The organism is Pseudomaricurvus alkylphenolicus, from assembly GCF_011683955.1.
Taxonomy (GTDB): domain Bacteria; phylum Pseudomonadota; class Gammaproteobacteria; order Pseudomonadales; family Cellvibrionaceae; genus Pseudomaricurvus; species Pseudomaricurvus alkylphenolicus.
This window is the reverse complement of sequence record NZ_JAAQPI010000001.1, coordinates 461,369-576,711: the sequence shown is the minus strand read 5'-3', so window position 1 is coordinate 576,711 and position 115,343 is coordinate 461,369. Positions and strand designations below refer to the sequence as shown.

At 53.6% G+C, this 115,343-nt stretch carries 94 protein-coding genes and 1 pseudogene (2 of these 95 running past the window's edge); 69 read left to right on the top strand and 26 right to left on the bottom strand.

The annotated features are described in order from the left end of the window. Together HBA55_RS02295 and HBA55_RS02290 are read left to right on the top strand one after the other, a co-directional pair. Positions 1–668, top strand: the 3' end of a protein-coding gene (locus HBA55_RS02295) for a metal-dependent hydrolase family protein (protein ID WP_166986473.1). It extends 673 nt beyond the left edge of the window; 668 of the gene's 1,341 nt are visible here — the last part of the coding sequence; the start codon falls outside the window, past its left edge; its stop codon occupies positions 666–668. A gap of 153 nt (positions 669–821) precedes the next feature. Continuing rightward, positions 822–1,799: a PLP-dependent cysteine synthase family protein gene (locus HBA55_RS02290; RefSeq protein ID WP_166986470.1), complete on the top strand. Its 978-nt coding sequence runs from the start codon at positions 822–824 to the stop codon at positions 1,797–1,799. Positions 1,800–1,964: 165 nt separating this feature from the next. Here HBA55_RS02290 and HBA55_RS02285 read toward each other — a convergent pair whose 3' ends face one another. After that, the gene (locus HBA55_RS02285) at positions 1,965–3,200 is read right to left on the bottom strand and encodes a Zn-dependent hydrolase (RefSeq protein WP_338109346.1); all 1,236 of its coding nucleotides are present in this window, start codon (positions 3,198–3,200) and stop codon (positions 1,965–1,967) included. Positions 3,201–3,232: 32 nt separating this feature from the next. Continuing rightward, positions 3,233–4,150: a dimethylarginine dimethylaminohydrolase family protein gene (locus HBA55_RS02280; RefSeq protein WP_166986467.1), complete on the bottom strand. Its 918-nt coding sequence runs from the start codon at positions 4,148–4,150 to the stop codon at positions 3,233–3,235. A 323-nt stretch (positions 4,151–4,473) separates the two neighbouring features. Here HBA55_RS02280 and HBA55_RS02275 point away from each other — a divergent pair, with 323 nt between their 5' ends. The 8 genes from HBA55_RS02275 (at position 4,474) to HBA55_RS02240 (ending at position 13,670) form a co-directional block, all read left to right on the top strand. After that, the gene (locus HBA55_RS02275; RefSeq protein WP_166986464.1) at positions 4,474–6,222 is read left to right on the top strand and encodes a thiamine pyrophosphate-binding protein; all 1,749 of its coding nucleotides are present in this window, start codon (positions 4,474–4,476) and stop codon (positions 6,220–6,222) included. Between the two features lie 222 nt (positions 6,223–6,444). Beyond that, a complete protein-coding gene (locus tag HBA55_RS02270) occupies positions 6,445–7,464 on the top strand; it encodes an AraC family transcriptional regulator (RefSeq protein WP_166986461.1) in 1,020 nt (339 codons plus the stop codon). 204 nt (positions 7,465–7,668) lie between these two features. Continuing rightward, complete coding sequence (locus tag HBA55_RS02265; protein WP_166986458.1) at positions 7,669–8,676, top strand: VOC family protein; 1,008 nt, start codon at positions 7,669–7,671, stop codon at positions 8,674–8,676. A 36-nt stretch (positions 8,677–8,712) separates the two neighbouring features. Continuing rightward, complete coding sequence (locus tag HBA55_RS02260) at positions 8,713–10,233, top strand: amidase (protein WP_166986455.1); 1,521 nt, start codon at positions 8,713–8,715, stop codon at positions 10,231–10,233. Positions 10,234–10,249: 16 nt separating this feature from the next. Then, positions 10,250–10,753, top strand: coding sequence for a VOC family protein (locus HBA55_RS02255; protein ID WP_166986452.1), 504 nt, complete (start codon positions 10,250–10,252; stop codon positions 10,751–10,753). Between the two features lie 18 nt (positions 10,754–10,771). Further along, positions 10,772–11,575, top strand: coding sequence for an SDR family NAD(P)-dependent oxidoreductase (locus HBA55_RS02250; RefSeq protein ID WP_166986449.1), 804 nt, complete (start codon positions 10,772–10,774; stop codon positions 11,573–11,575). A 76-nt stretch (positions 11,576–11,651) separates the two neighbouring features. Continuing rightward, complete coding sequence (locus HBA55_RS02245; RefSeq protein ID WP_240945895.1) at positions 11,652–12,827, top strand: MFS transporter; 1,176 nt, start codon at positions 11,652–11,654, stop codon at positions 12,825–12,827. A gap of 78 nt (positions 12,828–12,905) precedes the next feature. Beyond that, on the top strand, positions 12,906–13,670 hold the full coding sequence (locus HBA55_RS02240) for an SDR family NAD(P)-dependent oxidoreductase (RefSeq protein WP_166986444.1): 765 nt from the start codon (positions 12,906–12,908) through the stop codon (positions 13,668–13,670). A gap of 98 nt (positions 13,671–13,768) precedes the next feature. On the opposite strand, the gene HBA55_RS02235 is transcribed toward HBA55_RS02240, so the two are convergent. After that, complete coding sequence (locus HBA55_RS02235; RefSeq protein ID WP_166986441.1) at positions 13,769–15,403, bottom strand: N,N-dimethylformamidase beta subunit family domain-containing protein; 1,635 nt, start codon at positions 15,401–15,403, stop codon at positions 13,769–13,771. 109 nt (positions 15,404–15,512) lie between these two features. After that, entirely contained in the window at positions 15,513–16,964 is a 1,452-nt protein-coding gene (locus HBA55_RS02230) for an amidase (protein WP_166986438.1), read from the bottom strand. A gap of 372 nt (positions 16,965–17,336) precedes the next feature. On the opposite strand from HBA55_RS02230, the gene HBA55_RS02225 reads away from it, so the two are divergent. Then, a complete protein-coding gene (locus HBA55_RS02225) occupies positions 17,337–19,547 on the top strand; it encodes a TonB-dependent receptor (protein ID WP_166986435.1) in 2,211 nt (736 codons plus the stop codon). Between the two features lie 234 nt (positions 19,548–19,781). Then, positions 19,782–21,191, top strand: a complete 1,410-nt coding sequence (locus tag HBA55_RS02220) for an aldehyde dehydrogenase family protein (protein ID WP_166986432.1) — start codon at positions 19,782–19,784, stop codon at positions 21,189–21,191. A gap of 717 nt (positions 21,192–21,908) precedes the next feature. On the opposite strand, the gene HBA55_RS02215 is transcribed toward HBA55_RS02220, so the two are convergent. Next, positions 21,909–23,582 carry a fatty acid CoA ligase family protein gene (locus tag HBA55_RS02215; RefSeq protein WP_166986429.1) on the bottom strand — a complete coding sequence of 558 codons (1,674 nt, stop codon included), beginning with the start codon at positions 23,580–23,582 and terminating at the stop codon, positions 21,909–21,911. Positions 23,583–23,865: 283 nt separating this feature from the next. On the opposite strand from HBA55_RS02215, the pseudogene HBA55_RS37735 reads away from it, so the two are divergent. Further along, positions 23,866–24,156: pseudogene (locus HBA55_RS37735) on the top strand (transposase zinc-binding domain-containing protein); the annotation flags it as partial. Between the two features lie 247 nt (positions 24,157–24,403). After that, entirely contained in the window at positions 24,404–26,632 is a 2,229-nt protein-coding gene (amt, locus tag HBA55_RS02200; RefSeq protein WP_166986426.1) for an ammonium transporter, read from the top strand. A gap of 279 nt (positions 26,633–26,911) precedes the next feature. Here amt and HBA55_RS02195 read toward each other — a convergent pair whose 3' ends face one another. Beyond that, complete coding sequence (locus HBA55_RS02195; protein WP_166986423.1) at positions 26,912–27,223, bottom strand: hypothetical protein; 312 nt, start codon at positions 27,221–27,223, stop codon at positions 26,912–26,914. A 657-nt stretch (positions 27,224–27,880) separates the two neighbouring features. Continuing rightward, positions 27,881–30,061 (bottom strand): TonB-dependent receptor, encoded by a 2,181-nt coding sequence (locus tag HBA55_RS02190; protein WP_166986420.1) that lies wholly within the window; start codon positions 30,059–30,061, stop codon positions 27,881–27,883. Between the two features lie 482 nt (positions 30,062–30,543). On the opposite strand from HBA55_RS02190, the gene HBA55_RS02185 reads away from it, so the two are divergent. The 3 genes from HBA55_RS02185 to HBA55_RS02175 all read left to right on the top strand — a co-directional run bounded on the left by HBA55_RS02185 (position 30,544) and on the right by HBA55_RS02175 (position 32,412). Beyond that, positions 30,544–31,275 (top strand): cupin domain-containing protein, encoded by a 732-nt coding sequence (locus HBA55_RS02185; protein ID WP_166986417.1) that lies wholly within the window; start codon positions 30,544–30,546, stop codon positions 31,273–31,275. Continuing rightward, positions 31,275–31,823, top strand: a complete 549-nt coding sequence (locus HBA55_RS02180) for an AraC family ligand binding domain-containing protein (RefSeq protein WP_166986414.1) — start codon at positions 31,275–31,277, stop codon at positions 31,821–31,823. Before HBA55_RS02185 ends, HBA55_RS02180 begins: the two co-directional genes overlap by 1 nt. A gap of 124 nt (positions 31,824–31,947) precedes the next feature. Then, positions 31,948–32,412 (top strand): MarR family winged helix-turn-helix transcriptional regulator, encoded by a 465-nt coding sequence (locus HBA55_RS02175; RefSeq protein WP_166986411.1) that lies wholly within the window; start codon positions 31,948–31,950, stop codon positions 32,410–32,412. A 114-nt stretch (positions 32,413–32,526) separates the two neighbouring features. Here the strand turns inward: HBA55_RS02175 and HBA55_RS02170 are convergent, their stop codons facing one another. Further along, the gene (locus HBA55_RS02170; protein ID WP_166986408.1) at positions 32,527–32,994 is read right to left on the bottom strand and encodes a hypothetical protein; all 468 of its coding nucleotides are present in this window, start codon (positions 32,992–32,994) and stop codon (positions 32,527–32,529) included. 348 nt (positions 32,995–33,342) lie between these two features. Between HBA55_RS02170 and HBA55_RS02165 the strand changes: the two genes are divergently transcribed. The 3 genes from HBA55_RS02165 to HBA55_RS02155 all read left to right on the top strand — a co-directional run bounded on the left by HBA55_RS02165 (position 33,343) and on the right by HBA55_RS02155 (position 35,884). After that, positions 33,343–33,729 carry an antibiotic biosynthesis monooxygenase family protein gene (locus HBA55_RS02165; RefSeq protein ID WP_166986406.1) on the top strand — a complete coding sequence of 129 codons (387 nt, stop codon included), beginning with the start codon at positions 33,343–33,345 and terminating at the stop codon, positions 33,727–33,729. Between the two features lie 31 nt (positions 33,730–33,760). Continuing rightward, on the top strand, positions 33,761–35,041 hold the full coding sequence (gene hisD, locus HBA55_RS02160; protein ID WP_166986404.1) for a histidinol dehydrogenase: 1,281 nt from the start codon (positions 33,761–33,763) through the stop codon (positions 35,039–35,041). Between the two features lie 120 nt (positions 35,042–35,161). Further along, complete coding sequence (locus HBA55_RS02155) at positions 35,162–35,884, top strand: SDR family oxidoreductase (protein ID WP_206019486.1); 723 nt, start codon at positions 35,162–35,164, stop codon at positions 35,882–35,884. 108 nt (positions 35,885–35,992) lie between these two features. Here the strand turns inward: HBA55_RS02155 and HBA55_RS02150 are convergent, their stop codons facing one another. Then, positions 35,993–38,158 (bottom strand): TonB-dependent receptor, encoded by a 2,166-nt coding sequence (locus tag HBA55_RS02150; RefSeq protein ID WP_166986398.1) that lies wholly within the window; start codon positions 38,156–38,158, stop codon positions 35,993–35,995. A 203-nt stretch (positions 38,159–38,361) separates the two neighbouring features. Here HBA55_RS02150 and HBA55_RS02145 point away from each other — a divergent pair, with 203 nt between their 5' ends. The 8 genes from HBA55_RS02145 to HBA55_RS02110 all read left to right on the top strand — a co-directional run bounded on the left by HBA55_RS02145 (position 38,362) and on the right by HBA55_RS02110 (position 44,426). Further along, positions 38,362–38,991, top strand: coding sequence for a cytochrome b/b6 domain-containing protein (locus HBA55_RS02145; protein ID WP_166986395.1), 630 nt, complete (start codon positions 38,362–38,364; stop codon positions 38,989–38,991). A gap of 46 nt (positions 38,992–39,037) precedes the next feature. Beyond that, entirely contained in the window at positions 39,038–39,637 is a 600-nt protein-coding gene (locus tag HBA55_RS02140) for a DUF2269 family protein (RefSeq protein WP_166986392.1), read from the top strand. A 46-nt stretch (positions 39,638–39,683) separates the two neighbouring features. Further along, a complete protein-coding gene (locus HBA55_RS02135; protein WP_166986389.1) occupies positions 39,684–40,127 on the top strand; it encodes an anthrone oxygenase family protein in 444 nt (147 codons plus the stop codon). Positions 40,128–40,170: 43 nt separating this feature from the next. Beyond that, positions 40,171–41,400: an FAD-dependent oxidoreductase gene (locus tag HBA55_RS02130; protein ID WP_166986386.1), complete on the top strand. Its 1,230-nt coding sequence runs from the start codon at positions 40,171–40,173 to the stop codon at positions 41,398–41,400. Between the two features lie 20 nt (positions 41,401–41,420). After that, entirely contained in the window at positions 41,421–42,116 is a 696-nt protein-coding gene (locus tag HBA55_RS02125) for a dienelactone hydrolase family protein (RefSeq protein WP_166986383.1), read from the top strand. A gap of 26 nt (positions 42,117–42,142) precedes the next feature. Beyond that, complete coding sequence (locus HBA55_RS02120; RefSeq protein WP_166986381.1) at positions 42,143–42,595, top strand: flavodoxin domain-containing protein; 453 nt, start codon at positions 42,143–42,145, stop codon at positions 42,593–42,595. Between the two features lie 28 nt (positions 42,596–42,623). After that, the gene (locus HBA55_RS02115; RefSeq protein ID WP_166986378.1) at positions 42,624–43,598 is read left to right on the top strand and encodes a TAXI family TRAP transporter solute-binding subunit; all 975 of its coding nucleotides are present in this window, start codon (positions 42,624–42,626) and stop codon (positions 43,596–43,598) included. A gap of 69 nt (positions 43,599–43,667) precedes the next feature. After that, complete coding sequence (locus tag HBA55_RS02110; protein WP_166986375.1) at positions 43,668–44,426, top strand: sulfite exporter TauE/SafE family protein; 759 nt, start codon at positions 43,668–43,670, stop codon at positions 44,424–44,426. Positions 44,427–44,603: 177 nt separating this feature from the next. Here HBA55_RS02110 and HBA55_RS02105 read toward each other — a convergent pair whose 3' ends face one another. After that, a complete protein-coding gene (locus HBA55_RS02105) occupies positions 44,604–45,500 on the bottom strand; it encodes a 4Fe-4S dicluster domain-containing protein (RefSeq protein ID WP_166986372.1) in 897 nt (298 codons plus the stop codon). Further along, entirely contained in the window at positions 45,497–48,451 is a 2,955-nt protein-coding gene (locus tag HBA55_RS02100; RefSeq protein ID WP_166986369.1) for a molybdopterin-dependent oxidoreductase, read from the bottom strand. Before HBA55_RS02100 ends, HBA55_RS02105 begins: the two co-directional genes overlap by 4 nt. 400 nt (positions 48,452–48,851) lie before the next feature. Here HBA55_RS02100 and HBA55_RS02095 point away from each other — a divergent pair, with 400 nt between their 5' ends. From HBA55_RS02095 to HBA55_RS02075, 5 genes are all read left to right on the top strand, one after another. Continuing rightward, positions 48,852–49,793 carry a VOC family protein gene (locus tag HBA55_RS02095; RefSeq protein WP_166986366.1) on the top strand — a complete coding sequence of 314 codons (942 nt, stop codon included), beginning with the start codon at positions 48,852–48,854 and terminating at the stop codon, positions 49,791–49,793. A gap of 77 nt (positions 49,794–49,870) precedes the next feature. Further along, positions 49,871–50,734: a fumarylacetoacetate hydrolase family protein gene (locus tag HBA55_RS02090; RefSeq protein ID WP_166986363.1), complete on the top strand. Its 864-nt coding sequence runs from the start codon at positions 49,871–49,873 to the stop codon at positions 50,732–50,734. Positions 50,735–50,777: 43 nt separating this feature from the next. Further along, complete coding sequence (locus HBA55_RS02085; RefSeq protein WP_206019485.1) at positions 50,778–51,338, top strand: carboxymuconolactone decarboxylase family protein; 561 nt, start codon at positions 50,778–50,780, stop codon at positions 51,336–51,338. Positions 51,339–51,355: 17 nt separating this feature from the next. Beyond that, entirely contained in the window at positions 51,356–52,348 is a 993-nt protein-coding gene (locus tag HBA55_RS02080; RefSeq protein ID WP_166986360.1) for an ornithine cyclodeaminase family protein, read from the top strand. A gap of 23 nt (positions 52,349–52,371) precedes the next feature. Then, positions 52,372–53,484: a cupin domain-containing protein gene (locus HBA55_RS02075; RefSeq protein WP_166986356.1), complete on the top strand. Its 1,113-nt coding sequence runs from the start codon at positions 52,372–52,374 to the stop codon at positions 53,482–53,484. Between the two features lie 314 nt (positions 53,485–53,798). Here HBA55_RS02075 and HBA55_RS02070 read toward each other — a convergent pair whose 3' ends face one another. After that, positions 53,799–54,275, bottom strand: coding sequence for a cytochrome c (locus HBA55_RS02070; RefSeq protein ID WP_166986353.1), 477 nt, complete (start codon positions 54,273–54,275; stop codon positions 53,799–53,801). Positions 54,276–54,561: 286 nt separating this feature from the next. Between HBA55_RS02070 and HBA55_RS02065 the strand changes: the two genes are divergently transcribed. Then, entirely contained in the window at positions 54,562–55,113 is a 552-nt protein-coding gene (locus tag HBA55_RS02065; RefSeq protein WP_166986350.1) for a pyridoxamine 5'-phosphate oxidase family protein, read from the top strand. Positions 55,114–55,269: 156 nt separating this feature from the next. Here HBA55_RS02065 and HBA55_RS02060 read toward each other — a convergent pair whose 3' ends face one another. Continuing rightward, positions 55,270–55,539: a hypothetical protein gene (locus HBA55_RS02060; RefSeq protein WP_166986347.1), complete on the bottom strand. Its 270-nt coding sequence runs from the start codon at positions 55,537–55,539 to the stop codon at positions 55,270–55,272. Positions 55,540–55,986: 447 nt separating this feature from the next. Here HBA55_RS02060 and HBA55_RS02055 point away from each other — a divergent pair, with 447 nt between their 5' ends. From HBA55_RS02055 to HBA55_RS02045, 3 genes are all read left to right on the top strand, one after another. Continuing rightward, positions 55,987–56,892: an NAD-dependent epimerase/dehydratase family protein gene (locus tag HBA55_RS02055; protein ID WP_166986345.1), complete on the top strand. Its 906-nt coding sequence runs from the start codon at positions 55,987–55,989 to the stop codon at positions 56,890–56,892. A 448-nt stretch (positions 56,893–57,340) separates the two neighbouring features. Then, positions 57,341–58,117 (top strand): SDR family oxidoreductase, encoded by a 777-nt coding sequence (locus HBA55_RS02050; protein WP_166986342.1) that lies wholly within the window; start codon positions 57,341–57,343, stop codon positions 58,115–58,117. 61 nt (positions 58,118–58,178) lie between these two features. After that, positions 58,179–59,261 carry an NAD(P)H-dependent amine dehydrogenase family protein gene (locus HBA55_RS02045; protein ID WP_166986339.1) on the top strand — a complete coding sequence of 361 codons (1,083 nt, stop codon included), beginning with the start codon at positions 58,179–58,181 and terminating at the stop codon, positions 59,259–59,261. 255 nt (positions 59,262–59,516) lie between these two features. Here HBA55_RS02045 and HBA55_RS02040 read toward each other — a convergent pair whose 3' ends face one another. Then, a complete protein-coding gene (locus tag HBA55_RS02040) occupies positions 59,517–60,485 on the bottom strand; it encodes a helix-turn-helix domain-containing protein (protein ID WP_166986336.1) in 969 nt (322 codons plus the stop codon). Between the two features lie 513 nt (positions 60,486–60,998). Here HBA55_RS02040 and HBA55_RS02035 point away from each other — a divergent pair. Next, the gene (locus HBA55_RS02035) at positions 60,999–61,757 is read left to right on the top strand and encodes an SDR family NAD(P)-dependent oxidoreductase (RefSeq protein WP_166986333.1); all 759 of its coding nucleotides are present in this window, start codon (positions 60,999–61,001) and stop codon (positions 61,755–61,757) included. A gap of 24 nt (positions 61,758–61,781) precedes the next feature. On the opposite strand, the gene HBA55_RS02030 is transcribed toward HBA55_RS02035, so the two are convergent. Continuing rightward, entirely contained in the window at positions 61,782–62,561 is a 780-nt protein-coding gene (locus tag HBA55_RS02030) for an SDR family oxidoreductase (RefSeq protein ID WP_166986329.1), read from the bottom strand. Positions 62,562–63,044: 483 nt separating this feature from the next. On the opposite strand from HBA55_RS02030, the gene HBA55_RS02025 reads away from it, so the two are divergent. From HBA55_RS02025 to HBA55_RS01950, 16 genes are all read left to right on the top strand, one after another. Then, positions 63,045–65,264, top strand: coding sequence for a TonB-dependent receptor (locus HBA55_RS02025; RefSeq protein WP_166986326.1), 2,220 nt, complete (start codon positions 63,045–63,047; stop codon positions 65,262–65,264). A gap of 401 nt (positions 65,265–65,665) precedes the next feature. Continuing rightward, the gene (locus tag HBA55_RS02020; protein ID WP_166986323.1) at positions 65,666–66,559 is read left to right on the top strand and encodes an SDR family NAD(P)-dependent oxidoreductase; all 894 of its coding nucleotides are present in this window, start codon (positions 65,666–65,668) and stop codon (positions 66,557–66,559) included. A gap of 17 nt (positions 66,560–66,576) precedes the next feature. After that, positions 66,577–67,362 carry an enoyl-CoA hydratase/isomerase family protein gene (locus HBA55_RS02015; RefSeq protein WP_166986320.1) on the top strand — a complete coding sequence of 262 codons (786 nt, stop codon included), beginning with the start codon at positions 66,577–66,579 and terminating at the stop codon, positions 67,360–67,362. Beyond that, positions 67,322–68,104, top strand: a complete 783-nt coding sequence (locus HBA55_RS02010; RefSeq protein WP_240945854.1) for an enoyl-CoA hydratase/isomerase family protein — start codon at positions 67,322–67,324, stop codon at positions 68,102–68,104. Before HBA55_RS02015 ends, HBA55_RS02010 begins: the two co-directional genes overlap by 41 nt. Beyond that, positions 68,101–68,571, top strand: a complete 471-nt coding sequence (locus tag HBA55_RS02005) for a MaoC/PaaZ C-terminal domain-containing protein (RefSeq protein WP_166986314.1) — start codon at positions 68,101–68,103, stop codon at positions 68,569–68,571. The genes HBA55_RS02010 and HBA55_RS02005 overlap by 4 nt, the downstream gene beginning before the upstream one ends. After that, positions 68,564–69,040: a MaoC/PaaZ C-terminal domain-containing protein gene (locus tag HBA55_RS02000; protein ID WP_166986311.1), complete on the top strand. Its 477-nt coding sequence runs from the start codon at positions 68,564–68,566 to the stop codon at positions 69,038–69,040. The genes HBA55_RS02005 and HBA55_RS02000 overlap by 8 nt, the downstream gene beginning before the upstream one ends. Before the next feature lie 77 nt (positions 69,041–69,117). Continuing rightward, complete coding sequence (locus tag HBA55_RS01995; RefSeq protein WP_166986308.1) at positions 69,118–70,080, top strand: VOC family protein; 963 nt, start codon at positions 69,118–69,120, stop codon at positions 70,078–70,080. Positions 70,081–70,084: 4 nt separating this feature from the next. Next, entirely contained in the window at positions 70,085–70,489 is a 405-nt protein-coding gene (locus HBA55_RS01990; RefSeq protein ID WP_166986305.1) for a VOC family protein, read from the top strand. A gap of 24 nt (positions 70,490–70,513) precedes the next feature. Next, on the top strand, positions 70,514–74,077 hold the full coding sequence (locus tag HBA55_RS01985) for an indolepyruvate ferredoxin oxidoreductase family protein (RefSeq protein WP_166986302.1): 3,564 nt from the start codon (positions 70,514–70,516) through the stop codon (positions 74,075–74,077). Next, positions 74,077–74,619 carry an FAS1-like dehydratase domain-containing protein gene (locus HBA55_RS01980; protein ID WP_240945891.1) on the top strand — a complete coding sequence of 181 codons (543 nt, stop codon included), beginning with the start codon at positions 74,077–74,079 and terminating at the stop codon, positions 74,617–74,619. The genes HBA55_RS01985 and HBA55_RS01980 overlap by 1 nt, the downstream gene beginning before the upstream one ends. Next, positions 74,616–75,107, top strand: a complete 492-nt coding sequence (locus tag HBA55_RS01975) for a hotdog family protein (protein WP_166986296.1) — start codon at positions 74,616–74,618, stop codon at positions 75,105–75,107. Before HBA55_RS01980 ends, HBA55_RS01975 begins: the two co-directional genes overlap by 4 nt. Before the next feature lie 69 nt (positions 75,108–75,176). Beyond that, positions 75,177–76,430, top strand: coding sequence for a CaiB/BaiF CoA transferase family protein (locus HBA55_RS01970; protein ID WP_166986293.1), 1,254 nt, complete (start codon positions 75,177–75,179; stop codon positions 76,428–76,430). 50 nt (positions 76,431–76,480) lie between these two features. Further along, positions 76,481–77,671, top strand: a complete 1,191-nt coding sequence (locus tag HBA55_RS01965; protein WP_166986290.1) for an acyl-CoA dehydrogenase family protein — start codon at positions 76,481–76,483, stop codon at positions 77,669–77,671. 64 nt (positions 77,672–77,735) lie between these two features. Continuing rightward, positions 77,736–78,872 (top strand): acyl-CoA dehydrogenase family protein, encoded by a 1,137-nt coding sequence (locus HBA55_RS01960; protein ID WP_166986287.1) that lies wholly within the window; start codon positions 77,736–77,738, stop codon positions 78,870–78,872. 10 nt (positions 78,873–78,882) lie between these two features. Further along, the gene (locus HBA55_RS01955; RefSeq protein ID WP_166986284.1) at positions 78,883–80,112 is read left to right on the top strand and encodes an acetyl-CoA C-acetyltransferase; all 1,230 of its coding nucleotides are present in this window, start codon (positions 78,883–78,885) and stop codon (positions 80,110–80,112) included. Between the two features lie 158 nt (positions 80,113–80,270). Then, entirely contained in the window at positions 80,271–81,458 is a 1,188-nt protein-coding gene (locus HBA55_RS01950) for a cytochrome P450 (RefSeq protein WP_206019484.1), read from the top strand. 17 nt (positions 81,459–81,475) lie between these two features. On the opposite strand, the gene HBA55_RS01945 is transcribed toward HBA55_RS01950, so the two are convergent. The 5 genes from HBA55_RS01945 to HBA55_RS01925 all read right to left on the bottom strand — a co-directional run bounded on the left by HBA55_RS01945 (position 81,476) and on the right by HBA55_RS01925 (position 86,469). Further along, positions 81,476–82,633, bottom strand: a complete 1,158-nt coding sequence (locus HBA55_RS01945; protein ID WP_166986281.1) for a helix-turn-helix transcriptional regulator — start codon at positions 82,631–82,633, stop codon at positions 81,476–81,478. 462 nt (positions 82,634–83,095) lie between these two features. Further along, a complete protein-coding gene (locus HBA55_RS01940) occupies positions 83,096–84,346 on the bottom strand; it encodes a HipA domain-containing protein (RefSeq protein ID WP_166986278.1) in 1,251 nt (416 codons plus the stop codon). A gap of 6 nt (positions 84,347–84,352) precedes the next feature. Next, positions 84,353–84,808 (bottom strand): helix-turn-helix domain-containing protein, encoded by a 456-nt coding sequence (locus HBA55_RS01935; protein WP_166986275.1) that lies wholly within the window; start codon positions 84,806–84,808, stop codon positions 84,353–84,355. A gap of 497 nt (positions 84,809–85,305) precedes the next feature. Next, on the bottom strand, positions 85,306–85,761 hold the full coding sequence (locus tag HBA55_RS01930; RefSeq protein ID WP_166986272.1) for a PilZ domain-containing protein: 456 nt from the start codon (positions 85,759–85,761) through the stop codon (positions 85,306–85,308). 189 nt (positions 85,762–85,950) lie between these two features. Further along, entirely contained in the window at positions 85,951–86,469 is a 519-nt protein-coding gene (locus HBA55_RS01925) for a MarR family winged helix-turn-helix transcriptional regulator (protein WP_166986269.1), read from the bottom strand. 214 nt (positions 86,470–86,683) lie between these two features. Between HBA55_RS01925 and HBA55_RS01920 the strand changes: the two genes are divergently transcribed. The 4 genes from HBA55_RS01920 to HBA55_RS01905 are packed head-to-tail and all read left to right on the top strand — an operon-like array spanning position 86,684 to position 92,482. After that, positions 86,684–87,883, top strand: a complete 1,200-nt coding sequence (locus HBA55_RS01920; protein ID WP_206019483.1) for an NAD(P)/FAD-dependent oxidoreductase — start codon at positions 86,684–86,686, stop codon at positions 87,881–87,883. Further along, on the top strand, positions 87,873–88,976 hold the full coding sequence (locus HBA55_RS01915) for a YkvI family membrane protein (protein ID WP_166986265.1): 1,104 nt from the start codon (positions 87,873–87,875) through the stop codon (positions 88,974–88,976). The genes HBA55_RS01920 and HBA55_RS01915 overlap by 11 nt, the downstream gene beginning before the upstream one ends. Beyond that, the gene (locus HBA55_RS01910; protein WP_166986262.1) at positions 88,957–89,958 is read left to right on the top strand and encodes an ornithine cyclodeaminase family protein; all 1,002 of its coding nucleotides are present in this window, start codon (positions 88,957–88,959) and stop codon (positions 89,956–89,958) included. The genes HBA55_RS01915 and HBA55_RS01910 overlap by 20 nt, the downstream gene beginning before the upstream one ends. Before the next feature lie 28 nt (positions 89,959–89,986). Next, positions 89,987–92,482 (top strand): TonB-dependent receptor, encoded by a 2,496-nt coding sequence (locus tag HBA55_RS01905; RefSeq protein WP_166986259.1) that lies wholly within the window; start codon positions 89,987–89,989, stop codon positions 92,480–92,482. A gap of 77 nt (positions 92,483–92,559) precedes the next feature. Here the strand turns inward: HBA55_RS01905 and HBA55_RS01900 are convergent, their stop codons facing one another. From HBA55_RS01900 to HBA55_RS01885, 4 genes are all read right to left on the bottom strand, one after another. Further along, complete coding sequence (locus HBA55_RS01900) at positions 92,560–94,095, bottom strand: AbgT family transporter (protein ID WP_166986256.1); 1,536 nt, start codon at positions 94,093–94,095, stop codon at positions 92,560–92,562. Positions 94,096–94,189: 94 nt separating this feature from the next. Next, positions 94,190–95,188 carry a HalD/BesD family halogenase gene (locus HBA55_RS01895; protein ID WP_166986253.1) on the bottom strand — a complete coding sequence of 333 codons (999 nt, stop codon included), beginning with the start codon at positions 95,186–95,188 and terminating at the stop codon, positions 94,190–94,192. A gap of 112 nt (positions 95,189–95,300) precedes the next feature. Further along, the gene (gcvA, locus tag HBA55_RS01890; RefSeq protein ID WP_166986250.1) at positions 95,301–96,251 is read right to left on the bottom strand and encodes a transcriptional regulator GcvA; all 951 of its coding nucleotides are present in this window, start codon (positions 96,249–96,251) and stop codon (positions 95,301–95,303) included. 76 nt (positions 96,252–96,327) lie between these two features. Then, positions 96,328–97,542 (bottom strand): MFS transporter, encoded by a 1,215-nt coding sequence (locus HBA55_RS01885; protein ID WP_166986247.1) that lies wholly within the window; start codon positions 97,540–97,542, stop codon positions 96,328–96,330. A 383-nt stretch (positions 97,543–97,925) separates the two neighbouring features. On the opposite strand from HBA55_RS01885, the gene HBA55_RS01880 reads away from it, so the two are divergent. The 7 genes from HBA55_RS01880 to HBA55_RS01850 are packed head-to-tail and all read left to right on the top strand — an operon-like array spanning position 97,926 to position 109,058. Further along, positions 97,926–100,289: a TonB-dependent receptor gene (locus HBA55_RS01880; protein WP_166986244.1), complete on the top strand. Its 2,364-nt coding sequence runs from the start codon at positions 97,926–97,928 to the stop codon at positions 100,287–100,289. A gap of 9 nt (positions 100,290–100,298) precedes the next feature. Then, entirely contained in the window at positions 100,299–101,081 is a 783-nt protein-coding gene (locus HBA55_RS01875; protein WP_166986241.1) for an enoyl-CoA hydratase/isomerase family protein, read from the top strand. 7 nt (positions 101,082–101,088) lie between these two features. Beyond that, complete coding sequence (locus HBA55_RS01870; RefSeq protein ID WP_166986238.1) at positions 101,089–102,249, top strand: acyl-CoA dehydrogenase family protein; 1,161 nt, start codon at positions 101,089–101,091, stop codon at positions 102,247–102,249. Positions 102,250–102,303: 54 nt separating this feature from the next. Next, positions 102,304–104,403: an acetate--CoA ligase family protein gene (locus HBA55_RS01865; RefSeq protein WP_166986235.1), complete on the top strand. Its 2,100-nt coding sequence runs from the start codon at positions 102,304–102,306 to the stop codon at positions 104,401–104,403. Beyond that, positions 104,400–106,019 carry a 5-guanidino-2-oxopentanoate decarboxylase gene (locus tag HBA55_RS01860; RefSeq protein WP_166986232.1) on the top strand — a complete coding sequence of 540 codons (1,620 nt, stop codon included), beginning with the start codon at positions 104,400–104,402 and terminating at the stop codon, positions 106,017–106,019. Before HBA55_RS01865 ends, HBA55_RS01860 begins: the two co-directional genes overlap by 4 nt. Positions 106,020–106,027: 8 nt before the next feature. Further along, positions 106,028–107,446: an aldehyde dehydrogenase family protein gene (locus tag HBA55_RS01855; RefSeq protein ID WP_166986229.1), complete on the top strand. Its 1,419-nt coding sequence runs from the start codon at positions 106,028–106,030 to the stop codon at positions 107,444–107,446. A 25-nt stretch (positions 107,447–107,471) separates the two neighbouring features. After that, a complete protein-coding gene (locus tag HBA55_RS01850; RefSeq protein WP_166986226.1) occupies positions 107,472–109,058 on the top strand; it encodes a tetratricopeptide repeat-containing sulfotransferase family protein in 1,587 nt (528 codons plus the stop codon). A gap of 138 nt (positions 109,059–109,196) precedes the next feature. Here HBA55_RS01850 and HBA55_RS01845 read toward each other — a convergent pair whose 3' ends face one another. Beyond that, entirely contained in the window at positions 109,197–109,583 is a 387-nt protein-coding gene (locus HBA55_RS01845; protein ID WP_166986223.1) for an AraC family ligand binding domain-containing protein, read from the bottom strand. Between the two features lie 215 nt (positions 109,584–109,798). Here HBA55_RS01845 and HBA55_RS01840 point away from each other — a divergent pair, with 215 nt between their 5' ends. Both HBA55_RS01840 and HBA55_RS01835 read left to right on the top strand, forming a co-directional pair. Then, complete coding sequence (locus HBA55_RS01840) at positions 109,799–110,986, top strand: aromatic ring-hydroxylating oxygenase subunit alpha (protein ID WP_166986220.1); 1,188 nt, start codon at positions 109,799–109,801, stop codon at positions 110,984–110,986. Positions 110,987–110,992: 6 nt separating this feature from the next. Continuing rightward, entirely contained in the window at positions 110,993–113,062 is a 2,070-nt protein-coding gene (locus HBA55_RS01835; RefSeq protein ID WP_166986216.1) for an oxidoreductase, read from the top strand. A gap of 94 nt (positions 113,063–113,156) precedes the next feature. Here HBA55_RS01835 and HBA55_RS01830 read toward each other — a convergent pair whose 3' ends face one another. Then, positions 113,157–114,053, bottom strand: a complete 897-nt coding sequence (locus tag HBA55_RS01830; protein WP_166986213.1) for an enoyl-CoA hydratase/isomerase family protein — start codon at positions 114,051–114,053, stop codon at positions 113,157–113,159. Positions 114,054–114,199: 146 nt separating this feature from the next. Here HBA55_RS01830 and HBA55_RS01825 point away from each other — a divergent pair, with 146 nt between their 5' ends. Continuing rightward, complete coding sequence (locus HBA55_RS01825) at positions 114,200–115,240, top strand: AraC family transcriptional regulator (RefSeq protein ID WP_166986210.1); 1,041 nt, start codon at positions 114,200–114,202, stop codon at positions 115,238–115,240. After that, a protein-coding gene (locus tag HBA55_RS01820) for a substrate-binding periplasmic protein (protein ID WP_166986207.1) crosses the window boundary here: on the top strand, positions 115,233–115,343 show its 5' portion. 675 nt of this gene lie beyond the right edge of the window; the window shows 111 of its 786 coding nt (coding positions 1–111); its start codon is at positions 115,233–115,235; its stop codon lies beyond the right edge, outside the window. The genes HBA55_RS01825 and HBA55_RS01820 overlap by 8 nt, the downstream gene beginning before the upstream one ends.

Genomic DNA, 115,343 nt, shown 5'->3' with positions numbered 1-115,343 from the left:
TTAAGGTCATGGCGTCAGGCGGTGTCATGAGTCAGCATGACGACCCGGAAGTCGCTCCATACAGCGACGAAGAATTGCGGGTAATGGTTGAAGAAACGCACCGCCATAAGAAGAAAATCACCGCACATGCCCACGGTGATGCTGGTGTCTATGCTGCGGTGAAAGCCGGTTTCGACTCCATTGAGCATGCGACCATGATGAGTGAAAAAACCGCAAAGCTCATGGCGAAGAAGGGCACCTACTATATTCCTACTTTCTATGTACTGGACTGGATTCTCGCAATGGGCGAGAGTGCAGGAATAACCCCCGATAATCTTGCTAAGGCCAGACTTGTGGAGAGCAAACACCAGCAATCTGCGCTAATGGCCTACAAACATGGTGTGAAAATGGCTCTGGGTTCCGATTGCATCTTCCCCGTCGAGCTGGCAATCAAAGAATTTGGCGCCATGAATCGTCGGTTAAACGACAATTGGTATGTGCTCCGGGCTGGCACGATTTCCAGCGCGGAGATGCTGGGATTGGATGACCAGATTGGTAGTTTGAAGATTGGCAAACAGGCGGATATTGTGGCGACAAGACATAGTCCGATTGAGGATATGACGAACATTGAGGCCGTTAGCTTTGTGATGAAGGATGGTATGGTTGTTCGCGCGCCGAAGGAAAGGTAATAAAATTGGAAACGGCCCATCCCCCAATGGTCTCGTCGAAAATATCTCGATCGGACATCAAACTGCCAGAGGCGTTGTTAGCTCAATTTGCTAGACTATAGAAAATCTGCCAGCTGCAATCGCAACAACGTTCAGGAACTTTGGACCATATTGATGAATTTCATTCAAGAGAAATCTAACCATACACTAGCATCTGCCAGCGAAGCAATCGGCAATACTCCATTGGTGGAGCTGCGACGATTCACCCGGGGATTGAACGGGCGCATTCTGGCAAAGCTGGAGATGTTGAACCCCGGATTCTCGAAAAAAGACCGAGCCGCACGCCAGATCATTGATGACGCTGAACAAAGTGGAATGTTAAGGCCGGGACAAACGGTAGTAGAATTGACCAGTGGCAATATGGGAAGCGGTCTGGCAATCGTCTGCGCCAATCGCAACTACCCTTTTGTCGCAGTCATGTCGAAGGGCAATTCCGAAGAGCGTGCGCGCATGATGGCTGCGCTTGGTGCGGAAGTGATCCTCATCGATCAACTTCCGGATTCCGTTCCCGGTGAAGTAAGCGGCGAAGATCTGGCCCTCGTGGAAGAAGCGGCTCAGCGTATTGTTGTAGAGCGCAACGCGTTCAGAGCAGATCAGTTTCAATTGTCGGGAAATTTGAGGGCCCACTACCTCTACACCGGACCAGAGTTCTGGCAACAATCTAATGGCACCATCACGGCTTTCTGCGACTTCGTCGGATCGGGTGGTACTTACGCCGGTGTGACGCGCTATTTGAAAGAACAAGATCCGAGTATTCAATGCTACGTGGTCGAGCCCCGTGGGGCGGCTGCGATTTCGGGTAGGGATATCACATCCTCCCGGCACCCTATTCAGGGAGGCGGCTACGCCAGGAATGATTTGCTGTTTATGCAGGACGCTGCTGTAGACGGCCATATTGAGGTCTGCGGCGCAGAGGCGAAAGATTACACTCAACGCCTTGCAAGAGAGGAGGGCATTTTTGCTGGCTACTCTTCAGGTGCAAATTTGGCTGCGGCCGTACAACTATTGAGAGGGCCACTCAGTGGCGCTACCATCGCCATTGTGGTTTGCGATTCGGGACTAAAGTACCTGTCGACTGATCTTTGGACATAACATTGGAGGGACCAGTCCAGACACAGGCATAATGACTTCAGACAAAGTCAATATGCCCGTTAAGCGGCAGCTCCCGAATCCGCTTGCCTGTGCCGGCAAAAATAGCATTCGTCAACGCTGGTACCACCGGTGGCGTGCCTGGCTCTATCGCAAGGCGGCATTAGCTCAATTAGCGGCACTTTCCAGCATGGCCTGAAGCAGGACATTCGCGCCCGCGGTTGCCTGCTCCGATGTAGTGGCCTCAGCTTCATTGTGACTCAATCCGCCCTCACAGGGGATAAAGATCATGCTGGTAGGCACCACGTCAGCCAGGTTACAGGCGTCGTGACCGGCGCCGCTGACCATCTCCATATGCTCATAGCCGCCGGTCTTCACAGCCCGGCGAACAGCGTTGACGCAATCGGGATCAAATTCCACCCCTGGAGCTTCCCAGAAACAGTGCAGGTTGCAGGGCAGTTGCAGCCTGTCGCAGGCCTGCTGCACCAGCCGATAGGTCTCCTCCACCAAGGTGTGGTAACAGTGGTGGTCGGGATGGCGAATGTCCACGGTCATCATCAGGTGGCCGGGCACTGTGTTGTTGGAGGCTGGTGAAGCTTCAATCACACCAAAGGTCATTCGTGATTGCGGCCCCTGTTGCTCCGCCAGGCTGTAGAGCTTGGGCAGGAAGTCCGCCACTGCCATCATTGGGTCTCTGCGCATGGCCATGGGAGTGGGGCCAGCGTGGGCTTCGACACCGTCGATATGAATCTCATGGCGACTCATGTGCTGCACACCGGTAACCACTCCTATGGTTTTGCCCTCGACTTCCAGCACCGGGCCCTGTTCGATATGGGCTTCAAAGGCTGCTTTGACGGGTGTGTGTGTGGCAGCGGTGGTTCCGCGAAAACCCGTGCGTTCCAGTTCCTGCAACACCGTCTTGCCGGCGCTGTCAGTCAGATCATAGGCGTCCTGCAATGGCATCTTCCCGGACCACACTGCCGAGCCCATCATGGCGACATTAAAACGACACCCTTCTTCGTTGGTCCACACCACCGCTTCTATGGGGTGCTCGGTTTGCACATTGGCGTCGTTGAGAGCTTCGATCACCTCCAGGCCCGCCAGCACGCCGTAGATACCGTCGTACTTGCCTCCGGTGGGTTGGGTATCGAGGTGGCTGCCGGTGATGACCGGTGGCAGGTCGTTGTTGCGGCCGCGCCGGCGGGCAAAAATATTACCGATGGCGTCGATTCGAAGTTCGCAGCCGGCCTCTGTGCACCACTGCATAAAAAGCTCGCGACCGTCCCTGTCGGCATCGGTCAGTGCCTGGCGGTTACAACCGCCCTTGGCGGTGGCGCCCACCTTGCCCATGGCCATCAAGCGCGACCAGAGGCGCTCTCCATTTACACGATACTGTTCGTTCACTGAGATATCTCCTCTACCGCTTGAAGTCGTGTTTAAGCCGGATCCCGACGCAGTGGCTGGCTCATGCAGTGCACGCCACCGCCACAAATGGAGATCTTGGAGATGTCGGGGTCGTAGACGGTCAGCCCAAGGGCCTTACAGCGATCCACCAGAAAGGTGCTTTCTTTTGGCAGCAACACCCGGTCGTTACCCAGTGACACTACGTTACAGCCCATCTTCAGGGCGTGCCGGTAGGGGACCTCGACGGTATCGATACCCAGGCTCTTGTACCACTCAATAACCCTTGGATCGAGAATCTCCGAACACACCGCGGCCAGGTTATCGGTCAACATCACGGTCATCACATCCATATGTACAAAGAAGGGATCGAATTCGTACAGGTAGCACTCCCAGCCCTCGGCCTCCAGCCAGCGTTGAATCTGTGTGGCGCCCACTTCCTGACTGCGTTCGCCGGAGTATCCCATCAGTGCGTGACCGGGTTTTATCATCATAAAGTCACCGCCCTCAGCGCAGCCGGCGGTGATTTTTTCGTAGATGGGTATCTGCTTGTCGAAACACATATCGATTACCGGCATGCCTTCGCCGCGACGCCACCACTGGGCCATCTGCCCGATAACCATCCCCCAGGGGGTCATAAAGCTGCCATCGCGGGCCCAGATCTGCAGCGGCAGGTCAGGATCGGCAGGGGTGATATGGACGTTGACGTCGGCGTGGCGATAGCAGTCCAGCATCTCCTGGTACTGCAGACGTGCGCCCTCGACATCCAGGGTTACGCCCTCGCGGATCATTTTGCGATTGACGGAGTTGGTGGGCAGGATGTTTTTGAAGTGATCCACGGGGCCAATCAGTACATCGCGGAGAACGCCGGTTTCGGAGTCTGCTCCCCATTGGGTCAGTACCGGAGTATTGCCGTCGTCGCGGCGGGTGCGCAGGGAAAAAGTGTCGGTCATTGCGTTCTCTCCAGGTTTACTCAGCCAACCGTGTCGGTAAGGGGCGCGATTGGCCTGTCTGTGGGTATTGAGGAGGTCAGTGTATCGGCAGCTGTTGTCGCCGCAATGGGGGGGACGGCTGAAGCTAAGACAGGGGCCGAAAATGTTAAACATGCGCCAGGTTGATCTGCATGGCCACAGTGGCCTTTGGGGTTAATACATTGGCCCCGGTTGCGATGCCGTGAGGGCAGATCAGCAGCCGGATTCGGCGTAATCTGATCATCAGTCTTTTCCCGCCGCCAATGGGTGCGGCCAAACTGATATTAATTGATTCGAGGTAGAGTATGACCACTTCAAGCAACCGCATTAAGGGTCAAGAGCGATTGATCGAGCTGTTCGAGGCCGAAGGCGTGGAGGTGATCAGTGGCATCGTCGATGTTCACTTTATGCATTTTCACCAACGGGCCAAGGCCGCGGGCATGAAAATGGTCGGCACCCACCACGAAGTGGCTACCGTCAATATGGCCGAAGCGGCCAGCCGTATGACTGGCAAGCCCCAAGTCTGCATGGCCGCCTACGGCCCCGGTGTGGCCAATATGGTGGGTGGGGTAGTGGTGGCGCGGGAGGAAAATGTGCCGCTGATCGTACTGGCCACCCAGCGCAGCAAGAACTGCCAGGGGGCGGTGCGCAACGGCATCTACCAGTATTGGGACCAATTGGAAGTCATGCGCCCCATCACCAAATATCAGGCCGTGGTCAACACGCTCGATCGCCTCGATGAAGCCGTGCGGGCGTGTTTCCGCCAGGCCACCTCCGGCACTCCGGGCCCGGTGTACCTGGAAGTCAATATCGATGTGATGTGGGGCGAGGCGGACTTTCCTCCGGCCTTGCCAGCTGGCGCCTACCGCAGCGTCGAGCTACAGCAAGTGCCCGAGGCGCAGCTGGCGCAGGCGGCAGATTTACTGGCTAATGCCGAGTTTCCGGTGATTCTGGCTGGGCAGGGTATCCATACCGCCCGGGGTCACGATGAGCTGGAGGCCCTCGCCCGGACCCTGAAGTGCGCTGTGATCCCCACCTTTGGCGCCAAGGGGGTGTTACCGGAAAACGATCCGCAAACCCTGATTTTCGGTTTTGAAGGCTCCATAGAAGCCTGTGCCGATGCTGATGTGGTGCTGGCGGTGGGCACGTCCATTGGTGAGCCCGTATTTTTCGGTGAGGCGCCGCGCTGGGGTGAACCGGGCAAGCAGAAGTGGATTCACGTTGAGCGCAACCCCGCGCGTCTGCACACCAACCGCTTGGCCGACTGCCCCCTGGTGGGGGACCTGAAAGCAGTACTGCCGCAGTTGACCGAGCGGCTGCAACAGCGAGGCGTTTTCGACGAGCGCCCTCGCCTGGTGGAACTGAAGCAAAAGCAGCTCAGCTGGCGCAGTGCTCTGGCTGAACGCAGTCAGGACGTCTCACCCATGGATCCCGGCTTCGCGTTCCAGAAACTGCGCGAGGCGGTGCCCGATGAGGCCATCCTGGTGCGCGATGGCGGCTGCACTGCTATCTGGGAGCTGATGCTGTTCGAGCAGCGTTCCAAGGACTTCTTGTGGAACTCCCATATCGCCCAGCTCGGCTGCGGCCTGCCCTACGCTAACGGCGCCGCCCTGGTGGATAACACTCGCCCGGTGTTGCTGATTACCGGTGACGGTGCCGTGGGCTTCCAGTGGATGGAATTTGAAACCGCGGTACGTGAATCTCTTCCCGTCCTTGTAGTGGTCAACTGCGACTCCTGCTGGGGTATGGAGTTGATGGATTTTTACGACGGCAAGGGCTCGGAGGAGAATTGCCCAGGGGTGATGATGGCGCCGGTGTGTTACGACGAGATGGCCAGGGCGATTGGTGGCCACGGGGAATTCGTGGAACGAGCCGATGATATTGCGGCGGCGGTGGATCGCTCTTTGGCCTCGGGCAAGCCTGCGGTGATTCAGTTAATGACGGACTTCAATATTAATGCCAATACTGTGGCTATGCCGGAGTTAGCTCAGATATTGACGTTTTATAATCTCGACGGTGAGCAGGGCTATGGTCACTTCGAGGATTTAACCTAGCAGACTTTGCGCCTGCTTCAGGCCATTCGCAAGCAACGGCCCTTTATTGTCACGAGATTTTTTTATAATTTGTCGGACTAAGAGTAAATTTTGAAAAAACTATTTGGGTTAAGCTATGCTGAATTTGATGGTTTAATTATTATTCCTGACAGTAGCGGTCTGTGACGGTGGCTGCTTGTATAGGCCCACTAGCTGCGCGTTTCACCAGAGATACGGGATGCTATGGAAGATCTGCCGACCAAATACGATGATGTGCCTTCGGCTTTTTGTAATCGGATGCTTACGGTTGCAGAAGGTCTGGGGGTGGATATTGAGCCCTGTTTGGATCAGCTGGGGCTCGATCGAGAAAAATTGGCCAATAAAAACGGCCATATTACCAATCAACAGCAGCAGGAATTGATCGAGGCTATCGTGCGTAAGGTCGACAAACCGGGGTTCGGTTTGTTGGTAGGCCAAAAGGTCTCACTGATGGATTGGGGGATTTTGGGCTACGCCTACGTCAGCAGCCCCAACATGCGCAGGGCGTTTGAAGCCTTTTCCACCTATCAGCGGTTGAATGGCCCTATGGTGAATGTTTACTGTATGGAAGAGGACGGCTGCGGTGTGATTAGTGCTGTAGAAAATTATCCGCTCGGTGATCTTCATCTATTCGCTTACGAAGAGTTTCTGGCAGAAACCCGCGAAGCGTTTGAGCGTTTTGATATTGTCGAGATGAAATTTACCGAAGTTCGCCTGGCCTATCCGGAGCCTGCACACGCCCAGATGTATAGGGATCTGTTCCAGTGCCCGATTCTGTTTGAGCAAGAAGGCAATCAAATTCGTTTCCCGGCTGCACTGCTTGAAAAGCCCTTTAATATGGCCGACGAAGCTGTGGCTGAGCTGTGTATTCGGCAATGCGCGGAAGTGTTAAAAAATATGTCGGAAGAGGACCCGGTGGTGGACGCGGTCAGGCGAGTGTTATTGGGGCAGCCGGGTATTACACCGACTCTGGCGTCCGTAGCGGATTTTCTGCATATCAGTGCCCGTACCCTGCGTCGACGATTACACGACGCTGGCACCTCCTATAAGGATATTCTGAGTGGCGTACGCCTGGGCCTGGCCGCTGAGTACCTGCGCAGTACCCGTATGGCTCCAAAGCAAATTGCCTATTTGCTGGGGTATTCCGGCGTGACGTCTTTTCACCGGGCGTTTAAGAACCAGTACGAGCTGACACCTGCGGATTACCGAGCTCAATATTCTTGAGGGACTCTTCCGGGAGTCATAAATTTGATCTGTTGCTTTCTCGTAAAGCGCAAGTTTCCGCGGTTCTTGCCAGTGCTTTTCTATTGGCCAACAGGGCTAACTTAATGGCCCCTATTGAGGAGCTGCAAGGGTCCGCTTGTGGAGTCGATCTCCCTATAATCAAATTCAGACATTGAAACGCTGATTACTGTTGGAGATTAAACTATGGCTGTTCTAGGAATTCACCACACCACCATCGCCGTGCCGGATCTGGAAAAGGCCATTGATTTCTATACCCGGGTGCTGGGATTTGTGGTTGCTCAGGAAGTGGTTTTAGAGAACACTGCCGAGATGGCCGAGCTGACCGGGTTGGTAAAACCGGAAGCAAAAGGCGTCTTCCTCAAGGCGGGTTGGGGTTACCTCAAGCTGCTTCAGTTCACCACGCCACACCCCGAACATCAGTATTTCTGGACGACACCCAACAAGCTGGGATGGCGTCACATTAGTTTGTATACCGGTGATGCACAGCGTTTCTATGAGCGTACCAAGAACGATATCCTCTGGCACGGTGAGCCTGTGGGCCATACCGTAGAAGAGGGTAACGAAGCCTGGGCAGACTACGGCCGTGACCCCTTCGGTAATATCATTGAACTCTGGAGCCAGGGCCCCAAAGATCCCCAGCCGCACGCACCGGATGTCTATCCACACCCGGGCGTTGCCGGCGCTGGAGCCGAGCTGCAGGCCGATGTTGAAAATGAAGTCTACGGCTTGCATCACGGGGCCCTGGTATTCCCCGATCTGGAAGAGGGCACTAAGTTCTATTGCGAGCTATTTGGTCTGGAGAAGGCACAGTACGGCCCTATTGAACCCTCTGAGTATGCCGAGCGCTTGTGCCAGCTGCCGAAAGTGGAAGCCATTGGCTGGGAGCTGCGCAGTGGCTGGTCCTACCTGGAAGTCTGGGAGTTCAAAAATCCGGTGCATCCGGAACCTCAGGACCCCATTCGTCCCTACAACAAGCTGGGCATGGTCAGTACCACTTTCATGGTGGACGACTGCCAGGCAGAGTACGAGCGCTTAAGAGACAAGGTGAAATTCAACACCGCACCAGTACGCCTGGGCGATGGCTGGGTGGCCATAGGTCGCGACCTTTACGGCAACCTGCTCGAAATATGGCAACTGGGGGAAAGCGATCCGCAGCCGTTCGAGCCAGCCGTCTATCCTTATGGTAAGTAGGGTGGGTTAGCGTACAAAATTATGTAGGAACAATTCATGAGCGAAAACGAAATGCTTCCCGGCAAGATATTCGAAGACTTGCCATCGGCCGACAAGCTGGCCATGTCTTTCGAGGAATACACTCGTCATGACGGCCTGGGCTTGGCGGAGCTGGTGCGCAAGGGGGAGGTGACGCCTACCGAGTTGGCGGAAATTGCTGCGGCCGGTATCGGCAAGGTCAACCCGCAGCTAAACGCCATAGTGGCCTACCACCCCGATCGCGTGGCCGAAGTGGATGCGGAAACAGATCTCAACGGCCCCTTTGCCGGTGTGCCGACCCTGTTGAAAGATATGGCCATGCCGGATAAGGACAAACTGCTGACCGACGGCTCGCGTATGGCACAGGATTATGTGCCCGAAGAGAGCGGCCATCTGGTGAAAATGATGAAGCAGCAGTGTGGCTTTAATATTATTGCCACTACCACCGCACCGGAGTTTGGCACTTCGCTGTCCACTGAATCTACGCTCCATGGTAAAACCCACAATCCCTATAAACTCGGCTACAGCTCCGGTGGTTCCTCCGGAGGTACCGGTGCTGCTGTAGCCGCGGGCATTGTGCCTGTGGCACAGGCCGGCGATGGCGGGGGCTCGGCGCGGGTGCCGGCGGCGGCCTGCGGACTCTACGGTTTTAAAACCTCCCGCGGATTTCAATCTCTCGGGCCAGAGATGAACGATGGGCTGGCCCTGGTAATCTCCGAGGCCATGTTTAACGGTCACAGCGTGCGCGACCTGGCGGCGGGGCTCGATGGCACTAAGGGTCAATTGCCCGGTGAGTTTGTGCCCAGCAAGGATTATCCGAGCTTATTGCACACCGTGACCGAAGGATTTTCACCACGTAAATTTAGAATTGCCGTGCGGGTTGGTGATGCTCGCAATGGCCAATTCCCGATTGATCCCGAGATGCAAAACTATGTACTGCGCGCCGCCGAGATGTTGGTGGAGTTGGGGCATGATGTGGAAGAGATCGGTTCCATGCCCTATGACGAGGAGGCCTATTACAAGGCCATGACCGATTGTTTTATTATCGGCACCTCCACGCATCCCAAGGGAATGTCGGCGCGCTCCGGTCGACCCATGACCGATGACTGGATAGAGCCTGTCCATGTGAAAATGGTGGAGGAATCTTTGCGCAAGACGGCTGACGATGCCTTGGGTTACTACGCCACTTTTAATCAAACTGCCCGCGCTATGGGGCGGCTGCACGAACAATACGATGTATTACTGACACCTTTTTTCAGTCATTTCACGCCTGAGTTGGGCATCTATGATCTGGGGCGCAAGGACCTCGGCGTCTACGAGTATATGGATCTGGTGTGGGGTGCGATTCCCTATAGCCCGGTGGCCAACGCCACGGGTCAGCCGGCCTGTATTATTCCGCTGTTTATGAAAGATGGTTTGCCGGTAGCGGTGCAGGCTTATGCCAAAATCGGTGACGACGCCACACTGTTTAACTTGATGCGACAGGTGGAAGAGGCTTATCCGTTCAAACACCGTCCCGCGGTACACGTAACCAACTGATAGGAGAAGTCGATAGGTGATTGTAGGATTTCATCATCCGGGCCTGGTGGTTCCAGACCTGGAGGCGGCCAAAAAATTTTACGCCGAGGCGTTGGGTTTTGAATATATCCGCGAATACGGTTGGGATGCGTCGGCCAGTGAGCTGGCCGAACAGGCGATCGGTGTGGCGGGCACCACCACCCGCTGTGTGCTGATGAAATGCGGCAACTGTTTTCTTGAACTGTTCCAGTATTTGACCCCGCAGCCTGAGGGCGATCCGCACCAGCGCCGCGCCTGTGACTACGGCATTGCCCACTTGGCGTTTCAGGTGCTGGATATTCGCGAAGCATATGAGAAATTTGTCGCCGCCGGCGGCGTGGTGCACAACGAGCCTGTGCAGGTGGGGGAGGCGTGCTCGACCTATGCCCGTGATCCCTTCGGCAATATCATCGAACTGATGCAGCTAGGCAGTGACGAGCCGGATTTTGATTTGATCGAAGCCGATATGCTGCCGGTGAAGATCAGACAGAAAATCCAATAATATCTGGGAGATAGAGCCATGCAATTAATGCAGGATAAGGTGGTGATTATTACCGGAGCAGGGCGTGAACAAGGTATGGGCCAGGCGGCGGTGCACAAATTTGCCGAGCACGGCGCCAGGGTGGTGGTGACCGACCTGGTCCGCAATGAGCAGGAGCAGGCCAATATTGAGCGTGTGGCACAGCAAGCGCGAGATCTCGGTGCCGAAGCCCTGGCCATTGGCGTTGATGTGTCAAACCGCGAGCAGGTCGCCAGCTGCGTTGAGCAGGTCATCGAAACGTTTGGCCGCGTTGATGTGATGGTCAATAACGCCGGCACCGCTATTGGTGCCGGCCCTTTTTTGGAGCAGACCGATGCCCAGTGGGACATCAGTTACAACGTGCACCTGAAAGGTACGTTGTATTTCTGCCAGGCGGTGATTCCATTTATGCAGGCTCAGGGCGGCGGCGCCATCGTCAATAACGCCTCCATGCTTGGGGTCGCGGCGGAATCTCACACCGCTGCCTACACCGCCACCAAGTTTGGCGTGGTGGGGCTGACCAAAACCATTGCTGCGGAATTTGGCAAGGATAATATTCGCTGCAATGCGGTGTGTCCCGGTTCGGTTGCCACGCAGATGCAGGAAGAAGGGCTGAAGCAGTTTGCCGAGTGGTTTGACATTACTCTCGAAGAAGCCTGGAAAGACGCCGAACGCTGCGCCTTGGGGCGCAGCGCACAACCTGGGGAAGTCGCCGACGCCATGGTGTACTTTGCCAGCGATATGTCCAGCTATGTTTCCGGTCAGGCGTTGCTGGTATGTGGCGGAGCCAACCCCGGCTTATAAAACCTGCCACTTGTAACTTGCCTCTTGCAACGGCAGGGGGCGCTCAATTTGCCAAGAGGCTGCAGTTTTGTCCACTATGATGCCGGTAGATATCGAAAGTAAACGCGCGATCTTTTGGGCGGTGATGGCCTCGGCTGCCGCAACCCTGTTTTTTAACACCCTGCCGGTTTTCCTCGGTGTGGCCGCAGAGACCCTGCAGTTGAATGGTGAGCAGCTGGGGCAGTTGGCCGCGGCGGAAATAGGCGGTATCTGCCTGACGAGTACCTCAGCGGTGCTGTGGATTCGGCGTGTCAACTGGCGATGGATATCCATAGCTGGCTTGCTGGTGATGGCTGCGGGTAACCTGCTGTGCATGGGAGCGGACAACTTTTCCCAGCTGGTTGCATTGCGATTTCTGATTGGCCTGCTGGGCGATGGCGTGATGTTGACGGTAACCTACACCCTGTTTGGCGATGTGCGCGATACGGATCGTGCCTTTGCCTTTTCCATCGCCGGTCAAACCGGGTTGGGCATGCTGGGGTTAATGTTGATGCCTCATATTGCCGAGTGGGGTGGGCTTAATGCCGTCTTGATGGCTATAGCCAGTGTGCCCCTGCTGCTGTTACCCATTTGCCTATGGATGCCGGAGCGCGGTCGTAATCGGGAGACGGTCACGGCAAGGAATTCTTCCGGCAGGGTATCCACCTGGCCGGTAGCGCTGGGACTGGTCACTCTGTTTCTGTGGTTTATGGGCCTTAATGCCTTATGGACCTTTGCTGAACGTATCGGCGCCGAAACCGGTCTGGCGCAGACGAAAATTGGTTTGGTGCTCTCGCTGGGCATGGGCATGGGGTTTCTGGGAGCGCTGGTTTCGTCCTGGATGGGAGATCGCTTTGGCAGACTCTGGCAAGCGCCTGTCAGCTTTGTTTGCCATGCCCTGATTGCGGCACTGTTTTTACAGCACACCTATGCTGTCGTCTATATCGGCGCGGCACTGCTCTTCAGTTTTATCTGGAATATTGGCTTGCCCTATATGATGGGGTTGATCGCAAGGGCCGATGTCAGCGGCCGGTTTACCGCCTGGTTGATAACCTTTATCACCGCCGGGCAGGTTGCAGGGTCCCTGCTGGGTGGCAAACTGGTGGGCGACGGGACGACGGCGCCGGCTTGTTTTTTTGCCATGGGCTGCTGCGCTGCAGCGATGGTCACTTACTGGTTGATAGGATTTTGGGCAAAAACGCCACCACGTCGCCGTTTACAGGTTATGAACTGATTGAGTTTTACCCCGGGGAAGCCGGTCAGGCCCTGCATCGTGACCCCTGGAAATTTGGCTGACACAGAGAGAAGTTTTATGTTTGACCTACAGGAAAAAAAGGCATTTATTACCGGTGGCAGCTCCGGTATCGGTCTGGCGGTGGCCAAACGCTACCTTAAGGCCGGCGCCGAGGTGGTGATTTCCGATATCAGCGATGGCAGCGAGATCGCCGCCAGCATTGGCGCCGCTTTTATCCGTGCCGATGTGGGGGATGAACAGAATCTGAGCGAAGCCCTGGCGCAGGCCGAGAGCCTTTTGGGCAAGCTGGATATTGTGGTCAATAACGCCGGTGTGGGCGATATTGGTTCGATGATCGAAGGGACCGAGCAGCAGATGCTGGAGCACATTACCCGCATCAACCAGTGGGGTGTGTTCTATGGGCTCAAGCATGCGCCCAAACACATGAATGACGGTGGCTCGATTATTAACACCTCGTCCATGGCAGCCTACATTTGCATTCCGGGCACCGGTGCTTATACGGCCACCAAAGGGGCAGTGTTAAATCTCACTCGCCAGTCGGCACTGGAACTGGCGGCACGCAATATCCGCGTTAATGCCGTGTGTCCCGGCTATATCGATACGCCCATGAGTGGTGATGCCGAGAGTTATGCGCTCGCCGAGGCGATGACGCCACTGGGGCGCATGGGGCAGGTGGAAGACCTGGTCGGTGCCTTTCATTATTTGGCCGCCGATGAGAGCAGCTACTATACCGGCCAAATAATGCAGATTGATGGTGGATGGACTACCGGGCCTACGCCCCGCTTGATGGAGAGTATTATCGGCAAGACCCATACCGGCTAAGTCGTTCCATGATCCTGGTGGTACAGCCTGTTTAGAACCCTGAGTACTACTACAATAATAAAAAAGGCCGCGTGTTAAAGCGGCCTTTTTTATGACGTTCACTGTTTGGTAAAACGCTTTAAGGCGTTATGGGTGATTCTTTCGCAGAAGAAATCCCGCTGGCTCAGCGCGTAGCCCCACTCGGTGGTACCGGCGCAGAATACCTCGCCCTTGCCCTTGGTCATGCTGGTGACCACCACATTGCCGTGGCGGATTTGAGCGCGGCTTTCCTCGCTGTCATCGCCGAACATGGCCGTTGCGATAATGGAAAGATCACCATCGCCGTGCTGGAGTGTTTGACCGTGGTGGCCATGGTCCTCCTCCTCGAAGGTGGCCAGGGCCATAGCAACGATTTCCAGATGATCCGGCGTACCGTCCTCACCGGTGGGGTAGGGCAGACCCCGGTGGAAGGTGTAGGCAATGCCATCGCCCTCATAGCCGACCACCGGCACCTCCCTGCCAAACACGTCGCCGTAGTAGAGATCGGTGCCCTCCATGGACCAGTGGTTGGGGCGGTAGACAGTAAAACCGCCGCAGCTGCGCGGCATGGTACCGCCAAAGCGTGAGTAGACACCACGGGTGCCGTTGGCGCCGAAGGTGGTCACCGCCGGTTGCTGCAGGGACTTCGCTTCCCAGCAGGCGGAAATGGTGTGTTTTAGCTCTGGGTCATTGCGCACCGGGTCTGCGTCGTCGGCGATATATTTGTAGCAAACCTGGGTTTTGCCGTCGTTCTCCAGACGAATCTGCCAGAAAATATTACCCCCCAGTCGCAGGTAGTTGCCACCCGCTTCGATATAGTCATCCAGCGCCTGGCGCATGGGACCCGACCAGTACTCGTCATGTCCGGTGGTGATCACGCAGTCGTAGCCGTCCAGCACACCGGGAATCTGCTCCAGATCGTGTTGACTAAAATACTCGACCTCATAACCATTGCGCTCCAGCCAGCGTACCGTTGGCGAATCCATTGCGGCCCAACCGGCTGAGGTGGCCGTCAGGGAGTAGCCGTTAGTACAGGTCCACTCCAGGCTTTGATAGTTAATGGCCCATCCGGGAGGTGGCGGTGTTTTCAAAGGAGTGCGCGGGAAATTTTGAGGCAGCCGAATCAGGCCGCGAGCCCATGGTCGCTGGGTACTGAGCACCGGCTTAAAGCCTTCAGTGCGGGCCCCTTCAAGGTCGGAAAAATCGATATTGGCATCGGCATTGGTGTAGGAGCTGGCGCCCCCCCAGGTGTTATAGGCGACCCAGGTAGAGGTAGCGACCACCAGTGCAATTTTGGCTTTTTCAGCCGGCTTGGCGGCGCGCAAGACGAAAAAGGCTTCCTGTTCGACGCCATCACCGGTGCTGAGCACCACCACATAACCACCGGATTTCCAGTCGGAGGGTATTATAAAGCTGTGAGTAGTCGGCCAGCCACAGCCGACCTCATAGGAGTTTTGCGGTGTGTCGAATTTTTCAGCGGGAATATTTTCTTTGCGGTACACGCTTTCCCAGGTGGCGCCGTCGCGAAAAATTTCTATGGAATAGCTTCTGCCACTGCAGTTGACGTGCAGATCCAGCGCCTCTCCAGGTGCGTAGGAAAACTTGCCGGTGTAGCCCCACACTTCGGCGACAGTGGGATCATCTGAGGGGTATTCGGATTTATCTTCGAGAGTCCAGCTGGGCCATTGACCCCGGGGAACACGTGGGTTACTCATATCTCTTCTCCTTAACACAACGGTAGAGCAAAAAAGTGGATGGTGGGCAATTTTGCCTTTTTAGTGAGAGGTGTCACCGAATTGGGCGATGGGTTCTGGAGGCAAGCGGTTACTCCTTTAAGCGACTGGCACAAATCGGGGGCACCCGGTCCCGCCAGGGCAGGGCCTGTTCAAAGAAGGCCGCCAAACGCAACAGGCAGGCTTCGTCGCCGTAGCGGGCCACAAACTGAATGCCAATGGGCAAGCCGTCGTCACTCAGCGCCAATGGTAGGGAGATGGCCGGTTGGCCGCTGACATTAAAGATCGACGTATGGGGGCAGAAATTACCGGTTATTTCCATAAAGTCGTGAAAGGAAATATCGCGATTGGAATTGAGGGTACCCAGTGGCGGTGCCGTGCTGGCGACCGTGGGGGTGATCAACACATCGTAGTCACCAAAGAAACCGGCGATATCTCGATTCATACGGTTGTAAGTGGCCATGGCGGCAAACCAGTCGTCCAGGGTTAGCTGCTCGGCAATACCCATGGCCTCAAGGGTGGGGCGTTCGAGATAACGAGCATCGATGGGCTTGCCCGTCGCCGCGGCCAGGCGTTTGACCTCGTGGGCGGTGCTGTAGGCCCAGACCACGGTATCGGCTTTGGCGTAGGCCTCAGCGTCAAACGCGGGGGCGGCTTCCACCACTCGATGGCCCAGGTCGCTGCAAAGGTTGGCAATTTTGCGGGTGGCCTCAGCCATTTCCGACGATACGGGTTTTCCGGTATGGGTTTGCCAGGTGACGGCAATGCGCATGGGTTCCCAATCTCGTTGTAGCTCCTGAACATAAGCGCGAGCGGGGGAGGGGATGATAAAAGGATCGCCGGGTGCCGGCTGGCAGCTGATGTCCAGCGCCAGGGCGGTGTCGCGCACGCTGCGAGTCAGTACGTGTTCGGTATTGAGGCCCCCGTACAGGGTTTCGTCCAGCAATGGCCCCTTGCTGATGCGCCCGCGACTGGGCTTTAAACCCACCAAACCACAGCAGGCCGCCGGTATGCGAATGGATCCTCCGGTGTCAGTACCGTGAGCCATGGGCACCATGCCCGAGGCCACGGCAGCGGCAGCACCTCCGCTGGAACCGCCTGTAGAGCGATCGGCATTCCAGGGGTTGCGGGTGGCGCCGGAGTAAATCGATTCGGTGGTGGCCGCCTGAGCGAATTCCGGCAGGGTTGAGCGGCCAAGGATATTTAAACCGGCTCCCTTATAGCGTTCGGTTAAATACGCATCGGTATCGGCTATATAGCCGTTGCCGATGCGCGAACCACAACTCTGCGCCTTTCCTGCTTCGGTTGCGCCAGTGTCCTTTAACAGAAAGGGAACACCGGCAAAAGGAACGTTTGCGACTGGGGTGGCCAGAGAGGATGTTCCACGTTCCGGGTAGGTCTCAATTACCGCGTTGAGTGACGGGTTGAGTTTTTCCATGGCCGCCAGAGCCAGACGAGCGAGTTCCGCGGCATCAATGTCCCGACCTCTAACCAGCTCCGCCAGCCCCATGGCATCGTAACCGGCGTATTCATTCAGTCGCATAAGGCTTTCCTCTAAGACCGCTGAAGATCTTCATTATGATTGCCGACTTTGGTCCTTGATAGAGGAGATCAGTCCTTTGGCCTGTCAGGGTAAGGGTTGACCGCTGAAGCTAATCTTGCCGTTTACCTTATTCTAAGTGACTGAATTTTGGGCGGTTTGTCCGACCGCTGGCGAGTGGTTGTTATGGTGCTAGTGTTAAAGATACTGCAACTGCTGAAGGTGGCCAATGGTGTGAATGGGTTGGCCATTACCGTCAATCTGAAGTGGGTTCCTCAAGTCCGCGCTAGTGCTATGTTGAATCTATCGACCTCAGGGTAGATATGATTTTTGTGATCATTTCGAATGACAACGACAAACAAGCGGAGAGAGTTCATGAAACACGACAACAATAAGCTGGCGATAGCGGTGGCGTTTGCTTCAATGGGCATTGTGATGGGGCAAAGTGCTGTTGCCGACAGTGCTGATAGCTTTATGCTGGAAGAAATCGTGGTCACCGCGCAGAAGCGCGCGGAAAGCGTACAGGATATCCCCATTGCGGTTAGCGCTTTCGGCGGTGATTTCGTGCAGGAGTCCGGCATCACCAATGTCGGTGACTTAACCGCGCACGCGCCCGGTTTAAACGGCAACGCCTATTCCAACACGGAAAGTGTGTTTACTGTTCGCGGCGTGGGTACCGCTGCCTTCGGCATCGGTGTGGACAGCAGTGTGGGTGTATTTATCGATGACATCGCCCTGGGACGCCCGGCCATTGCCGCCAGTTCCTTTTTCGATGTTGAGCGGGTTGAAGTGGTAAAGGGACCCCAGGGAACTCTGTTCGGCCGCAATACCTCCGCCGGTGCCATCAGTGTGGTCACCAATAAGCCCGACCTGGCTGAAAACAGTGCTTCCGTATTGCTGGGGGCGGGAACCTGGGGGCAGAAAAAAGTCGAAGGCTTTGTGAACTGGGCAGTGAGCGACAAACTGGCCTTGCGCCTGGCAGTTCGGGACGAAGAGAAGGACGGCTCCCTGAAAAGTGATGTCACAGGCAATGAACTCAATAATGTCGACGATACCAATGTTCGGCTCAGTGCACTCTACGCCTGGAGTGATACGGTGGAATCCACCCTGGCCGTAGAGCGTGGTCTGTCCCGCGGTAACTATGGGGTCGGCTATCTGAATCAGGCCGACGCCGATGCCTTTGGTGCACCGCTGGCCTTTTCTGAACGCAGCGCTTCAGAGTATGACGGCAATAATGGCTATGACTATGTGCGTGCCAGCAGTCGCACTACCTGGGATATCAGCGAGCAACTGACCCTGGTGTCCAACACCGGCTTTTACACCAACGACTATAGCTTAGGTGTGGACGCGGATCTGGCGGCGATTCCTCTGCTGAATCTTGAAGAGCCCCAGCATATGGATCAGTTCAGCCAGGAGTTTCGCCTGAATGGTGCCAGTGGTGATTTCGACTGGTTTGTTGGCGCGAGCTACTTCCGCGAAAATATGGACGCCGCCACCACCTATACCTATGACGAAAATACCCTGGGCGCCATAGACCTGTTTGCACTGGGTTTCGATTTCTGTACCTTGCTGACCTGTAGCGGTGCGGCGCAGAACGCGACCAAGGCCAATACCCTCAATACCAGTGTTGCGGTCTACGGTGATCTGGCCTGGAACATTACTGAGAACCTCAAGCTTACCCTGGGTGGTCGTTACTCGAAGGACGAAAAGGAATTCGACTATATCTCCCTGCTTTCACCCGATGCGGTGTCAACGCTGGCAGGCGACAATATTTTCAAGGGGGCGACCGATGGGCTGCTCAACGCCAAAGACGAGTGGTCTTCCTTTGATCCGCGCGTGGCGCTGGATTACCAGTTGAGTGGGGATATTCTTGTCTACGCCAGTTTCTCTACCGGTTACAAGTCCGGTGGCTTCAACCAGGCTCCGAACACGCCAATTGGCACGGGCACTCAACAGATCGCCGGCTTTGATGAGGAGGAGAACAAAGCGCTGGAGCTGGGTATCAAGTCCACCCTGTTGGACGGCCGCGCTCGTCTGAATGCCTCCGTGTTCAAGTACGACTATACCGACCTGCAAATTGAAAACACCCAGAACCTGGTTTTTGTAATTGAAAACGCCGCAGACGCCACTTCGCAGGGTGTGGAATTGGACGGTGAGATTTTACTGACAGAGAATTTCAGTCTGCAGGGCAACTACACCTATATGGATGCGGAGTTTGAACAGGGAATGGCGGCAGGTCTTTCGGTCAAGGGCAACACTCTCGGACGGGCGCCAAAGAACAGCGGCACCCTGATTGCCAACTACAGTCTGCCATTGGGTGATCTGGGAGAAGTGGAACTGCGTGGAAGTTACAGTTATACCGGTAAGCAGTACTTCGACGCCAATAACCGGTTCAGTCAGGGCAGCTACGAGGTGATTGGCGCCCGTATCGGTTACCGTTCCGCCGATGATAGTTGGGGACTGGCGCTGGTGGGCGACAATATCGGTGACGAGGAATACAGCAATCATATTGTGGAAGTGCTGGGGCTGGTGTCTGTACCTTCCCTGCGCAGTACCTATCGGTTGGAGTTCTCCATGGATCTTTGATTCAGATAGGGCTCCAGGTCTTAGGAGATCGAAAAGGCAAGGGTGGAACCCTTGCCTTTTTTGTTCTCTCAGCAAGATGGCCCCTGTGGTCTAAAAGTGGCCGCTATCACTAATCATTTACACAGGTTTTTCCCTGCGCAAGCTGTTAAAACGGTAGATGGACAGTCTTGTGGCTGGTCGTGCTCAATATTCCACGGTCTGCGACAAACATATTACAGAATAGGTGGGTAAGTCATGAGTGAATATAAATTATTGATCGATGGACAATTGGTTGAGGGGAAGGGCTCCATCCTCGAAGTGATTAACCCGGCCGATGAGTCGCTGGTGGCAACGGTTGCCACCGCCTCACCGGAGCAACTGGCGTCAGCGATAAATGGCGCCAAACTCGCTTTTTCCAGCTGGAGTCAGACGCCCATTGCTGAAAGACAGAATTGTCTGCGTCGACTGGTGACACTGCTTAAGGACAACGCCGATGATCTGGCAGAACTGCTGGTCAAAGAACAGGGCAAGCCCCTGGATGGTGCCAATATGGAAATGACTTTTGCCGAGGTCTTTACCGGCTATTTTTCCGAACAGGGAGTGGCGCATAAGGTATTGATCGATGATGAAGTGCAAAAGGTGGAGCTGGTGCGCAAACCGCTGGGTGTGGTGGCAGGTATCACACCCTGGAATTTTCCCTTTGTGCAGGCCGTCTATAAACTGGCGCCGGCGGTACTGACGGGCAACACCATTATTATCAAACCCTCGCCCATGACTCCGTTAACCACCCTAAGGCTGGGTGAACTGGCCAATCAGGTATTTCCAGCCGGGGTGGTGAATGTGCTGGCGGACAACAATGACCTGGGCCCGGTGCTCTGCGCTCATGACGATATTGCCAAAGTCACTTTCACTGGCTCCACGCCCACCGGACGCAAGATTATGGCCGCCGGCGCCGACACGCTTAAACGCCTGACATTGGAGCTGGGCGGCAATGACGCTGGCATCGTTCTTGATGATGCCGACCCGAAAGAGGTGGCGCCGGGCATCTTTGCCACTGCGTTTATGAACAGTGGCCAGGTGTGTGCCGCTCTTAAGCGCCTGTATGTGCATGACAGCATCTACGACGCAGTGTGTGATGAGATTGCAGGTTTGGCCAAAGCTGCGGTTGTGGGCGATGGGTCTGATCCGCGCACACAATTCGGACCGGTGCAAAACCGGGCTCAATATGAAAAGGTCTGCGCCTATATTGCCGACGCTAAAGCTCACGGCAACGTTATCGCTGGCGGTACTATTCCAGAGGGGCCGGGGTTTATCCTACCATTGACGGTGGTGCGCGATATCGAGGATGGTACTGCGGTAGTGGATGAAGAGCCGTTTGGACCCATTCTGCCCATTATTCGCTATACCGATCTTGAGGACGCCATCAAATGTGCCAACGGGTCTGAATTTGGGCTGGGCGGCTCGGTATGGTCGTCCAATATCGAACGTGCACAGGCGGTGGCGGCAAGGTTGGAATGTGGTTCTTCCTGGATTAACCAGCACGCGGCATTTGCGCCCAATATCCCTTTTCCTACCTGCAAGCAGTCCGGTGTTGGGGTGGAATGGGGCAGCGAAGGGATTGAGGAATTCACCCGGGTACAGGTGATCAATACCGCCAAGCAGTGAGCATGGCTGTGGACAACATTCACAACCACTCCAGCCCCGAAGGGGATCAGCGCCAACCCTGTCGGGCCTGGGTTCTGCTTTCATAGTATCTTCTATCCATTATTTTATATGGGTCTTCAGGAAAATCTGTGGGTTATCATGATTTTGACCTTGGGTTGTGATGTCTTTTTCGTGCCAGGAGCTGCCGTTCGAAACGACAGGATTTTCTTCCCGCGTAGGTCGGATTACGAAGCGCAAAGCGCTTCTAATCCCCTACATCCGTGCGGCCGTTGCGGACATCATCGAAGGCCCATGGTGCCCTGAACCAGGATTATGAACTTCCGGTTATGGCACTCTACTGCCTAGAAGATGATGCCTAAACCTGCTACCAAATCAGATCCAAACAGAAAGAGCGGAGAGGCAAAAAAACTGCGACTAATTTCAAATAGCTAAAGCTCTTTTAGGAATAGTTATACCCACAAATTTTTCGAAAGACCCTTTGATATTTTTCTTTTTCATTTTTCCATCCTTGTTCGGCACGGTGTTTTGGCCCATTGAGATAACAGTCGGCCTCTGAGGTCAATCTGCTTTACTGTCACGCGGTTCTGCCCCGTCGAGAGTGGCTGAAGAAATTACAGTGTAACAGACAGGTTTGATGGATGAGCTCGCTATCAATTGCTCCGGGTGGCCAAAGCATTGGCCCTGCTGACCCGGAACTGTGCTTGGACTTTAAAGGGGTTATTCAAGCTCCGCCAGCATGGCCTCGCGCATCTTGAACTTCTGAATCTTGCCGGTCACCGTCATCGGGTATTCCTCCACCAGTCGGATATGACGTGGCACCTTGAAGTGGGTGATCTTGTCTTTGCAATACCCCTTCACCTCTTCCGGCGTCAATGACGAGCCTTCCTTGACCTGAACCCAGGCACAGATTTCCTCACCATACTTTTCATCGGGAATGCCAAACACCTGCACTTCCTGAATAGCCGAATGGGTGTAGAGAAATTCCTCGACCTCCCGGGGGTAGACGTTCTCACCGCCGCGGATAATCATATCCTTGAGCCGCCCGACGATTTGCACATAACCCTCTGCATCCATAATCGCCAGGTCACCCGAGTGCAGCCAGCCGGCGGCATCGATAGTCTCAGCAGTCTTTTCCTCATCGTCCCAGTATCCGAGCATCACCGAGTAGCCTCGGCAACAGAGTTCACCCTTTTCTCCGATGGGGACCACGCGTCCGTTCTCGTCGATAATCTTGATTTCCTGGTGGGGGCCGCAACGACCGACGGTACCGACACGCTTGTCGATGGGATCATCAAGCGCCGTCATATGGTTGACTGGGCTGGTTTCGGTCTGGCCGTACATAATGGTGACCTCGGACATATGCATGTCGTTGATCACCCGTTTCATCACCTCCACCGGGCAGGGGGCGCCGGCCATAATGCCGGTGCGCAGGCTGCTCAGATCAAATTCACCGAACTGCGGGTGTTCCAGTTCGGTGATAAACATGGTGGGTACGCCGTGAAGCGCGGTGCAACGCTCCTCTTGTACCGTCTGCAGTACCGTCAGGGGTTCAAAGGCATCGTTGGGAAAGATGGCGGCGGCGCCATGGGTGATGCAGGCAAGGTTGCCCATCACCATACCAAAACAGTGATAGAGGGGCACCGGCACACAGAGTCGGTCGCGTTCGCTGAAGCCCATGCCCTGGGCCACCTGGTAGCCGTTGTTGAGAATATTGCAGTGGGTGAGCGTGGCGCCCTTGGGGCTGCCGGTGGTGCCGCTGGTGAACTGGATATTGATGGCGTCGTCGGGCTGTAACTCGCCTTTGAGTTGTTGCAGACGTTGCATGTCCTCCTCAGTGCCCAGGGCACAGACCTCGGGGAAGTTCAGCATACCGGAGGTTTGTTCTTCGCCCATGCGAATCACCATCTCCAGATGAGGCAGGCGTTCGGCCTTGAGCCGCCCCGGCTGGCACTGCTGCAGCTCCGGTGCCAGCTCTTGCAGCATGGACAAATACTCGCTGGTCTTGAACTGTTCGGCGGTGATCAGCGCCCGGCATCCCACCTTGTTGAGGGCGTATTCGAGTTCGTAAAGTCGATAGGCGGGGTTTATGCAGACCATCACCGCGCCAATCTTGGCAGTGGCAAACTGGGTCAGGCACCACTCGTAGCAATTGGGCGCCCAGATACCGACCCGGTCGCCGGGGCCGATGCCCAGCCTGAGCAGCCCTGTGGCCAGCAGCTCGACCTCCTGTCGGTATTGGCGATAGTTCCAACGAATACCCTGGTGACGAACTACCAGGGCTTCCCGGTCCGGAAATGTGTCGGCGATACGGTCGAAACAGTTGCCAATGGTTTCATACAGCAGAGGGGCCTTGGCCTCTCCACAGAGGTAACTCTGGGTCAGTTTGCTCACAGGATTCTTCTCCGCTCCGGTGTTTCAGAATTATTGTAGAGGTTTTCGCCGCGTCGGGTGTTATCTTAAATGGCCATCGGTATAGCTTCACTGAATCCGGTTCTATCGAGGCCGGATAATCGTCACTTGATAGGGGCTGGTCGGAGGCGATATCGAGTGGTCAATATATGTACAGAATGGCGCAGACCCGGAGCTGACAACACCTGCGGCAGTTGTCCGATGACTATTCAGCCAGAACTCACTCATAGGGGTGAAGGGCGGCAGTACGAGCGCCATCGCCCCGAGAGCTGAGTTCGAGGACTACCTCGAGTGCGGACGCCTTGAGCATGGTTTTTTGCGAGTAAAGTGCGATAGCTGCCGGTTTGAACGCTTGGTGGCGTTCAGCTGTAAGAGCAGAACAAATGCTGCCAACGGCAGCAGTCACAGCGGGCAGGATTGGTTGGACAAGGCGCCCGAAGAGCGTCACCGGGCTATGCGTTGGGCTCAGCGGTTGAAACCGGTATTCAACATAGATATTGAAACCTGTGCAAGCTGTGGAGGTCGGGTAAAGGTGATTGCTTGTATTGAGGACCCTTGCACCGATGCAGGGGCAGCCGACTAGTCTGAACATCAGGCAGTTTCTGGGTGTCAGGAAAAAGACATTAACGAGCTGTGCGCACCTTGTTGGGTCTCTCCAATTCTTGCGCCCAACTCTGGTGCGAAAAGTCCGGGTGAAACAGCGTCAAAAACCAAAAAACACCATTTAAGTCATAAAAAGCACTTGGCACACATCTTGAAAAGTCTCGATTGCAGAGAATTTAAGGTTTTGAGGTTTTATAGAGATGAAGTGCACTCCCTTGCTCGCTGTCCTGGTCTGTTTCTGTTCGCCCTCATGGGGAGCAGCTGAGCAGCTTTCAGAAAACGTGGACCTGATTTGGGTAGGCATATGCACAGCGTTGGTGCTCTTTATGCAAGCTGGTTTCACGCTTTACGAATCTGGAATGACGCGAGCAAAAAATACCATCAATGTCGCCTTGAAGAACATATCTGACCTTGCCATCGCCAGCTTGGTGTTCGCCATGGTCGGCTATGCCTTCATGTTTGGCGAGAGCGCATCGGGATGGGTTGGCGCCAGCTTTTTCTTTATGGAAGGGCTTGACGAACCCATGGAGCTTGCCGTTTTTGTTTTTCAGCTGGTGTTTGCTGGTACCGCTGCCACTATCATTTCCGGGGCTGTAGCAGAACGCATGCATTTCAATAGCTATATCATTGTGGCTATTGCTGTTGTCGCCTTTATCTATCCAGTAGTGGGTCACTGGATTTGGAGCGGAGACGGCTGGCTGGCTCAAAAAGGCTTTATTGATTTCGCCGGTTCAACCGTAGTTCACAGTGTCGGTGGTTGGTTGGCTCTGGTTGGGGCTATCTGTCTCGGAGCCCGCAAAGGCCGTTTTGATGAAAATGGAAAGGTGCAGTATATTCCAGGGCACTCGTTGGTCCTGGCAACCATTGGTGTATTTGTCTTGTGGTTTGGTTGGATCGGTTTTAATGCCGGGTCCACGTTGGAAGCCTCCAGTGATATCGCCGGCATTATTGTTAACACATTGCTGTCCGCCGCCGCCGGCGGTGTTGCCTGCATGATTATCAGCAGCGTGATTCGCGCTCGGGTTGAGCCGGAAAAGGTGCTCAACGGTGTTATTGGTGGTCTGGTCGGCATCACTGCCGGCTGTGCCGTGGTAGAACCAATGGGCGCGATTATCATTGGCCTCAGTAGCGGGTTCGTTGTTTATATGAGCGAGGGGCTGCTGTTATCTTTGAAGATTGACGACCCTGTTGGCGCCGCGCCAGCCCACGCTTTCGCTGGTGCATGGGGAACCATCGCCTTGGTTTTCGTCGCCCCGGCAGAAAACCTCAGTGCCGGAAGTGCTCTTGCGCAACTTGGTATTCAAGTGCTTGGCGTGCTTAGCGTAATGATCTGGTGTCTTGCCACAGGTTTTATACTCTTCGGAGTATTGCGAGCACTGGACATGTTGCGTGTAAGCGAAGAAGACGAGGAGGAGGGTCTTAATGTTTCAGAGCATGGTGCCAAAACCGTATGGCTGGAAACCCTCAATACCATGCGAGATATCGTTCACACCGGAGATTTAACCAAGCGTGCACCTCAAGAAGTCGGCACTGAAGCTGGCGCAACTGCAACAATGTTCAACCGCATGCTGGACGCCTTTCAGGGATCTCTGCGTGAGTTGAGCGAGGCTACCGGCAAACTGCATGACGATGCCACCACCCTTCGAAAGAACGCAGGGTCGGTAAACCAAGCGGCGCGACTTGGTACCGATAGCAGTGATAACCTTCGCGAGTCAGTGCTGGAAATTGCTATGGCAATTCGTGAAATCGCTCAGCGTGCAGACGAAACCGCTTCTGCAGCAACCCAGGTGAGTAGTAGCGTCACAGAAAGTGAATCCGATCTCACCCTGGCATTGCACGAAATTGAACAGTTGGCGCAAAAAGTGGAAGACGTCGCTATTGTCGTTAACCACTTCGACCAGCACGCAGAAAGTATCACTCTGGCCGTTGATGCAATTCAAAGTATTGGAGAAAAAACTAATTTATTAGCACTCAATGCCGCTATTGAAGCTGCTCGAGCAGGTGACCATGGGCGAGGTTTTGCCGTGGTGGCCCAGGAGGTGCGTGAACTATCCAGCCAGGCTCAGGGGTCAGCAGCTGAAATTGCCGATGTAGTAAAAAGTCTGCAGCGGGATGCTTCTCGGGCCAGTGCAGCCATGGAAGATAACCTGAACCTGGCAAGGCGCAGTGCCAGGCGTGCTGGAGAAACACGAACATCACTGGGTGAAATAACCGAAGCCGTGCAGGCAATTAACTCGATGAACGCACAAGTCGCTGTTGCTGTACAACAGCAGGAGCAAGCGACCAACGAAGCGTCACGTGATGTTGATACACTCTCGAAGTTGGTTAAAGCGCTAAACGGGCGAGCTGATGAAGCGGGTGACAGCAGCCGTGAAGTTAGCGATATGGCAACTAGCTTGGCCGGTCTAACCTCGCGATATCAGGTCTAGAAAAACCAGAAGCGGATAAGTATGACTGATCCGGCCAGGTTCAGTACCTATCCTCAAAGCCAATCAAAAAGTTTAGATTGATTGAGCTATGGTCTATCGGTGGTGAACTCTTGAGTGAAGGCTGTGAGGGGAAGACTGCGCGAGTATGATCGTCAAGAGCCCCATAGCAATAGAGATCCTCTGGCTCGTCTGGCGGAATTTCCATGCTGTTGTGAGTATGACCCAAATCTCCAGGAGATCGATCGCTGTCGTGGGGAGCGGCAGGCATCTGGCGATTTCTTAGCTGTCAGATTTGGAATTGCGGGTAAAGGAAGGGCTGTCGTAGATCTCCCAGTGTTCCTCCGAGCGGTATTCCAAGGCATATTCCAGTCGGCGCTGTTCAATGCTTTTTCCAAAAACTTCAACGTGTATATTGATCATCAGGCCCTTGAGTTCTTCATTACTGGTCAGTCCAACCTGAACCCCCGCCAGCATATAGCCCTCAATGCGAGCCTTGTTGATTTCATTGGTCTTGGCTGTCAATCGTAAGTCCTGATAGAACTCGCGCAGTTGTTGTTTAACCGATTCGAGAACAATATCCGATTGGCTCAAGGATGGGCAGCCCACCCGCCGCTGGCACGGTGCACTGGCCCGTGCCGCCGGCGAGTTGGTGTCCCGGGGTGGGTCCGGAACGGACTTGCTGCTGAATTTTCTGCAGCACGCAAGACTTCATTTTCATTTTCCTTTCCCGCGTATGACATTGATTTCAAGAAGTGTACGGTTTATTCAATGCGGATTAAAACTGCCATCCCTGGACCGTTCCTCTGTGGACGGAGGCGGTGCGGTTACTGAAGTGCCTAGATGGCTTGTCGTTTAAGAAATCTTAGCAGAAGGGAACGACTCAATGAGCGCAGAAGTTGAAAGTGAAGGATTTGGCTCGTGTCATCGGATACAAGGATATTCGCCGGCTAATGGTCTACTACAACAAGAAATCGCATCACATTTCAGAAATTCTGGATTGAAGAAAAGGGTGTTAGGTTGTGCTGTCTGGATTAAGGTGGCATACGTACGAAATCGAAAATAGTTGGTGGAGATGGTATGGTTGAATTTCATAAACCGCAAACCGAGTTTGAACCGCTTAATGTGCTTCGAATTCGCAATCTATCCCGAACTGTAATTAAAAATGGAATCCAAGAAACCACTCACTATGATGATGCCGGGATCAGCACCGCCATAGTGAGTGCGTACTTGTTGGTAAGTTAGGCCATATCAGAAATTGTAGCCAACACTCAGGCCATAGGTGCGAGGTGGTTTGTACTCCACGGTATGAGTCGGGTTGACAAAACGAGCCGACAATACAGTTTCGTCCTCGAGGTTTCGCCCATATGCTTCGATGTAGTAGTTCTCTTGACCGGAGTCATAGCGAATACTGACGTCTGTGCGGGTATAGGCGTCGATCCGGTCAACTTCCAAGCCGTGTGGTCGTGCGTAGGAGTCATCCTGCCAATATACATTGAGCTGTGACGTTATCTCACCGCCAAACGCTGAGATGGTATAGGCACCGGAAATACCCAGCGTATAATCCGGGGTAAAACGCAATGGATTGCCGGAGATGTCGATTTCGCCATACACGTTGCCACCGAAGGCATCTATATCCAGAATGTCACTGATTACCGCATCTTGGTATTCGGAATCTGTGATGGTGGCAAACGCCCTCAGTAGGATCGATTCCGTAGGGGCGGCTTGAAGCTCCAGTTCTAGGCCGGTGATTTCGGCATCGGAGACATTTTGCGTTTCCAGTGAGACGCCCAATACCTGAGTCACCTGTAGGTTTTGGTAGTCATAAGAAAAGGCTGCCAGATTGGCCTGGAGGTGACCGTCGAGCCAAGTGGATTTAATACCCGCTTGTATTGCGTCTATTTCTTCGGGCTCGTATGTAAGGTTGATAGGGGCACCGGTATTAAATCCGCCGGATTTAAAGGCGGTTGAATAGCTGGCGTAAACCAAGATATTTTCATTGGGCGTCCATTCTAAGCCTATTTTGTAGTCGATGGACTCCTCGTCGTATTCGGCTATCAATTCATAGGTGGGAGCGATAAAGCCAAATGGGCCGGCCAGGGATACATCGGTAACACTTCCTCCCTCTTTGCTTTCATCGGTGTACCTGACGCCGGTGGTGATCGAAAGATTGTCGTTGAGGTAGTAAGTACCCTCAAGATAGGCGGCAAAGGACTCGTTTTCTACCTCCTGCAACGAATAGATGGTCAACGAATGGGAGGGATCGCCGGGCACTTCACTGAAATCATTGGTGCCCTCGTCACTGAAATAGAAGAGACCCGTGGTTACCTTGAGGTTGTCTGCTTCATAGCTAAGATTCAGTTCTTCCGTAAATGACTCAGATTCGGTGACATAGTCAAAGGTGGCATTGAGCAATGGATCTGCCACGTATTGCAAGGAGGTGTCCCGGGAATCCTGGGCAAATTCGGTGTAGCCGGTGAGAGACTTGAGCGTTAGGGCCTCGTTGATTTTCCACTCGATCTCCATGGTATAGGTGTCGCTCTCGATCAGCATGCTCTGCTCAAAGGCGCTCATGGAGGTGCGTTCGTCGGTTGCAATGCGCGAATCTCCAAGCGCGTTAGCGGTTTCAGCCGGATCGAAAATAATGGCGCCGGTTACACCTCCGTAGACGTTGCCATTTATATCGGTCACACCGATTAAGCTGGTAGTGTCTGCCGCAGTACGGTTGGGGCCTACCGCATCCGATTCATAGAGGCTGGCCCCGAAGTCGATGCTGAGATCGTCGGAAACCTGCCAGGAAAGCTTGGCTCGGTAGGCTTTCTCGTCCGCATCGTCCGGATCGTTGTAGAGTTCGTTTAATTCGGTTGAGTAACCGTCATGCCGGTTGAAGAGGGCTGACATGCGCAGATTGAGCTTATCCTCTACCAAGGGCGTATTGAGCATGCCCTTGACTTGGCGCGTTCCATAATTGCCAATTGAAAAGTCGATCGCACCTTCAAGTTCATCGGAGGGTTTCTTCGTGATGATGTTGAGAGAGCCTCCGGTGGCGTTACGGCCATATAGAGTACCCTGTGGTCCCCGTAAGACCTCGACGCGTTCAATGTCGTAGAACATGGCGGATAAGGAAGCTTGTCGCGCAAGATAAATTCCGTCGAGGTGGGCCGCTACCGAAGGGTCGTCTTTCGGTTGTGCTAATCCGTCACTGCCAACGCCCCTAATGGTGATGGCAACAGCCCCACCGTTTGTGGAAAAGTCCGCCCCTGGCACAAAACGCGTCAGATCTTCCGCGTTCTCAATACCCAATTCTTCGAGACCATCGCCCGAAAACGCCGATATAGCAATGGGTGTATCCTGCAAGCTGGTTTCGCGCTTTTGTGCGGTAACTATGATTTCCTCAAGCTCAAATGCCGAGACGCTGGTTGTTTGAGCCAACGTGGCAACCACTGGCGCCAAAAGCAGCCATGTTGAATTTCTTTTAAACGATTTTTTATAATTGCAACGCATATTGCTCTGCCTCTACTGTTGATGCCATGGTCATTCCGGTCTTACCGCGCGATGCCGATTAATGAATGATCTCAGGTTTAATATTTCTTATAGGGATTTTAAATAAGCACTCGCCAAATACCTGCACTGGAGAGTGCTCTGCGGTAGTTAACATCAGACCATATTGACAGTATGCTGTCAATAAGAGAGTCAATATTATTGGGTTATTAACGCCCGCCTCAAAATAGCTCATATGCCTAAAGAGACGGTTTTCCGTTCTTATCTCACCTCTTGAAAAGGCTTATTCTCGAACGGTTATTTGACAGCACGCTGTCAATTGGTTAACGTAGATCACATGCTTTAGCACGTGGTTGATATTCCCACCATCTGATCAAATTCCCCTAAAGCCAACTTAAACAGAGGTAATTGCAATGTCTCACAATATTCATACTGCGCTTACAATACCGCCGCCTGACCGACAAAAACCGTCGTTAAAGGTAAATGCGTTCGAAGCGTCCCGTACCATTAACTCCGCACTGACGCCCCTGTTCCCTTACATCTCTGAAGGTTGTATTGCGCCTTGCGCCAGTATTATGCGTGGCGGCAGCGATGCTTTGGGAGGTGTGTTTCAGCACTTCAACACAGTTGATGAGGTGGCTGTCGTGTTCGCTTCGGAGGGAACGGGCATGCGGCCGGGAGATGTGCATGTAGGTGACAAAAGCCACGTGGTGGGCTCTTTTATGCAGGATGACCCCAATTCATACATTCTCATCGTTGTGACCCAACGCCAGTCAGAGCAGGGTGTGAAGCAACAGGAAGCATTTACTCTCAACTGCGCGGAATGCCAGCATGTATTACTTGATCGCAAATTTGATGCTGTTGAAAACTACGCTGAGTCCACAGGTGTACCTGGGGGATACTTTGGCCCATTGGGCACAATTATGGAGTGTGGCGCAGGCGCGCAGGAATTCAACGCCAACGTGGAGCTGCGGACTTGCGATAACTGCGGCACTGTGAACGAGCCATTTAATATCGGCGTGTGGCAGTGGGACAATTACATGACTAACGCCTGGTGTGTTGACCAAAGCCTGAAGAGCTACTTTGAGTTCAATGGGCTAACCGGTAAAAAGCGGGCGGATCAGGTTTCATCGGAGATTAAGTGATGGCACGAAAGAGAAGATTCAATACCTTTAAAGAAGGCGCCAAATGCAGCGAGTATGATGAGTATCCGATATTAACAGCGGGTATCGATCCGCAGATGCATCTGAGTCGGAGTAATCATCAGCAGCCGTTTTACCTGATTTGTCAAAAAGACACGGTTCTCGCGCAGATGACAGGGTATGGCACGCTGGAATTGAAGGATTCTGCGATGTTGTATCACGATGTGAAACCAGGTGACCATGTGTACCTGCCAGCCGGAACGCCGCACCGCTATACTCCCAGCGAGGAATCTGTGCAGTACCGTTACAAGGCGGAAAACGCCGGATTAGAAGGTGTTGCATGGTACTGCGACAATTGTGGTGAGGAACTTAAAAGGGAGATTTGGGACACCGCGATTGAACTGCCACAACAGGGGTATCAACGCGCCTGCGAGGCTTTCAATGCCTCAAGCGCCGATCGACATTGCAACAGTTGTGGTACGGAGCACCCCAAGGTCAACTTGGAACTGTACCGTTGGACCGAGATTACCGATGAATTGAGCCAGGCATAGGCCAGTTTTCTGTATGGCCAACCCGCTACAGTTACGATCATGGCGGTGTTGGTCTTTTCCCTTCCTATCTGCCCTTTCTTCTTCAATATTGACAGCATGCTGATATTTTATTACTGTGCTGATCATGGCTACTAACAAAAAATCTGATATTAAACACACCACTGGTGGGGCTGCATTTACCGATATAGTCCTTGAAATTTTCCGATTGAACGGACGGATCATCGCCGCAGGCGATGAACTGGTTGGTGAACTGGGGCTAACCAGTGCCCGTTGGCAGGTGATGGGGGCGGCGGAAGGGGAGGAGCCGCTGACCGTTTCCCAAATAGCAAGAAAAATGGGCTTGAAGCGACAGAGTGTACAGCGTATTGTCGATGTATTGGTCAATGAGGGATTGCTTGTATTGATCGATAATCCCAGTCATCAGCGGGCGAAGCTGGTGAAGTTATCGGTCAAAGGAAAAAATTTATTGAAAAAGGTCGAAAAGTTACAGTGTGAGTGGGCCAACAGCATCGCTGCGGGACTCGATACCAAAGAGCTGAAATGTGCTCATGACGTCATTAGAGAGTTGCGTGTTCGGCTAGAGAACTAAACATACGCCAGCTGAAGAGCACCTATGTTCACGCCCATCCAGAAACTTGATCGCATAATATTGGCATCAGTTTTTGGATGGACTGTCCCAAACTCAATCGATTCTATATCCCTTTTAGCTGCTGGCGACGGTTTTCTGAGATCTAGCGGGTTTTAACTTACCGGTCAGCCGCAAGCCGTCTATCAGGTTCCTGGACATCAGGGTCAGGTTAATGGAGCCTGCAACCAGTTCAAGCACTTGTACACCGTAGAACATACTGTCAAAGATGCCGTCGGCAGCCATGCCGTTAAGGTAAAAAGCGCAGGGCATTAATATCGCAATACCGTTGATGGCGATAAACGGCATGCGCTTCTTCTTGCGTTCAATCACTGGGCCCCTACGCGTTTTTCCGAGTATGTTACCGGTTATACCGGTAATGGCCATTGCCGGTACCAAGATTACCATTCCCCAGACGATAAGTTGCTTCACGGTGGCAACGGCATCGGGGCTGCCAAACAGCTCCACAAGGATTGTTGAGCTAAAAAACGTAAAAATCATCAAAAAGGCAAGGGTTGCAGCGGCTGCGTGTAGTTTTGTCTTCATTTTGGTCTCCATCACAGAGTGTCAGTATCGGGCAGGCTCGTGGAACCCATGACCCATGGGGGGGAAGGTGTAACGAATCCTCTCAAAGTTGACAGTGTGCTGTCAATATGCGTGCATGTAAATCTATGCAAATACGGCCTAGAGGCCTGGGGTAAATTTCCTGCAGGTATAAGCAGAAGTCTGCTTATGAAATTAGAGGTAGCCATAGTCTGAACATCACGGAATTTAACGATCCCATATTGACAGTATGCTGTCATTATGGGATCGTTATTGTCATAAGCTGAAAGAGGCTCAATTGTCAGGGCCTTTCTCTTTAAAATCGTCGTAAATGTTGTTGTGAGGTATGTGATGGCACAGTTAGTTCAGCTCGATAAAGAAATCTCCTTTCTGGACCAGTTAAAAGTAGACGTGGGTCCAATCGTTCTCATCAATGTATTCCAGGTTCCCGAGGGAAAGGCTGAGGCGACCCTGGCGGCATGGACAGAAGATGCTGATTATATGAAGCGCCAACCGGGTTTTATTTCCACTCAGTTACATCGAGGGATTGGTGGCTCCAACATGTTTATCAACCATGCCGTTTGGGAGTCTTCGGCAGCGCTGCGCGATGCGTTTATGGACGAAGAATTTCAACGTCTTCGGGGTGCTTATCCGGAGGGCGTAACGGCTTCTCCTCACGTATTTCAAACCGTCGAAGTGCCAGGTATCTGCCTGGGAGAAATGAAGCCGCTAGGCTGAGTTAGCGTTACCAAAGAGAGGATACTGGTTGATGATTCGTTTTTTAAAAGAGGGTATATCCGAAGAGATTACTACTCAGGTTAATTCTCAGGTACGTGATACCGTTGAGTCCATTCTTCAAGGAATTGCTGAGCAAGGTGATGCCAAGGTTAGAGAATTGTCGGAGAAATTCGACAACTGGACACCGAACACATTCCGGTTGTCACAAGAGCAGATCCAAGCCTGTATCGACAGCCTCGCGGAAGAGACAGTACGTGATATCAAATTCGCGCAGCAGCAGGTAAAGAACTTCGCCAGGATTCAGCTCGAGTCTTTGCAGGATGTCGAAGTCGAAACCCGCCCGGGTGTAACCCTGGGGCACAAGAATATTCCTGTTAACAGCGTTGGTTGTTATATCCCGGGTGGTAAGTACCCTCTGGTAGCCTCCGCCCATATGAGTGTCGCTACTGCGAAAGTCGCAGGTGTCAAACGGGTGATTGCTTGTGCCCCACCTTTTAACGGCGAGCCCAATCCCGCCATCGTCGCAACCATGGCGTTAGCCGGTGCCGATGAAATTTACTGTTTTGGCGGCGTGCAGGCCGTTGGCGCGATGGCGCTCGGTACCGAGACCATTGCACCTGTCGATATGATCGTTGGACCGGGCAACGCTTTCGTCGCAGAAAGCAAACGCCAATTGTTTGGACGGGTCGGTATCGACCTGTTGGCTGGGCCGACTGAGACGCTGATCATTGCCGATGACGTTGGTTGTGATGCCGAGATGGCCGCTACCGATATTCTTGGTCAGGCCGAGCATGGTCCCAACTCACCATCCATTTTACTGACCAACAGCGAACAGCTAGCGCGCGCGACTATGGTCGAAATCGATCGACAGCTCGAAACATTGCCCACGGCGGCTATTGCGGGGCAAGCCTGGAAAGATTATGGGCAGGTGGTTGTGTGCGATTCCTACGAGGAGATGGTTAAAGTGGCCGATGATCTAGCGTTTGAGCATGTACAGGTGATGACGGAGAATCCTGACTACTTCCTGGATAACATGAGCAACTTTGGGGCGATGTTCCTTGGACCGGAGACCAATGTATCCTATGGTGATAAAGTGATTGGGACCAACCACACCTTACCAACCAGTAAAGCGGCCCGTTACACCGGTGGTCTGTGGGTGGGCAAGTTTATCAAGACCTGCACCTACCAGCGCGTTACACCGCAGGCCACGGTGGAGATTGGCGAGTATTGTTCTCGCCTCTGCGAGCTGGAGGGCTTTGCGGGCCACAAGGCGCAGGCCGATCTTCGGGTTAAGCGCTACAAAGTGGCCTGACGCACTACCTTTCCTATCGCTCTACAAAACAGCTTCCGGTCGACAGCACCGGGAGCGTGTTCTTGTTGTTCACATAAAATTGGCCGTTTATCTATGCATGAAAATTTGTCAGGAAAGGTGGTGCTTGTTACTGGCGCAACCGGCGGTATGGGGGAGGCCATTTCGTTGGCTTTGGCGAACGCAGGCGCGCGTGTCATCGTGGGGTACAACAGTAGCCTGGAAAAAGCGCAACTTCTGTGTCAGCGATTGCACGGTGAAGGCCACGTCGTTAAGAAGACGCCGGTACTCGAAAGCGGAGCGCTCAGCCAACTTGCCGTAGAAATTGCCGGGGAATTGGGGCGTCTGGATATCTTGGTCAACAACGCCGGAACCACACGCTATGTCGCTCACGAAGATTTGGACGGTCTTGATGATGCACTGATCGACCAGATTTTTAATACCAACTGGCGTGGTGCTTTCGCCTGTGTACGCGCATTTCGATCATTGCTGGCGGCGCAAGGAGACGGGCTGGTGATCAATATCTCATCAATTGCGGCGCTCACTGCATACGGCAGCAACGTCGCTTATTGTGCCTCAAAGGCAGCCATGAACAACATGACCCTTTCTTTGGCTCGTGCCTTGGCGCCCGCCATTCGGGTGATTGCCGTATCGCCGGGGCTAGTGGATACGGAGTTTGTTCGAGGGCTGGACCCGTCGTGGCGAGACCAGCAGGTGGACAACACGCCGCTGAAAAGGCTGGCATCACCGTCAGAAGTGGCCAATGCTGTCTTGGCTGCGGCTCAGACGCTGACATTCAGCACCGGCTGCATCATTCCTGTCGACGGGGGTCGTCCGCTCGTTTAGTTCGCGCCTGCCTTGTTTCAACTCTCCGCCATTTCCACCGGATCATTCAAAAAACGCCGCGATAAGCGGCGTTAAGCGATGCTTTAGATTTTCATATGGGCCTGTGACTCAATATTTGTAACCCACTTCGATGCCATAGGTTCGAGGAGCCGCGTAGGTGTGGATCAGCCCAAAAGAGTCGGCCGTTACGCCAGAGACGATTTCTTCGTCGGTGATGTTGCGACCAAACACGGATACATGCCAATGCTCATCGTTACTGGTAAAGGTGGCGTTGGCATTGATGTTGTCATAGCTGTCTGAGCGGATCAGGTCCTCCTCAAACGGACTGTGGTAGTTCTCGCCCTGGTAGTAGTACTCGAGGCCCAGTGACAGTTCGCCCAGGTTGAAAACCGGGATGGCATACTGAGCACTGAGGGAAGCGCTCCAGTCGGGAGATTTGGGTAGTGCATTGCCACTTACATCCACCGGCAGGGTGGTATCGGGGTCGGAAATCTCAATGCCGTCGGAGAATTTGGCATTTAGATAGGCCAGATTCAGGCCGAGGGACAACCGGTCGGTGATCTGGCCCAGGACCTCCAACTCGGCACCAAACACTTCGGCTTCGCCGGCATTGTCAATAAACAGGGTCGGCCCAAAGAAGGGGTGCAAGTAAGACTGGTTGACCTGCATGTCCGAATAATCATAGAGGAAAGCGCTGGCATTCAACCGCACGCGACCATCGTACAGCGTGGATTTGATGCCGGATTCCAGGCTCCAAAGCTCTTCAGGATCAAAGCTGTTGCTGGCGTCCTGTATATTGTAACCGCCGCTTTTGAAGCCCTTGGCGAGGTTGGCATAGATCATGATGTCGTCGCTGACGATATACTTTAGACCCAACTTGGGAGAAACATCGGACCAATCATCCTGGTAATCAATGCCAGAGTTGACGTCAAGCATTTCCTTGCTTTCGTGGCTGTAACGCAGGCCCAGTGTGGCAACCAGTTTTTCCGAAAGGTAATAGGAGGCTTCTCCAAACAGCGCGTAGGCGGTGTTATCCAGTGTTTTGGACTCCGTCGGCAGCGGCCCGTAGACGAAATAACTGTCGTTCTGGCGGGCATCGTCCTTCATGTACAACGCGCCTAGCAACCAATCAAAATTTCCGTCGCTGCCATCACCTGGCGCGGAGGTGAGTACGATCTCCTGGGAGTAGGTGCTGGAGGTGGACGTGGTGCCGTTATTGTGCAGGAGGTCAATTTCGGAGTCGTCCAGGTCTTCAAACGTCGGTCCGGTTTCGCCGCGATTGTAGGCACTAATGGAGGTAACCGTCGCCGAGTCAAAATTGTATTCCACTTTGGCGTTGTAGCCGTATTGCCGAGCCGGTCGATTGTCCTCCAAATTATGATAAGCCCTGCGTGGGCTCGAATCATAGGTGCCATTGGGACCGAAGGGTCCAAAGGGAAAGGAGAAGGCAAGTGCTGTGGACTCAACACGCTGATAAGCGACGCCGGAGCCATCCTGCTCGGAGTAGTCCGCCCGCAGGGTGATGTCAAGATCCTCGGTTGGTGTGATTAGCAGCGCCGCACGGACGCCGTTGTTATCAATGCGGTCGAAATCTTCACTACCCGGAAGTAGGTTTTCGCTGTAGCCATCATTTTCCGATTTGATCACGCTGATGCGACCCAGTACCGTCTTTGAACCCAGAGCACCGCTGATCGCCGCTCGATAGCGACGGCTCTGGTAGTTGCCCACTCGTACATCCATCTCCATTTCCAATTGCTCAGACGGGGCTTTGGAGACAATATTGATGGCGCCGCCAGTGGCATTACGTCCGTACAAAGTTGCCTGGGGTCCTTTCAGCACCTCAATGCGTTCAACGTCGATAAACTCTTGATTCGCGACCGACTGGCGTGACATGTAAACGCCATCGACATAGACAGCAACGCTATTGTCCACACCAATGCCAAAGGCGTTGGTACCAACGCCACGCATAGTGATTTGCGTGTCGCCGCTGAAACTGTCGATGTTCAGCCCTGGAGAGCTGAATTGCAAGTCCGTGATACGTTCAATCTGGGCTTTATCGAGAGAGGCGCTGGAAAATGCAGAAACGGTAACCGCGGCTTCTTGCAGGGATTCTGACCGCCGGTTGGCCGTGACCACAATTTCCTCTATCTGAAACGCCAACTCGTCGTCGCTCGTTGCGGTCTCTGTCGCCCAAAGTGTTGGGCTGATCAAAGACATCGAGACTAGATAGCCTGCGGCGACAGACGTGCCTGTGCGAGGTTTAAATCGATGCATACTGTGTCTCCTCGGAGATCAAATAAATTGTTATGAATAACAAGGTCTGTAGTTATCCCATTTGGAACTAGTGCCAGTTTATTAACCACCGCTAGCGGTTCCGATGGTATTTTTATTGACAGTATGCTGTCAATATGAAATGATGATTTCTCCTGCTTTCGTGAATTCCGCTCTTTCCGGACTATAAACGGGAATACGCATTAATGATGACAGAACAAAAACTCAGAACGAAAACAATGGTATGGGACCGACAGACTAGAGCGTTCCACTGGTCGTTGGTTTTACTCTTTACAGCTTTGTCGCTGACTGGGTTCAATAGCGAAGATAAACTCAGTGTGCATATCTTTCTGGGCGAAATTGTGACGGCTCTCGTGGTATGGCGCAGCTACTGGGGATTTCGAGGAAGCTACCATTCCAGGTTCAGCAGTTTTCTATACTCACCCGCCGATGTGTGGCTATTCGTGACCAACATGTTGACAGGGAAGAGACAGCGCTTCCTGGGCCACAATCCCTTAGCCGGATGGATGGTAATCGTTCTTTTAGGGGTGATATCGGTACAGATTGCATCCGGTCTGTTTGGTAGTGATGGTATTGCATTGAGTGGACCTTTGGCCGAATGGATCGCTGCCGATTGGTCCGAGGGGCTCGGAAATCTTCATGCGGTGAACTACCGGTTGCTATTGCTTTTGATTGCAGCTCATGTCCTTTCGGTGGTTATTCACTTGATGCTAAAGGACGACATACTCACGCCAATGATTACCGGTCGCAAACTGACTTCTCCGCCCCATAGAGATATCGAAAAGATCGGAAAGACAGAAGCACAGCGGGAATGAGTGTGTCACAGAAGACAGTTGTTACATCCAACCAGGGTACGAATTTATGGCTTATCAATATCTGAAATTCTTCCACGTATTGGGCGCCGTTCTAATGGGCGCCGGATTGATTGGCGTCTGGATATCGGACCTGCGCTCGCGACAGTTGCGCGACGACATCATTCCCTTCGCTGAGGCCATTCGGAATATTGCGCTTTTTTATAACGGCTTGACGTTTCCGGGTGCACTGATGATGCTGGTTACGGGCGTGTGGTTGGTCGTTGAATTCTACGGTGGTCTGGAATTTATCAAGGTGCCCTGGCTTGCGGGAATGATCTTTCTGTTTCTATTCGAGTTTATAGAGGGTAACAGTATTACCAGGGTCTATTTTGTCAAAGTTGGCCGTATTACGGAGCAATCCCTCAAGGCAGGCCAGATTACACCGGAACTGAAAAAGGTGACAGCCCAGCATTTACCCACATTCACTCACTTCCTGGATTTGCCCATTCTGTTCTTGATTATTGCGTTGGCTGTACTCAAACCCACTGACTGGACGACATTCTTCTATGGTTCAACGCTAGCCATAGTCACGGCAACGTTCTTCTCAGTCTATATACCCAGTAAGTATCCGTGGAACTCCGATACAGCTACTACGGCTGGGGTATAACTTCTTTCGGAACATGAACAGAGTATGAGGGAAACGAGGCAACACAATGACAATTTTTTTGCATTTTATCGTGGTATTCACCACCGGTCTGTACGCGGGAGGCTGTCTGCTGTCATCAACGGTGGTGCACCCTGCGAGATTAGCTTGCTCCGACAAGGAGGCATTGGCCCACATTCGGGCTGATCACAAATATGTTGAGTACTCTCTGCCCCTGATTCTCCTGTCTGCGGTATTGTCCAGTGGCGGCTACTGGTATCTGGCGGGGATGTCTGACCTGACGATATTGGTTGTCTGTGTACTGCTGTTTGCCATCGTCCCATACAGCGTCCTTGTTGTTGGCCCCACGCTCCATCGTTTGATGGACCCGTCCGCACGCTATGAAAAGAACGAGGTCAGGGGACTTTTGCAACGCTGGACCTGGCTTCACCTTGTGAGAACTCTGGTTGGTATTGCAGCGTTTGCCGCCATCATTTGGCAAAAGTGGGTTTAGAGCCTCGCAATGTGTATTTCTTGATTGTCGTTTGGAGGACATTGTGATCAATAGCAGAACCTTTGTGATTGTGGGCGCCGGTCCGGCGGGTGGTCAGGCGGCGATATCACTGCGCCGTTATGGCTTTAAAGGCAGAGTGATACTGATCGGGGAGGAACTTCACCTACCCTATGAGAGGCCTCCCTTGTCCAAGAACGTCCTGACCGACGGGGACGAAGAGGCGCCCGCACTGATTGCGCCGGAAGAAACTTATCGTGAGGCGGATATAGAGTTAATGCTGGATTGCCGCGTAGATGCTATTGACGTAAACATGAAGCGAGTGGTTTTAAACGACGGCCAAGCGCTTGAGTATGATCAGTTATTGCTGGCAACGGGTGGGACTCCTCGTAGACTGGAGATACCGGGCACCCATCTGCCGAATGTTCGTTATCTACGAACCTATGAAGACAGCCAGAAAATCCGCGAATATCTCGATGCCGGTAAACACGTGGTTGTGATTGGCGGTGGATTTATCGGTCTCGAGGTAGCAGCGAGTGCGAGAAAGCTGAACTGTCATGTAACGGTGATTGAGGCCGGGCAGCAGTTGATGGGGCGGGTGGTACCACCGGAAATAGCAGATTTTTTCACCGAGAAGCACCAACAAGAAGGCGTTGAGATCATCCTCGGTGTTATGCCAGAGGAAATCAAGGGGACAGACCTGGCAGAAAATCTGGTTCTCGCCGATGGACGCGAGATCCGCGCGGATCTGATTGTCGTTGGTATCGGTATCGTACCCAATGTCGCGCTTGCCAAAGAGGCTGGACTGATGGTTGAAAACGGTGTGATGGTGGATGAACAGTGCCGAAGTTCTAATCGTGATATTTTTGCCATTGGCGATATTGCATGCCGTTATCATCCCGCGTTTGATTACGCGTTTCGACACGAATCTTGGCAAAATGCTCTGGCCCAGGGCGAGTTAGCAGCGAGTGCCATGTCTGGGGCAGAGACAAAGTCGATTGATGCTCCCTGGGTGTGGTCTGATCAATACGACGTAAACCTTCAAATTGCTGGAGCTCCCCAAGCCTGGGATGAGGTGGTTATTCGAGGAGAAATCGGTAGCAGTGCCTTTTCGCTTTTCCAACGGCTGGAGGAAGAAGTAGTCGGCGTCATTTGTGTCAATCAAGGCAAGGAGATGGCAATCGCCAAGCGCCTAATCGGTACAGTTGGTATTGATCCTCAGCGCCTTGGGGACGACTCCGTAAAGTTAAGAACACTCATACCCAAAACGCCTTAACGTGTTAAAAGGAGGCAATAATGTCTAACTCAGAGATCAAAATCAGTGCATTTGATGGGACAGGTGAATTTTCTGCCTATATCGCCGAGCCGGAAGGCGCAGACGGCCCCGGATTGGTGGTGTTGCAGGAGGTTTTTGGTGTTAACCAGAACATGCGCGATGTGGCCGATGGCTTTGCCAAAATGGGGTATCGCGTGTGTGTACCCGACCTGTTCTGGCGCATAGAACCGGGCGTACAGCTTGACAGTGCCAGCGAAGAAGGACGCGAGAAGGCGATGGAGCTGTTTGGCAAGTTTCAACCCGCCACGGGCCTGCAAGACAGCATGGCAGCACTGGCATTTATGAAAGAGCGCTGCGAAAAAGTCGGCGTTGTGGGTTATTGCATGGGAGGGCGCCTGGCATACCATATGGCCACTGCTTCCGATGCCGATTGTTTGGTGGGTTACTACGGCGTCGGTATCGAAACGGTTTTGGACCAGGCCCCCAATATCAAGAACCCGTTGATGCTGCATATCCCCGCTGAAGACCATCTCTGCCAACCGGAGGCGCAAGCGAAAATCAACGAAGCGTTGGGCGATAACCCATTGGTTGATCTGCACACGTATGCCGGTGCGGGACATGCGTTTGCCCGGGTTGGTGGTCAAGGTTACGTTGAAAGTGCTGCCAAATTGGCAAATGTGCGTTCGGCGGAATTCTTTTCAAGGAACTTGCGATAATGCGGATCGAAAGGTAGGTGGAAATTATGTCCAACGATATTGCTATATTGGTGGGTACCGTCAGTGGCACGGCCGCGATGGTGGCGGATGAGCTGTTTGACGCCCTCGAAGAAGCGAGCTTCACCCCTGTATTGAAAAGCATGGATGAAGTTGATGCATCCATATTCGACCAACACAAGCTGATCTTAGTTTGTACATCGACAACCGGCAAGGGTGAAGTTCCGGACAACGCCAAAAAACTGTATGCGGAACTGAGTGAGACACGCCCCGACATGTCCGCAGTGCGCTATGGGGTTGTGGGTTTCGGCAGCAGTCACTATTCGGCAACGTTCTGCCGAGGCCCTCGTAGCTTTGATGAACTGATGCAAGCGTTAGGTGCCAAGAAGGTGGGTGAATCCTGTGAGCACGACGCACAGTCTGGGAACTACCCGGAGGAGCAAGCGCTGGAGTGGATCGTGTCCTGGACAAAAATGCTCTAAGTTTCACTTTAATTAATCAGGAATCACTATGGTTTGTGTTGAAGGCCCCAAGATTGATCGCTCCCTGCATTTGAACTTTCAAGGTGACTGGGGGCAGGCCAATTTTCACATGATTTTGGGTTGGTTGATGCAAGAGTTGGGGGACCGAACCGGTTCGCAATCGCGTACAGCTGTCTGGAATGGCGATGGCGGAGCCAGTGCCGCCAGGGCCGTTGGCAGTGGGGCGATGGATCTTGCCATCAGTACACCGGCACGCCTGGCGGTCAATGCCCTCGAAGGAACGGGTTTGCTCTTGGGAGAGCCGATCCCCGGCTTGAGAGCAATTGGGGTATTGCCGCAGAACGACCGCTTGGTGATAGCGGTACGGCAAGAGCTGGGTATCTGCACCTTTGAGGATTTGCGCAGAGTGAAACCCGCTCTGAAAGTTGCAATCTCTGCAGACGATGGTTCCAATCATATCGGCTTTTTGAGTCATCGGCTGATGGATGCGGCCGGTGCCGGTAAGCGCGAGGTGGAATCTTGGGGAGGACGCTACTACCAAGCCGCGAGGCCCGACTCCGTGCTCTCATGGTTGCACAACAAGGAGGTTGATGCAGTTGTTCAAGAGGCGATCATGACCCCTTGGTGGCACGAAATGCTTGAAGATCAGCCCTTGCATTATCTGCCGGTGGAGGAGTCGGTTCTTACCTATCTGGAAGAGAGTTATCACTGTCGTCGAGGCTTGTTGCCAAAGAACTATTTTAAGGATCTCGACCGTGAGTTGTCGACCCTGGACTTCTCCGACTTCATTTTGTTGGTGAGAGACGATATGCCGGATGATGTTGCTCATCTGTTGGCATGGTGCCTGACGGAAACACGCGGCACCATAGAGGCTCGCTTTCGGCATATCGCCCCCGAACGCAGCCCGCTCAGTTATCCGCTGGAACCCAAAAAGATGGCCAAAACCCCCATACCGCTGCATCCGGGGGCAAAGCGCCATTATGAGAATTATGGTTACCTCTAAAATCCGACGCGCTGTTCAATAAAGCGCATCCAGATCGACAGCTTTTGAGCGCGCAAGTGGAAGACGAGCATGGGTATTGATAATTCTCTCTTGTTGATCAGTGCACTTGCCGTATTGATTGCAGGCGTTAGCAAGTCCGGTTTTGGGGGCGGCCTGGTTATTCTGGCCGTACCCATTGTATCGCTGGTCGCAGAGCCGATTTTGGCGTTGGCAATCCTGTTACCGGTTCTGATCTTCATGGACTTTGTGAATGTCCATCGGTATTTTGGCAAGTGGGACAGGGAAATCGTCAAGAGAATATTCCCTGCAGCGCTACTTGGCACGATGATCGGCAGCCTCAGTCTGGTCAGCTTAAACCCAAATGTGCTGAAGTTGCTCATCGGCGCCTTAGCGATAGTCTTTACTATACATCACTACCTAAAACTGAAAGCACCCCATCAAGGTACCACGCCTGGGGATCACGTGTTCTCTTCCTATTTCTGGGGGGCTTTGGCGGCGTTTACCAGCTTTACTGCCCATGCAGGCGGTCCTCCCCTGAATATGTATCTATTGCCTCAGCGGTTGGAAAAGTTGGCATTTGTTGCGACCCTATCGGCGTTTATCGCACTGACCAATATCCTAAAGGCTTTATCCTACACCTATATGGGGCTATTTACCTATCAATCGCTGTTGATATCCGCGCTACTTATACCGGTTGCGGTTATCGGCACGCAGCTCGGTTTTTGGCTGCAGCAACGCCTCGATGAAGAGATATTCTATCGTTGTTGTTATGGCTTCCTACTGCTGGCGGGCTTCAAACTGCTTGCTTCTGGATTGAGCGTCATTTAGGTCTGCGGTTTCCGCAGGTACGCGATCGGGGGCTGTGACCACAGGGTGAATATAGGACCAAGTATGATGTTTTATAGAAGGGTGTTACTGAGATCGGCGGGGGCTAGATAGCCGTCTAAGACGGCTATCTTCTTATCTTGGGGGAAGATGTTCTACTCAGCCATGTTGGTAGTTACCTCACTGACTCAGCTCGATGGTGGCCACTTTTTCTTTGTGAGCGGTCTGGTGCTGTTGTTCAATAGAGATACAGCCCAGGTAAATGGACTCCTGCGCTGACACTTCACAACGGTGAACTTCGGAACTGTCAATACTGATTGCGATGATGACGGTGGTGTTCCCCATGGGCAGCCGATCGAGTTTAAACTCTCCAAACGCGTCCGTTGTTGCACTTGATACGACTGTGTGGTCGAGAAATGCGACAACGCTGGCGCCCACAACCGATTCCTCGTTGTCTCCGGTCTTCGAGACCACAGTCCCGGCGATAAATAGGGTGTCGAACAAGTGGTTATTTTTGTAGTGCACACGTGGTTTGGTATCGAGTTCGGGCCTTAAGGTCGCGAGATTTTCGGCGCTGATGAGGGTGTTCATCTCATTGTCCGTGATCTTTACCGTCTTGATCGCGCCGGTCGGACACACCTGATCCAGCCTTGTTTTCTTCCAGCCCCGATCCAACAGGTGTGCATCGAATATCCAAGCCTGAGGGATCTGCTGCTCTTCATTCCAATAAATGGCGTTGTAGGGGCACGCGTCAACCAGGTGTCTCTGCCCCCTGGCTTTGACAGGGTCGATCAGTACGATACCATCGTCGCGCTTGGTAACCGCGCCGTTTTCGCTGGCAGCCATGCAAGGTGCATTGTCGCAATGGTTACACATTACCGGGCGGAAGTTTGCCTCGACAACAGGTGCCTGTCCGCGCTCTATGCGCTCGATATCTACCCAGCGATGCCCCTTGTCGGGTTGCGCGGCGGAATATCCCGGATGATCGTTGCCGCAGTACTCGTCTTTCGTACTGATAAAACAATTGTTACAGTTGTGGCACTTAGCAACATCAATAATCATGTTCCACTTTTTCATGCGACTTCCTCCGAGTCTTCGTGATATCGTTCAACTTCAATCAGACAGGCGTTTGGTGCCATGGAGCTCGCGCGTTTCGATTGCGAACGATTGTTTGTCAGCAGATTCACACAACCCCCGCGATCGCAAGATTTACCAGGCTCGCCGACGGCTTCATACTCTGCCGAGGACTCATAGGAATGAACGACGCCAGGCTTCAGTCGCTGCGTGACAAAGGCCGCACCCAATACGGATCCGCGCTCGTTGAACAGCCTGACAATATCGTTGGTTTTGATGTTACGTTCGGCGGCGTCGCGGGCGTTGATGCGGATCACCCAATAGTAGTGCCCATTGATTTGTACGCGATGGTCCCTGATGTCGTTAATCGCACTTTCCTTTCCGTCACCCAGTGTGTGAAAGCTGTAACGTGAGTGTGCAGAGAGCAACTGCAACGGGAAGCGTTTCTTCAATTCCGTTGATCGCGTTCCTTCCCAGCTCGGTGTGTAGCGGTTAAGGGGGGGGCGCTCGGGGTCATTGACCTCTTTAAGACTGTTGGGTATAAACTCGATCTTCCCAGATTGCGTTTGCAGGCCATCCAGGAATTCTTCACCGTAATCACCCGGCAGGGGGTGGGGCTCCGGCACATCCTTCTTTCGACCCTCGTTAAACCATCGGTATGCGGTGGGGGCGCGTGCTTGAGGCTCATCGGGTGGTACAACAAAGTAGCCCTTTTTCAGAAATTCCTTCCAGGAGATCATGTCCGAAAGATCGGAGCCATCAAAGATCCGTTTTACCCAATCGAGCTCAGTGGAGCCTTCCGAGAAATAGGCCCCAAGATTGAGACGTTGAGACAGTTCAAAAAAGATTTGATAGTCAGATTTCGACTCGCCCAAGGGCTCGACGCAAGGGTGTTGCAGGGTAATTACCCGGTGATTCAACTGTGAGTAGAATTGATGCCCGTACCCGCCCGCGGAGGACCATTCGCCAATGTCCCAACGCTCGAAGTTAGTACAGGCGGGCAAAATAATGTCGGCAAACTGAGTTTCGCCCTCAAACCAAATAGACTGACTGACAACAAAGGGCAGCTTGTCAGAGCGGTACATTTTGATCCAGCGGTTGGAGTCTGGCATGGTTCCGATCTGAGCGCCGCCGTATTTGTAGAGTATCTGAATGTCCGCGTGTCCGGGAGCAGGGTATTTGAAGGGCAAGAATTGGCCATTCATGGAGGTTGGATCGGTAAAATAACCCTCAGCTTCGCCGTTTAGAATCGCATCCGGGAGCTTCAGGCGCGGGATCATTTGCTTGGAGGGATTCATCGACATTACGTGCGGTATGCGAGGGTAAGTATTCAAAGCTGCACCGGTGTTGGTCAAATCACCGGATATACCACCTTCAGCGTAGCCAGGGAACCAGAACGTATAGTCCACGGGCGCGCCCTGTTGCAAGTTGCCGAAATTAACGCCCGGTTTGCCGATGCCCTGCATCGCCATCATGATGACCATCATGCGCGCCCATTGTGAGCCGGTGGCGCTGCGGCATGCGCCGCCAAAGCCGTTGCCATAACCTCCCGCCGCCAGATAGGTTCGCTTGGTGCCCCATTCGCGCGCGAGGGCGCGTACATCGCGCGCCGGTACGCCGGTTTCGCTTTCTTGCCACTCGGGGGTTTTAGGGATGCCGTCGTCCTCACCGAGAATATGTGCCGCCCATTCGTTAAAACCGGTGGTACGTTTTTCGACAAAGGCTTTATCGTAGAGGCCTTCTGATATCCAGACATGACATATCGCTTGTGCCATCGCGGGGTCGGTGCCAGGCTTGGGTGCTATCCACTTGCCGCCAAGGAAGGCGGCGGTATGGTTTAAATGGGGATCGATGTGTACCATCTGGATGCCGAGTTCCTTGGCCCACATCCGCCGAATGGTGCCTTCGTAGGCGCCGTAGCAGCCGTTGGTGGCTTCGGGATCACTGGACCAGAACACCATTAATTCGGCATTTTTCAGGCAATCTTCAACCTGACCAAAGGGCTCGCCAATGCCGAGGCGCATGCTGTGACCCCAGTGGTGCTGGGCCCCCCAGTACCAACCCTCCCAGCTGTCCGGGTTGTGAACGACTTTTGTGTGTCCCACGCCGTTAAAAAATCGGATCAGGGCGCTGAGGTAGTAACCCACATTGCCCCAATTGTGGTGAGAACCATGGCTAACGGCGATCGCTCCGGGACCGAACTCGCGTTTGACGCGTTTGAATTCGCTAGCAACAATGTCGAGCGCTTCGTCCCAACTAATACGCTCGTATCCGGACTCGCCACGGTTTTGGGGGTTCCTCTCTCCGTTTGGATCAAAGTCCACTCGCTTCATTGGATAGAGATTGCGCTTCTCGCTATTGATCATAGACTTCCAGGACAGGGCGTAGGGAGCCGCCGAGGTCTGGCGCGGTGGCCTGAATGCTTGTCCGCGGGCCTCAATGGACCAAGATTTCGCGTCTTTTTCTGTGAACTCAATGGGCGTGATGCGCACTATCTTGTCGTCTTTGACGTAGACGTGAACTGGACCACCATTGGTGCAGTTCACGTAACGGGTCTCGCCGTTACCCATTGGTTCGCCATACTGCCAGCTTGCAGTTTCCATCATAGTCAGGGTTTGCAAAAACCAGCATACCAGTTCGTCGGGCCCAATGACGCCCATCTGAAAGTTCTTCGCCGCGTGGACCTGTAAGCCCTTGTCAATAGGAGGGGTTAGTACTTTCTCAGCGATGCGCTGGTTTTTGAAGAACATGGTGATGTCGGGCGAAGGGTGAATCCCTGGATTTGAAGTGATTTTCCCGTTCAGGATCACAATGTATCGGCCTTTGGAGTTGTCCTGCAGTTTTATTTGCACCGTCAGGTTCTTCTGCTGAAGACGCTCTTTGAATGAAGGATGCCGCCAAGCGGTGTACTTCAACGCTTGTACCATACCGAAAAGAAGTATCGAGAATTTCATCATTTCCCCTTAAGAGTTACTGTCTGGGAGTTTTGTGACGCATGCGGTTTTCGAAGCGAAAAGGTCAGAAGCAAAAGCTACAGCAATGACAGTATGCTGTCAAATAGGCTGGGTTGTTTGCATTTCAGAGGTTGCGTTCTCATGTAAACAACATATTGCCTGCTAGCGAGGCAAAGTTAGTCTCGATTGGAATAAGTAGATGGTGGCTTGTTCCCAAAGGTGTTTTATAGGACTTCGAGCATTTCACTTATTGACAGCATGCTGTCATTTGTGGGATTATAGATTGACAGTCAAAGCCATTCGGCAACCAGGCTTCAAAGTGCAATAAGCGCTGAGTTCAATGAAGGTCTAACGTAGATCTACAGCAAGGCGTAGATTCTTTCGGAAAAAAGAGCAGGAGATGATGATGGCGGTAAGCTTCCTAAAACATGTGGCCCTGGAAGTCCCACAAGATCGTATGAGTGAGGCTCAAAGCTTCTATACGGATTTTGGTTTGGAAATCTCCAGCAGCGATTCTGTTTTGTCATTTCGCTGCGTTGGCCGTGAGTATGAATGTCTGCATATCATTCCGGGTAATGCAAAACGCTTACACCATATTGCGATGGGTACAAGCGAAGAGGGGCTGAAAGAAATCTGTGAGAACATACAGCAGTGCGGCGGCACCATTATGTCGCCACTTGAGGGCTATTCCGATGACGGTGTTTGGCTGTCCGACCCTCACGGGGCGATATTCCATGTGGTGGTGGTGGCGAGAGAGGCAGAGCTGCCAGAGGAACCGGAGTTCAAGATCAACTCGCCGGGGAATTACAACCGGGTGAATGAGGGAGCATTGCCGCCGAAGTCCACCATCCCCGCTCTCAATCCTCGCCGCTTGGGGCATGTGATGATGTTCACTCCCGATCTGGATCAAACGATTGCGTTTCTGGAGCAGGGATTGGGTATGCGCCTGTCGGACCGCAGTCAATCGGCCGTTGCGTTTCTCCACTGTCAGGGTGGCAGCGATCACCATGTGATCGCGCTGGCACAGTCCGACGGGATTGGCTTTCATCATGCGAGTTTCCAAATGGGGACACCCGACGAAGTGGGGCTGGCCGGTGCCAGAATGCAGGAAAAGTGGGGCAGTGAAGGCTGGGGATTTGGTCGTCACGCCATCGGCTCCAACTTCTTCCACTATGTGCGCGATCCCTGGAACAGCTACCTGGAGTACTACTGCGATATCGATTATATCGCCGACAGCGATAACTGGACGGCCACAAACTGGCCACTTGAGGACTCTCTGCATACCTGGGGGCCCAATCCGCCTGCCGATTTCACCAAGAACTATGAAGCCAGTGAGGCTTAGGGTTCCCACGCAACAAAAATGCTGTTTTTGGCTAACCTGGCCGCAAAGACCAACGTCAATCAATTGGATGAGTTGTAATGAAACTAGTTAGATATACTCGCGATAACATAACTGCTATGGGTGTCGTTAAAGACGATGGCATTGTCGATCTCAAGGCGCTGATACCGGGCTTTGATGGTGGCATGATCGAGCTGCTACAAAGTGAAAGTACACTGGCAGCGATCAATGAGCGCTTGGCAGCAGCGGATATTACCCTGAGCCTGAAAGACGTTACGCTGGAAGCACCGCTCACCAATCCGCGTAAGTTTTTGGCGATTGGTATGAACTATCAGAAGCATGCCGAAGAGGCTAAAGCCAAGGGTATTACACCACCGGAGCACCAGTTGTGGTTTAACAAGCAGGTCTCGTGTATTACTGGTCCCTTCAATGATGTTGAGTTGCCAACAGTCTCTGAGCAACTGGATTATGAGGTCGAGCTGGCTTTTGTGATCGGTAAAAGATGCCGACATGTTAAAGTTGAAGATGCCGCCGATGTTATTGCGGCTTATACCGTTTGTAATGACGTCAGCGTCAGAGATTGGCAGCTGCGTGTGCAAACCTGGACCATGGGTAAATCCTTTGATACCCATGGACCTATTGGCCCGTGGTTGGTAACCAAAGATGAGATTTCAGACCCGCACACGCTAGACCTCAAGTGCTATGTCAACGGCGAATTGCGGCAGTCTTCAAATACCAGTGACCTTATTCACGATTGCTACCAGATGGTGGAGCATCTCTCTACCGTTATGACGCTGGAGCCTGGCGATATTATTGCCACTGGAACACCTTCCGGAGTTGGTGTCGCGATGCAACCTCCTCAATTTTTGAAAGTGGGCGACGTGGTTCGCTGCGAAGTCGAAAACATAGGTTACATCGAAAATACCATTGTGGCTGAGGGCTGATACAACAGTTCAGTTCGATAGTGGTAACAAAACCGGAGGTGGTATGACTAAGAAGATCAGGCGCTTCGAGATGGAGGAGCTACCGGAAGATCTTTCCCAATACCTGGCGCCCAGGGTAGAACGTTTGGGGTATCTGGGAGAATTTTTCAAATGTGGGGCTGCGAAACCACAGGCACTGCTGGCCTTCCAGCAATTTACTGAAGAATCAAAAAGAGGCCAGTCCAAGCGCCTCGTTGAAGTTGTTGCATTAACAGCTGCGATGGCGCTCGGTAACAACTATGAGCGCAACCAACACGAAAGACTCAGTATCCGTTTGGGCTTTGGGCGGGACTGGGTGACGGCAGTAGAAGCCTGCGATCCCCAGTCGTCAACGCTTCTGGGTGATGACGAGAAAGCCGTACAGGCTTATGTGCTTGCCGCTATCAAGGGGCACGGTCACGGCGTTAGTGCACAGCTCGACGCGTTGATCGATGTAGTCGGCGCCTATGACGCCGTGGGCATCATGATGGTGCTGGGGCGCTATATGACCCATGCATTGATGGTGAACAGCCTGGAGCTCGCTCCGCCGGTGCCCTCCATTTTTGAAGACGGTTTTACAGGTTGATTGTTCAGGAGTAAGTAATGGAGCCTATTTGGATCACCGAGGCCGAGGTGGTGGAGCTGATGCACCTGGGGCAGGCGATTGACGCGCTGGAGAGTGGCTTAAAGCTAGAGGCTGCTGGCCAGGCACAGAACATGGTCAAAACCCACGTGAAGTGGGAGGGCGGCCACACCTTGCACGCCATTGGCGCAACCTTTGAGGGCGCGGGCGTGTTTGGCACCAAAACCTGGGGTCACACCGCCGGTGGCGCAACACCGCTGCTGATTATTTGGGACTCAGCTACGGGTAATCTGCGGGCCATCATTGAGGCGTTTGCCCTCGGACAGATGCGCACCGGGGGCATTTCCGGAGTTGCAACCAAGTGGATGGCCGCACCGGATGCCAGTGACATGGCTCTGATCGGAACGGGTAAGCAGGCGATTACTCAGGTGGCCGCCGTTGCGGCTGTACGTGACCTCAAACGTATCCGTGTGTATAGCCCCAGGCCCGAAAGTCGTGAGCAATTCGCCGCCCATCTGCGTGGTCAGGGTTTTGACTTTGAAGTGATGACGACGGACTCCGTGTCATCGGCCACCGAGGGCGCGAGCATTGTGACGGCGGTTACCCGAGCGCAGCAGCCGTTTATTTGTGCCGATAACCTGGCCAAAGGGACTCACTTGAATGCAGTGGGTGCCATTACGCCGGAGCGTGAGGAGTTCACACAGGATGTCTTTGATCGCGCCGGCCTGATCGCCGGAGACAACCCTGCGGCTGTTGCCAAGCTCTCCCGTGAATTTATGACTTACTATGAAGCCCCGACACACGACTGGAACGCGGTTAAGCCGCTTTGTGATCTGGTAGCTGGTGGTGCAGGTCGCTCCGAGGATATCGATATCAGCCTGTTCAAGGCGATGGGTATGGGCATCTCAGACCTGTCTCTGGGACTGGTGGTTCTGAATGAGGCTTTGGCGCAGGGAAAAGGCTGTGCCATACCGCATCCCCAGCGTGTTCAGCCAAGGCTTCGCGCGGTGTAACTTAATGAGGAGAAACTTCGACTATGCATAATTTCAGACAATCCTTTGAAGAAGGACATGCGGGCTTTGTGTGCCAAACCGGAATACCGGTTAAGACGAACGAGCCTTGGGCTCCCGTGATTGTGACCAAGGAGCAAATTGATGATGAGATTTCCCGTCTGGCGTCGCTGCCGGCACCAGGGAACGGCCGTCGCTCTTCGCTGATTGTGCACCCGGCTGCCAGCTTGGCCACGCCGGGCCTCGCTCCCGGTATTCAGGTCACACTGAATGTTCTGAAGCCAGGCGAGCAAACAGTGCCTTTTCGCCACAATGCAACGGAAGTGAACTTTTGCATTCAAGGACGTGGTCATGTCAACATCGCCGGCAAGCGCACCGACTTTGGACGTTACGACGTCTGGAATATGCCCTCGTGGGTGCCCTACTGCCATGGCAACGATTCCGACGAGCTGATGGTGATGTTGACCTACACCAATGTACCTCTGCTGCAGCATATGCAAATTCACATGACTGAAGAGGGCGAAGCTATCACCGTTGCAGAGAAGGCCGCGGTTGAAGATGACGACTCAATCAATCCGCGTCGAATCAGCCCCTACGGCACCTTCCAATTGACAGACGAGGGCGCCATGTTGATGCCCTACGAGAAGCTGATCAACCCGCCTGTGGTGGAATCCAACCCCTTGCACTGGCCTTGGAAGAAGGTTGAGGCGGAGCTGAAAAAACTGGAAGCGCTTGGTCAGGACTACATAGGACGCCGTCTGTACCTACTTTACAATCCGATTACCGGTAGGACCAACGGTACTACGCCCAACTTCTTTGCCACAATGACGATTCGTCCGCCGAAAATTGTCGACCGTCCACACCGTCATGCTTCTGCGTCAATCAACTACTATTTCCATGGCTCAGGACGCAGTTCCGTTGCCGGCAACGTATACGAATGGAAAGCCGGGGACTTGATGTTGTCTGCGCCAGGTTGGGCCGTTCACAACCATGCCTCGTACGATGACTACGTATACGAATTGACGATTCAGGACCAACCGTTGACTATCGCGATGGAATCCCTGCTGTGGCAGGAGAATCTCAAAGAGCCCGCTGCACTGCTGGGGGCGCAGATGGGGTTTGATACCAATCGTGGATAAGTCCGCTTCTTCGTAACTCTCTGCGATGAGTTTGGCGAAAGAGGGTGATCCTCTTTCGTCTTTTTTGATTGATGCTAACTGGATTCCACACCAGAGAGCGCAACTTCAATGGATTATTTCCACTAGTCTGGTCAGCAAGAGTAGAAATATGTCGCCAAAATTCATCAATTCTGTTAACGACGAACAGCTGCCGTTCTAAGTGACGGTGATTTCTGATTCGCGCATTCACGGTGTAACGAGTACTGGCAGCGAACATGCCGGTCACGCGGTCGCCTCCGCTGCGGGACGTTACGTGTAGCTATAGCTTCTGGGGTTCACCAGAAATCCCGGTACGAGATGTGGCAGCTCTTACAGCTTCTGGCTGCGCTCCTAAGAGCATTCATAGCCTGTTTCTTGTGGTTACTTTGTATCGCGCTTTCCAGATCTCTTAGATTGCCGAGGTAGTCGCTCATGAGCTGCTCGAATCGGGGCCACTCGTCCCATATATCAGCGTCCGCTTTCGTTTTTCCTTGATAGGATACCGGTGTAAACGCGGCGATCAGGTGCTGACTCTCGTTGCTGATATTCCTAACAATAGCCAGGGCGTCCCCACTGGTAAGATTATCGCTTTTTTTGATCGAACGTTTTAGTAGTTTCAGCTGACTCTCGATGTGCCCGAACGTCTCTTGCCGGTAATTGATCGCGGAGGCGGCATCATCGAACTCCAGAGCGAAAGTTGCGCCGGATGACAGGGCAGAGATCAACAGTAAATGTTGGATTCCTTTTTTAAACACGAGTTTTCCTTTGTTCACGGGTGTAAATCCAACTTATCAATTAGACAGCATGCTGTCAAGATGGTAGTCTAACGTGGTCTTTCGGGTTTTCGCTGCTGCCGTCATGTGCAGCTGGACGGTACCAGGTACGATGGCTCGAAGATTTGGAGGTGACGGAAGTTGACAATCTAAATTCATGTGACTCGGTTTCCGAGTATGGACATTTTAGTTGCAGCTGGAAGTTGCTGAAGAGATGGATGACTTTGTTGTTCATCTCTCTGAATCACAGTATTGAAACAAATTCATAGAATTAGAGGATAAAGGTATGGCCTTACAAGAACCCGGAATCTCAGAGCTTGAATCCAGAGTTGTAGAGCTGTTAAAGGAAACCGAGCTGGCCAGCTTTGCCACCGTTTCTGAAGACAATAAACCACACGCTTCGTGCATGCATATCGTCAGCGATGGCACAACGGTCTACTTCCATACCTACATCTACACACGCAAGTATGAGCACTTGCTCCAAAACCCTGCGATCAGCTTCGAGCTACATCGCCTCATCTCGGGCTTTGAAGATCGCATGAACCTACGAGCGATTCAGATGTCGGGTAAGGCTACCAAAGTTGTTGACCAGGAGGAGCTTGATCGTGTTCTGGCGTTGAGCTATGAAAAGCACGATTGGCTCCGGGAGTTTGACATGTATGCTGTCTTTAAGCGCGAGACCAAGGAGATGCGCCAAGTATTTTTCCGTGTTGACCCGTTCGATGCACTCTACTCTGACAATACGGTCCGCTTTGGCTGGCGCAAGTCGCTTACCTTTGACGGCAATGGAAAGGTCGCTGAAGTGGAAGGCTATCGTGGCGACGTACGTGGTACATAACCTAAGCTGTGACCGCCATGTACACAGGCTCTTTTGAGTAGCAAGCTGAAGAGGAGTATATCGGATGGTGGCTTGTAACGTACTGAGATATTAGGTGTCGCAATAGGCTCCTGCGGAGGTCGGAAGTTGGGGGTCTAAATCTCCTTTCAGAGGTTATCATGTGAAATAGACTGATATTATGGGTTTTCTGGAGGGCTTTCTTGGCGGTGCTTCCCCGAAGAAAGCATACCGTTTGAAGTCCGGTCCTCCGGTACCTATGGCATGGCCCAGATAGACACCATCAACGTATACACCCACCCCAAGATCCCTGGTAATTTCCTCTAGCGTGAACAGGCTGGAGCCATTCACAACCTCAAAAGAAGACAGCGCCGAAGCCGTTAATAAAACAGCGCTGACTGCGGAAGTTAAGGGGTTAAATCTCAGCATCTTCTCTCTCCTAAAACCTAGGATTCTTTAAACTATAAGGTTCGGACTGGAACCATTAATCATTATTCCGACTCAATTGGCCTATTACGGTTTTTTGAGTACATTGATACGGTAAAGTCGTTTAAATAAGTCTCATCGTTAGATTGGACTATGAAAAGTTGGTCAAGCTGATATAACTTCTTACTTCTAATATCCATTTTTTAAACATATCCGTTGCGGGCACTCTTGCGCATCAAGAAAAGTCTTTATGACTCACAGGACGTCAGTACCACTTGCTTCACAGTCAATGAGGACGCTTAGATGATGCTCCCAATTATCGGTTCCACAGCTTACGTCGGAAAGGCGGTCGTAAAACAAGCCGTGGGGCAAGGACACCAGGTTAGCGCCCTTGCCATAACGCCGGAAGAATTGGGCGATCTGAAATGTAGTCAGTAAAGGGGATGAATAGTGAAAGTATTTATTATCGGCGCAACGGGTTATGTCGGGTCTCATGTCGTAAAAGAGTTGATTGCTCATGATCATGAAGTCATCGGATTTTGTCGAAATCAAGCAGGCTCCAAAAAGCTGGAAACTCATGGAGCCAGAGCATTCATTGGAGACATTAATAATCGTGAGGCATTAATGTCTGTAGCAATTGAAGCGGATGCAACCGTGTTTTCCCCACAAATTCCGAATCAAGAGCATGAACAGGAAATAGTTATGGATCTGCTTACAACCTATGCTCATACCGACAAGGCGTTTATTTTTACTTCCGGTACTGGAGTACTTGCTCAGCGCACGAATGGCCAGTGGAGCGAAGATACCTTCGCCGAAGACGATATTGTAATACCATCAAAAATAGTACGAACTCGTTATATTACTGAGCAGTTGACTCGTAATTCAGGCTATTATGACTGTCGCGCCATGGTGATTAGACCGCCCAACATTTGGGGAGAGGGTGTTAACGGCATGGCGAAATTGATTGCAGACTCCGTCGAAAAGACAGGTTATGCGTGTTACGTCGGTTCTGGCTTAAACCTCTACACGGACGTTCACGTTAAGGATCTTGCGATTCTCTATCGCCTTGCTCTGGAGAGGGGAACAGGAGGCTCACTCTATCATGCTGCTGCAGGAGAGACTAGCAATCGCTTTCTCGCTGAAGTGATTGCTGGCCGTATGGGGGTTAAGACACGCAGCATTACAATAGATGCAGCGTTTGACGTGTGGGGCAAGTTTTACACCTTAGTTGGAATGAGTGCCAGTAGTCGTTCACGCAGCCCCATTTCTCGCCGCGAATTGGGCTGGAAACCAAGATACGTCGACATGCCTAAATCCCTGCTGGAAGACGATTACGACTTTTTCGGGAATCATTAATCCTTGCGAGAAACGAATTTCCCGATTATGAAAAAATGAAACGCTGACTTTCACGACACTAGGGTAGACATTGAAAATTCCCCCAAGACGCTATCTGTATAAGACAAGAGACTCGAATAACCCTTCCGCGCCCACCCAAAGCCTACTCGATGATATGCTATCGCTGCTAGCGATACGCTGACCCGAAGGACATACGTCACCTCATCTCATCGTCGCTTACATTAGTCACGAAATCATAGACGTCGTCAGGTTATGATTGTGTCCGCCTCACAGATAAAGAGTACTGAGAGTACCAATATTTTAAGGAACTAGGATGCTCAGAACTCAGATTACAATTCCTGCGATCCAATTTTATTCACTCTCGGATAAATCTATTGCACTTCTGTGATAACGATTACAGAGATTATTTGAAATAATGTTCACGATCATTAATCGGAGGAAATACGTTATGTTAATGAGCGGAAAGGTAGTATTGGTAGCCGGCGTAGGACCGGGGATGGGTACCGAGTCAGCCCTTGCATTGGCCAGAAATGGCGCTGACCTGGTGCTGGCAGCTCGACGCAATGAGCTAATTGAGAGACTTGCGACAGAAATTGAACAGCTTGGCCGTCGAGTCGTTTACCTGCCGACCGATGTCTGCGATGCCGATTCCTGTCAACGATTGGTCACTATGGCTTGCGAGGCCTTTGGTGGTATAGATGTATTGGTATATAACGCTTTTTACCAAGGAGAGCAAAGTACAGTGATGATGGCGGACCTGGATGATTGGCGGAAAGTATTAGATGTCAACCTGCTGGGTGCAGTTACTTTGTGCCAGAAGGTAGTGCCGGCGATGCGCGGTAACAACAGCAGTATTATCATGGTCAACAGTCAACAAGCCTGGCAAGTAGAGCAGGGTTTCGCATCCTATTCAGCGTCCAAGGGAGCACTGGAAAATGTGACCCGTCACCTGGCATCGGAGCTGGGGCCACAAGGAATTCGGGTCAACGGTATCCATCCCGGCACCATTATGGGGGATGCACTTAAGAACTGGTTCACGAAAATAGCCGAACAACAGGGCTGCACCTACCAGGAAATTTACGACAAATTCGCCTCGCAATCTGCGATGAATTACATTCCCGATGCCCGAGAGATGGCGGGAACAGTGGTTTATCTCGCCTCCGAACTGGGGCTGCCGATTACGGGACAAAGTATCGGTATTAATGCCGGATCCTGGTTTCACTAAGTTATAGAGTCCCGTTTTTGTTTGTAGGTGAAATATTTCAATTATTAATTTGGTGGAAAAAATGAGTAAAAAGTTTAGAGTTATACAATTCGGTACCGGCTTTGTTGGACACTTTGCATTGCGTGCTATTATTGATCACCCGGACATGGAGCTAGTGGGCTGTTGGGTGCACAGTGATGACAAGGTAGGCGTGGATGCGGGGGATATTGCCGGCACCCAAAAAACAGGTATTCTGGCCACCAATGATATCGATGCCCTATTAGAACTGGATGCCGATTGCCTCTGTTCCGGCGCAGGAGGTGATGGCCGCGAAGAGTGGGTAGCGGAGGCCCACAGCCGCTTTCTGGAGCGGGGTATAAACATAGTCTCAAGTTCGATCGTCAGCATGATAGACCCAGATGTGCATCCCAACCAGGCACTACATGACAAACTTACCAGAGCTGCACTTAAAGGCAATGCCTCCTATTTCACGTCTGGTATTGAACCTGGTTTTATGAGTGACACCCTGCCGCTGACAATTACGGGTATTAGCCAGTATTGGCATAAGATCAGAGTACAAGAGATTCTCGATTATTCCACTTATATACCCAATGAGGCAGAGAAAATCATGGGAGACATCCTGGGTTTTGGTCGCCCGATGGATTACCAACCCATTCTGTTTAAGCCTGGCCAGCTGAGTTACGTCTGGTCTGGGCCGGTGACACTTATAGCCAGGGGGCTGGGCGTGGAGCTGGATGAAGTACGTGAAGTAGTTGAGTACTACCCAGCCAAGGAGCAGTTTGAGGTAGAGGGCCTCGGTGTAATTGAACCAGGTACCCGTGAAGCCTACCGCTTTGAACTTCAGGGTATTGTCAACGGCGAGGCCGTAATTGTATTGGAACACGTGACACGATTACGACCCGAATCGGCTCCGGAATGGGAGCAAGGAAAGTTTGGTGAGGGTTATTACGTCTACGTCGATGGCGACCCCAATATGACCTGTCACATGACATGCGTCGGGCCCGATGGCGACCACCACAGCGGCGGCATCCTGGCAACGGGAACCCGGCTTGTCAACGCGATCCCTGCCGTCTGTGCAGCAAAACCGGGGTTGATTTCCGCTCTGGACCTGCCTCTTATTGCAGGGCACAAGCTGCGTCGATAAAGGATAACGCGGGTCGAATCCGAGCCCCTATCGAAAACAGCCGGTGCACATCGGACGTGCCTTATGAGTTGGAGCAGGCAACTCGTAAGGCACGATGTACTTAACCAGTCTTCGCTATAGTTATATCAAGGCATACTGGAGCTTAAATACCTTCGGCGGCTGTGATGCCGCATGAATACGCTAATGCAAAGCGAGCTGCGGTTTGTAACCAATGAATTCTGTGAGAACTGGAATATCTATTGTGTTGTAGTCCGTTTAACAAACCTGTTCGCCTTCATGCATTACAAGCTTCCGCTTACGATACTCGCTGGGGGATACCCCAAAACGAGTTTTAAAGGTGCGACTGAAATGGCTAAGACTGCTAAAACCATGTTGTACGGCAATTTCCGTAAGCTGAGTATGGTCGTGCACCGGATCAAGGAAGGCGAGCCGACACCGTTCCAGGCGCTGTTGCAGGATTCGCTGACCCACTGTCTGACCGCATTGCTCCAATAAGTGGTGCAAGTAGCGCCTTGATATACCAAGAGCTTCAGCGATCTGATTTGCGTTGAGTCCTTGTTCATGAAGGTGATCATCCATATAATTGTAAATACGCGTCAATTGCAGTTGGGACGGTACACGCACTTTCCCGGGAGCCGGGTCACCCGATGATAATCGTAAAACCTGCGCCACCAGCTTTATCACCTGTGATTGCTGCCGTCGCCTCTCTTCTTGAGTCAGGAATTCCCGCTCCTCCCATAGATCCATAATAAAACGCCAGGCGATTGTAGCGAGGCCACGCGAGACTATTTTTGGCTTAAGGATGGCAGTTTCGAGATTAGGTAGATGCGGAAGCAACAATCTTCCCGGCAAAGTGATAATCAGACTATGTACATTTTCTGACAGCAGAGCTGTGTAGGGATTAACAGCATCGACCAAAGTCAGGATTTTCCCCCGTCTTCGAAACGTCTTGTGCTGCTGACTGTGGCGAATGGTGCCTCCCAACAGTAAAAATAGAAAATAATTGGAGGCGTGTTGCTCATCGGCTTGTATATTCTGGCGTACGACGACAGATTGTACGGTGTACAGTTCGGTAAACGATAATTCACCAAACTGATTTTCTCGTATTCCGGCGCGACACTCCTGACTCCCTTCCAGCTTTAGATCGATGCCTCCCAAGTGCTCGCTGACAAGCTGCTGCCATTCGTTGAGCTTATAGTTCTTTAAAATCTCAGTAATCGACATACACCGCCTCTCCTGACTGCTAATTATGAATGAATTAATAACACCCATCTCTGCAATTTTTCCGGACAATAACCTTGGCATTCGGCATCAGCGTGGTTGTAGCGCCTTCAAGCTATCCGCCAATGGACGACGTATTCATAATACGCCCCGCATTCCACTGTTTCAGAATCTTCCTCACTGTTAGTCAAATTCATATTATCGGGAGTTGCCAAAGCATCAGAAACGTTAATTTTGACTAGAAATCGACAGCCCCAGACCAGTTGGGACTGCCGCAAAGAAACAACAAAACTACTTCATCCGAAGGATGTCAATCTCGACACATCACTATATAGTCAGAGAGCATAACTTATTTCTGTTTGTTGGCTCTCTCTTGCCAACAGTATCAAGAAACGCACATTAAATAGCAGGCATAGACCAGGTCCCACTATTCACATATTTCGACCAAAGAAACCTTATGGCTACTATTTAAGTTCACATTGGGATGTCAACAAAGAAACGTCTGGAGTATAAACGATGAAAAAGTTACAGAATAAAACGGCGATTATTACTGGTGCAGGAGGAGGACTTGGACAGGCTATCGCGAGGTTATTCTCGGATCATGGCGCCAATCTGATTTTGGCGGACATCGACAACAAGGCTGTAAATTCGCTGGCTGGCTCACTACCTAACGCCATTGGTGTCATGCTCGATGTCGCCGATGAGGAAAATTGGGGAAAAGTTGTTGAACAAGGCTTGGCTGAATTTGGCGGCATTGACATTTTGATCAACAATGCGGGCATTATGCGTGCCAGCCCACTACTGGAGACCAGCCTCGAGCTATACAAGGTTGTTGTGAATACCAATCAAACCGGCTGCTTCCTGGGAATGAAGACCGCTGGTTTAGTGATGAATTCTGGTGGCGCTATCGTCAACCTATCCTCAACAGCGGGTATTCAGGGGCTACCTGGCCTTTCCGCCTACAGTGCCAGTAAATTCGCTGTACGCGGATTGACTAAAGTGGCAGCACTTGAGCTGGCAAGCAAGGGGATTCGTGTCAACTCTCTGCATCCTGGAGCAATCAATACTGGCATGCTAAACGATATCAAAGAAGAACAGCCCTCCTTAGAAAATAAAAATGAACCGGAAGCTCCTCCAATGGTAGCCTTAAAACGCATCGCGCAGCCGGAGGAAATTGCCAAGACAGTTTTGTTTTTGGCGTGTGATGATTCTTCTTATTCCACCGGGGCTGAATTTGTAGCAGACGGCGGTATTCTTGCTGGCCCCTCCTTCTAGTTAGTGCCCATCCACAAATGGGCACTAACTAAGCCTGCCTGCTTCTTCTACCGTCTTTAGAAACCCGGGATACTCTCCGCCACCGTGGACCTCAAGTGCCGCGCCGTTAATGTAGGATGAGTCTTCCCCCGCGAGAAACAGGCAAGCGTCGGCAATATCTGTGGGTACGGCCATTCGTCCTAGGGGTAAACTGCTTTCAATCAGTTCAATACCTGCTACTCCGCCATAGTGGTCTTCTGCCGCTTCCGTGCGAATAAGACCGGCAATGATAGCATTGACGCGAATTCGATCCCGCCCCCACTCTTGAGCCAGAGATCGTGTGACATTTACTAGTCCAGCCTTGGCGGCCCCATAAGCCGCCGTACCGGGAGACGGGCGCTCAGCAGAAATGCTGCCAATATTGATAATGGAGCCGGACTTTGCTGTTCCGCGCATCGCGTGATAGGCCTGCTGCGCGAGGATCAACGGCGCGATCAGATTGAGTCTGATAATGGAATCAGTGATTTTGTAAGATGCGTTGGCGGCCTCCAGAGGAGGGCTGCCACCGGCGTTGTTTATCAGGACGTCGAGACGCCCGCTGCTTGCGATAACCCTGTCGATCAATGATTGGGTTTCCTGCGGGTCACGAATATCTGCCCGAACAAAGGTTGCCACTTTGCCGACGGCGCTTGGCAGAGTGTCAGGTTCACTGCGTCCACAGATAAATACGCTCGCTCCAGCGGCCAGAAAGGCTTCGCTGATGCCGAGTCCCAGTCCTTTGCCACCACCGGTAACAACGACACTTTTGCCATCAAATTTTTGCATATTCCCATGTTCCCCTGCTGGTTAGACGAAGAGATACTACGCAAAAATTGATGCTCCAAACAACCCTCATTTCATGCTTTTTCCCGATCTTGAAAACCTAGTTAGTTGTGAGTATGAATCACAGCCGAAACATGTTGTACTCTTCCACTCAGTAATATTTTGCTTGGATACAGATGGCGAATGAGCCGATTGTGTCGACTGTTTATATAACCGATTGGCGTTAAGGATTTGGTTTTAATTGCCTTGGTGGTGCCAACCCAGTATTTGCGGCTTTGTCTACTGATTGACCGGCAAGCAACGGCAAGTACCGTGCAGGAAACTGATTTTCTAATGGATGCAGAGGGTTTTATAGTTAGTTTTGAGGTATACCACTAAAACCCAGGGCGATATCTTGGAATTCCAACGGTGAAGCACAAGATCCGATCGGTACCGAATAATGAGCATTAACCGAAAACAACAGAATTACTATTGAGGAGAGATTAAATGCCAAAATACGCCCCCTTGGCATCGACCATTGCTGCGATTATCGCGACCAGTGCCCCCTATTCACTGGCCGGAACTGAGGCCAACATTTTCGCACTTGAAGAAATTGTTGTTGTTGCACAAAAGCGGGAAGAGTCCTTGCAGGATGCGCCCTTGTCTGTGTCGGCCCTGGGTGCTGAGCAGCTGGAAACACTCGGAATTTCCGACTTGTCGGACCTAACCTCGGGAGCCATTCCCAGTCTCAAGGTTCAGCCCTTCTTCAATGGAAATAGTACCCTGGTGCTGGCCATGCGCGGAATCGGCACCTCCGACGCCGAGCAGATCACCAAAGATCTCGGTGTCGGGGTGTATGTTGACGGGGTGTATCTCGGGCGCTCAACAGGGCTGTCACTGGGCCTGGCGGACCTGGCACAAATAGAGGTTCTCAAGGGGCCACAGGGGTCTCTCTATGGCCGAAACTCCCTGGGCGGCGCCGTCAACATGATCTCGCAAAAACCCAGCGGTGAGCTTAACTTCAAGCAGCAGCTGAATTTTGGCAATTACGACCATTTCAAGAGCGTGACCCACATTGACTTGCCTGAAGCCATGGGCGTAAGCACCAAGCTCTCCTATGTTACTTCGCGCCGGGATGGGCTGGTGGAAAACAGCTACCCCGGGGCACAGGACTTCTCTGAGAATGATTCCGAAGGCTGGCGTCTGGCGCTGAATTGGAGTTTGTCAGACGAGCTGGAAGTTGACTATAGCTACGAAAAATCGAAGCTGACAACGACCTCGAACTATTTTACCTTTACCCACATTCTGGAATTGGCTCCCGGTTTCCAGTTGTTTGACAACTCGTTGTTGGACGACGGTCGTCAGGATCAGGCACGCTTTCCTCTGCCACTGGAGGCATCAACGGTTGAAACCTCGGGCCATAGCCTGGTTGCCACTTGGGATGCCAGCTCAAATGTGACGTTGAAATCCATAACCGCCTACCGCGATATGGAAGAAGATCTCTATGCCCAGTTTGGCGGAGTATTGGCGACCGGGTTCAATACCCAGAGTCAAACCAATCAGGATCAAATCAGTCAGGAGTTTCAAATTATCGGCAGCGCCGAGCGGTTGGAATACATTGCGGGACTCTATTGGTATAAGGAGACTGCGGACTATACTGCCGTGCAGTATGGCACTCTGGCTTTCTCGCCCACACTTCCGGACGGTACTCCGTTCTTTGGGGTGCCTGTGTTCTCTGCCCCGGAACTGTTTGTCACCAATGCAGGCAATCGGGCTGATGTTGAAACAAAATCCTGGGCGGCTTTTGGGCAGGTTTCCTGGACGCCTCCGATCCTCAATGATCAGTTGGAACTGATTCTGGGGTTGCGCTATACCGATGACAGTAAATCCGCCCTGCGGTCACAATTCCTCGGTCAACCTACCGATCAAACCTTCGACTTTGAAACCACGCGTGTCGATCCCACGGCCACTATTAGCTACCACTTTGAATCCGATGTTACCGTTTATATGCGTTACGCTACCGGCTATCGTTCCGGTGGCGCCAATAGTCGTTCTGAGGACTTTGCCGTCTATGATGAAGAGGAGGTGGTCAGCTGGGAGCTTGGGGCCAAGGCGGAATTCATGAATGGTCGGGTGAGGGTTAACGCAGCCTACTGGGACACGACTTATAGCGACAAGCAAGTCGATTTTCCCAACCCGGCAAACCCGGCAGCCACGGCAACGATCAACGCCAGTAATGGTAACGTAGAGTTGTCCGGGCTCGAGCTCGATATCAGTGCCATGCTGACGGAGAATCTGCGTATGGACCTGACCTACGAATACATGGGAGGCTCCATTAAGGAGCAGTTAAATCCCTTTACCAACGGTTTTGACAAGTTCGAGATTCAGAGTCTGCCCAGGCACAATGGCACGCTTTCGCTGGATTACAGCTTCAAACCGTTTTCGTTTGGACGGCTATCCGCCAACCTGAATTACATCAGTTCCGCAGCCTACTTCCAGAATCCTGCCAATTTCGTTCATCACAACTCCAAAGATCTCATCAATGCCCGGTTGACGCTATCTGATGTGAGTTTGGGAGCCAATCGGGGAGATCTGAAAGTCGCTCTGTGGGGTAAGAATCTCACCGACAAGGAATACCTGGCGACTGGTCTTCAGACTGGATTCTCCGGTGCGGCGGTCTGGGGCGATCCTAGAACTTATGGAGTGGACATTGCCTACGAGTTCTGATTTTTAAGGGCTTCTGCAAAGTTTACGGATTGTTTTGGCCCAGACTTGGATGGTGCTCTCGTTTTTATTACACAGGCGCTCACTGCCAATGTATAAAACGACCGCGTAGACTCGGCGGCGATAGCCGCCGGGGTCAGGCCCGAGCTTAAACGAGGCTCTGACCCCATTTCATAGTGTGACTTTCCTGCATCATCGTTCAGAGCAGATTTACTACTCGTCTGAGTGTAGGCCTGCCGCTCTCCATTGCGCGAATGCGCGCCTGAATCATTGAGGCAACTGTACGGCGTTTTATCTTTCATTACTCAGTTTTAACGACGAATCGCGTCGGACTTGTAATTACTATCGCTGTTCAATAGCGATAACCGGCAGTTTGTTGCAACAAGTAAATAACGAGGTAGTCAATGGATATTCTTGGTGAACGTGTAGCGATCGTAACCGGTGGCGGCAGGGGGATTGGGCGCGGTCACTGCCTGCACCTTGCGAAGGCGGGGGCGGCTGTGTTGGTCAACGATATCGACCCTGACTCTGCCAACGCCGTGGTAGACGAAATCGTCACTGCCGGGGGGAAGGCCAGGGCCAGTACGGCGAGTATCGCCAGTAGAGAAGGTGCACGGTCACTGATTACAGATTGCGTTGAGTACTTCGGCAGGGTTGATATCGTCGTCAATAACGCGGGCAATCTGTGCGACCGAACCTTTCTGAAAATGACCGACGAAGAATTCGACAGTGTATGGCTGGTGCACGTTAAGGGCACCTTCTGGGTAAGCCAGGAAGCAGCCCTGCGTATGCGGGCCCAGGGCGGCGGTGGCGCCATCATCAATACCACGTCCGGCGCACACTTCGGCAACTTTGGTCAGACTAACTACGCCGCGGCCAAGGGCGCCATCGCCTCCATGACCTATACCTGGGCGGCCGAGCTGGCCAGGTTCGGCGTTCGTGTCAACGCCATCGGGCCCATGGCGGCAACTCACATGTCCGCCACTTACAAAGACGAAACCGGTAAGGCGGGTGCAGCTATGGCTATGGCCCCTGAACTCAATGGACCCATGGTGGTGTATCTGGCCAGCGACAAGGCGTGCAATGTCAGCGGCCAAATCTTTGGCGTAGGGGGAGAACGAATCGCCCATATGGTTCAACCTCACTATGGCAAGACGTTGATTCGACCGGGCGGCTGGACGCTGGAAAGTATCGATCAACATTTTCAACAACAACTGCCCGCCGAGTTTGGCCCCTTCGGGATGCTGGGTAAACCTTACCCCTTCCATGGCGGTGTATTCGCCAATAACGAAGATTGACCGGGAACAAAACACCCATGAAGTTTGAATCGCTTGAATATCGTGTAGAAGACAAGGTGGCCTGGATCACTCTGGATCGTCCCAGTCAATACAACGCCGTGAACTCGATCATGAGTCGCGAGCTGCCACTGGTCTGGCAATATTTCGAACAGGATAACGACGCGGTAGTGGCGGTAATTACCGGAGTGGGCGATAACGCTTTTTGCGTCGGTGCGGACCTCCATGACTTGCCGGAAACCGACGGCGAGGGCATGACGGGAACACTGGCGTCGATTAGCTGGACATCACTGCAAAACCGGGTCTGGAAGCCGGTGATCTGTGCGGTCAATGGCATTACCGTCGGTGGCGGTCTGCACTTTGTGGCCGACAGCGACATTGTGATCGCTGCCGATCACGCTGTTTTCTCCGATACCCACGTCAAGGTTGGCCTGGTCGCCGGATTGGAGCCGGTTTCACTTTGTCGCCGGATGCCTATGGAGGCGGTCATGCGTCTGGCGCTCAGTGGTGGCAAAGAACGCTTGAGCGCCTCACAGGCCAAGGAGCTGGGATTGGTTGGTGAGGTGGTTCCCGCCGATCAGTTGCTGCAGCGCGCCAGGGAAACCGCTGACAACATCAAACATCATTCTCCTGCGGCCCTGGCCAGGACCAAAAAGGCCATCTGGCAGGCTCAGGATATGGGCCTGCATCAGGGCTTGGAGAACGCCTGGAACCTGATTATGGAGCAGGGCCAACACCCGGATGTTGACGAAGGCATCAAGGCGTTTGGCGAAAAACGAGCTGCCTGTTGGCAGCCCTACCGTTAAGTGGCTGATGCGAGCAATGATGGACTACACATCGATTGAGTACAGCATTGAAGAGCGAGTGGCTTTCATTCACCTGAATCGCCCGGACAGTCTCAATGCCTATACCCCGGATATGGGCGAGGAGTTGGTGCATGCGTTTCGACGTGCCGCGGTGGATGACTCGATACAAGTTGTCGTCCTTACCGGCAGGGGCCGGGCATTCTGCGCCGGTGCCGACAGAGCCTTCCTGCAAGGCGAACGAGGCGAGTATGGCAAGCGCCTGGGAGAGGAAGAATTCGTGAGGGATTTTTCCATGGAGTTGGCGAATCACCCCAAACTCACCATCGCCGCCATCAATGGCAGCGCGGCGGGTATTGGTGTGACTGCAAGCTTGGCACTGGACCTTCGGGTGGTTCGCAGCGGCAGTCGACTGGTGCTGAATTTTGCTGAGCTTGGTCTTATCCCCGGCATGGGCGCCACATATTTTTTGCCTCGTCTTATTGGCCTCTCGAAAGCAAAAGATCTGCTGATTTGTCAGCGGAAAATTGATGCGGATCGGGCCTGTGACATCGGCCTGGTGGATTACGTGACGGACGATGTGGTCGGCAAGGCGGTAGAACTCGCACAGGCGGCGACACAGTGCAAGCCAGGCACGTTGACGGCAATCAAAACCGCACTACTCAATAACGGGGCTTGCGGTTTGGAAACTGCAGTAGAGCGTGAGTGGTCGCTCGCCAGAGCGTTAAGAGGAGACTTTCTTTGAAGTTGTCATACAGTGATATCTACCCCGGGCTGACATTAACCTCCGAAGGCTACCCGGTTAAACAGGAAGAAGTCATCGCATTCGCCAGTCAGTGGGACCCGCAGCCCTTTCATATTGACCCTGTAGCCGCCAGGTCTTCCCTGTTCGGCAAGCTGGCGGCCTGCGGTATGCATACCCAGTGCATTCGGGGAATATTGCAACATCGAATGCCACAACAATTGGACATCAATGCGGGCCTGGGGGCGGAAAGTGTGACATTGCCCAAACCCGTTTATCCAGGGGATGTGCTGACGCTCACCGTCAGGGTAGTCGATATGCGGGCGTCGGCGTCACAACCGCAACGGGGAATCGTCAGGGTGGAGCAGATTATGCGCAACCAGAACCGGGAGGTGGTTCTGCAGCAGGTAGCTGTGGTGATGATGCCGATACCCACACCCAGTGAACTGGAGGAGATTGATCATGCCTGATGCGAAAACAGCACGGTTCGACGACCTGGGCGCACTGGAATCCATGATCAGCGATGAGTTTGGTCAATGGGGGAAGCCATTGACCGTGTCGCAAACCATGATTGACCAGTTTGCGGAGTTGAGCGGTGATCGACAATGGATACATGTGGACGTGGAAAGGGCGAAGAAGGAAAGCCCGTTCCGGGCAACCATAGCACACGGACTGTTGATACTGGCACTGATACCGTCCATCAACCCTCAGCGTAACCAGTTTCATTTTACGGGTTATAAATCGGCCGTGGTTTATGGAACCGGAGAGACACGCTTTCTCTCTCCGGTCGTGGCCGGTAGTCGAATTCACGCACGTTGCCGCCTGTGCAAGGTTCAGCAGCATCGAAGCGGAGTATTAACGACCTTCCAAATAGCGGTGCATATATTGGAGAGTGAAAAACCGTCGTTGATCTGTGAAATGAAATTGCTCTACCGCTAACAATTGATTCGCCAGCGACCAGCGCTGCGAAATAACACCATCCTCTTGCAAGAATTCCAAACGTCTGGAGTCAGATTATGAAAGTTCTCAGTCTTGGTTACCTCGGCATCGGTGCGCCGGATCCGCAACAATGGTTAACGTACGGCATGGAAATTCTCGGGTTGATGCCGGCCCGAGCGCTGCCCGGTGAGGATTGGGGCGTGCCGATGGTGGGGTCCGGGCCCGCCAGTAGCGGCAGCGGCGTCGGCGAAGATGGCAGTGTGTACCTGAAAATGGATGAACAGCAGTGGCGCATTGCGGTGCACCCCAGTCAGGACAACGCGGGTTTGATGTATATGGGGCTGGAGTTGGCAGCCGAGCAAGAACTGCGCGAAGCGGTGCTGGAACTTCAGGGGCAAGATATCAAAGCGGAAATGGGCAGCGCCGAACAGGCGCGCCAGCGCTCCGTCAGCGGTATTGCCTATACCCAGGATCCGGCGGGTAACAAAATCGAACTCTATTATGGGCCGACCAAGGACTTTAATTTTGAGTCGTCCCGGCAGATGAAATTCCTGACCGGCGACAAGGGACTGGGGCATATGAATCTGTTCGTCGCCGATCTCGACGCCTGCAGAAGTTTCTATTCAGATTTGCTCGGTTTCAAACTGTCTGACTATATGGAGTTCGCGCCGGGCATGAGCGTCGAGTTCTACCACTGCAATGGACGCCATCACACGCTTGGTCTGTCCAAGGTCGGCGATTTGAATGCTCTGCATCACCTGATGCTGGAAACTACAGACATCGATATGGTCGGCCGCTGTCTGGACCGTGTGCAGAAGGCGGGTATCAAGGTCACCTCCACACTCGGCAGACACGTCAATGACAATATTCTGTCTTTCTACATGAGCAGCCCGTTCGGGTTTGAAGTCGAGATTGGCTATGACGGAGTTGTTGTCGATGAAAACTGGCGTCCGAGACAGTTCGTCGAAGGCGATGTCTGGGGGCATCATGGGTTGGATCCCATTGCCATCAAAGAAACCGCAGAAAAAATAAAGGTTTAACGCAATGGCGATACAACTTACCCAACCACAACTTGACGTTGGACTGGTGACCGTCAACGAGTCTCAGGCCATGTTGTTTTATCGAGACACCCTGGGCCTGCCCCAGGAAAGTGACCTGTCCTTTCCCGGAGTGGGCGTGATCAAAAGGTTCAAGGTCGGCAACAGCTTGCTGAGGCTGGTCATTGCTGAAGAAGAACCGGCTTTCAAGGGATCTACCGAAGGTTTTCTGAGTCAGACCGGTATTCGTTACCTGACGCTGGTTATCGCCAATCTCGATGAAATCGTCGCCGCCGTGAAGTCCGCCGGATTCAAGGTGTCGGTGGATATCATGACCTTGCGCCCTGGAACACGGGTCGCACAGGTTGAGGATGCTGACGGTAACGCCGTTGAGCTGATACAGATTGACTGAGTGAAAAGAGTAGGAGGGCATCGGGTGAAACAGGTATCGCTGGACGACAAATATACCCTGCAATCAGGACGGGTTTACCTGTCCGGGTCCCAGGCGTTGGCACGGGTGCCGTTGATGCAACGCCAGCGGGATCTGGCCGCGGGTCTGAATACCGCCGGTTTTATTTCCGGCTACCGGGGTTCTCCCCTTGGGGTTTACGATCTGGCGTTGTGGCAGGCGGAAAAACACCTGAAAGATCATCAGATCCACTTCCAGCCCGGTGTGAATGAAGATCTCGCCGCTACTGCCGTCTGGGGTTCACAGCAAGTCGGGACCATGGGTGAGGCCAAGGTCGACGGCGTCTTCTCCATCTGGTACGGCAAGGGACCGGGCGTGGACCGCTCAGGGGATGCCATCAAGCATGGTAACTACGCCGGCACCAGCGAGTACGGTGGCGTTCTGGCCGTCTGTGGCGACGACCATGGCGCCCGCTCTTCGTCTACGGCTCACCAGAGCGACCACGCCCTGATTCATTTTGGTGTGCCGATTCTGCACCCGGCATCTGTGCAGGAGGTTGTCGACTTTGGCCTCCTTGGATTTGCATTGTCGCGCTACAGCGGTTGCTGGGTGGGCTTTAAGTGTGTCACCGACACCATCGAGGGGTCCGCATCCATCAGCGTGGATCCCGATCGCGTAACCATAAAACAGCCCGATGACTTTGACCTTCCCGAGGGCGGTTTGAACCTTCGCCTGGGTGTTTATCCCCTGGTGGCGGAATCCCATCTCTATCAACAAAGGCTCAAGGCAGCACAGGCTTTTGCCCGTGCCAATGGCCTCGATCGGGTGGCTGTGGGGAATGATCACTCGCCCCGCAAACTGGGCATCGTCACCACCGGAAAATCTTATCTCGATGTCATGGAAGCGCTGTCGCGGCTCGGTATCGACGAGTGCCGAGCGGAGCAGTTGGGGCTTTCGGTATACAAGGTGGGCATGGTTTGGCCCATCGAACCGCAACAGCTGACCGACTTCGCACGACGCTGCGATGAGCTCTTGGTGGTCGAGGAAAAGCGACCGGTGATCGAGGAGCAGATCGCCGCCATACTCTACAATCTTGCCGATAGCGAACGGCCGCGACTGCTGGGCAAGAGCGATGAAAACGGCGCTCCCCTGATCCCTTCTGTTGGGGAGCTGAATCCCGATATGGTCCTGGAAGCGATTGCCGCACGGCTGCAGTCGAGCGGCGAGGACCAGGAACTCGCTAAGAAACTGCAGCAGCTGACCCCATCAAAGTCGCTGGCTGTCGGCTATGGAGGCTCCGCCGGCGCGCTGATGCGCATGCCCAGTTTCTGCGCCGGCTGTCCGCACAATACCTCCACCCGGGTGCCCGAGGGCTCGCGGGCGCTTGGAGGTATTGGTTGCCACGGCATGGCGGTGTGGCTGCCCGAACGCAGGACGGAAACCCTGTATCAAATGGGTGGCGAAGGTGCACCCTGGATCGGCCAGGCGCCGTTTGTCAAAGACAAGCACATTTTCCAAAACCTCGGTGATGGCACTTACTTTCATTCCGGCTTGTTGGCGATCCGCGCCACCGTGGCCGCCAAGGTCAATATCACTTACAAGATTTTACTCAACGGCGCCATCTCCATGACCGGTGGGCAGCCCATCGAGGGTGAACAGTTCGAAGGCGAGGTCACTGCCCCCCACGTTGCCCATCAGGTCTATTCCGAAGGAGTTAACCGCATAGCGTTGGTCAGCGAAGACCTGGCGCGACACAACCCTGGCGACTACCCCGATATCGTCAGTTTTCACCATCGCGACGATCTTGATGCGGTGCAGAAGGAGCTGCGGGAATTCGATGGTGTGTCACTGATCATCTACGAACAGGCCTGTGCGACGGAGCGACGTCGTTTACGCAAGCGGGGCAAGTACCCGGACACCAATGAACGGCTGTTTATCAATCAGGACGTATGCGAGGGTTGCGGAGATTGCGGTGTGCAGTCGAACTGCATCGCCCTGGAGCCGGCGGAAACTGAATTCGGTCGTAAGCGAAAGATCAACCAGTCCTCCTGTAATAAGGATTTCTCTTGCGTAAAGGGTATGTGCCCGAGCTTTGTCACTGTGACCGGTGGGCAGCTTAAAAAGATCAGCCCGGCAACGATCAATCACGGCGCTCAACTTGATCAGGGGTTGCTGGAAAACCTGCCGCAGCCGCAGATGCAGGATTGGGGCGAATCGTTCAGTCTGATGATTGCCGGCATTGGGGGGCAAGGTGTTGTCACCATGGGGGCTTTGATCGGCATGGCGGCGCATCTCGAAGACAAGGATTGCAGTGTATTGGACCTGACCGGCCTGGCGCAACGCAACGGGCCCGTCACCAGTCATGTGCGTATTACGTTGACAGGCAATGGCGACAAGGCGGCGCGTATTCCACAGCACTCGGCCGACCTCGTCCTGGGCGGCGATCTGGTGGTAACCGCAGGCGCCGAGGGACTGTCGAAGATGGGGGACGGTCGCACTGCGGTGGTGTATAACAGCTATGTCGTTCCTACCAGCGAGTTTGCCCGTAATGCTGACCTGGATTTTACCACCCAGGCAATGGAAGACTCGATTCGCAAGGCGGCCGATGCCGGGAATGTTTACGGTGTTGACGCAACGACACTGGCAATCAAGGTGCTCGGTGACGCCATCGGTGCCAACGCGTTCCTGATCGGCTACGCCTGGCAGCAGGGCTTGATTCCCCTCTCCAGCACCGCTTTGGAGCAAGCCATCCGGCTTAACGGTGCGGGCGTTGAAATGAATCTGCGCGCATTTGCCCTGGGTCGTCTGGCGGTATCCAATCCCGATAGTCTACTGGCATTCCTGCCGGACGTAGTCCGCATCGTGGATGCCTCGCCGGAGGGTAATCACGCCACTCTGCCTGCATCCGATCAGCCGTTGCAGGCATTGATTGATAGCCGGGCAGGCTGGTTAACTGACTATCAAAACGCAGCTTACGCCGAGCGTTATCGCAAATTGGTTGACCGTGTCTCACAAGCCGAGAAGGCGTTGGGCGATGGCAGTGTGGCGCTGAGCGAGGCGGTTGCCCGCTACTACGCCAAGCTGCTTGCCTACAAGGACGAATACGAGGTGGCGAGGCTGTACAGCCGCACGGAGTTTATGGACTCCCTGCGCCAGCAGTTCGACGGGGATGTGAAACTGTCCTTCAATTTGGCTCCGCCACTGATATCCCGGCGCGACCCCGACACCGGTCGCTATCGCAAGATGCGATTCGGTAGCTACATGATGAGCATCTTCCACATCCTGGCGCGCATGAAGGTGTTGCGCGGTACACCATTCGATTTGTTTGGCTACAGTCATCACCGTCGCCAGGAGCGCCAGCTTATTGCGGAGTACGAACGACTGGTGGAGGAACTGATCAGCGGGCTTGGTCACCACAATCTTGCACAAGCCGTGGCGTTGGCGTCATTACCGGAGAAGATTCGCGGTTATGATCTGGTGAAGGAAGCCAGTATCGAAACCGTCAAAGCAGAAACAGTTGCACTGCTAGAGCAGTTTCACCAGGCACCTGTCGAGGCCGAAGTGGAAGAGCTGGAGAAGTTGGCGTGCTGATGGAGACGCGTAGCAACATGCCGGTTGACGCCGATTTGCCGCAATCCCTGCTGCGGATGATTGATCAACCGCAGTACCTGTTGGAGGCCAATGTACGAGTTGAACGCAGCGCGGTTCGGGCCTTTGCGGCAGCCACCGAAAATGCCAACCCGATGTATTGGGATGTTGATCAATCCATTGCGGTTTGCGGAGGAGAGCCGGCGCCAACAGCGATGCTGTCGGCCTGGTGTCGCCCAGAGCCCTGGTCGCCATCAGATCGTCAATCCTTTAAGGCATTGCAGCTTCATTACGATTTGAAGGAGTCACTGGGTTATCCCACCGCTGTTGTGGTGGATCTGGAGTCCATTTTCCTGGAGCCGGTATTCGTTGGCGACCAGCTCAAATCCCGGCAAATCCTGCGCTCCGTCAGTAGCGTCAAGGATACCCGTTTGGGGCGTGGCCGCTTCTGGGTCATTGAGGTGGAGTATTTGAACCAGCGCGATCAGCGGGTCGGGGTCGAGCGCTTTTCGTGTTTTGGTTACCTCAAAGGCGACGGATTATGACGTGTATTAGCAACGCCAATAACCTGTGGTGGTCAGAGGTCAATGAGGGTGACAGCTTGCCCTGCATCGAGGTCAGGGCTTCGGCCACCGCAATTGTCGGAGGCGCAATCGCCAGCCGCGACTATTCTCCCCTGCACCATGACGCCGCTTACGCAACAAAAGAGGCGGGCCACAGGGATATCTTTTTCAATTCACCCACTCTGGCGGGTTTGTTTGAGCGCTATCTCTGTGACTGGGCCGGACCCCTGGGGCGCCTCGGGCGCATGCGGGTAAAGATGAAGACGCCGGTTTACCCCGGCGATCAATTTACCCTGATGGGGCGGGTCAAACGTAGATTCACAGACGAGACCGACTGCGGTTGGATCGAGCTCGAACTGCAGATGCAGGTGAGTGGCAAGACGGTGAGTGAGTGTACGGCAAGCTACGCGCTGGCGCTAACCGATTCGGACCATCCGTGGCAGCGTCGTGCCACCCAATGGCAACCTTAATCTCGCCGTGGTGGTAAATCGCTGTACGGGCAGAGGGTGTCGGAACATTGAAAGTTGGAGAGTTGATTCATGTCGGAAACTGAAAGTGCGCCACTCAGTGGTATCCGGGTCATAGATTGTTCATTGCTGGCTCCGGGAGCCACGGCGATGCACCTGGCAGATCTCGGTGCAGAAGTGATTAAGGTGGAACCGCCAGCCGGTGATTATGTGCGCGAGCTGACCTGGCCCATTATCGAGGGGGCCTCGCTGATGCATCATCATGTCTCTCGCGGCAAGAAAAGCCTGCGGCTGGATCTGCGCCAGCCCGAAGCCAAAGACGTGTTTAAAGCGCTGGTCAGCAAGTCCGATGTGGTGATCGAAGCCATGCGTCCCGGTGCCCTGGCCCGCAGAGGCCTCGGCTACGATGACCTGAAGGCCATTAACCCCGCGCTGGTTTACTGCTGTGTTTCCGGTTACGGCATGAACGGCCCCTACCGTAACATGCCGGCTCATGGCCTGGCCTTCGACAGTTGGGCGGGGTTGATCAAACCCGCGGTTGATGACGACGGCTTCTGTTATATCCCCGAGCATCCCTCCAGTGGAATCCATACCGGCCCCATGATGGGCGCCATGGCCATATGCGCGGCGCTACTGCGCGCCAAAAGCAGCGGCAAGGGCGCCTGCCTGGATGTGGCCCAGGCCGACGGCGCCGCCTATACAGACTGGATTCGCAGTGAGGGCTGGAAGGCCTACGAGCGGCCGGAGTCGGAGGTGACGGGCAACCGCACCGATAACTATGAGAGACGGGCCCCCGGTACTGCGGGAATGGAACGGGGGGTTCGCTACCAGTATTACCAGACGCAGGATGGCTACATTCTGTTTATGGCTTCCGAGCAGGAGTTCTGGCGCAATTTTTGTGAGGGAATTGGTCGGATGGATCTGTACGAGCGCTGGCCGGGTCAGAAATACGGTGACCATGCTACCGGCAATCGAGAGTTACAGACCATACTACGCGATATCTTTCGAACCAAAACCACCGGGCAATGGATGGCGTTTGGTGACAAACACAACACCGCCCTGGCGCCGGTCAACACGCCCAGGTCCCTGCCGAACGATCCCCACTTTCAGGTGCGTTTTCCCTGGTTAAGAGCGGATCGCCACGGCGCCGACATGCTGCCTTTCCCGGTGCACTTCGTCGGAGAATCCCTTCCGGTTCCGGCACGGGCTCCCACGGCCGGGGAACACGATGAAACTGTTCTGGGGGATTTACTGGGTTACGGCATAGAAGATATAGAACGACTGAAGCAGAAGGGCGTTTTTGGAATTCCATTCCAAAGCCAATAGCAGGCTGTAGAAAAACTGCGTTTTTCAAAAACCTGATAGGAGTTAAGTTTATGAATTTTGAATTTACGAAAGAAGAACAGGCGTTTATTGAACGCGTCAGGGATTTTTTAAAACGTGAAGCGGAAAAGGACTATGCCAGTGAAATCATGGCGCCGGAACGGGAAGGGCACGCACAGCTGGCCGACAGCGAGGAACGACGTGAATTCTGCCGGCAGCTTGGCAAAGCGGGTTTTCTCGGTCTGACCTGGCCCCGTGAATACGGCGGCAAGGAATTGCCGGGGATCTACGATTACCTGGTCAACGAGGAACTCGCCAGTGTCGGCGCGCCACTGATCGGCAAGGGCGTGGGCATTATCGGTAAAACCCTGATGCACCACGGGTCCGACAAACTGAAACGGGAATTCCTGCCCAAGATTCTCAACGCTGAGGTGGAATTCGCGCTGGGCTACAGTGAACCCGGAGCCGGTTCAGACCTGGCTTCCATGAAGCTGAAAGCCGAACGTGATGGCGACGGATGGCGTCTGAACGGACAGAAGACCTGGAATACGTCGGCCAATTTCGCCGACTGGTACTGGTTGGCTGCGCGTACTGACAGTACCGGGCCAAAACACAAGGGCATCACACTGTTTATGCTTCCCCTTGACCAGAAGGGTATAACCGTGCGCGCGATCGAGACGATGGCGGCTCATCGAACCAACGAAGTGTTCTTTGATGACGTGTGGGTTTCTGACGATTATGTGGTCGGGGAAGTCAACAAAGGCTGGAGCTATATCTGCGAAGCTCTGGACTACGAACGTTTTGCGCTCTACACCTTCGGTCCGGTGAAATTGAAGCTGGATGCCCTGGTGGAGCTGCTTAAAAACACCGAGCGAAATGGAAAGCCTCTGGCGCAGCATGAGCACGTGCAGCGAGTGCTGGCCCGTCTGTCGACCAGAGTGGAGGCGGCAAAGGGACTGCAACGCAAGGTGATTTGCGCGGCCGCCCAAGGCAGGGTGCCGACCGTGGAGTCGGCCATGTGCAAGTTGTGCTCCACGGAGCTGGGGCAGGACATCAGTAATGCGGCTATGGACCTGCTGGGCCCCGAAGCCCTGTTAAGCCATTCGGCGCCGGGTAATGTGGGCGATGGCGCCTGGGAAAATTCCCTGCGGGGTACTGTGGTCGATACCATCGGTGGCGGCACATCGCAGATCCAAAAGAACATTATCGCTCGTCGTCACCTGCAGCTGCCCAACCCGAGCTGAAGTGGTTACCTTGGCAGCGAAGGTCTGAACACGAACGGCAAAATGAAATCAGAGAGACTTTCTTATGGATTTGGATTTTAGCGAAGAACAGAACATGTTGCGTGAAACCACCCGTGCCATCTGTGACCAACACTATGGGCTCGAGGCGGTTCGTGATTGTGAGGAAAACGAACAGGGTTATCCGCCGGCGTTCTGGCAGGCTCTGGTGGAGTCGGGACTGACCGCACTGACGGTTCCGGAAGACTTCGGTGGTGTCGGCCTGGGCTTGCTGGATGCGGTGGTTGTTTTTGAGGAACTGGGCAGAACTCTGTCCACGTCTCCGCTGTTGAGCAGCAGTATCCTGGCAGCCAGAGCCATAGAACTTCTGGGCACCGAGCAGCAAAAATCCCGCTGGTTGCCTCTGATCGCCGGCGGAGAAGTGGTTATCAGCTGCGCACAGCTGGAAGAAGGCGGCAGTTATGACGAGCGGGGCGTTACGCTGGATTGCTTTGACAATCACCTGAACGGCAGCAAGACGCTGGTTCCCTATGCCTGCACCGCCACCCATTTCTTGACCCTGGCCCGTGAGCGGGGGAGCGGTCAAATTGTGTTGGCACTGCTTGCGGCAGACTCGGAAGGCATTGACGCTCGGCGCCAGGCGAATATTGCGTCCTCCCCCAGTTATCAGCTGACCTTCACCGACGCGAAAGTGGAGACCCTGTTTTCAGCGGGCGACGAGAGCTGGCCACTCTGGCAAGAAGCCATGTCTTTTGCGGCAGTAACGCTGTCGGCCCAGGCGAGCGGCAGCGCCGAGCAGATGCTGAATACGACCGCAGAGTACGCCAAAACCCGTGTCCAGTTTGGCAAACCGATTGGGCAGTTTCAGGCGCTGTCACATACTATGGCGGAACTGGCCGTTGAAGTGGAAGCCGGCAAGACTCTGGCTTACCAGGCGGCCTGGGCTCAGGGCGCCGGCTGTGCCTGGCAGTTGCTGGCGGCGCAGGCGAAATTGCACGCGGGGGAAACCATTCGTCGCACAACCAAAGACGGATTGCAGATTCACGGCGGCATCGGGTTTACCACCGAAGCCGACCCACAGCTTTATTACCGTCGCGCCAAGCAGCTGCAGCTCGAACACTGGGACGCCGAATACCTCGAGCGCCGTATTGCCGGTCTTCTCTTGGACAGTGATTCCGAAACCTCTATCAAATTTGCAGAGTGAGTCGTTAACTATGAGCGAAGCATGGATTATTGATGCCTGCCGGACACCTCGTGGTATTGGCAAGGCTGACAAGGGGGCGCTGGTGGATATCCATCCCCATCACCTCGGGTCTACTGTGCTTAAGGCACTGGCCCGGCGATCGGACATAGATACGGCCGATATCGACGATATCATTTGGGGGACCAGTGCGCAGGGCGGGCAGCAGGCCGGGAATATTGGCCGTATGGCTGCGCTGGATGCCGGCTATGACGTTCACTCCGCCGGGGTTACCCTGGATCGTTTCTGCGGTTCGGGCCTGACGGCCTTTAATTTCGCCGTCGCGAACATCATGGCGGGAATGGAAGAACTGGTGATCGGAGGAGGATCGGAAAAGATGTCTGCCAGGGATCGAATGGCGGGCCGTCTTGCAACTATGGATCAGGATAACCTGAGGTTGCGGGAAATGCACCCGCAAACCCATCAGGGGCTGTGTGCCGATACCATCGCTACACTGGAGGGTATCGATCGAGCGGCGCTCGATCAGCTGGCGCTTCGGTCCCAGCAACGGGCTGCACACGCCATTGAGCAGGGATACTTCGACAACAGCCTGATTCCGGTTTTCAGAGAAGACGGCACCCTGGCACTGGATCGGGACGAATATCCCCGCCCCGGCACAACGCTTGAAGCGCTCGCCGAGCTCAAACCCGCCTTTGCCGATCTCAGCTACCCATTGAATGAGGCCGGTACTACCAACATTGGTTTGATGCGGCAAAAGTATCCCGACCTGGCTATAAACCACGTTCACCACGCCGGCAATTCATCCGGTGTCGTGGACGGAGCGGCGGCGGTACTGCTGGCGTCGCCAGATTACGCCAAATCTCGCGGACTCAAACCTCGGGCACGTGTTGTCGCCACGGCAACTATGGGAGATTGCCCGACCTTAATGCTCAACGCTGTGGTGCCCGCGACGAAAAAGGTACTGGCCAAGGCGGGACTTCAGCTTCAGGACATCGATCTGTTCGAAGTCAATGAAGCCTTCGCCTCGGTGGTGGAAAAGTTTATCCGAGATCTGCGTGTTGATCACGAGAAAGTCAACGTCAACGGCGGCGCCATTGCCCTTGGGCATCCCATTGGCGCTACCGGCGCCATCCTGGTCGGCACGCTTCTGGATGAGCTGGAGCGTCGTAACCGGCAATTTGGTCTGGTGACTATGTGCACCGGCGGCGGAATGGCACCTGCGGCTATTATCGAGCGCCTGTAAGGTGGAAAGTCTCTACTTGAGATAGATCAAACCTTGATGCAATTGGATTTCCACTAGTTAGATCTGACGAAGAATCGTCCGCTCTCCTCTCTGGATAATGTTCACTGTACAGCCAACTTTGTTGCAATTCGCGTTCTCTTAACCCGCAGGAAATAACAATGACTATCGACTATGATCCTTTTTCTCATGCCGCCATGCAGGACCCAACACCTGTCTACGCAGCGTTGCGCAGACAAGGCAAGCCTTACTTTATCGAACAATACAACGCTTGGGCCCTGACGAAGTTTGAAGACGTGTGGACGGTGAGTGTCAACCACGAGTCTGATATGACCTTTACCCGTGGTGTAACCCCTGGTCAGGTCCTGCTTGATGACCCCGTACCCCACGCCTTTACCACCATGGACGGCCGCGACCATCGCCGCTGGCGGGGTCTGGTGCGTGACACCTATACGCCACCGGCGGTCAAGGCCGAAACCGAACGCTTTCGCGCTTTGACCTGTGAGGTGCTTGAGCCGCTGCTGTCCCAGGGGAGGCTGGATGTCTACCAGGATCTGGCCAATCGCATATTCTGTTTGAACTCGGGATATAACCTTGGGCTGCCCAAAGAGGACGCCATCACCTGGCGTAAGTTGATCGATGAAATGTTGCACCGAGATATTGGGCAAAAGGGCGGTGGCTCCGAGCGAAACCAGATGGCGGCGGGGGAGCTCTATGGTTACCTGGCCGACTATGTAGCCAGGATCCGCAAGAATCCTGATCTGGCCAGCGGCCACACCGCAACCTATATGAGCGCCGAAATCGATGGCGTCAAGCTCGACGATGAAGCACTGACCCATTTACTGTTTAATTTTTTGGTGGTGGGTTCGGAAACCACGCCTATGGTCTGTGGTGGTACCATCTATTATTTGGCGAAACATCCTGAGCAGAAAAAGGCTGTGCTGGCCGATCGGAGCCTGATTAAGAACGCCTTTCTGGAAACCTGCCGCTACGATCAACCCACCAATATGTTGTGTCGCCGTGTCACAAAAGACTTTGAACTGTCCGGCAGTCAGATCAGAGAGGGGCAGAACCTGTTGTTGATCTACGCTTCGGCCAATCGGGACGAGGAGGTGTTCGAAAATCCCGATGTATATGACATCTATCGTGAAAACAAACGCAACCTCTCATTTGGTATTGGTGGTCATGTCTGTCTGGGCATGCACCTTGCGGTAATGGGCGGGATCGTGATTCTGGAAGAACTGCTCGATGCGGTGGGCGACTATGAACTTCTGGAGGACGAATGCGAACGCGCTTACGGTGAGCATCTCAGTGGTTTCATCAAGGTGCCTATTCAGTTCCAACGATAGAACTGATGGCCATCTCTTTACTGAGATGGCCCCTCAGCCCCACTCAGGGCGGCGAGACTTCTTAAAATAAGGCTGACCAGCTGATTTTGTCGGGCGACACCGGTTTTCGAGTAAATGGATCTCAGGTGTGCTCTAGCTGTTGTCCGCCGGATGTCGAGCGCTTCGCAGGCTTCATCCAGACTCAATCCATTGGCGAGCTTTAACGCTACCCGGCCTTCCGCCGGAGTTATCTGAAACAATTGTTTGAGCAGTTTCAAGGAGGCATCGGTGTGGATAGTCAGGTCGCTTAGGGAAATGACAATCGCGGGATCATCCTGATTCTCGGACCAATCCAGTCTTTGCGCAGGCCGTATCACCAAATGAAACGCTCCGCCGGAATAATCATCGTCGAGGCAAAGCGCTTGGGTTACATGGGGCTCACCGCTCTTTTGCGTTTCCAGGGCGGCCGTAAGTATGTTTCGCAACTGTTTGTTTTTCGTGTAATCCGCTAGTGACAGCTTGTTATCCCTTATCGAGATGTCGGGCCGATTATCGAGCAATTGTTCCGCAACTTCATTGACCCTGACCACCCGTAGTTTGCTGTCTATCAGGATAATACCCAGATTCAACCTTGCCACGGTCTGATCATAAAGACTGCGTTCAGACTCGATGCTGTTCAGCTCACTATGAATGGTAAGCGCGTGCTCGAGGTGGATTATCAATTGCCTGACTTTTTGCTTCTCTTCCTCATTGAAAGTGGGCATCTCTTCGCTTCGGGTCAGATGTAGACTTGCGTGCACTTGATTCTGGAGCACCAATTCCAAGCCCATAATCTGATGTACACCCGCAGGGTGCAGGAAATTCTGATAGTAATCGGATTCAAAAAAGACCCGATGATCAACATGCTCATCCAGGGTTACCACCTCCCCGGGCGGGAGATTAGTGAAAGGGTTAAAGGCATAGAACTCGTTTGCATAGGCCTTGGCATTCGAATCTATATCAGACTCGTCATCTCGATCCAACAGCAGTAACCCCGGATCATCCGGGGAAGGGGGACGAAGTGTCAATACCGCCAACTGGGAGTTCAACATTTTTCGAAATTTGGAGAGAAACGTTTTCCATGGGGGATGCTCCAGCGTACCGCGATACAGGCAGGCGGTGATTTCACTGAACTGGTCGATATCTTTAAATGACATTAGGCTGGCCGTCTTTTTATTCGAATACAGTATATATTCAGAACATATTTTATCCAATGATAATTATATGGACCCATTGTAATTCGCGTCTATGATGGACAATAACGACCATAATACTGTAACCAACTCCGTCTATAGGGATTGAACCCAACGGCGATTTCATGGTTGGTTCCTCCGGTACAGATGAAACTCAATTGTCACCTGATTCGGGTGGGAAAACTAAAATGAATTCAATAGGAATGATGTAACTGCGGTAGAAAGAGCCATTCGTAACTTCTGCTTTTACATCCCGCCGGTTAGGATGCATGAGATTGCTAGATTGGAATTCATATAGGGGGAGTTTAGTGATTCTTCCGACATCCAACAGGAAAAACCCTTTCTAAAAGCGGAGCAGTTTTTCAATTGACAAACAGGAGGAGAGCAAATTCCTGTTGACAGTGGAACCAATGAGGACATCGCGCGTCATGTCAGTTGGCGATCAATGCGTCTGCACTGTTTTTCGATATAAAGTTTTACTTGCTCCAAGCGGTTCCAGTAGTCTTCGGTAACACCACGGGTTTCCAAGGCATGCTTTAGGGTGTCGGAGGCATTGAGCTCATTGAGTTTCACAAGCGCCTGTTTGACTTCGCGAACCATTTGCGGCCGCGTTATCTCACACTCATCGGCCATGGCATGCCAGTCCGATGCTCGAATAGAACCCGGCATAAAGTTGGTGCCGACTGAAAAGGCCAAATCAGCCCGATAAATCTGTAACGTCTGTGTTGAAACCAAATCGTATAAAGGCGCGAGTTGCCACTTTCCTTCGTGGTTTTGCAATAACGAAATGTTCTTGGCGTGGCCGTCGCTATTGCCGCAGATCACATTAAAGATCTGCCAGCGTATCATTTGTATCACGTCGATAATAGGCGCTGATACCGTACTGTAACGTTTGATGGCGGCAATGCACTCGCCAAATGTGGGTCCCATATCAGCTTGATATTTTCTACTGGCAGGCAGGCCCAGGACCTGGCACATGTCTTCTTGATGAATGCGGGTTATCTGGCCATTGTTTAACGCTCGATCATAGCGTTCTATACAAAAGAACAGCCCCTTGCCAACGTGATCAATGTGACAAGGAGGAACCGTTAGTCCGAACAGCTCTGCCAGAGTGTTCATGTAAACTTCACCTAAGATTATGGCGTGATTGTTGGCGGCTTTAATAATGTGGGTTGAGGGTTCATCGTCGCCGGGGAAGTAGTATTCACCCTGCTCAAAGATAACGGCCCACTTGCGTTGCGCACCAGCGAGCGACATGCGGGTTTTTTCCTGTGCAATAATGTTTAATTCTACCCGCGCATCCTCTCGCGACCATTGTTCAAGCTGCTTGCGGGTAATAGTCTTGCGAGGTATTTTTCCCATGGCGGCGGGGATGGTTTCGGTAATCGTAAGGGCGCCCGCGCAATCAAGGCCAATGTGTTTCAAAATCGCAAAATCGTTGTCGGCAATCCTCTCAGAGGCGACCAGCCGCTCGCGACTTTGTCCCTCAGGAAGGAGGTTACAAAACCAATTTTTGACACAGCTCTGATCAATCTCATCGTCGATGCTAAAGCTGTTTGAGATCTCAATGCCGGCTTCGATACCCTGACGGGTAAAGGCGAAATGCCATGTTTGTCGATCATGGCTCTCAATTGTCGCGATGGGGAAGTTGTCACGCAATACGTAGAGTTTTTCCATTGTTGATCAGCGGTCCTGTTGCCTATTTTTTGTGTCCACCACACGCCAGTGAAGGCCCAAGCCTTCACTGGCGCGAAATAGGTTCAGAAGAGATACGCCTTCATGCCCTTTTTCAATCGCTTTCAGCGTAGATAAGCCCATGCCGAGAAACCCGGCACAGTCCACTTGTGTGAACTTGAGCGCTTTACGCGCTTGCCGGATGGCGGGAGCCACCTGGCGCAACGGCTGGTCACCCACCAGAATCTGAATATTCAACTGCAACAGAAGCGCGTGAATGCGCGACATAGAACCGGTCGTACGTCCGTTTTCGAATTCCACTAAAAAGCGCTCACTGAAACCGGAGTAACCGGCCACCTGTGCTTGGGTAAGCCCCAAGGCTTTGCGAGTACGACGCACCAGAGCCCCTATCTCGGCGGGCGATACAATGCGGGGGTTGCTGCCTGTGGCGTGGGTAGGTTGCATCTGGCGAAATATGTGGTGGTAGTGCATGAGTGGGCATTATATACATTAGATCTTCCCGTTAGCATCTATTTTGTGCGTTGTGCTGGTTTTACGGAAACTCTTCCCAATAGCATCTATTTTCGAGATTTGAGTGAATTGGCAGGGAAATCTTCCCTATAGCATCTAACTTATTCGGTTGGAAGTGGGTGTAAGAGCGGAATTGCAGTGGCTTAATAGCTTTAAATGGGTACGCCACCGACGAGAAGGACATCTCGCTCCGGACGATCCTGTGTCGCCTGCTAAGCAATGGCCACTATGGCGGCGGAGTCATCGCCCAGACCTTTTATATGGGTGCACAGAACATGTGCTGGACCTTTATCATTCACTACAGACCCCAGGTGTCTGTCGCCAAAGGTATGAACGGGCAGGGCGCCCAAGTACTCTCCCAGAAGTACAACATCGTTGGAATGGTTTTATTCTGCCTCCGGCACGTACGTTTGGAAGGAGACCTTACAGAACTACAACTTGGCGTCTTCAATAAAATGCACCAACGCCTCGGCACCACTTTCTATCTCAACAATCTCAACACCAATTCGATACATCTCATCGCTGGCGTCGCGGATATAAACCACTTCGGCATGCAGTTTGACTTCGTTAGTGGATGACGGCTCCTCGGGCATATCCAAATGAAAACTGACGATAAGGCGGGATGGTTGCGCAGTGGACTGCCATTCGGACTGCAGGGCGTCGACCAAGACCGCCCCGGCCTCCATCTGCAGGCCCGAATAAGAGAGATTATTGATCAGGGAGACTACCGTATCGCTATGAGCGCTCCTGGTTTCAGCAAACAAGAAAGCATCCACGCGCTGATTCCGCCTGGGTTCGTCTTCATAGCTGGTTTCGGGTAGGTGATCGTGGAGATTGTCTTCAACCACATCTAAAGTATCGGGAGAGCTTGGGTCGTCCGGAAGCATAGCCAGTTCTCTTTTATTATTATCTGGGTTTTCCCCTTTTCGCGAACCACAAACATTACGTGTCGATGTGGAAATGCGCGCCATTCCGAATCCTATATCGCTTCTCCAATGAACGCAAGTGGCCGGTAGAGATTCCTGGCACAGGGATCTTCCAGCTGCTGCCGGGAGGTGAAGATTAAACGATCAAGCTTATTCCAGGCCTTCCCTCACCCTTACGTCTTCAATGTGGTCCTTCAGTTTGTCGAGAATATTGCACAGTTGCGTTTTCTCACTCTCCGACAACACGTCGGTAAACAGCTCAGCCTGCCGCGCAAATTCGGGCAGAATCTCATCATATAGAGCTTTCCCTTCTTCGGTCATCCATATCAAAGGGCTGCGTTTATGCAGTTTATTGGGCAGTTTGGTAATTAGACCCTTATGGCTGAGATCGGTGATGGCCCGGCTGATGGTGGCCTTGTCCTGGTGAATGTCATCGACAAGTTGCCGCGCGGTGCGTGGGCCCAGCTGGCCGATGCCCCCCAGTACACGCCACTCTCGAAAATTAAGGCCGAAGCGCTTTACATTCTCAGCGCTGTTTCCAAATGCCATCAAGTTGGCCACCAAGGTGACCTGATAACTGATATGGAGTTCAGCGCTGGTCTCCTCGGTCAAGTCCACTCTCTTCTTGGGTGGTAGGGGAGCGGCTGTCGGGCTCTTCTTTTGGTTCATTTCAATACACTAACTGATTGATTCTCTGAGTATTTTATCGGTTCAGGTGAATGTGGCCATGATCTCAAAGACTAATGAATGAAGTCAATAAAATGTTGAATTTGAAACAATTTGTTGACAAAGAAACAGTGTTTAAGTAAAACTTATTATGTTGAAGTTTCAACAACTAGTTTCTATATCAACAAATTGGCATTAACAGCGTCTGTGTTGATGGATGACGCTGAAGTCTTACGACGGGGTATTGGCAGAAGATATGGCGGAAATGCAGCAACAGGTTGATTTTATTGTGATTGGTGGTGGAATCGCCGGTGTTTCGGTGGGGTATGAACTGTCGAAATCGGCAAAGGTACTTATTCTGGAGCGCGAAGAGCATCCCGGGCAGCATTCGACAGGCAGGTCGGCGGCGGTATTTGCGGCGTCGCACGGCAGCTCACAACCGGCGCTGTATGCACTGTCTGAAGCGTCGGCACCCTTTTTCGAAAATCCTCCTATCGGATTCAGTGAGCATCCACTCATCAATCCAAGGGGGGTCTTGTTTATTGCCCATGAAGATAAGCTGGAGGGGCTGCGGCAAAAATATGAGCAAATGCAGCTGGTCAATAAAAACCTGCAGTTGCTGGATCAGGATGCCATTCAGAAAAGAATGCCCGCGCTGCGACCCGAATACACGCGCGCAGCTATCTATGAAGAACGCGTGTACGACCTTGACGTACACGGCCTGCAGGAGGGCTACCTGAAAGGCTTCCGCAATAACGGCGGGACGCTGGCGCTGAAGCGATCGGTTGATCAGATGGAGTACGCTGACGGGATATGGACGGTTACCTCCGGCGAGCATCGATATTTCGCCCCGGTGGTAATTAATGCCGCCGGAGCCTGGGCGGACCAAATTGCCCGACTCGCCGGTACAAAGCCCTTGTCGTTACAACCACTTCGACGAACTGCCATTCTGGTTGATCCGCCCGCGGGTAAATCCCCCGACAATTGGCCGATGACGGTTGAGTTCGAGGAGCAATTTTATATTAAACCCGATGCAGGCAAGCTCATGGTTTCGCCCGCCGATGAAACTCCTTCTCAACCCAGTGATTCGCAACCGGAAGAAATTGACGTGGCTTATGCTGCACACTATGCCGAAACCGCGTTGGACATGGAAGTGACCAAGGTTGATCACTCATGGTCGGGGCTTCGAAATTTTGTCGCTGATCGCAATCCAGTGGTCGGCTACGCTGCGGATGCTCCCGGTTTTTTCTGGTTGGCCGGGCAGGGCGGTTACGGCATTCAAACCTCGCCGGCGGCCGCCAGGCTCGCCGCTTCCCTGGCGCTCAGGCGAGGGGTTCCTGAAGATATCGCCGGACTGGGTTTGAAGGAGTCCGAAGTCTCACCCGCACGTCTGGGGGTGGAGACGCATGTTGCGTAGAATCTTTACGTTATATTTTCTACCCGGACTGATGTTTCAGTCCGTGGTTATTGCGGGTGGCTACGCGACCGGTCGTGAACTGGTGGAGTTCTTTCTTACCATGGGCCCGATCAACGGCTTGTTGGCTATGGCGGTCAGCACTGCGGTCTGGAGTCTGGTATTGGCTCTGAGCTTCGAGTTTGCCCGGGTGACTCGTAGCTACGACTATCGCACTTTCTTTAAGCATCTGTTGGGAAAGGGATGGGTCATCTATGAAGCTGCCTATCTCGCCATGATGATGTTGGTATTGGCGGTGATAGGAAACGCAGCGGGTGAAATGATCCAAGCCGCGCTGGGGTTGCCTCCTCTGGTGGGCTCTCTGATTTTGATGGGGTTGATCGGGTTTCTGACTTTTCATGGCAGCGACGCTATTGAGAGAGTGTTGGCCGGGTGGTCGCTGGTGCTTTATCTGGTCTACGGAGTATTCCTGTTCTGGGGACTTCAGCGCTGGGGAGACTCCATCGTCGACAATCTTGTGTCAACGCCTGTTGCGGAAGGATGGATAATCAATGGACTGGAGTTTGCGGGTTATAACCTGGCGGTGGTACCCACCATTCTATTCTGCATTCGCCACTTAACCCGCAGACACGAAGCGATTGTTGCCGGTCTTCTGGGTGGCTTGCTGGCAATGCTGCCCGGGTTGTTATTCTACATTCTGCTGGTGGGTTTCTATCCTGATATTACTCAGGAAGCCGTGCCGGTCAACACCATACTGGCGGCACTGGAGTCGCCCCTGTTTCATTTGATTTTTCAGGTAGTGATCTTCGGAACTTTTGTTGAGACGGGTGCGGCCATGGTGCACGCACTGAACGAGCGGCTTGCGTCCGGATACGCGCGTATGGGCAAGCAATTTCCGTCGCCACTGCGGGCACTGTCGGCTGTCGTCATTCTGTTATTCGCGGTCTATGTCGGGCAGGCGATTGGTTTGGTTGCCCTCATAGCCAACGGCTACGGAGCCCTGACTTATTTGATTCTGGCGGTGTTCGTATTGCCGCTGTTAACCATTGGATGCCTCTCACTTTGGAAAACGAAACATGCTTATATTGAACGATAAACAGGTCAAGGAATTACTGACGGAATCCCTCTGCCGGGAGACCATGGCTTCAGTAATGAAGGCAGTGTCAAAGGGCGAAGCGATTCAACCCATGCGGCAGATGATTCGCCAACCATCAGGTCCGGGAATGATGGGTTGGATGCCGGGATACATTGGTCCCCAGGAGAAGGGTGCTCCCGGCGCTCTGGGTATGAAGTTAATGTCGATCTTCCCGCAAGTGGGTGCACAGGGGCGCAGCCATCATCGCGGCGTTTGCACACTGTTCAACCATGACACCGGTGAAGTGGACGCACTGATTGAAGCGGGATCCATTACCTCAATTCGCACTCCCTGCGCGACAGCAGTGGCGACGCAAGCGTTGGCTCGTACGGACTCCAACACCCTGGCGATACTGGGGACCGGGGAGCAGGCAAGTGGACATTTGTCAGCACTGCTGGATCTCTTTCTGTTTGACCGAGTGCTGGTTTGGGGGCACAGCAAGGGTTCATCGGAGCGCTTCGCAGCGCACTGGTCCGACCTGAAAGGAGTCCGTATTGAAACGGCGACTTCGGTGGAACAGGCGGTAGCCGAAGCAGACATCGTCTGTACCACCACTGCGGCGGCAGAACCCATCCTTCGATACGAATGGCTTAAGTCCGGTGCTCACGTCAATGTCATTGGCTCCAGTGTGCCCTTCACCAGCGAAATCGATATCGATCTAGTGAGTCGCAGCCGATTTTTTGTAGACCACCGCGAAACTGTTCAGGTACAGGGTGGAGACTATCGGCGTGCGCTTGAGGCGGGTGCGATTGATAACAGCCACATTGAAGCAGAAGTGGGTGAGGTGCTGCTGGGACAGCATTCCGGTCGCACGTCCGACCAGGAGATAACCGTATACAAGTCCGTCGGTCTGGTGGGCTACGACCTTGCGGCGGCTCAGGCCGTCTATAACGAAGCCCGGAATAAGCAGCTGGGTCAAATCATTTCCCTGGTCAACGAGTAGTCCAGGGTTTATCGAGGAGTTGAGAATAATGAAAAACCTGATCACGATAAAAAACCGATCTCCCATTGCCGCGGCAGTTATCAGCGCGATTGCGACGCTGGGCAGCACCGGTGTCTGCGTGCAAGCTGCGGAAACCGATTCCGAGTACCAGCCTTTAGAGGAGATAGTCGTATCGGCCCGCAAGCGTGATGAACGCCTGCAGGATGTACCTATTGCCATGACGGCGCTGTCAGGGGATGCGTTACAGGACAGCGGCATCAACAATGTTCTTGATGTTTTGGAGGTGATTCCCAGCACCACCTTCGAACCGGGTGATGATCGCGTCAGCGCCAATGTGACCCTGCGTGGTGTAAACAGATCATTACGTTCCGATGAGCCGGCATTTGGTCTGTACAGGGACGGCGTTTATGTAGGCGGACAGATTTCGGCGCTGCCCGAGTTTATGGATCTTGCCAGTGTGGAAGTGCTCAGGGGGCCGCAGGGAGGATTGTACGGACGCAACGCTGCGGCTGGTGCCATCAACTTTACCAGCGCCGCCCCGGAAGCGGCGACATTGGCGCGACTGGATATGAAAGTGGCCAATCTGGATCGCCAAGAGATACAGGCGATGTTCAACACGCCACTGATGGACGAGAGTCTGTTGATGCGAGTTGCCGTTCTTTATGAAGATCAGGATCGTGGCTTCAATTACAACCCGGTGTTGGATCAAGAACTGGACGCATCGGAAAACGCTGCAGCTCGTATACGCCTGAAGTGGGAAGCCAGTGAAGATCTGGATTTTCTTCTGACCCTCGAAACATCCGATAAGAGCTGCACGGCCTGTGGCCTGGCGTCAGTCATTACCGATACGGAAGCGGGCGGGGCCGCTTTTGCCATCGCCTCGATTCCCGGTCTCGGGCCAGTGGATCTCGCCGAACCCATTACCGGTTTGGATGAGGATGACCTGCGTAACAATGCCCGCGACTTTAAGGACTCTCTCGATGTGGAACAGGATATTGTTATTCTCGAAGGTAACTATACGACGGATATGGGTACCTATACCGGCATCGCCAGCTACCGTACCATGGACATTGAAGGGCAGCGCGACAATGATCATTCCATTCTGGGTGACAAGACCGACCGCCGTAACATTGAACAAGACAGCTTCTTTCTGGAGTTGAGGTTTGCCTCCGAGTTGGATGGCCCATTCAGCTTTCTTGCAGGGATTAACTACTTTGCGGAAGATCGGGTGTATGACACCGACCAGCTGGTGCGGATATTCCCCGGTATCGTGGGCGGAGATTTTACCAGCGGTGACAACGCGTTTAACGTGTTCCTGAGAGATTACGCCGGCTTGCCCGTGGTAGTTCGCCAAAATCTTATCGGGCCGGGATTTGGCGTCGAAGGCGCCACGCTGGAAGACGGCAGCGATCTGCCTGTCGTGACCGATGGCAATGGGTTTTCTGGAGAATCGGGGGCGTCATTTCTTGCCGATACCAACAATGATCAGGAACTGGAGTCGGTCTCGGTATTTATTGAAGCAAACTACGACCCCACCGATCAGCTGAATATCTGGGGAAGTCTGCGCTATACCCGTGACGAGAAATCCATAGACTTCGCGCAGCTGGTGGATGGTTGTGACTTTGCTTGTCACGGTTTTTTGCGCAATGTGCTGGGGTTGAATCAGGTGTTTCTCGACGACGGTGTGACCATCGATACCTCGACGTCTCAGCTTGTCGGCTTATTTGAAGACACGGTGGTTTATTCAAGCTGGTCTCCCGGAGCGGGCGTCACTTACAGACCGGACGAGGACATGACCCTCTACGGCAAAGTGGTAACCGGCTTCAAGGCGGGCGGCTTCAACGAAAATGCCGGTAAGGTGGAAGACCTTCCGCTGGATGAAGAGAAGTCCATTGGTTACGAGATTGGTACAAACCTGCAGCTCTTCAATGGATCCACCGCTCTGCGATTGGCGGCTTTTTATCACGAACGACGCGATACTGTGATCGCCGTGGACGATCCTTCATTCCCGGCGGGTACCAACCTGATTGGCGCTTCCAATGCGGATGTGGACACCTGGGGTGTGGAAATAGAGTTGGCCTCCCGGCCGCTGGAGGGCCTGGAACTGAACGCCACCCTGGGTTATCTGGATGCAGAGTTCAAAACCTTCGAGGCTTCTCGCAATGGTGCCTCGATTGACCTGGCAGGCAACAAAGTACCTCTGGTGTACGACTGGACGGCCAGTCTGCAGGCGATTTATCGTCACCCATTGTCAGGTTTCGATGACCTGAACCTGTTCTACTACGGACTTTATACCACCAAGCAGGACGGTTGGCTGGATGAAGATAATACGGCCGAAGCTGATGATATTCACCGCGTCAATCTGAAGCTGGGGGTAGAAGGCGTCGATTGGCGTCTGGTGGCATTTGCCGACAATGTGTTTGATCGAGTGGATATTGCCTATCAGAATCCACGTGATCAGTTCAGAACTTATACGCCGGCCCGGACCTATGGATTGCAGTTTTCAATGGATTTTGATTTCTAATCGGTAAACCTGAAAGGATTCGTTGAAGCATAAAAAGGGGAGCACCGTCGCTCCCCCGAATTGACGGCAGTGCGTCGTTAGTTCGCCGCTGCAGGCAAAAAGGTCTCAACCCCCGGCCCCAAGGGTACCCCAGCCATAATCCATACCACCAAAAACAGCGACCACAGCACTAAAAACGCCACCGAATAAGGCAACATGGTTGCGATAATGGTACCGATACCGGCGTCTTTATCGTACTTCTGTACAAACGCCACCACGACACCAAAGTAAGGCATCAGCGGTGTAATGATATTGGTGGAACTGTCGCCGATGCGATAAGCCACCTGCGCGGCCTCTGGAGAGATGCCCGTCAAAAAGAACATGGGCACAAACACCGGCGCAATCAGCGCCCACTTGGCAGATGCACTGCCAATCAGCAAATTCAGCATCGCGGCCAGTAACACAAACCCGACCAGCAACAGGGACTGATTCAGCTGTAAGGCCTGCAGCAATTCCGCGCCGCTGATCGCGGCGATAATACCGAGCTGGCTCCAGCCAAAATAGTTGACAAATTGGGCGGCAAAAAACATAAGCACGAGATACGAAGCCATGGTGCCCATGCTGGTTTCCATACCGGTAATCATGTCTTTGGCATCACCGTAAGAACCGGACACACGACCAAACACATAACCGGCCAGGGCGCCGTAAATGGCGATGATCACCACGATGCCTTTGATAAAGGGTGATTTTAGAACACCGCCCTGATCATCCCGCAAAATGCCGTCTTCGGGCAGAATGGCCCACAACAACAAACCGATAAACACCAGACTGAAGATGCCTACCGCCCGCAGGCCTTTTCTTTCTTCCTGGCTGAGTTCGTGATCCCAATCGCTGTCGACATGATCGTGGCTGTATTCGGCATTTTCCAGCCTCGGAGCGATGATCTTCTCAGTCACCCAAGTTCCCATCAGGCCGATCAACAGCGTCGAACCCACAATAAAGTAATAGTTACCGGCCGCGTTTACTTCGTAATCCGCCGCCACCATTTGGGCTGCTTCGGTAGAAATACCGGCCAATAAGGCGTCGATGGGGCCAATCAGCAGGTTGGCACTAAAGCCACCCGACACCCCGGCAAACGCCGCAGCGATACCCAGTACCGGATGCCGACCCGCCGCCTGGAAGATAATGGCCGCCAGGGGTATCAACACCACATAACCGGTATCGGCGGCAAGACTGGACAGCACACCCACCAGCACCACCATAAAACTCAGCAGACGGCGGGGGGCTTTTAGAACCGAAGCCTTGAGGGCCGCCGCCATCAGACCACTGTGTTCCGCCACGCCGATGCCCATAATTGCCACCAGTACGGTACCCACGGGGGCAAAGTGGGTAAAGTTGGTGACGGCCTTGGACAGCATTTGGTGCAACCCGTCCCGGCTGATCAGGTTGGCCGCCTCAATGGTATTGCCACTGACCGGGTGAACGGCCTGTACCTCCAGCCATGCACAAAAAGCAGACAGCAGCAGCACAAAGGCACAGAGATAAACAAACAGGAGAGTGGGGTGGGGCAGGCGGTTGCCCGCGCGCTCAATGGTAAACAGCGCGCGGTATATCCAGGAATTGTGATCGGTCATCGATGGGTCCCTTCAGCGTGTACGGGCAGTGTACAGGCTAAAGGGAGTTGGTTGAAGGGAGCTGTCTCGACGCCAGCTCCCTGTATGTAGGCGCTTACTTCTGGCGTTGATCCAACAGCCCGATCAAATGGTTCACATCCTTGACCGCAAATTTGAGCTGTTTCAGCACATCGGCTTCAGTGGTTTTAATCGACAGAGTCTCTGTCAGTTCAGAGAGGCGGGTCTGGGCCCGCCAGGCGCAGTGCCTCGCCAATTCCGGTGCCGTGCCGGGGTGATGCCAGCTGAGCATCTCCTGGATGTTGTTCATGTCCCGGTAGTTCACATCGCTGTTGACATAGCTGATTACCAGGGTGGTTCGGTCGGCGGCGCGGTGCAGCTTCTCCGCACGGTGCACCACCCGACTGCCCTGTTGAAAGACGGCATCGCCAGGATTTTCCTTCTGCACGGTTGCCACCCGCTCCTCGGGCAGTTCAATGGGGAATCCCCGAGGCAGTTGTTCCGGTGAGGTATCAAACAGTTTTGCCGCTTCTTCATCGGTGCCACGGAAATACTGGAAGTGTCCGCCCTCAAATGTCGAAGGATCTTCCAACAAAATCACGCAATCGAAATCGATGGAATCGATATGCCAATTGTCTACCGCCTTGCTGACATCTTCGGGCGCGAAGTTAACGTACAGCTGTTGGTGGGGAATCGAATGCACGGCGAGTTGAGTACCGGCCACCTCAGACAGCATCTGAATTAAGACAGGGCATTGGCAGAGGTCACGCAAAAAACGGGATTTGTAGACACCGCCGGCCAGATAGTTGGGGGCGCGATTGCCTTCATCTGATTCGGCGGTACAGCGCAGTTGATCCAATACTTGTTTTACTGCACGGGTGCCTTCATCAGACAAAACTCTAAAGGGACCAGCGACGGCAACCGGGCTGGGGCACTGGTCAATTTCACTTTGCGGGTAGCCAAAGTCTGCCAGAGATTCCACATTGTCCGGTTTTTGCAATGCCAGGTGCACGCCAGGGTCGTACACAGGTTCGTTGGTCAGGGTTTCGTATTCGGCGGGTTGGTCGAGTGGGAACGCCAGTGGAGAAGCTAACATAAGCAATAACCTCTTATCTCTCGCTATGTAACAGTGTTTTTATTCCTTACTGATTTTAGGGTTATAGCCCTGGGGGTCAAACGAGTTTCCCTCAACCATTGGTTCAAGAAATTCACCCACTGGTTGAATTTGATGAATCGGTCGCGTCCTGCTGGCTTTTTATGGACATGTCGGGGTCTTCACTGACTTGTTCCAACAGCCATTTTTGAAACGCCTTGACCTTGGCGCTGTTACGGCGATTTTCCCGATACGCCAGGTACCAGTCGCCAAAAGCGGGGGCTTTAATATCGAACGGCTCAACCAGACGGCCGGCACGCACATCAGACATGCCAAACGGTTGCAGGGCCAGGGCGACGCCGGCGCCGTCGACGGCAGCCTCCAGAGCCAGGGAATAGCTGTCAAAGCGAATACCCTGGTTAGTACTTTCACTGTGAACACCCGCCGCTTCAAACCAATTGGGCCAGTCTTGTTCGGCGTGATTGATGTAAAGCAGATTATGGTTGGTCAGATCCTGAGGTTTTTTCAGGCGAGGTCCTTCTTCTAACAGCTTTGGGCTGCAGACCGGAAAAATTTCTGAGGTAAACAGGTACTCGTAGTGCACTTCGGGCTGTACCTTGTAACCCATTAATACGCACACATCCACATCGCTGCGCTGAAAGTCGGCATCGATATGGGAGGAGTTGATATGCACCTGGATTTCCGGATGTCTCTTCTGGAAGTCGATCAACCGGGGAATCAACCATCCCACGGCAAAGGTCACATAGACCTGAACCGTGAGCACGGTGCTGCGGACATTGGCGCGCACACGCTCGGTACCATCAGCAATGCGGTCAAAGGCATCGCGCAGAATGGGATAGTAAATTTGACCGGCGTCAGACAGCTCTACGGAGCGAACGCTGCGATGAAACAGCTCGGTCCCGAGTTGGGATTCCAACAGTTTTATCTGGTGACTGATGGCGGAGTGACTGACATTGAGCTCCTCTGCCGCGTGGCGGAAGCTGCAGTGGCGTGCCGCTGCTTCAAACGCCCGCAAGGAATTCAGTGGGGGAAGATATCGCTTCATCTCAGTGAGCCATAAGTTAGAAAATTGGAATTATGGGGATACTTCAAGGCTAACCTATTTGGGCGCGAAAGCAATATCAGCCGGACTGTGCCTCCAGCTCGGCGCCACTCAATACGTCCGGCTCGCTGCGGCCGCTGAGTGTATCCAAGGTCACAAAGATAAAGGCACACAGGGAAACGGAAGCAATCGCGAATAGATAGACATAGAGGTAGCTGCCGTCAAAAATCAGATGCCCGGAGGCCGCCGGTCCGACGACAGAACCAAACAGCTGGCAGGCCGGTACCAGGGGGGCAAAGCGACCACTGATATCACCTTCGATAATGATGGTCATAAAAAAGGGCATTACAAAGTTCCAGGAAATGCAATACAGTAATACCGCCAATGAAAACATCCAGAAGTTGATGCCGAACGGGGTTAATAGGATTAACAGGGAAACAATACCAAGCGCAATCGCCCCGGTAATCAGAAAGCGACGATCGTAACGCTTGGAAAACCATCCCGAGAGGAAGCCGCCTACCGCACTGAAAATCAGAGTAGGGCCAAAAATCAGCCCCAATTGCTGGTCACTTAATCCACCCTCACCCCCGATTTGGCCAAAAAAGGCCCAAATACCGGATTGCCCGGCGAAATAGATAAACAGCCCGACAAATCCCCACAGCATAGTGGTTAACGGTGATATTCGGGAAACGGCGTTTTTCGCGGCGGTGTGGGTATCTACCACGATGCTCTTGGCGCCTCCCGCCGGCATCCATTTGGCCAGTGGCAAGGTCAACAACGCACAGGCGCAGAGAAACAGAGCCACTCCCTGAAACTGCCAGCTGGGGATAATAAACACCGGCAGGCAGAAGGCGCCAATACCCGCGAGGGTTACCTGTGAGCCAATACCATATCCAAACGCGCGGTCGGGATTGCGGGTATCACCCATGCAGGTAAATACGCAGGAGACAATGGCGGAGTTGGCCAAGCCAATCACCAGAAACAGCACCAGCAGCGATGAATAGTCAGCGGTACCGGCAAAAAAGTAGCACACAGCGGCGAGCAGAGAGGTGCAGAACACCGTCGTCCGCCAATTGAGGCGGCGTACCCAGAATACAGCAACAATGTTGGAAATGGCCGAGCCAGCCATATAGATGGAGCCGAGATAGCCGATCTGTTGCTCGTTGATGCCAAGAGAGTCACCGGCGGACTTCAAGACAATAGGCAGCATGTTGTAAACCAGAAAAGCCACACCGATATAGAGTGTCGATGCCACCATGACCGAAGGTCTGTTAATCGTCTCGGCTGAACTCACAGAATCTACCTCTTGTGCATTATTTAGCTCCAAAGCTTACATGCCTTTGTCTGTGCATCCTATGTCTATCACGCACAAGATGCATGAGAAAACTTCAGTGCAGTTGAGCTATTTTCATCGGTCTGTTCCAGGCGCCTCCAGCACCTTGAATTATACTTGAGAATACCTAAGTCGACGGTTAGATAATATAAACCGGATTCTACAAGTCTTTGATTTATATTGACTTTATTCGTCCCGGTGGTGTTTGGGCAGAGGTTGGATGGCGGTTGTTGGTGCCGGTTGATCGTGTCATATTTTTATCACGTCACCGGCGCCGCTCCAGCACCGGATTTCGATCCCACAGAGATAACAATAGATTCAAAACGATAACGGAGAGATCAAGAATGAAGGCGAAGTTAAATTATCTTGCAAACGCGATTGTGATTGCCGGACTGCAGTCTGCAACGACCCAGGCATTCCAAATCGAAGAGGTTGTGGTGACCGCGACCAAGCGCGCCCAGTCCACCATGGATGTTCCCTACAATATTTCCGCGACCACTTCCGAAACGCTGGAACGCCAGGGCATCACCGACTTTTCCAAGTTGGCTGATTCCGTTCCCGGTCTTGCCTACACCGATACCGGCTCCCGTGATTCCGGTATTAACAGCGGTCTGATTATTCGCGGCCTCAATACCAGCAGCTCGGGTTTTACCGACTTCGCGACGGTAGCCGCACCAACGGTATCGGTTTACGTGGGTGAAACGCCTCTGTTTTACAACGTTTACCTGAAAGACATCGAACGTGTGGAAGTATTGAGAGGCCCGCAGGGCACACTGTATGGTTCAGGTTCCCTGGGTGGGACGATTCGCTATATCAATAAAGAGCCGGACACCGAGCAGTCCTATGTCGAGATGCACTCTCGCATTTCACACACCGGTGAGAGCAGTGGTATTAATTCTGATTCCTTTGCCGTTATCAATGCCGCCTTGAATGACGATATGGCTCTGAGAGCAGTGGTCGGCTATGTGGATAACCAGGGCTTTATCGACGCCGCCAGACTCCGAGTCTTCGATGATAACAATCAACCGGTCGGAATCGACCCTGGCGACGTCAACAGCCAACCGCTGGAATCTCACAAAAGCGGTTCGAACGGAGAGATGATCAAACACGCACGCTTAACCTACCTGTGGGACATCAGCGACACGTTGAGTCTGCTGGTCAGCCACCAGCAACAGGAAGACAGTATCGACGACAGGCAGGTCAGCAATAACGAACATCCGGATGGGGGTGACCACACCCATTTACAACGGATTCGTGAGGGCGCGGACCGCGAACTGAGCCTGACCAATATCGAGGTGGAAGCCGATCTGGGTTTTGCCACTCTGACCTCCGCGACCTCTATGTTTGAGAGCGAGTCTGAGTTAATCGGCGACCAATCCGCGGCTTACTACAACGAAGGTTACTGGGCGGGCTTTTATTACAACGGTTTTCCCCGCGAAGCGGTGATCGGCGAATACTTCAAAGATGTGGAAACCATTTCCCAGGAGTTCCGCCTCACTTCCAACAGCGACGGTGATCTCAATTGGATTCTGGGCGCGTTTTACCTGAAGCAGGAAGTCGAGGCGCTGAACAACGACTACCACCGCGGTTTCTATCAATGGGCCACCGATACGGATCACTACTACGCGCCACAGGTGGCAACTCTGGCGGCACTGGGTCAACCGACGGATCTGTTCTACTCCTTAAACCAGAAAGTCGAAAATATCGACAAGGCGATTTTCGGCGAGCTGACCTACCAGATCACTGAGCAGTGGCAGGTAACCGTCGGTGCCCGTTTCTTCGAGCAGGAGTTCAGCAACGACACGGTTAACCGTTCGCCATTGTGCGGCGCCTGGTGTTCTGACGATGGTGTGGATGCTCTTGGTATCTACGGTGCCAGCCAGGAAAACACCATTAACGACCGTATCTTTAAGTTCAACACCTCTTACGACATCACACCGGACATTATGCTCTATACCACCCTGGCGCAGGGCTTCCGAAACGGTGGTGCCAACGGGATTCCGACTGCGGGTCCCTGGGCTGAGCCCGCGGAGCTGGTGCCCTACACCAACGACACGGCATTGAGCTTTGAAATTGGTGCCAAAGGTTCGGCGTTCGATAACCGTGTGCAGTTTTCCGCCGCCGCCTTCCAGATTGACTGGGATGACGTCATCCTGACCACAGCGTCCGTGAACGGCTTCACCATTTTGACCAACGGAGATACCGCGCAATCTCGTGGTGTGGAGATGGAATCCACGGTTCACTTTACCGAAAACCTGCAAGGTACATTTGGCTACGCCTACACCGATGCAAAACTGACCGGTGATTTTACCACCTCCGGCATTGTCGGCTTCGATGGTGACAAGCTGCCCGGCGTACCCGATCACATGGTGACAGCGTCTCTGACATACTCCCATATGCTCAGAGGTTCGGAGCTGGTCTTCAACCTCAATGGTTCCTGGGTGGATGAGGTAACCACGGACATCAACGACAGTAACAACAACTTCACGGTGGTTGATGGCTACAGTGTGCTGAACGCCTCTGTATTCTGGGAGGTCAGCGACAACTTCAGTGTCAGCCTGTTTGCCGATAACCTTACAGACGAATTGGCACCCACCAATACGCGCGGCCCCAAGTACGCACGTCAGGACTCGACCCAGCGTGACATCTACTCCTACATTATGCGTCCGAGAACCATTGGTCTGGGCCTGAAATACAGCTTCGAATAAGAGAGACCTATGAGTTCAATAACCACTTCGATTGCAGACGGCGTTTGCGAGCTGACGCTCGCCCGTCCGCAACAGAGAAACGCCATCAACGTTGAGATGCTGACGGAGCTCAACCAGTGCCTGGACCAAACCGCGGGTGACGCCGACGTGCGTTGCCTGTTGATCACCGGCGAAGGACGCAGCTTTTGTGCCGGCGCCGATGTTGAGGAATGGGCGCAAATGGAAGCCGAAGGCCGTCTGGAAACCTATGGTTGGACGGAGAAAGCTCATGCACTGATGCTTAAGTTGCAGCAGTTGCCCAAGCCCACCATCGCCGCCATTAATGGCGCGGCGGTTGGAGCGGGGCTGGATCTGAGTATGTGCTGCGATTTTCGCTACGCCGCCTCGGTTGCCAAGTTTCTGCCGGGCTATACCCGCATGGCTTACAGCCCGGACGCCGGTGGCAGTTGGTTGCTGCCGCGTTTGATCGGTCTGGACGCCAGCCGCGAATTTCTGTTCTTTGATGAGCCCTGGCCCGCCAACCGCGCCAAACAGGCCGGTATGGTCAGCGAGGTGTATGAGGTCGAAGAACTGATCAATGCCGTGCGGGCGACCGCCAAAACCCTGGCTGCCGGCCCGACCTATGCGTTTGGTAAAACCAAACAGTTGTTGCAACAAAGCCTGCGAACCGATTTCGCCCAACAACTGGAATTGGAAAAAGAATTCGCTATTGCCTGTGGTCGCACTGAAGACGCTGATGAGGCGCTTGCAGCGGTATCAGAACATCGAACCCCCAATTTTGTCGGAAGGTAAAACCCCTATGGATTTTCAACTGTCAAACGAGCACGAAATGCTGATCTCCACCGTTCAGGCATTTGTTGAAAAAGAGCTGCTGCCCCATGAGGCCGAAGTGGACGCCGAGGACGTAGTGCCGCAGGAGCTGGCGGCACAGATTCGCGGCAAAGCGATAGAGACCGGACTCTACGCATTTAACATGCCGGAAGAGGTTGGCGGCGGCGGTCTGGATTATCTCTCCCAGGCGTTGATCGAACGGGAGCTGTCGAAAGTCAGCTGGGCGCTGCATGTGTTTGTGGCTCGCCCCTCCAAAATCTTAATGGCCTGCCAGGGCAGTCAAATTGACGACTACCTGTTGCCCTGCATACGTGGCGAAAAAATCGATTGCTTTGCACTGACCGAACCGGATGCCGGTTCCGACGCCGCCAATATCAAAACCCGCGCTGTTCGCGACGGCGACGATTTTGTTATCAAAGGCAGCAAACACTTTATCAGCCACGCGGGCCATGCGGACTTCGCTATTGTATTTGCCGTGACCGGTGTATCAGAAGTCAACGGACGCAAACGCAACGAAGTAACGGCGTTTCTGGTCGACAAGGGAACACCGGGTATGACCATTCAGCGCGGTCCCAAATGCGTCAGCAACCGCGGCTACCACACCTACGAGTTGTTCTTTGACGACTGCCGGGTTCCCGCCGCCAATGTGCTGGGCGAGGTCGGCAAAGGCTGGGCGGTAGCGAACGATTGGCTCACAGCCGGGCGCGTTATGGTCGCCGCCAACTGCGTGGGTCAGGCCCAGCGTGCCATGGCGCTGGCCACTGAGTGGTGTGCCGACCGCAAGCAATTTGGCCAGAGTATCGGTAAATATCAGGGCGTCTCGTTTAAATTGGCTGATATGGCCACCGAAATCCGAGCCGCCGATTTATTAACACTGCATACCGCCTGGAAAATGGATCAGGGCACCATGACCGACGGTGATGCCGGCATGGCCAAACTGTTTGCCAGCGAAACCCTGGCGCGAGTCACAGACAACACCGTGCAGTTGTTTGGTGGTATGGGGCTGATGGATGAACTCCCGGTGGAGAGAATGTGGCGAAACGCACGCATCGAACGCATCTGGGAGGGCACCTCCGAGATTCAGCGGCACATTATTTCCCGCGAGCTGCTGCGTCCTCTGGAACGCTGAGCATCGGATTGGAGCAAGAGTGAACAATAAAGAGATTTACCGGGAGTTTTAAGCATGGCATGTCGCGAGAATTTAAAACGCTTGATGGCACCGAGACACATTGCCTTTGTGGGTGGCAGCGCCATGGCCGCCGCAGCCAAGCGCTGCCGCGCGGGAGGCTTTACAGGGCAGGTTTGGTTGGTGAACCCGACCCGCAAAGACATTGACGGCGAAATTTGCTACCCCTCCGTCCGGGATTTGCCCGAGGCGCCGGACGCGAGCTTTATCGCTACCAGTCGCGAAATTACCGTGGACATCGTCACCGACCTCAGCGTTCTGGGGGCGGGCGGAGCGGTGTGTTATGCATCGGGTTTTGCGGAAATGGACGAACAGGGCGCGGAGATGCAGGAAGCTTTGGTAAAAGCCGCCGGTTCCATGGCGATCATCGGCCCCAACTGTTATGGCCTGTTGGACTATCTTCACGGGGCGGCGCTGTGGCCGGTGGCTCATGGCGGCAAGCTGGTAGAAAAAGGCGTGGCGGTCATCACCCAGAGCGGTAACTTCGCCTACAACCTGTCGATGACGGACCGCTCGCTACCCGTTTCATATATGGTAAGCGTCGGCAACCAGGCCAGTGTCACTGTGGCGGATATCATCGAGGTGCTGCTGGACGAACCACGGGTTACCGCCATTGGTTTGCACCTGGAGGGGCTGAAAGATGTCGGCGCCTTTGCCCGTGCAGCGACCCGGGCACTGAAGCAGGGCGTACCCATTATCGTGCTCAAAAGCGGTACCTCCAGTATTGGTGCCGAGCTGGCATTAAGCCATACCAGTTCGCTGGCGGGTTCAGACGAACTTTACAACACCTTGTTTGAACGGGTCGGAGCGATTCGGGTCAGTGGTCCAGTGGGCTTTATCGAGACCTTGAAGATTGTAGCCTCTGGCAACTTGCCTCAGGGTTCTAAAATCGCCGCCTTGGCATGCTCCGGTGGCGATGCCGGTTTGATTGCTGACTACTGCGAAAGCAACGGACTGGATCTGCCACAGCCGACCGAGGAGCAACACCAAACGCTGACCGAGGTTTTGCCGATTTTTGCCAACGTGGCCAATCCTCTCGACTTTACCACTGCTATCTGGGGAGATCGAGATGCCTTGAGTCGCTGTGTGAGCGGTATGCTCGACGGCGACTTTGATTACGGTTTTCTGATTCTGGACTATCCCGGTGAAGAGACAGGCGAACGGGGGGAATGCGATCTGATGGCCGAAGTATTCGGCGAAACATTGGCGCAACGGGGTTTTCCAGGCGCGGTGGCGTCGGTCTTCCCGGAATTGTTGCCGGCGTCCGGTCGGGAAAAATTGCAGGCACTGGGCGTACCGGCATTGCAGGGGATTGAGGACGCCCTGCAAGCGATCGGCCAGGTGGTTGCCTACAGTCGTCGCCGACAGCAGTTGTTAGCCGATCCCATCGCGTTGGATGCCTCCTTGGCTCGTTCTGAACCACTGAATGAAGAACCCCGAACTCTGGACGAATGGGAGAGTAAACAGCGGCTTGGACGTTACGGTCTGCCGATTCCTTCTGCCACACTGGCCACCCCTGAAAACGCCGGAGAGGCTGCGGAGGCACTGGGCTTTCCAGTCGTGGTAAAAGTCGCCAGTGCGCAATTGCCCCACAAAACCGAGGCCGGTGCTGTGAAACTGAATCTGCAATCGGCGCAAGAGGTGCAAAGCGCAGTCGACGACATGGTGCAGCGACTGATGAAGTCTCACCCTCATGTGGACACCGGCCGCATTTTGGTGGAGCGGATGTCACCCTCGCCCGTCGCCGAATTGATCGTGGGCATCAAAAGCGAAGCCGGCTTCGGCATCGCCCTGGTGATCGGCGCCGGTGGCGTGTTGGTAGAGCTGGTCAACGACAGCGCCAGTCTGTTGTTACCCACCAGCGAGGCAGAGGTACGACGTGCGCTGGAAAGCTTGAAGATACACAAACTGCTGCAAGGTTTTCGCGGTAAACCCGGCGGCGATGTGGATGCCACGGTCAATGCGATTATGGCTATCGCCCACTATGCTACAGAACATGCTGACACCATTGCCGAACTGGACGTTAATCCGCTGATGGTACATGAACAAGGCGTGGTGGCGGTGGATGCGCTAATTCGTGAGGGAGGTTCACAATGACCGGCACTACGGTTTCTGACAAGGCCATGACCTGTGGCCAGGCACTGGTAAAACTGCTGGAAGCCTACCAGGTGGATACCGTGTTTGGCATTCCCGGCGTACACACCCTGGAGCTGTATCGGGGGCTGCCGGGCCGCAATATCCGGCACGTGCTGTCCCGCCATGAACAAGGCGCGGGTTTTATGGCAGACGGCTACGCACGCGTAACCGGTAAACCGGGCGTGTGTTTTATTATCACCGGGCCGGGGCTGACCAACATTGCCACACCCATGGGGCAGGCCTACGCGGATTCGGTACCGATGCTGGTGATCACCAGCGTCAACGAAACCCATACCTTGGGCAAAGGTTGGGGGCGCCTACACGAGACCCAAAATCAACGGGCCATCAGCGAGCCACTGACGGAGTTCAGCGCCACCGCCTATCAGGCCGATGATATTCCCGACCTGATTGCTCGTGCATTTGCGGTATTTCGCAGTGCCAGGCCACGTCCAGTGCATATTGAAATTCCATTGGATGTGCTGGCAACACCTGTCGGGCGCGACTGGACAACGGAAGTCAGAGTGGCTAGCGAGCGTCCGGTACCGACTCAGGGTGCAATCGCCGCTGCCGCCAATCTGCTGAAAGCGGCGCAGCGTCCGGTAATCGTAGCCGGTGGTGGTGCCGTGGACGCGGCAGAGGCGGTTACCGAACTGGTTGAACAGTCGGGAGCCACCTTTTTCTCAACGGTGGCTGGCAAGGGTATTTTGCCTGATACCCATCCCAATAACGCAGGTGCGATCTTGTGTACCGAGCCTGCATGGGACTACGTGGAAAGCGCCGACGTGATGTTAGCCATAGGTACGGAGCTGGCGGACACGGATATGTGGCGGGATAAGCTACCGTTTAACGGCAAGCTGATCCGCGTGGATATTGATCCGGGAAAGATGAACGATCTGTATCCGGCCGCAGTGGCGATTGTTTCAGATGCGAAAGCCGCGGCTATGGCGCTGTCGCAGCAACTGGACGGCAATTCCACTGCTGAGCCGGTTGCCGATGCTGTCAGTCAGCTTAGACGTCGCGTTAGAGAATCTCAGCCGCCATTACAACAAAAACACCTGGCAGTGCTGGACGTGCTGCGTCGCTGCTTGCCCGCTGATGCAGTGGTTGCCACGGATATGACCCAGATTGCCTATACCGGCAACTACAGCTTCCCGGTGGATCAGGTGCGCAGCTGGCTGCATCCGACGGGATACGGAACCCTGGGTTACGGAATGCCGGCCGGCCTGGGCGCCAAGATCGGAGCGCCGGACCGGCCCTGCGTGGTGCTCGCCGGAGATGGTGGTTTTCTCTACACCCTGCAGGAACTGGCCACAGCCACCGAAGAATTGGATTCCTGCTTTGTGGTGCTGCTGTGGAACAACGACAGCCTGGGTCAAATCCGCGATGATATGGTGGCGCTGGATATTCCGCCCATTGGCGTTTCACCAACCAATCCCGACTACATCAAACTGGCGCAAGGCTTTGGGTGCCGGGCGGTTCAGCCTCAATCACTGGCGGCACTGGAAACCGACCTGAAGGAAGCGCTCAACCACCCGGGCGTAACCCTGATCGAGATGCACGAAAGCGCAGTACCTTGAGGACTCAAATGTACCAACACAACCACCTCTACATTGACGGCGCCTGGTGCGCCGCTGATCAAGAGCACTTTTTGGATGTCATCAACCCCGCTACAGAGCAACCCTTTGCCAGAGTGATTCAGGGTAACGCCCGGGACGTGGACAAGGCAGTGCAAGCCGCCCGTGTCGCATTCCCCGAGTGGTCCACCACACCCGCTTCTGAGCGGGCGAACTATATCGACAGGATTGCGGAGCAGCTGCATCACCGCCGCCAGGAATTTGCCCAATTGATTTCGTCAGAATTGGGTATGCCATTGCACCTGTCCCTGGAAGTCCAGGTCAACGGCCCCATTGAGGGTTTACGCAGTTATGCTGCTCTGGCGAGACACATGGAGGAAGAAGAGCGCGTCGACAATGCACAGGTGTTGCGTGAGCCCATCGGTGTGTGCGCGTTTGTCAATCCCTGGAACTATCCTCTGCATCAGCTGATCGGCAAGCTTGCCCCGGCGTTGGCGGCCGGGTGCTGCATGGTTGTCAAGCCCAGCGAAGAAACGCCGCTGCACGCATTTCTGCTGGCAGAGATCATCGACCAGGTGGGGCTGCCCGCAGGCGTGTTCAACCTGGTTTCCGGACCTGGCAAAGTTGTGGGAGAAGCCATGGCCACTCACCCCGAGGTGGATATGGTGTCCTTTACCGGCTCCACCGGTGCGGGCATTCGAGTGGCGGAAGTGGCGGCGAAATCCGTTAAAAGAGTATGCCAGGAGTTAGGCGGCAAATCCGCACTGCTGATTACCGAGGACGCCGATCTTGAGGCGGCGGTTACCTACGGTGTTCAGGATGTGATGATCAATTCCGGACAGACCTGCACCGCATTGAGTCGCATGCTGGTGCCGCGAAGCCGCTATTTCGAAGCCTCTGTGATGGCTCGAAAGGTCGCGGAATCCCTGCAGGTGGGAGATCCGTCGAATCCCGCCAGCGACCTGGGCCCGATGTGTTCCCAGCGACAGTACGAAACGGTGTTGCGCTATATCGTGCGGGGGATTGATGAAGGGGCCAGGATGATTACCGGCGGTCTGCCTTCTGAGAATGAGTTTAAAAAGGGGTATTACATCCGGCCGACGATTTTTGTGGATGTGGACAATCGTATGGATATCGCCCAGGATGAAATCTTTGGACCGGTACTGTGCATCATCGCCTACGACACTTTGGAGGAGGCCGTCAGCATTGCCAATGACTCCCCGTTTGGCTTGAGTGGCGGGGTTTGGGCTGAGGATAAGGACGCTGCTGCCAGGATCGCCCGCCGCTTGCGAACCGGCCAGGTATTCCTCAATGGCGCGGATTTTTCGTACCAGGCGCCGTTTGGAGGTTACAAACAGTCCGGTAATGGTAGAGAATGGGGGCTGTCCGGTTTGGATGAATTTATTGAGCGCAAGGCGCTGCTTTATTGAAACTAACCTGTGAGGGAAGTGATCTATGGATGCCAGTTTGCTACACCAGAAAGCCGTTACCATGGTCAGCCAGGGGCGTCATCGGGAAGCGGCACCCATTGTGGCGGATCTGGTTAAACACTTTCCTCGTGAGGCGGCATTCTGGCATCTGTACAGCCTGATCGCGCTGGCGTTAAAGCAAGCCGCCCGCGCGATCGAATTCTCCAAAAAAGCCATTGATCTGCTCGATGCCAAGGCGTCTGCAGCGGCAGGCGAATACCGGGCGCAGCTGGCCAATGCGCATCTCCATGTTCTCGACATCGCCCAGGCCCTCAAGATTGCCGACGATTGTCGGCGCGACTGTGAAAACAATCCCATCGCGTTGGACACACTCGGCCGGGTTTATACGGGCTGCGGAGAATTGCACAAGGCACGCGAGGTGTTTGAGGCAGCTGCGGCATTGGTGCCTGACAGCATGCACTACCAGTTTAACCTCGCCACCGCTTTGCGGGGGCTGGGTGAGTTGGAAGCGGCCGAAACCATTTACGATAAGGTTATCGAACGCCATCCCGAGGACTTTGAGGCTTACGCCAATCGCTCTCAATTGCGTAAACAGACCGAAGAGCGCAATCATATTGATGAACTGGCGGGCCTGCTGCAGAACCACTTTGAAAACTGGCGGGACGAAGTGCAACTCTGCTTTGCCCTGGCAAAGGAATGCGAAGACGTTGGGCGCTATGAGCAATCGTTCAAAGCCCTGAAGCGAGGCGCGGATATTCGCCGCGGTCACACTCATTACCAGGTAGAGGGTGATCTGGAGGCCATATCCAACATTGTCCAGACTTTTTCAGAAACGGTGATCAATCGGCAACAGGACACCTGTTTTTCCGACGAACCGATTTTTGTTTTGGGGTTACCCCGCACTGGCACCACGCTGGTGGAACGTATTCTCGGTAGTCACAGTTGCGTAACCTCTGCGGGTGAGTTACAAAATTTCGCTGCGGAAATGGTCAAGCAGGTCCGTCGGGCCAGCCCGGCGGAAACCCTCGACAAGGTCAAGATGATCAAACGCTCTGTGGCGGTGGATTTTCGCCAGTTGGGTCACGACTATATCGAGAGCACACGTCCATTGACGGGCAGTAAACCTCACTTTATCGACAAGCTGCCCCTCAACTATCTGTATATGGGGCTGATTGCCATGGCGTTGCCCAATGCCAAGATCATTCACTTGACCCGGCACCCGATGGACGCCTGCTATGCCATATACAAAACCCTGTTCCAGGACGCCTACCCCTTCTCCTACAACCTGGAAGACCTCGGCCGCTATTACATTGCTTACCACCACATGATGGCGCACTGGCGCAAGGTAATGCCGGGCAAGTTCCTGGATGTCAGCTACGAGCAGCTGGTGGCTGATCAGGAAAATCAGACCCGGCGTCTGCTGGAATATTGTGATCTGCCTTGGGAAGACGCCTGTCTGGAATTCCATCGCAATACCCAGGCGAGCATGACCGCCAGCGCCGCGCAGATTCGGCAGCCCATCTACAACAGCTCGGTTGAGAAATGGCGCCGTTATGAAACTCAGCTGGAACCGTTGCGAGTGTTGTTGGAAAATGCCGGGATTCTGCTCTGAAAGTCTGCCGCGTTTTATCCGGCACACAATCAACCTTACCTGTAGCAGCGGGCTCTGACCGCGAAAATGGCTCCAATAGAACACCCAAAACCAGTCGCCCTCGGAGCGGGCCGCTACGGAGAACGGTGCCAAATTGGCCTAAGCAAGTGTTAGGGGTTCTTGATGCGGGTATTGAGTTTGGGTACCGGTGGATGGCGAGTTTTGCAAAGGATACACCGAATAGAAGAATTTAACATCATTGGGGGCTGAGTAGGTAAGGGCGGTTCCCTCGGGAATCCAAAGCACATCCCCCGCAGCGGCTTGATAAATTTTATCATTCACCACCAATTCCAATTCACCGTCGTGAATAAACAGCACTTCGTCGTAACTCACTGTCCATTCCATATGGCAACCGGCGACAAACAGACCCATGCCTGCCCCGAGCGCTTTACTGTTGCTGCGATTGACCAGCGGTAAGATCGATGACTGACTTTCATCCACTGTCCACTGTTGTTGATCCTGTTTAAACAAACGTACTATTTCCAAAACGCCATTTTCCAAAACATAAGACCTCAAATATTCAATGCACATCAAGTATGTGCACCAGAACTTTTACGCACAATTGAATATTGCTAACGGCAGAGGCAAAAAAAATCATCCATCCAATCACTCGTGGCAAGGTCCATTTTGGGTATGATGATTCAACGCTTTCAGACAAAACAAATAATTCACCCGCAATGGGGACTGATGGAGAAAGAGCCATGAATCAACACAGTAAAGCCCGCCCGGACAATGGACTACCCAAAACCGTAGAGTCCACACTGCCCTCAAACTGGTATCTGGATGAGAAGATCTTCAGGATTGAGCGTGAAAACATCTTTCATAAAGAGTGGGTTTGCGTCGGTCGCGAAGAGGAATATCCAGATAAGGGTGCACATAAAGTTCTCGACGTCATGGGCGAAAGCATCATCGTGGTTAGAAATGGTGAAGGTGAGATCAAGGCCTTTTACAATGTTTGTCGTCACCGCGGTGCTCGCATCTGTCCCACCAATGATCAGGAAGCCAATGAAAATTCCAATAACCGCGTGCCGGTCAGGGGCGGTGTCCGCCCTAACGGCAAAATCATGTGTCCATACCACGCCTGGACCTACGATTTGAACGGTAACCTACTCAGCGCGCCACACATGTCCGAGGAGATGGGGTTTAAGGTTGAGGAATATGGACTGCACCCCGTGGGGGTGGGATGTTGGGGCGGTTTTGTTTTTTTGAATCTGTCCCCGGAGACAGCTCCGGATTTTGAAGAGTACGTCAAAGAAGTCGACGAGCGGCTGGTGCGTTATCCCATGGAAGAACTTCGAACCGGCAAACACATTCGCTACGAAGTTAACGCCAATTGGAAAGTCATCTGCGAAAACTACAACGAGTGTTACCACTGTGGTCCGGTACATCCGGAACTGTGCCAGGTGGTACCTGCATTTCGTGAAAACGGCGCCACCGATCTGGATTGGGATCGCGGCATACCACACCGCGAAGGGGCAGACACCTTTACCAAAACCGGTACGTCACCACGCCGTTCTTTCCCGGGGCTGAACGAAGACGAGCAGACCCGTCACAAGGGCGAACTGCTGTATCCCAATATCTTTCTGTCCATTGCCCGAGAGCACGTGGTGGCATTTGTGCTGCACCCCAAAGCCTGTGGGCACACGATTATTGACTGCTATTTCCTGTTCGAAACCTACGAGATGGAAAAGACAGAGTTTGATCCCTCGGATGTGGTCGACTTCTGGCATCTGGTCAACCGTCAGGACTGGGGCATCTGTGAGCGTGTGCAGGAGGGGATGAAAGCCAGAGTTCACGACGTGGGCATTTTCTCCCCCATGGAAGATTGGAACCTGGATATTCGCCGTTATGTGAGTGATCGCATCGAAGCCTTGGTGGAAGAGGTTTAACCGCCTATGTACAGCAGCAATTACGATGTCCTGTTCGAGCCCATTCGCATCGGGCCGGTTACGGCAAAAAACCGTTTTTACCAGACACCCCATGCCAACGGCATGGGGTATAACATGCCCAACAGTTCCGCCGCTTATCGTGAAATGAAGGCCGAAGGCGGCTGGGGCGTGGTATCGGTGGAGTATTGCTCCATCCACGAAACGTCGGACGATGGCCCCTGTGCCTACCAGGCCTTGTGGGATGGCAACGACGTTAAAGCATTGGCGCAAACTGCCGAAGGAATTCATCGCCACGATGCACTGGCGGCGATTGAGCTTTGGCATGGCGGTTTAAAGTCCAACAATCGCTTTACCCGCGTGCCCACCATGAGCCCGTCCGGCCATATGACCGGCTATCTGCACACCGCCAGTGTGTCTCGCGCGATGACCAAGAAAGACATTCGTGATTTGCGTCGGTGGCAGGTGGATGCGGCGCTGCGCGCAAAGCAAGCGGGCTACGATATTATCTATGTGTATGCCGGACACGAGTTTCTGCCAGTTCAGTTTCTGTCCAAAAAATACAACCAGCGCACTGACGAATACGGTGGTTCGCTGACAAACCGTGTTCGCCTGCTGCGGGAAATGATCGAAGACACCCGCGAGGCGGTGGGTGACAGCTGCGCCGTTGCCGTGCGTTTGGGCGTGCATGGTTTTGCTCATCCGGTTATCGGTACCGAAGGTGGTTATGAAGACCGGGAAGTGATCGAAATGCTGGCTGAATTGCCCGATCTCTGGGACGTGAATTTTGCCGGTTCCCACAACGGCAACGACTCCTGCAGTGCCCGCTTTTCCAACGAAGGCTATCAGGAATCGTTTATCGACTTTGTGAAAAGCACCACCAGCAAACCTGTAGTGGGGGTGGGGCGATTTACCTCGCCCGATACCATGGCTGGCCAGATTCGCCGGGGCGTGATTGATATTATCGGTGCGGCCCGCCCGACGATTGCCGATCCATTCCTGCCCAACAAGATCCGTGAAGGGCGAGAAGATGAAATCCGTGAGTGCATCGGTTGCAATATTTGCCGCTCGGCCAACAATGAAGCCCTGCCATTGCGATGCACCCAAAACCCGACCATTGGCGAAGAGTGGCGCCGGGGTTGGCATCCTGAAAAGTTCCCGCAAGCATCAGAGCCTGAGTCTGTGTTAGTTGTTGGCGGGGGACCGGCAGGGTTGGAATGCGCGTTGACCCTGGGCCGTATGGGCCATCATGTCACTCTGGCAGAAGCGGGAGAGGAGCTGGGTGGTCGACTGCTCAAGGAAGCCAAGCTTCCAGGCCTTAGCAGCTGGATTCGAGTGGTCGACTACCGGGCAACCTTGCTAAAACGTATGCCCAACGTGGAGATTTATTACGATAGCCAGCTCAGCGCTGAAGACATTATCGAATTTGGTTTCTCGCACGTGGTACTGGCCACCGGTTCCCAGTGGCGCGCCGACGGCGTGGGTTTTAGTAACAAACGGCCCATCGAGATTAACCCGGATGCTCGTGTGCTGACACCGGCTGACTGTATGAACGATGCCGATGTGCAAGGCGACGTTGTGATCTTTGACGACGACCATTACTACATGGGTGGCTGCCTGGCGGAAAAGTACATGAACGCGGGTCACAGTGTTACTTTGGTCACCCCGGCGACCAGCGTTTCTGAATGGACGGCGTTGACCGACGAACAGTGGTTCGTTCAAACCAAACTGCTTCAGTCAGGTGTAAACATCATCACCACACAGCAGTTGACCAAGGTGGAGGCCAAGACGCTGGAGCTGGCCTGTGTCTATAGTGGCAAGAGTCAAACACTGTCATTTGATACTTTGATTCTCGCCACGGCTCGCATGCCGAAGAATGAACTCTTCGAGCAGCTCACACAACCCGAACAGGAGCAACGCTTCGAGAGCATTCGCTGTATCGGCGACTGCGAAGCACCGGGTGCGGTGGTGGATGCGGTTCATTCCGGGCATCGCTTTGCGCGTTTGTTCGGGCGGGAGCAGACCCACACGGTTTCCTTTAAACGGGAACAGATTATTTTAGAGACCATCAATATTTAGAACTCCAACTTAGCGTTCCTTCGCATCGGGATTAGGTCCAGTATCAAGTTGACTAAATCTAATCCCGCTTTTTGAGGCATCGTTAGAGCGGCTCCTAACCCTCAATTTCACTCCGCACAATACCCGGCGTCCTGGCGGCACCTTTGACTCTGTCCGGATGATCACGCTCGTTAAAGCGACGCAACCCCTCCATCAGCTGGTCGCTGGCGTCCGACGTGGTCAGTAGGCGATTAAAACATTCCGCTTCAATTCGCAGTCCCTCACGCAAATCCTGTCCAAACCCCCGCACTGCAGCCTCTTTGTCCGCATGGATGGCCGGCTGCGGCAGAGTGGCAATAAACTGAGCCATTTCCACGGCACGGGCCAGGGATTCACCCTTGGCCACGACCTCATTGGCGAGCCCGATTCGATACGCCTCCTGGGCATCAATCACCTTACCGGTAATAATCAGTTCCATGGCACGGCCCATACCCACAATTCGCGGTAAACGCTGCGAGCCGCCATCGGCCAGACCGATATTCCAGCGGCGGCAGGTCACGCCAAAGGAGGCGTGCTCTTCCACGATTCGCATATCCGCAAAGCAGGCCCATTCCAGGCCGCCTGCGTAGGCCACACCATTAACGGCGGCAATGATGGGTTTGTAGATGTCCGTCCAACGTGAGGGCCCCAGAATTCCAGGGGCTTCGCCACGATTATGACGGGCCACATCGGCGGCTTCTACCGGGCACAGAGACGCTACTTCAGGGTCGGGGTGGTCGGTGGGCTCGGTCGCGCCAAAATTGCTCTTCAAGTCACCACCGGCGCAGAATGCGGAGTCTCCGGCGCCCGTTAAAACGGCGACCTTGGCGGTATCGTCCGTGCGAAAGCGATTAAAGGCGTGCACCAGTTCGCGATGGGTACGGGTGCCGATACAATTTTTTACCTCCGGGCGGTTAAAGGTGATGATGCTGACAGGACCTTCCTGAGCGTAGGTAATCTGTTGATATTGCATGGTGTTGCTCCTTTTCGACGTTAGAAAGCTTGGAGATCAAGATATCTGCTGCAGGGCGTCCGAATAAGGTTATAATCCACAGGTTAAGGGGTCCTTAGATTGCATCGCGGGAGTGAGATTGGACCAATGGGGCAGGAAACATGGGGTTGAGATTCGACCAATCACTACAGAGAAAGCTGCTGTATCCCAGTATTCCCGTGGGGTTCCTCAATGATGTCCTGGCGGCGGCGCAACACCGGGGCCTGCCCGTAGAGCAGTTGTTGCTCAACCAGGGTCTCTCCCTCAACCAACTGAATATTGCCGGATTTCGCGTCTCAGTGGATCAGTACAGTCAAGTGGTGAAGCAATTGGGTGAGCATACGGACGATGCCTTTCTGGGATTTCTGTCGCGGCCGGTACCCATTCGGGCATTCAGTGTTTTCTGCTACAGCGTTGTGGGTTGTCGAAATATGCAGGAGGTGATTGATCAGGCCAATCACTTCTACGCATTGTTTACTGACGATTTCCATTGGTCGTTGCAAGAAGAGCAGAATGAGCTCCTGCTCAGCATCCAGATCAAGCCCCTGTTGCCGCTTGATTATCGCTTCGTGATTCAGAGCCTGTTATTGATGACGATTCGGTTGCTGGGGTGGTTGTTGGGTGAAGATCTGGAGCCGAGGGAAGTCGATTTTACCTTCTCAAAGAATAATACCGATGAGAATCTCACTTATCTGTTTGGCAACAAGATTCACTATGGCTGTGAAAGCAACAGCGTCAGGTTCGACCGCCGTATCGGCGATGCCAAGCTGTCCTGCACTCGTGATCAAGTCAGTCAACTTCTTAAAAACACTCGTCATCTATTCTTGGTCAGTCGTTTAAAAAATCCACTGTCACAAGAAGTTCGTCGCTTACTGCTAATGAACAAATCTCAAGAGTGGCTGGAGGTAGAGGAGGTCGCTGAATTACTGGGCTTGAACAAAAACCTGCTGTGGCGAAAACTAAAGAAGGAGGGCACCAGCTTTTTGGAGATTCGCGATCACATTAAGCGGGACTGGTCGCTGACATTGCTTGAGGATCCTGGCAAGACTGTGGAACAAGTGGCGGATCAGCTGCGCTATTCCGATGTCAGCGCTTTCCGTAAGGCATTTAAAAAGTGGACAGGATTGCAGCCTGTACAGTATCGACGTGAGATCAAGGTTGATGGTTAGCGGCAAACTCTGGTTCGCCATCGCTGTTCTGGTCCTCAATATCCTGAGTATCAGTTCAAGCCAGTCGCAACCGGTCAGCGAAAAACCCACTCTTAAACTGACT

Excerpts from the sequence above, each read along its gene's own strand:
- HBA55_RS02290 (WP_166986470.1), top strand. The coding sequence starts at position 822 with ATGAATTTCATTCAAGAGAAATCTAACCATACACTAGCATCTGCCAGC.
- HBA55_RS02280 (WP_166986467.1), bottom strand. The coding sequence starts at position 4,150 with ATGACCGACACTTTTTCCCTGCGCACCCGCCGCGACGACGGCAATACT.
- HBA55_RS02275 (WP_166986464.1), top strand. The coding sequence starts at position 4,474 with ATGACCACTTCAAGCAACCGCATTAAGGGTCAAGAGCGATTGATCGAG.
- HBA55_RS02270 (WP_166986461.1), top strand. The coding sequence starts at position 6,445 with ATGGAAGATCTGCCGACCAAATACGATGATGTGCCTTCGGCTTTTTGT.
- HBA55_RS02265 (WP_166986458.1), top strand. The coding sequence starts at position 7,669 with ATGGCTGTTCTAGGAATTCACCACACCACCATCGCCGTGCCGGATCTG.
- HBA55_RS02260 (WP_166986455.1), top strand. The coding sequence starts at position 8,713 with ATGAGCGAAAACGAAATGCTTCCCGGCAAGATATTCGAAGACTTGCCA.
- HBA55_RS02250 (WP_166986449.1), top strand. The coding sequence starts at position 10,772 with ATGCAATTAATGCAGGATAAGGTGGTGATTATTACCGGAGCAGGGCGT.
- HBA55_RS02245 (WP_240945895.1), top strand. The coding sequence starts at position 11,652 with ATGATGCCGGTAGATATCGAAAGTAAACGCGCGATCTTTTGGGCGGTG.
- HBA55_RS02240 (WP_166986444.1), top strand. The coding sequence starts at position 12,906 with ATGTTTGACCTACAGGAAAAAAAGGCATTTATTACCGGTGGCAGCTCC.
- HBA55_RS02235 (WP_166986441.1), bottom strand. The coding sequence starts at position 15,403 with ATGAGTAACCCACGTGTTCCCCGGGGTCAATGGCCCAGCTGGACTCTC.
- HBA55_RS02230 (WP_166986438.1), bottom strand. The coding sequence starts at position 16,964 with ATGCGACTGAATGAATACGCCGGTTACGATGCCATGGGGCTGGCGGAG.
- HBA55_RS02225 (WP_166986435.1), top strand. The coding sequence starts at position 17,337 with ATGAAACACGACAACAATAAGCTGGCGATAGCGGTGGCGTTTGCTTCA.
- HBA55_RS02220 (WP_166986432.1), top strand. The coding sequence starts at position 19,782 with ATGAGTGAATATAAATTATTGATCGATGGACAATTGGTTGAGGGGAAG.
- amt (WP_166986426.1), top strand. The coding sequence starts at position 24,404 with ATGAAGTGCACTCCCTTGCTCGCTGTCCTGGTCTGTTTCTGTTCGCCC.
- HBA55_RS02185 (WP_166986417.1), top strand. The coding sequence starts at position 30,544 with ATGTCTCACAATATTCATACTGCGCTTACAATACCGCCGCCTGACCGA.
- HBA55_RS02180 (WP_166986414.1), top strand. The coding sequence starts at position 31,275 with ATGGCACGAAAGAGAAGATTCAATACCTTTAAAGAAGGCGCCAAATGC.
- HBA55_RS02175 (WP_166986411.1), top strand. The coding sequence starts at position 31,948 with ATGGCTACTAACAAAAAATCTGATATTAAACACACCACTGGTGGGGCT.
- HBA55_RS02170 (WP_166986408.1), bottom strand. The coding sequence starts at position 32,994 with ATGAAGACAAAACTACACGCAGCCGCTGCAACCCTTGCCTTTTTGATG.
- HBA55_RS02165 (WP_166986406.1), top strand. The coding sequence starts at position 33,343 with ATGGCACAGTTAGTTCAGCTCGATAAAGAAATCTCCTTTCTGGACCAG.
- hisD (WP_166986404.1), top strand. The coding sequence starts at position 33,761 with ATGATTCGTTTTTTAAAAGAGGGTATATCCGAAGAGATTACTACTCAG.
- HBA55_RS02150 (WP_166986398.1), bottom strand. The coding sequence starts at position 38,158 with ATGCATCGATTTAAACCTCGCACAGGCACGTCTGTCGCCGCAGGCTAT.
- HBA55_RS02145 (WP_166986395.1), top strand. The coding sequence starts at position 38,362 with ATGATGACAGAACAAAAACTCAGAACGAAAACAATGGTATGGGACCGA.
- HBA55_RS02140 (WP_166986392.1), top strand. The coding sequence starts at position 39,038 with ATGGCTTATCAATATCTGAAATTCTTCCACGTATTGGGCGCCGTTCTA.
- HBA55_RS02135 (WP_166986389.1), top strand. The coding sequence starts at position 39,684 with ATGACAATTTTTTTGCATTTTATCGTGGTATTCACCACCGGTCTGTAC.
- HBA55_RS02125 (WP_166986383.1), top strand. The coding sequence starts at position 41,421 with ATGTCTAACTCAGAGATCAAAATCAGTGCATTTGATGGGACAGGTGAA.
- HBA55_RS02120 (WP_166986381.1), top strand. The coding sequence starts at position 42,143 with ATGTCCAACGATATTGCTATATTGGTGGGTACCGTCAGTGGCACGGCC.
- HBA55_RS02115 (WP_166986378.1), top strand. The coding sequence starts at position 42,624 with ATGGTTTGTGTTGAAGGCCCCAAGATTGATCGCTCCCTGCATTTGAAC.
- HBA55_RS02110 (WP_166986375.1), top strand. The coding sequence starts at position 43,668 with ATGGGTATTGATAATTCTCTCTTGTTGATCAGTGCACTTGCCGTATTG.
- HBA55_RS02105 (WP_166986372.1), bottom strand. The coding sequence starts at position 45,500 with ATGAAAAAGTGGAACATGATTATTGATGTTGCTAAGTGCCACAACTGT.
- HBA55_RS02100 (WP_166986369.1), bottom strand. The coding sequence starts at position 48,451 with ATGAAATTCTCGATACTTCTTTTCGGTATGGTACAAGCGTTGAAGTAC.
- HBA55_RS02095 (WP_166986366.1), top strand. The coding sequence starts at position 48,852 with ATGATGATGGCGGTAAGCTTCCTAAAACATGTGGCCCTGGAAGTCCCA.
- HBA55_RS02090 (WP_166986363.1), top strand. The coding sequence starts at position 49,871 with ATGAAACTAGTTAGATATACTCGCGATAACATAACTGCTATGGGTGTC.
- HBA55_RS02085 (WP_206019485.1), top strand. The coding sequence starts at position 50,778 with ATGACTAAGAAGATCAGGCGCTTCGAGATGGAGGAGCTACCGGAAGAT.
- HBA55_RS02080 (WP_166986360.1), top strand. The coding sequence starts at position 51,356 with ATGGAGCCTATTTGGATCACCGAGGCCGAGGTGGTGGAGCTGATGCAC.
- HBA55_RS02075 (WP_166986356.1), top strand. The coding sequence starts at position 52,372 with ATGCATAATTTCAGACAATCCTTTGAAGAAGGACATGCGGGCTTTGTG.
- HBA55_RS02065 (WP_166986350.1), top strand. The coding sequence starts at position 54,562 with ATGGCCTTACAAGAACCCGGAATCTCAGAGCTTGAATCCAGAGTTGTA.
- HBA55_RS02060 (WP_166986347.1), bottom strand. The coding sequence starts at position 55,539 with ATGCTGAGATTTAACCCCTTAACTTCCGCAGTCAGCGCTGTTTTATTA.
- HBA55_RS02050 (WP_166986342.1), top strand. The coding sequence starts at position 57,341 with ATGTTAATGAGCGGAAAGGTAGTATTGGTAGCCGGCGTAGGACCGGGG.
- HBA55_RS02045 (WP_166986339.1), top strand. The coding sequence starts at position 58,179 with ATGAGTAAAAAGTTTAGAGTTATACAATTCGGTACCGGCTTTGTTGGA.
- HBA55_RS02040 (WP_166986336.1), bottom strand. The coding sequence starts at position 60,485 with ATGTCGATTACTGAGATTTTAAAGAACTATAAGCTCAACGAATGGCAG.
- HBA55_RS02035 (WP_166986333.1), top strand. The coding sequence starts at position 60,999 with ATGAAAAAGTTACAGAATAAAACGGCGATTATTACTGGTGCAGGAGGA.
- HBA55_RS02030 (WP_166986329.1), bottom strand. The coding sequence starts at position 62,561 with ATGCAAAAATTTGATGGCAAAAGTGTCGTTGTTACCGGTGGTGGCAAA.
- HBA55_RS02025 (WP_166986326.1), top strand. The coding sequence starts at position 63,045 with ATGCCAAAATACGCCCCCTTGGCATCGACCATTGCTGCGATTATCGCG.
- HBA55_RS02020 (WP_166986323.1), top strand. The coding sequence starts at position 65,666 with ATGGATATTCTTGGTGAACGTGTAGCGATCGTAACCGGTGGCGGCAGG.
- HBA55_RS02015 (WP_166986320.1), top strand. The coding sequence starts at position 66,577 with ATGAAGTTTGAATCGCTTGAATATCGTGTAGAAGACAAGGTGGCCTGG.
- HBA55_RS02000 (WP_166986311.1), top strand. The coding sequence starts at position 68,564 with ATGCCTGATGCGAAAACAGCACGGTTCGACGACCTGGGCGCACTGGAA.
- HBA55_RS01995 (WP_166986308.1), top strand. The coding sequence starts at position 69,118 with ATGAAAGTTCTCAGTCTTGGTTACCTCGGCATCGGTGCGCCGGATCCG.
- HBA55_RS01990 (WP_166986305.1), top strand. The coding sequence starts at position 70,085 with ATGGCGATACAACTTACCCAACCACAACTTGACGTTGGACTGGTGACC.
- HBA55_RS01980 (WP_240945891.1), top strand. The coding sequence starts at position 74,077 with ATGGAGACGCGTAGCAACATGCCGGTTGACGCCGATTTGCCGCAATCC.
- HBA55_RS01975 (WP_166986296.1), top strand. The coding sequence starts at position 74,616 with ATGACGTGTATTAGCAACGCCAATAACCTGTGGTGGTCAGAGGTCAAT.
- HBA55_RS01970 (WP_166986293.1), top strand. The coding sequence starts at position 75,177 with ATGTCGGAAACTGAAAGTGCGCCACTCAGTGGTATCCGGGTCATAGAT.
- HBA55_RS01965 (WP_166986290.1), top strand. The coding sequence starts at position 76,481 with ATGAATTTTGAATTTACGAAAGAAGAACAGGCGTTTATTGAACGCGTC.
- HBA55_RS01960 (WP_166986287.1), top strand. The coding sequence starts at position 77,736 with ATGGATTTGGATTTTAGCGAAGAACAGAACATGTTGCGTGAAACCACC.
- HBA55_RS01955 (WP_166986284.1), top strand. The coding sequence starts at position 78,883 with ATGAGCGAAGCATGGATTATTGATGCCTGCCGGACACCTCGTGGTATT.
- HBA55_RS01950 (WP_206019484.1), top strand. The coding sequence starts at position 80,271 with ATGACTATCGACTATGATCCTTTTTCTCATGCCGCCATGCAGGACCCA.
- HBA55_RS01945 (WP_166986281.1), bottom strand. The coding sequence starts at position 82,633 with ATGTCATTTAAAGATATCGACCAGTTCAGTGAAATCACCGCCTGCCTG.
- HBA55_RS01940 (WP_166986278.1), bottom strand. The coding sequence starts at position 84,346 with ATGGAAAAACTCTACGTATTGCGTGACAACTTCCCCATCGCGACAATT.
- HBA55_RS01935 (WP_166986275.1), bottom strand. The coding sequence starts at position 84,808 with ATGCAACCTACCCACGCCACAGGCAGCAACCCCCGCATTGTATCGCCC.
- HBA55_RS01930 (WP_166986272.1), bottom strand. The coding sequence starts at position 85,761 with ATGCTTCCGGACGACCCAAGCTCTCCCGATACTTTAGATGTGGTTGAA.
- HBA55_RS01925 (WP_166986269.1), bottom strand. The coding sequence starts at position 86,469 with ATGAACCAAAAGAAGAGCCCGACAGCCGCTCCCCTACCACCCAAGAAG.
- HBA55_RS01920 (WP_206019483.1), top strand. The coding sequence starts at position 86,684 with ATGACGCTGAAGTCTTACGACGGGGTATTGGCAGAAGATATGGCGGAA.
- HBA55_RS01915 (WP_166986265.1), top strand. The coding sequence starts at position 87,873 with ATGTTGCGTAGAATCTTTACGTTATATTTTCTACCCGGACTGATGTTT.
- HBA55_RS01910 (WP_166986262.1), top strand. The coding sequence starts at position 88,957 with ATGCTTATATTGAACGATAAACAGGTCAAGGAATTACTGACGGAATCC.
- HBA55_RS01905 (WP_166986259.1), top strand. The coding sequence starts at position 89,987 with ATGAAAAACCTGATCACGATAAAAAACCGATCTCCCATTGCCGCGGCA.
- HBA55_RS01900 (WP_166986256.1), bottom strand. The coding sequence starts at position 94,095 with ATGACCGATCACAATTCCTGGATATACCGCGCGCTGTTTACCATTGAG.
- HBA55_RS01895 (WP_166986253.1), bottom strand. The coding sequence starts at position 95,188 with ATGTTAGCTTCTCCACTGGCGTTCCCACTCGACCAACCCGCCGAATAC.
- gcvA (WP_166986250.1), bottom strand. The coding sequence starts at position 96,251 with ATGAAGCGATATCTTCCCCCACTGAATTCCTTGCGGGCGTTTGAAGCA.
- HBA55_RS01880 (WP_166986244.1), top strand. The coding sequence starts at position 97,926 with ATGAAGGCGAAGTTAAATTATCTTGCAAACGCGATTGTGATTGCCGGA.
- HBA55_RS01875 (WP_166986241.1), top strand. The coding sequence starts at position 100,299 with ATGAGTTCAATAACCACTTCGATTGCAGACGGCGTTTGCGAGCTGACG.
- HBA55_RS01870 (WP_166986238.1), top strand. The coding sequence starts at position 101,089 with ATGGATTTTCAACTGTCAAACGAGCACGAAATGCTGATCTCCACCGTT.
- HBA55_RS01865 (WP_166986235.1), top strand. The coding sequence starts at position 102,304 with ATGGCATGTCGCGAGAATTTAAAACGCTTGATGGCACCGAGACACATT.
- HBA55_RS01860 (WP_166986232.1), top strand. The coding sequence starts at position 104,400 with ATGACCGGCACTACGGTTTCTGACAAGGCCATGACCTGTGGCCAGGCA.
- HBA55_RS01855 (WP_166986229.1), top strand. The coding sequence starts at position 106,028 with ATGTACCAACACAACCACCTCTACATTGACGGCGCCTGGTGCGCCGCT.
- HBA55_RS01850 (WP_166986226.1), top strand. The coding sequence starts at position 107,472 with ATGGATGCCAGTTTGCTACACCAGAAAGCCGTTACCATGGTCAGCCAG.
- HBA55_RS01840 (WP_166986220.1), top strand. The coding sequence starts at position 109,799 with ATGAATCAACACAGTAAAGCCCGCCCGGACAATGGACTACCCAAAACC.
- HBA55_RS01835 (WP_166986216.1), top strand. The coding sequence starts at position 110,993 with ATGTACAGCAGCAATTACGATGTCCTGTTCGAGCCCATTCGCATCGGG.
- HBA55_RS01830 (WP_166986213.1), bottom strand. The coding sequence starts at position 114,053 with ATGCAATATCAACAGATTACCTACGCTCAGGAAGGTCCTGTCAGCATC.